This window comes from Flavobacterium cheonanense (genome assembly GCF_039539185.1).
In the GTDB taxonomy this organism is placed as follows: Bacteria; Bacteroidota; Bacteroidia; order Flavobacteriales; family Flavobacteriaceae; genus Flavobacterium; species Flavobacterium cheonanense.
On record NZ_BAABCT010000003.1, the window covers coordinates 173,014 to 276,527 of the forward strand.

Below are 103,514 nucleotides of genomic sequence, written 5' to 3' on the forward strand. Positions count from 1 at the left end.
TACCGTTTTCTAAAGTTTCTCTCCAAAGTTCAGCTAACTTCTTTGATGAAATTTCAGAAAAATCAAAACTTTGATAATCGCTTTTGTTTGTATTATTCTTGCTGTTATTATAATTATTTTCTAATGAAAAATAGTGACCTTCTCTAAATGACATGATTCGTAATTTTTAAAATTTAAACTTCTCATTCTTATCCCAAATTCCCCACGCTGTTCCAACGGTTCCCTCTTGCAAGGCTTTCCAAGATTCGTCAAATGAAGAGAAATGGAATAGCTCAATGTTATTGTTTTTTGCCCATTTTTGAGAAGAAACAAAATATTTCATAGCATTAATTTCTGATGGAATTGCTTCCTCAACCGTTTCTCCTTTACTTGGCCAACCAGTTTCTGAAATTATGATTTTCTTTCCTTGAGCTACGTTTTTAGTCACTTCCATCATATTTTGTAAATAAGAAGTTGTAAAATCTACATTTGCTCCTTCCCAAAATGGATAGAAATTTACAAGAAGTAAATCGCAACTCGAAATCAAATTTGGTTTATCTAAAAACTGATAATAAGCATCAACATAACTAACAGATATATTTGGAACAGCTTCTTTGACTCTTTTTATGTAACCAATAAGTTCTTGTTCAGAAATTTCATTACGATGCAATACTTCATTTCCTACAGCAGCTATATCTACCAAACCTGATTTAGCTAGTTTGATTAATGCTTCAATTTCTTTTTCATTTCTTGCTTTGTCATTACTAATCCAAGCTCCAACAACAGTTTTAAGTCCTTTTTGATGAGCAATTTCTGGAATTAACTCGTTGCCTTCTGTGCATGAAAAAGTACGTATCCAATTGGTGTGAGGAGCAATAATGTCTAATCTTCTTCTAATTTGATCAGCAGAAAGAATATCACCAGCTTTTTGGTTTTCTACATATGGACTGAAACATAATCCGTGTAATCCATTATTTAGTATTTCAGAATAAAGAGCTTTTAATTCAGTCTCGCTTTTAGTATTTAATTCGTTATCAATTGAAGAATTAATCGAACCATTTTTTAATAATGAAACAAGTTTTCCTGAAAGATAGGCTGAAGATTGGGTTTTCGTTTTTCCTTTTCGTTTATCTAAAAGGTCTCTCACTTCTCTGGCTTTGGCTTCGTCAATATCATAATTTCTCATTACCCAAATTGCACTCAATGTACCAAGAATTGGAACTCCTACAAAGAATATTCGCAGCCAAAACATGGTTTCATCGGTTTGTGTAGCAGCATTGGACTGAAATGCAACTAAAGAAAGAATTAATCCACTTAACAATCCTGCAACAGCTGTTCCAAATTTTACCATCCACCAATAAATGGCACCTAAACTTCCTTCTCTTCTTTTTCCTGTGTTGAGTTCATCAATATCTATAACATCCGAAGTCATCGACATCATTAAGGTAAACAAGCTTCCAATTCCGAAGGAGAAAAATGGCAATGCAAACAAAAACAGATATGGTTTTCCTGGAACAAATAATACAAAAAGCAAAATGTAACCGATTACTGAAATCCCTTGAGATAATAAGAATGCTTTCTTTTTTCCCATTGTTTTAGACATTCTTGCAACGATAGGAATAACCACAACGGTAGTGATAATTGCTCCTACACATCCAAATAAAGTAGGCCATAATCCGAAACCATCTTCATTTCCTTTAAACAAATAATACTTGATGATAAAATACGAAAATGCTGCTGTAGTTTGAAAAGCATTAAAAATTAAAAAAGTAGCAATACAAATTTTTCTGAATGGTTTAATTTCGATCGAAGCTTTCAAACCTTCTTTGATTTCGCCAAAACTTCCGAGGATTCCTTTTAAATCAATTGGACTGTAATCTTCGTTGAGTGTAGATTTACTTGGAATAAAAAATGCTGGAATTGCTGCTAAAATGGCGCAACCTATTGCAACATATACAGCTAAGGTTCTTACAGCCACATCACCTGATGGAAACAATGATTTATCTGCCATTATAACCCAAAACCATGGTGCAACAACCCAAGCCAACTGACCTATAAGTTGCGAAGTAGCCATAATATTGGTTCGTTCGTGAAAATCATCACTCATTTCGTAACCCATTGCAACATAGGGAATACTGAATATGGTCAAACCTGAATAAAAAATCAATGAAATCAATAAAAAGTACCAAAAATTGTATGTTACACCGTTTTCAGCATACAATTGCCACATTAATGCAAATGAAATTCCTAGAATAATTGCTCCAGCTAATACATATTGTCTTCTTCTTCCCCATTTTGATTTGGTATTATCACTCACATAACCCATTATCAAATCAAACAAAGCATCATAAAACTTTGGAATAAAATACGTTAAGCCTAACAATAATCCACTAAACCCCAATTGTTCGACTAATACAACTGTAAAAATTCCTAAAGCAGCTGGAAACATTTGGTTAGCAAGCATACCCAATCCAAAGGCAATTTTTTGACCCATTGGAACTTTTCCTGATGAAGTTGAATTAGAATTTGACATATAGAGTTTTTTTAATTATTGGTTAGTTTGGTTTGATTATTATAGTTTGTAATGCTTTTGCATCAATTGAGATTAAAGCATTTTTATTATTTAATTTGATATCAATTGTTTGTTTAGATTCTGTTGGATTAAAAACGGCTATTGCAATAGAGCCATCTGGATTTTGGACAGCAGTTGAAACCAATTCTTTAGAATTTATTTCACATCCAATTTTCACAGCACCAGGTCGCATGAACTTACTGAAATGAGCCATCACATAATATAAAGGTGTAAGGTAGACTTCATCATTTTTATCATCAACAATTACTGGAGCTACGCACCAATTTTTGAACCAATTTGGTCCACCTTGTCTGTCAAGAACCATGTTCCAATCAATCCAGCCATCTACTCTATTATTTATACATCCTATTATATCATTTGCATAACGGTTTACTGGAGCGTATTTTGGATGCAAATATTTTTCTTTTTCACTTGCCCAATCCCAACCCCAATCGGTAGCTTCTTTTTTCCAATACCAAGCATCATCTTGCCAATGCGGAATTTCAGAATCTACACAACCTTCGGTTTCAATCAAGTATTTATTTGGTGCTTTTTGGTGAGCGTATTGTAAATCTTCTGGGAAAACTTCGTAGGTACTTTCATACCAATGAATTGCCATTCCGTCAAAATATTTAGAGGTGTTTTCATCTTTATACATTTCGTTTGCCCATTCTTTGATACCTGCACGATTTTGGTCATATCCAAATATTTTCACATTTCCCCAACCATCTTTTTCTAATTTTGGTCCCATGTGATTCATTACAAAATCGGTCATTTCTTTTGGAGAAAAAAGCGTACTTTCCCAATTGTTTCCGTTTCCGTGTGGTTCATTAATCACTGTTAAACCCCAAATATCTATGCCTTCTTTTTTGTAAGCGTTTAGATATTTTGAAAAATACAAAGCGAAAGCATCATTGAATTCTGGTAATAATTTTCCTCCAACATATTTTTTATTGTCTTTCATCCATGGTGGACACGACCAAGGTGAAGCAATGATTTTAAAACCTTCTTTAGAAATTGCTTTTGCTTCTAAAATCATCGGAATTAAATCGGATTTATCGTCTTCTATGGTAAAATGTTTCAAAGTCATGTCGTTTTCGACTTTGGCGTAAGTGTAATTGCTTAACGAAAAATCGCAAGACGCAATGTGTGTTCGAGTAAGCGAATAATTGGCTCCTGATTCACTGAAGTAAGCATCTAAAATTTTCTTACGATTTTCCTTACTCAATCGATTGAGTAAATAAGCCGAAGATTCGGTGAAAGAACCTCCGAAACCAGTAATAGTTTGAAATTTTTCCTCAGGGTTAATAGAAATAACAACTGGAGTTCCTTCGTTAGAAAATTGGTTAATTTTTGTCAATGAATTGCCACGTTCGGAAGTTTCATAAACTTGAACATTTAATTTATCTCCAACTTTACAACTATGCAATGAAAATGCCATAATACAAGCTATTATCAAAAATTTACTCTCTACTATTTTACCTTTGTTATTTACCATTCTTTTAATTCTTTAAAACAGAATTAGGTGTTTTAACATCCAACCACAAGGCTTTTTCATCGCCATTATAGGTTTTTGTTATTGGTTTCCCATCTCTAGTTAAACCTTTAAAAGTTCCACTATCTACATTTTTCCAAAGCACATATTTAGCTTGTGATTGTAAATTAATTAATCCAAAATGATTTTCCGAACCTAACGGATTAGCTGCGTCTTTCCAATTTTCATCAAAAGCTTCAAAATAAAAACACGAAATATTATTTTTGTTGCTCCATTCTCTCATTAAATCATAATACAAAGCTGATTTGTATTCATCTGTTGCCTTCGAACCGTCATTTCCATAATGCTCATTTGACTTTGTTGCCCAACCTGTTTCACCAATATGAACTGGTTTATTAACACCAATTGACTTCATATAATTAACAACACTGTCGTATTGATTAATGGCATAATTTCTAGCTCTTAACATAGCAGCATCTATTTTTTCTTTTTCAGATAACTGCAATTCATTCTCTTTAATTCCCCAAAAAACTGGGTGATAATGCGTGTCATGCATTGGATAAGTATGCATCGAAATATAATCTACTGCTTTTATCAATTGATTCAAATCCTCTACATGATAATCGGCAGTATGTCCACCCCAAGAAGCAAAATTATCTGAACTTGTTATCCAAACTTGTTTAGGTAATTTATTCTCTTTCTTTAAATTCTGTAAATGATTTACCCATTTCAAAATAATATTTGGCGTGACATAATAACTAGTTGCCCATTTCACCATCGCTTCATTTCCAACCGCAATAATTTTAATTATTTCTGGATATTTATTTGTTAATCTTACTGCTTCTTCAATTTCAATTGCATTTCTTTCACTTTCTTCATTATGAATTGGTTGTAAGTTTGTCCATGCATTTTTACAATCAATCCATGCGCCAAGCATTACATACATTTCAAAATTTTCATCGGCTTTTTTTAATTCTGTAATGGCTTTTAATAAATTTATTACTTCTTCATAATGCACATTATAAGTTCGTAAAACTTTTATATTCATAGCAGAAAGAATTTTTAAATCTTCTTTAATCTCTGTTATTGTTGGTTGAATTTCTCTTGTTTGAGTTCTATATCCACCATAACAAATGGCTTGGTATTCTGTATTTCCTAATAATTTTTCTGCCGTCATTTCTTTTGAAACTAAATTTCTTGTATTCATTGGTTTACATGATATAAACAATAGTAATATGATGTAAATCAGATTTTTCATTATCTTAAAATAGATGCGTATAAATAGACTTCAACCAATGTAATTTCATCAGTTCTATCGAATATTTTTTTGCTTTCTTCTTTGTTTAATTCTAATGTTTCAAAAGTTTTTGTTGCTCCATTTTTATAGTTCAAAACAATTTTACTTGTTGTATTAATTTTATAAATAACTGGCACTTGACATGTTGTAAATGCTAAAGAGTCTTTTTCAAGATTCATCACTTTTTGTGAACCATCAACCATCATGAAAGTTACTTCAGTATCTTTTGATAAAAACTCTTCTTTTTTGAGGAAGCTTGGTTGGAATTGTAATTTTCCGTCGTTCATTTTCACACCCAATTCTCCAATTCTAGTTAGAATATCTTCTTTCACTTGACCAGTCATTCCTGGTTGTTGTGCGCCTTTACCAAAAGGTGTGTGCGAATAAGGATCTGTTGGAAAAGCGCCATAAACTTCTGGTGATTTATGAATTCCAATTCCGGCTCCGATTTCATCAAAATTATTTACTAAAGCATCAATTACAGCTTCATCTTCTTTATTTTCGATAGCTTTATTAATAACTTCCATTACAGCCAAATACAATTTGGAAACCATATGCCAATAAATGGAACCTAAACCTTCATAGCCATAAAAAGTTCCTGAACGACCTGTAAAAGCTTTGTGATTGAATACGTCTTCAAATATTTGAAGTACAGCATCTGAATCTTTTGAAACCAATTCTTTATAATCATCATTGGAAGCCAATTGATCTAAAGCATTCTTTAAATCATTAGCATTATGAAAATTACCATTGAAATGATAGTTTCCTTTAATGTCTTTATTGATTAATTGGAAATTATTGTCGCTTAAAAGTTGTTTTAACAAAAGGGATTTTTCTACTTTCTCTCTTGGAATCGTATTCTTTTCTAAAAACTTAGGAAGTTCTTTATTTGGATATAAAATATAGCTGTTTTGATCTTTTCTGTACAAAGCACTTTTTCTTAAAGCATTCAATACTTCTAAAGATTGTTTTCCTGATAAAAATCCTGAACTTAAAATAGCTACTTGACCTTCAAGCATTTCTGGTAAAAAGGAAATCGAAACGCCATTATTTTCAATAGACATTAAATTATATGCATGATACAATTTATCTTCTCTTTGATTGGCTTTTATAGAGTGTTCGATGAAATCAATGCTAACTTGAGCAAAATTCTTCAATCCTTGCATAGAATGCGTTCTCTTTTTACCCCAAAAACCGCTGTTATAAACTTGAAAACGATATTCGGAAGCGACTTGACCTAAAGCATTAAGTATCTTTTGTCTTTCTTCATTAGAGATTGAACCTGATAACAAATGTTGATTATCTAATAAAATTTGTCTGATAGCATGATAAAATTCTACCATTTCATTAGATATTTTGATGGTTTCTTGATTAGAATTATCTAATAATTGTTGGAAAAACTTCAAAAATCTTCTCAAATAATAAAGCGTAACCATTGAAACACCATTACCTACCAAAGCATTATTAGCGTCATTCCATTCTGGACGTTGGGTATTCATCCAAATACCTGCTTCTGGAATAAAATTGGACATTTTTGCCAAAACAGTTGCTAATATTTTCTCGATTAGATTTACGTGATAAATTTCATCGGTATTATCTCTTAGTAAAGCACCATCTGCACCATTTTCAATTCTACGTTTTTGAATTTTAGCATCCCATTCATGGTCAAACTCGATTGTATCTTTTGGATTTTTTAATATATCTTGATACGGTTTAATAATATAAGGAACCGCAGCATAAACAAAACACTCTTTATCAAAATAAGCATTAAGTTTTCCTGGTTGGTACTTTTCTATAAACTCTAAAAACTTTAATAAATAGATAATTTGATGATCACCCCAATAACCAATGTATGACCATGGATTATCTGGTTCGATAGTTTCCCAATCAAAGCCACTTTTTGTTACTCTATAAGGATTGTATCCATCAAAAGTTGAGGCGTTCAAAAACTTGTGAATCATTCCGTCGATAAACTCAGGATAAGCGTTGGCTAAGGATTCCCAATTTTGAAAAATATCGCGCCAGTTTCCTTCGTAATCTAATATTTTGGAACCATCTATTTCACTTCTAGTGTTAATAGAAAATTTATTCCATGGACGACTTGGATCACCGTGTCTTCTACTAAATTTAAGAGGAAGATATTCGGTACAAAGACGAATTAAATCGGCATTTTGAGAATTTGAAATTAATTCTTGAAGATGTGAATAGTCAAAAGTTTCAGGTAAATCATTTAGAAATTTACTTTCTACTTTAAATAAAACTTTGTTTGCTTTAGAAATATAATTTACAAAATCATTTTTCTCAATCGTGTAGTTATTGTCAAAAATTCCACCACGCATAATGTTGAATAAAACATTTGAAAAATGACGAGTATCCTTACGTTTATCTGCTGTGAATTGCAATCCGTCGGCAGTTGCATTTAGAGCGATAAGATTTTGAGTACCTAAATCAATATCCTGAATTATTTGATTTTCTAAAGTTTTATTATTGCAAATAGCATCTGCTAATTCAATAACTTGCGCTTGATTTTGATTTACATTAGCAATAATCTTCCAAGATTTAGAAGAATTCTTTGTCAAAAACAAATCAGTTGAAATAAAATAAGCACCTTTTTCGCCTTTTATATCTGTTTCTTGATGCACTTTTTGAAATTTTCTAAAGGCATTAAGCTGTAAGGATGAAAGCAAATAAGTTGGGTTATCCAAACCTAAAGACCAAGCAATATTAGCTTTTAGCGCTTCACTTGGTTCGGCTTTATCAACAATAATAGCACTAAGAGCAAAAATTCCTAAACCACTTTCTGAATGAAGTTCGTTTCTTTTGTAAGCATCAACTAGATTACTTGTTGTGGCTTGCAAATCACTATTAACTCCTTGAGGTAAAACATTTTGGATTCCATCAAGAAGTGTTATTTTATAATCATTTTCAGAGTTATTAATTACTTCTGACTTTTTTACGAAACCGAATAAATTGCTAGAATTCCATTGGTATCTGAACGTAAGTTGAAAATCATTATGAATTTCTTCGAATATGATTTTATTACCAAACTCGTTTTTGTATAAATTTCGAGTTATAGAATACTTATCATTAAATCGTTCTGAATAAGGTTCCCAAATATATTTTTCATCATTATGTGTAATTTGAAAAATAGTTTTACTTCCAGTAATATCGGCAAATTCAGTTATTTTATCATCTGTATAATAAGGAAAAAGGGCAAATTCAGCATTTTTTCTTCCAGCTGTTAATCCGCCATTACTAGAAATAAACATCCAATGATTAGAATCGCTAACGATGCTCATAAAGAATGGTCGCATTGCATCGTTATTGGAAATTTTATAGAAAACTTCTCCTTCTATTGAAATAATATTCATTTCAACAGATTTTGCAGTTAAATTATTGTTTGCTTTTTCAATACTATTTTGGGATAGGCTCATAAAGACTCTTTAATTGAAATTTAAAAAAATTAAATAATCTAATAGACTAAACTTAAAAAGTCTATTAGATTATTATTTGAAAAAAAAACTTATTGATAAACTCTTATATAATCGACTAACATTTCTTGTGGGAATGGAGTTTCACTATTAGGTGCTCCCGGATAGTTTCCACCAACTGCCATATTAAGTATTATGTAAAACGGTTGGTTAAAAACCCAATCACCAGTGACATCAAATGGAGTTATTTGATTGTATAGAGCATCATCTACATAAAAATTAATGTAATTTTCTCCCCATTCAATTCCAAAAACGTGGAAATCTGTATCAAATCTGCTGTTTGGTAATGTAAATGTTTTAGTTATTGCGTTTCCAGCTGAATATCCTGGACCATGAACAGTTCCAAAAACTTTAGTAGGACTATTACCAAGGTATTCCATAATATCGATTTCTCCACATTGTGGCCATATAGCAGTATCGGAATTGCTTCCAAGCATCCAAAATGCTGGCCATAGACCTTTTCCTCTAGGCAATTTTATTCTAGCTTCTAATCTACCATACTTGGTTTCAAATTTGCCTTTTGATAAAATTCGAGCAGAAGTAAAAGCTTCTCCCATATACTGTTCTCTGCGTGCAGTAATTTTAAGCAAACCGTTTTCAACTTTAATATTTACAGGCCTATCTGTGTAATATTGAAGTTCGTTATTACCCCAACCATTTGTACCGGTTCCAATATTGTAAGACCATAAATTGGAATCTGGAGCTCCGTTAACACTAAATTCATCACTCATTACTAATTGATTTTTAGTAACAACTGTTTGCTTTTCATCTGTAGAACAGCTATTAAACAATAAAACTATCGATAATGAAAGAATTAAACTATTCTTATTTTTAATTGAAATCATTTTTATTTTTTTTAGTTATGGAAATATATATTATCGACATATAATATTGAATTATCACCTCCTTCAAGAATAATTTGAGCTAGATTGTTTCTATTCAAAAGACCTGGCATTGCAGAAAATGGAATTTCAATTGAAATCCAATTTTGAGAGACAACTGGAGTTGGAGTAGTTGCGGTAAATGTTGTAGAGTGTCTTGTATCATTACCTCCACCGAAAACTCCATCAGCACCAAAATCTACAACAATAACACGTAATTGTCTTCCTGGAGTGATTGGACCAGGAATAAATGCGTCTAAATGAATATGAGTCATTGAGGTAGCGTTGACAGTTGGACTACTGAACTCAATACCAACAAAGTTAAAATTTGTATAATTCAATACATTGTCACCTAAAACAGAAAAATCATTTGAAACTGTTGTTTGCCATGGTTGCCAATATCCATTATAATAATTTACAGGTACATTAGTGTAGGCATCTGAAAATATAGAAATTACATTTGATGGGTTTAAAGTTGGTGTTGGAGCATTAACATAGGTACCAGTACAATTTATTATCAAGCTTCCTGTTGTAGGTTGACCATTGAAAGTAGCTGTTATTGTTGCTGTTCCAGCAGCAATTGGGGTTACTACGCCAGCATCATTTACCGTTGCAACAGATGGGTTTGAAGAAACAAAATTTAAATATGCTGGAGCTATTGATACCGATTGATTTATCCCATTTGGCATATTAAACGTAGAGATAACACCAGTAACTGTAGAAGTTACACCTACAAAAGTTGATCTTGTAACGTTAGTACCATTCATAATTGAAGCACTTAATGGCAGAATTGTACCTAGTTTTTCGAACTTTAAATCATCAATCCAAAAAGTATATCCTAGACTGTTTGTACCTTGACTACCAGCAGCATATCTAAACATTCCTCTTTCTTTAACTAGTTTAGAAGCATCTGGAATAGGAATAATTACTTTTTGCCAGTTTGTACCGACACTAACATTAGTTATGGTTGTAATATATTTATTAGGAAAAAAATCTTCACCAAAACCAAATTCAGCAATATTGACTCCTTGACTAGCTTTAACATAAAAAGTCAAAGCGTCATAACCTGTTAAATCGCGACCTGCTCCTTCAGTTCTAAAGATTGCACCCGCATAAGAACCTTCAGGATCATTAGCATTAGGAACATCAAAACGCATAGACGCAGTACCTCTATAACTTACTTGACTGTCTACTGACCATGCAGTAGGCTTAGAACCACCGTAAGGAAAATAAAAGTCACTACCCATTGCAACTGGTGCATCAATAAACACCTCTGCAGTTCTGGGAAATGTTGCGTTTGTAGCTTCATCTGACAAATCTCTTTCGCAACTAATATTGATTAAAATAATCAATCCAAATAAAAGCGAATTTCTTAAATAATTAATTTTTCTATTTTTCATTTTTTCAATTTTTTTAAATTATTTACCAATATTTATATGAATGTATGTTCTGATTTCCCATTCAGATCCATTTCCAAATCCTACTGGAGTTAAAACAGGTACTGCTGGAAAAGTATTTGCTGGAACGAAAGTTGGAGAATACCTTGGAGAATATTGGTCTAATGAACGCCAAATACCCATAATACCTATTTTAGTATCTGGTAAAATAAACCAATTTGGTTTTCCAACAGAGGTTGAAATGTCAATAGAACTTTGTACAGGGTATGTTAAGTTAAAGTCACGGTGATAATCAAAAGGACCCCAGTCATTTATTTTTAAAGAAGAAACTACTTTTACTTTTTTATAAATCACTCTTAAATCACCACCCATTCTATTGATTGTTCTATCTGAATCACCATTTGCTTGACCATTACCAAAGTATAAGTTAGCTATCATCCCTAAATCTGGGCTGATTTTTGAAACTATTCTAGTATTTAATTCCCATAAATTTTGAGCTGGAGCTGAATTAGGGAAAGCAAAAGGAGTACGATTTGCTAAAAATCCGATAGCCGCATCCATTGTTGTAGGCAGTTTTCTATATACAAAACCTGTACTGAAAGCAAATTTTGCATCTTCAACCATATCATTATTCCACTCATACATCCAAGTTGCTGGAGTTGGGTCGAAAGTAAGTAATAGCTCTCCACCTAATGTTCTTCTATTACTTCTAACAAAAAACGGATCGTCTAATACATTTCTTAATCTTCCAGGAGCATCAACACCATTTGGCATAGCATCAACAATAGGTTGTTGCCACAACATATTTGGAGCAATTTGAAGTTTTGAGTTAATGTTGTAAGTAAATCCAGCAAGAAAGTTCATTTGGTTACCACTTCCTGAATCTTTTAGTCTCCATCCTGTAAATGTCTGAACATTGTCTGCTCCTCCATTAGCAACTAAACCTTGAATTGCACCTTGAGTGTAGACATTAAATCTACCCTTAGAAAATGTTAACTTTGCTTTTCCTCCCCAGTTATCTTTATTATTTATCTTATCTACTTTAACGATATTACCATCCATCATTTGAAACTCTCTACCATTTAAAGGTTGTCCTGCCCAAATACCACCAGCTTCAACACCAAGATCGCCTAGCTTTGTTTTGAAATGAATAGTTGCTCTTCTTGTTTTAGGAACTGGAAATGCAATTGAAGAAACGGCTTGAGAAATTTCTACTTGATTTATATCTTCGTGATATACTGCTGTAGCATCTACTTTACCTAATTTTGTTCCATACTTTACAAGATATGCTGGGTTTGCTCCCCACCATAATTGTGGTCCGAATGCAGCTTTAAAACCTTTTAAACTTCTTTTACCATCAACTTCAAACCCTAAAGTTTCTCCATTATAGATATCTAAATTAGGTCCATAGTTAGCTTCAGAATATAAAGCAAAGAAATCTCCTTCATAACCCCAATGGTAATGTCCTGTTCTATAAAAACCTCTAACTTCAAAATCCTTTGCACTCCAAGTGTAAGATGCATTATATACTTGAACCCTATTAAAATCACTTACAACTAGAGGACCATCGGGCGTGTTAAAAGTTTGAGCTCTACCTCTATTTTCATAAAAGATTTCGTTAATTGGATTTTCAGCAACTCTTCCTAAAATATTAAAATTTACATTTGCTTTCATGTTAGAAGATGGGTTACCCTCAACACCAACAAAATAGGACTGCATGTGATCAAAACCTAATCTATTAGGAAAATTAGTTGTAGCTGGATCATCACTCTTAGGTGTTGAAATTAAAGTACCACCAGTATTAAAGGTTGTAAATTCTGCTCTAAGATTACTAATTTTTAAAATTTGACTATCATTACTTCCTAAAGCTGCTTTATCTGCTCTAGCTCTTAGTGAAGCGTCCATAAGATTTGCTTCATCAAAGTGAGTGTTTATTTTGGCTTTATTTGCTGTTTCAGCAAACGGATTAAACTTATGAATATCTTTTAAAACGTAATAAGCAGATCTAGGATACAATTGATAAAACCCTTTTTCGTTTGTTGGTCCTTTGGCACAAATACCAAACCACTCTTCATTCATGTTGTTTTGTCCTTCAGTAAAATCTTTTTGATAACCACCATTAGACCATGAAGCATTACTATCATGTTGATCTAAATTTTTTGTTTGACCATATTTCCACCATCCATCACTAAACTGAAAAGTAAATCCACCAAGACAATTTCCGTTTTTACCCATCCCAGCTGCGTTTTCATAAATTTCTTTCCAATTTCCTTTTAAGTAAAAAGCTTGTGCATTTTGATCTTCTTGATTTGTTAGAACATTAAAAGCATCTGAACCAAATTCGGTAAATAGAACCGGTTTACCGTATTCCTTTTTTACTCTATCAAACAAATCACCGAAAGAAACTCCACGGTAAACATTTGTACCATATATATCAACATCCTTACATTCTTCTGCAACTATGTCTAAGAAAAGTAAATCTCCATTACATATTGCCATTGGGTGATTTGAATCTATTGCTTTCATTTTAACAACAGCTTCATTGAATAATTTGTACATTGAACGTGCACGAGCAGTAGACTTTCTATCTTTTACTGGAATATTTTCTGTTTCTGCTCCATCCCAAAACAAACCATAGTTATTTTCATTTCCTAATAGGAATAATAACAAACCTTTAGTATTTTTATATTCACTAGCCATTTCAGTTACTTCCTTAAGTAAAAGTTCACGAGTTTTAGCATCTGAATATTCTGTATTTGGTTTCCAAACACCATCAATTGTCAAACCATATCTACCAAAAGAGTGATTTAACATGGTATAAATTCCATAGTTTGTATGAATGTATTCAATCCATTTTTTTGGCATTCCCGAATAAACACGAATGGTATTTACTCCCATATTTTTTAGCAATCCCATTTCATCATCAAGAGCTTGTTGAATAAATGCATCAGGCTGTTTCCAAAGGCTGTATGTATAATTTGTTCCAATTGGAAAATAATCCCAGTTCATTCCGTTGACAATAAAATCTCTTCCATCTACTGTAAGTTTTTGATCGGAATTATTTTTTTGAATTGTTACTTTTTCTGTTTGTGAAAAAGAGTTGATAGAACTGCAAAAAATTAGTAGAAAAATAATTTTTTTCATTTGAAGTACTAGATTAGGTTAATAGTTAAATATAAATCTCTTGTTAAGTTTAATGATTTCATAAAAATACTAATGATTTATTATACAACTGGCAAAAACAACCACAACAAAAAACATACACTCAAAAAAAATAACTGTATAGTTATTGATTTATCATTGAAAACATTCGAAAAGATTAATATTATTAGAACATTATTGAAATAAAAAAATCCATATCAAACATTTTTGTTGAGGAAATGTATAGGTGTTTTGGTGGAAATTTTATTGATTATATTGATAGAATATATTCTACAAGTCCTTTTTCGTGTGGCAAATCCATTTTTTTACGCAAACGATATCGCTTTATCTCAATACTTCGCACAGAAATATTTAATAATGGAGCTATCTCTTTGGATGAAAGGTTTAACCTTAAGTAAGCACAAAGACGCAAATCGTTTGGAGTAAGTGAAGGATGCGCTTGCTTAATCTTCTTTAAAAAGTCTTTATCCGCTGTATCGAAAGCTTCTTTAAACACATTCCATGTATCTTCCTGAGATATATTTTTTGTAATGGTTGAAATTACAGATTTGATACTTCTATTATTACTCTCTTCTGAAGATTTCTTTAAATCTTCTTTAATTAATGATAATAATTCGTCTTTTTTGATTAAACTCATTGTCGAAACAGCTAATTCTTTGTTTTTGGCATCGAATTCCTGAGCTAACTGCTCGTTCTTAATTTTCATTAATTGCTGTTCGTTTTCCAATTCTTTTATTTCTAACAATAAATTATTTTCTTCAATTAGTTTTTCACGTTGCGTATTATAATAATTTTTATAAAGCTTATTAACGTAAATTAATGATGAAATTATTATTAAACCATAAATTAGAATAGCAAAATTAGTAGCGTACCATGGTTTTTTTATAGTAAATGAGTAAGTTGCCAAATTATCATTTGCAGCATTTGAAACCCTGGATCTAACTTTAAAAACATAATCACCAGGTGGAAGATTTTTAAAATTCACCATTGGCTTAGCACTCCATTCGCTCCATTCATCTTGAAATCCTTCTAAAAGATATTGGTATTCTGCATAAATGTATTTATTATATTCCGGCACTGTATAACTAAAAGTTACATTATTTTCGTCATAATCGAAGATTCCTTCTTCAGACAAAGCAAAACTTGTTTGTTTATCATTTAACTTATTGATACTTAAATCAGTAATTGATACATTGTGACTTTTAGTACTTAAATCATTAATATTGATTACATAATAACCATCAGTAGTACCTATTAGATATTGATAATTTGATAATTGCGAAATATTTTCATATCCTAACATTGAATTTGTTAGTGTAGAAGGAATTGAAATGACATTCTTTTTTAAACTAGTGTTTAACTTATTTAATGTAAAATAATTGATGTAATTTTTAGAAAAAAGCCATAATTTATTAGAATTATCTAAAATTAATTTCCCTGAATTATATTCATCATTATCAAAAACACTACTTAAAGAATTATCTTTTGCAAATAATTTAGTCTTTTCATTTAGCTTATAAATTCCATCTTTATAAGCATAGTATATTGAATTATTAAATTTGGCTAATCCTGCATTTTTTCCTTTTGGAGGATTGGTGTAAGTAAATAATTTAAAACATTTCTTGAAGCTATTATCAACTTGAAAACGAAAAACTCCCTTATATTCATGACTAACATAAACTTCGTTATGATTAGTAATTTCAAAATATTTAGATGAATAATTGAAACCTTCTATCTTATTCTTAAAAACCCATTGATTGTTTACTTTCTCTAAAACCGAGAGTCCATAATAATTTCCTTGGATTATCCTATTTTTATTACTTGGTACACTCTCAAATTTCCATGTACCGGATTGAGCAAAAATTGATTTTGAATTTTCATTTTCAATCACAAAAGTTCCAGAATCATGACCACAAAAAAGAGTGTTGTCATGAACAAAAAGAGACCATACTTGACCTTTAGTCCCTTTAATAAATCTGAATTGTTCCTCATTTAAATAATCTTTACAAAAAAGACCTTGATTGGTTCCGATATATAACTTTTGATTGTGTACTATAGAAGTATAAACTGTTCCTAAAATTCCAGTTTCATCTGTAAAACTCTTTATTGGTGACTGGAGATTAATACAATTGATTCCGTTATCTAAACCTATCCAAAGATTTTTTTCTGCATCTTCCATTAAAGACAAAACCGTGTTGTTACACAATCCTTTACTTTGAGTAATGTGGTATTTTACTTTTCCATCTTTAGTTACTATAAAAACTCCATTTGATATGGTACCTACTGCAAAACTTCCATCTGAAAGAATTTGACTGCTGTAAATACTACTTGCAGCAATTTCTGAATCTGCCTCGGCATTAAATTTTAATAAACTCCCATTTATTAATTTATAAAAACCATTAAATTGAGTATGAATTAGAAGTCCTTCATCTATAGAAAAAATATTAACAATTTTATTTCCTTTTAAAACTGAATTATTTGAAATCAACTTACTAGTTCCATTCTCAATTTCAAATAAAGAATAATCTGTGGTTTGATAATAAATTGAATTTGAGGTTTTGAATGATTTTAAAACCCCATTTTTGGGCATTACTATTTTAAAAGTATTTGCTTTTGTATCATAAATATAAATTCTGTTTAATGATTGAAAAACAACCCATTGATCGTAGCTAATTATATTCCAGAATTGCTCATCGTCAAGAACTTTTGATTTAATTTTATTACTTAATGAAGTATAATTTAAATGACCGTTACTTTTTCTAGTCCAAAAACCAAACTCCATGTAGCAACCAGTATATATTCTATTTCCGATAACTTTTACAGAACGAATAATTGTTTCGTTTGGTGATTTATACAAATTCCAAGTTGAGCCATTAAACTCAAGTAAACCTTCATTATTTGCAAAATAAACAAAGTGTTTACTATCTTGAGAAATCATCCAGTTTTGATTTCCAGCGTTATATACAGAAGAATTATATTTAATGATTGGTGGTAACTCCTGTGAAAAACAGAAGAAACTTAAAAACAATGTATAAATAAAAAAACAATTTCTCAAATTCATTAGATAAAAATTATATGTTGTTAAATATATAAATTTTTTTATAAAAAAAGCACGCCAATAGACGTGCTTTAAAACTGACTAATTATAAAACTTATTCTTTAATTATTTTAGAAGTAGTTACATTTCCATCAATATTTGTTTTTACCAAGTAAATAGAATTTTGGAAACCTGATAAATCGATAGTTGCTGATAAATCATTTGGATTAATAGATAACACTTCTTGACCTAACATATTAAAAACAGCTACGTTTTGTATAATTCCTTTTGCTTCAATAGTAAATGAATCTTTTGTAGGATTTGGATACATTTTAGAAGTAGATACTTCAAAATTTGCATTAGATAAAACCGTATTTTTATGAAGGTAAATGTTGTCAACATAAAGAATACCTAGATTAGATGTAATTAAAAATTGATAAATAGAACCTCTAGTTTGATCTCCACCAAAAGCTGTTAGAGGTACATCTATAGAAACCCAAGAACCAGTAGTTGTAGGAAGATGAGTTAATAACAATGCTGAAGTCTCACCAGCTTGAGCAGCATGATTTGACAATTTTGGATTAATTACTTTTCCAATTAAATCTGTTCCAGGGTTGATATAATAATCCATATGGAAATGAGTAAAATCAGTTGCATTTTGATATGCAGCTAATTGCACTCCTAAAAAGTTTCCAAAAGTGATTTTTTTAGTAGCATTTCCTGCAATAGAAAGGTCTGCAACATTTGAATCATCCCAAGAAGTTGACCATTCAGTAATTCCAATATTAGAATAAGCATCACTAAACAAAGAAATAACATCTGCTGCTGGTCTCGCTGGAGGAGTTGGCGCAGCTACTGTTGGATCCGATGGAGGTGGAGTTATTGCAGCTTCTTCAGCTCTAATATTGTCTACATAAAATACTAAGTTTGTAGGTGGAGTGATAAATCCTGTATTTGTAGCATTCCAGTTACCAAAGAAAATTATTTTTTCATATTCTCCATTTGCAGCACCAGTTCCGTCCATAGGAACAGCAAAGTTAAAAGTTAAAGTTTGCCATTGTCCTGGTGTTGTGTATGCTTGAGAAGTAGCAGATGCTGGAGCACCAACTTCAACTTTAGCTAACATATTAAAAGCTTGTGAAGCATAAACATCAACTTGCATAGTTTTGTTTGTTGTAAGTTTTGCTTTTTTCAGAGTTTGTTTAAATTCAATACCTTGCCATGGATTTCCTCCAACTACTTGAGTACCTTGTAAAACATTTCCGTTTGCAGCACCTGCTGCAGGATCTGTAGCAATTGCAGCAGAAGCACCTTCAAATCCAACAACATCAACATAACTAATTGGAGCTTCAAAATTTTGAATTAATGGCAATGTTGGTGGCGGTGTAGCAACAATCTCTAAAATAACATTATCGATATTAACAAAGCCAGTAGCTTGTCCCATATCAAAAATAATTCTACTTGTTGGGCTAGCAAAATTAGAAGTGAAATTTAAAATGAACGTTTGTTGAGTAGAAGTTAAATTTATATTCTGATTAACATTCGTCCATGGATCTTGGTTTAAACCAATACCTGCTGTTAAAACACGATTAGCAGTAGACCAAGCAGTGAAAGTAAGCCTGTAATTTACACCCGCAGTTGGAATGTTTAATACATAACTTAAGTTAGCATCCCATGGATTTCCAGCAGCTACTACGTTGTGTGAAAAATAACTGTTACCAGAAACAGTAACAATGTTTGGAGCTGTTGCTTGGTTACCAGACCATCCAGTAGTTCCACTTTCAAAATTACCATTAGTAATTAAATTTTGTGAAAAACCAAATGCGCATGTTACTAATGCAATAAGTAAAGTAATTTTTTTCATAATATGAATTTTAATTGATTTTTTTAATATTTCAAATATACCATTAATTATAAACGAACATTTTTTGTTTAACTATATAAAAACTATACAAAATAAAAAAACACTAAATCGTTTGAAATTAACAGCACATCCTTGATTTTGTAGTATTTAACAATCATAATCAAAATTTAAAAAATAATAACAATGTTGAGTTAATGTATAGTTAATTTTAACATACAAGCATGAAATTATGATTTAAAGAATTAATGATACATTAAATTTTATACACAATTTTGTCAATATCATAAAATCATTCATAAAATAATAACATATACATTATTCTCAAATTAACATTTCATCATTATTACTGACCGCATAATACTATATCACATTTCATAAATCATTATCTTTGCAAAAATTCTAATCTTGCTATGATTACAAAAGATTTTTCTAAACTTGAACCTAAAAAGAACATCTTAATAAAAGGTGCTGAAATTCACAACTTAAAGTCACTTGATGTTGCTATTCCAAGAAATAAATTGGTTGTAATAACAGGACTTTCAGGCTCGGGAAAATCATCTTTAGCATTTGATACTTTGTATGCCGAAGGTCAACGTAGATATGTAGAAAGTTTATCTTCCTATGCAAGGCAATTTTTAGGACGTTTAGACAAACCTAAAGTTGAATATATAAAAGGAATAGCTCCTGCAATTGCTATTGAACAAAAAGTAAATACTACCAATGCTCGTTCAACTGTTGGAACTTCTACAGAAATTTATGATTACTTAAAATTGCTTTTTGCTAGAATTGGTAAAACAATTTCTCCTGTTTCTGGAAACGAAGTTAAAAAAGATACTGTTTCTGATGTAATCAATAAAGTAAAAACATTCCAATTAGAAAGTCGTTGGCTACTTCTTGCTCCTATTCATTTAGAACAAGGAAGAAAACTAGAAGACAAACTAAAAGTTCTTCTACAACAAGGATTTGCTAGGATTTTGGTTAATAACGAAATGGTTCGTTTGGATGAAATTGACCAACATTCACTAGATAATAAAGACGTTTTATTAATTATTGATAGAATCATTGTTAAAGAGGAAGAAGAGTTCTTTAATCGCCTTTCTGATGCTATTCAAACTGCTTTTTTTGAAGGAAAAGGAGAATGCTATCTGCAAGATTTATCAAATAATAATCGTTTAGAATTCAGTTCTAATTTTGAATTGGATGGCATGACATTTTTAGAACCCAACGTTCACTTATTTAGTTTTAATAATCCTTATGGTGCTTGTCCTACTTGTGAAGGATATGGAAATATCATAGGAATTGATGAAGATTTAGTGATTCCAAATACTGCACTTTCAGTTTTTGAAAACGCTATTTATCCTTGGCGTGGCGAAAGTATGGGTTGGTACCGAGATGAATTGGTAAACAAAGCTTACAAGTTTGATTTTCCTATTCATAAACCATATTTTGAGCTTTCTGAACAACAAAAAGACTTGGTTTGGAAAGGAAACCAATATTTTCAAGGATTAAACGATTTCTTTAAGGAATTAGAGGAAAAAAACTATAAAATCCAGAATCGTGTGATGCTTTCGCGTTATCGTGGGAAAACCAAATGTAATGTTTGCAAAGGAAAACGTTTACGAATTGAAGCCAATTACATTCAAGTTGGTGGAAAAACCATTTCTGATTTAGTAGATTTATCAATCAAGAGATTAATTCCGTTTTTTGCTGATTTACAATTGTCTGATTATGATAAAACGGTTGCCAAACGACTTTTAATTGAAATCAATAGCCGATTGGCTTTCTTGAGTAACGTTGGATTAGAATATTTGACTTTAAATAGAAATTCAGCAACGCTTTCTGGTGGAGAATCTCAGCGAATTAACTTAGCAACTTCGTTAGGAAGTAGTTTGGTAGGTTCGATGTATATTTTGGACGAACCAAGCATCGGATTACATCCAAAAGACACGGAATTATTGATTGGAGTTCTAAAAAATCTTCGTGATTTAGGAAATACCGTAATCGTTGTTGAACACGACGAAGATATTATGAAACAAGCCGATATGATTATTGATATTGGTCCAGAAGCCGGAACTCATGGTGGAAATTTAGTGGCACAAGGAACATTTGATGAAATTTTAAAATCAGATTCACTAACAGCTAAATATCTTAATGGAGAATTAGAAATAAAAGTTCCAAGAACACGTCGAAAATGGAATACTTATATAGATATTCTTGGAGCAAGAGAAAACAATTTACAGAATCTTGATGTTCGTTTTCCATTAGAGTGTTTAACCGTTGTAACCGGAGTTTCTGGAAGCGGAAAAAGTACTTTGGTTAAAAAAATATTATTTCCTGCGATTCAAAAAAGATTAGAAGGCGTAGGTGAAAAAGCCGGTCAATTCTCTGATATGCAAGGACATTATCACAGAATTCATCATATAGAATATGTAGATCAAAATCCAATAGGAAGAAGTTCGCGTTCTAATCCTGTTACATATATTAAAGCTTATGATGATATTCGTGATTTGTTTTCTAAAACTAAATTATCTAAAATTCGTGGTTATCAACCCAAACATTTTTCATTCAATGTAGATGGTGGAAGATGTGAAACTTGTAAAGGTGATGGTTCTATTAATGTAGAAATGGTTTTTATGGCCGATGTAGAATTACCATGTGAAACTTGTAACGGAAAACGATTTAAGAAAGAAATTCTTGAAGTAAATTTTGAAGGAAAGAACATCGATGACATTCTAACGATGACTATTGATGATGCCATTTCGTTCTTTAGCGAGCACAAACAAGCTAAAATTATGCAGAAGTTACAACCCTTGCAAGATGTTGGATTAGGCTATGTTCAATTAGGACAATCTTCTTCTACTCTTTCTGGTGGTGAAGCACAACGTATTAAATTAGCTTCATTTCTTGTAAAAGGAAATACCAAAGACAAAGCTTTATTTGTTTTCGACGAACCTACAACTGGATTGCATTTTCATGATATTCAAAAATTATTGACATCGTTTGAAGCTCTAATTGATAAAGGACATTCAATTATCGTTGTTGAACACAATCTTGATTTAATTAAATGTGCTGATTGGATCATTGATTTAGGTCCAGAAGGTGGTGAAAATGGTGGATTACTATTAGCAGTAGGAACTCCTGAAGATGTTGTGAAAAACAAAGCGTCGATTACTGGGAAATATTTGAAAGAGAAATTATAATTTTGCAAAAAAAATAAAACATGAAAAAAACTACAATTATTCTATTATTACTTTTGAGTTTATCAATTCAAGCTCAAAATTACACTTTTAGTAATCTAACAAATACTTACTCCAACTTAACAGGAACAACTTCTATAAGTAATGGTGAAATTTGGGATGATCCAGAATATGATTTAGTATTACCTTTTTCATTTACCATCAATGGTAATACAAACTCAAATTTTAAAGTTTATGATAGTTATATTGTTCAACAAACTACTGGTACGATTTTCCAAGCGGTTGCCTCATTTGCGACTGATTTGATTGATCGTGGTGATGGCGGTTCAACTTCATTATCACCTATTAGTTATAAAATTGATGGAGTTACTGGAAATAGAATTGCAAAAATAGAATTTAAAAATTGTGGATCATTCAACGATAATTCTCTTGCAATGTTTGTGAATTTTCAAATTTGGCTATATGAAGGAACTAATATTATTGAATATCGTTATGGTCCAAGTTTAGTAACAGATAGTGTGAGTTTTTATGGAGGCGATTCTGGTGCTATAATAGGAGTAAGCGGTGTTGATATTAATGATAATTTTTCAAATGCACATTTTTTAACAGGACAAGCTTCTAATCCTACTCTTGCAACTACTGATGTTACAATAACTGGAACTCCTGCGCCAAACACAGTTTACAGATTCACACCAACAACTTTAAATACTACTGAAATAAGTTCATCTTCAGTGACCTTGTATCCAAATCCTTTTAATGATTTTATTTTAATAGAAGGTTTGAAATCAAATTTTAGTTATGATATTTATAATGTTAGCGGAAAATTAATACAAAGTAATCAAGATGCTACTTCTGGAACTTTAATTGACACAAAATCATTTGAATCAGGAATTTATATTCTGAAAATTGTTTCTGAAAATGAAACTATTATAAAGAAAATAATCAAAATGTAATTTGTTTATTTTAATAAATCATAAAAAATGGCTTCTAAATTTAGAAGCCATTTTTATTAATCTATAACTACTTTTTTAGTAATTCTCTTGTCACCTACATTCAAAACACCTAAATAAATTCCTTTAGACAAATTGGAAACCGGAATAGATTCAATCAATTTTGCATTTTGAATAGGAATATTTAAAATTTCTTTTCCGTTGATATCTATTAAAGAAAAAGTATAATTAGTTTCTGTAATCGAACCTAAATTGATGTTTAAAATATCTTTTGTTGGATTAGGAAAGAAACTTACATTAAAATCAGAACTATTAGCATCTAATGATAATACTGTTGTACTTGCTCTAGCAAAATGCATTGTTGCGCCTATTGCAGCTTTGGCAACGTTATAATTATAAACAGGATCCATATTTACTAATAAATCGGTTGAAGTATGTCTGTGAGTTGTTTCGTTTGTTTCGTAAAAACCTGTAATAATATCGCTATTACTTTGAAATGATATATAATCTGAGCCATAAGCCGATGCTAATAAAGTATCTAATGGAGAATACAGTCCAACACAAGTTATAAGTTGATTGGTAAATGTATTTGATGCTGCATTATTTACTGTAGGTGATGAAGTATCGCGTTCACAAGTGATGGTATTGTTTACCATTCCGGCAACTCCTCCAACTTCGTCTAAATTGAAAACTAAACGAATATCCATTTTTGGAGTTGTAGAATTAACTACTGCAGAAACATAATTCTGACTTCCTTTTAATCCGTCTTCTTCTCCACTGAAATTGATGAACTTTATAGAATATTCTGTTGGTACATTTTGCAACAATCTTGCAATTTCAAGTATAGAAACTACTCCACTTCCGTTGTCATTTGTTCCTGTTCCTACAATTGAATCATAATGACCACAAACTATTAGAAATGTATTCGGATAAAGAGTTCCTATTTTTGTTACTACTAAATTTTTACAAACTGCTGTTGATCCAGTGTAAGTATAAGAATATTCTTGAAGTTGATTGGAAGTATATCCATAACTTAAGTATTTATTTTTTAACCAATCTAAAGTATTTTGTAAAGCTGGAGTTCCTCTTCTCTTAACGCCTAAAGCTTCATATTGGGTTAAATTGGTAGTAATGTTACTTTGAGAACATTGATTTACAACATTAGCATAAGCTTGCTCAAACGTTTGACCAAATGAATTGGTAGTTAATAATAAAGTAAAAACAATTAATAGTAGGTTTCGTTTTGTGAAATTCATAACAAAAAATGATAGTTATTTAGATAATGGAATCAAAAGTAATAAAATTTTGGTTACTTACTAAATTAATTTCTTAGAGATTAATTATTAAATAACAAATTGTTTTTCAATAGCTTAAAAATCATTAACAAATCGTTGACAAATCATTATAATGGCTTTGGCACACATGTTGGAATGTACTAAACATCAGAAAGATTATCTGATCGAAGAAGCTGAAAATCGAACGAGTAAGCAAAAGCTTTAAAACGATTTATTATGAGAACAATTACTTTATTAGTAGCAAGCATTTTGTTAACAACAAGTGTAACAATTGCACAAGAAACAAGAAGTTTAAATCACAACACAACTACAAGTTGTAATTTTGATGAACCAATTTCATTTACAGAACGAGGCATTGAGTTTTTCGTTTTTACCAATGGAGACTTTGATTTTAATACACGTCCAGATGACTCTCAAGGAGACCATCACTATAGATTAGCAGGAAAGAGAACTTCTGAAGTAAATAGAACCAATCCAGTGAACTTTGGTGTCTTAATTGAACATGATAGTTTTGGTAGAGTTCGTAGAGTTGGAAACACTTTCATCAACTACGATAGCCGTGATAGAGTTAGTAGAATTGGTTCAGTATATATGAGATACAACAGATTTGCTCTTACACAAGTAGGTGGAATGAGAATTGTTTACAACCGTCGTGGTGAAATAATCGACATGATTGGTCAAGTGAAAAGAAATAGTGGTTTTATATACAACAATAACGCTACTGCAACAAATTACGGAAACGGTAATAACGGAAATGGTTACTACTATTACAGAACAGACGGAACAAAAGCTTTAGTAGAAGATGATGCTACTAAAGAAGATAAAGAATAAAAGATTGATTGGTTGGTTAGGTTTGTTAAAATCCTGCGGATTCTGGGAAGATGATGCAGGATTTTTCATTCTGAACTTGATTCAGAATCTATTTCATTTCAGAATCTATCTTACTTTCTTCAAAATTGAGTTCATAACTTGATTTACTTCTTCAGAAATTTCTAATTTATAATTCAAAAACCAATAAAAAACAGAAATTAAAATAGATTTTAAACCAATATTAATTATTGCATGAAAAGGAAATTCCCAAAAGAAAAACAAAAGAAAACAAGCAATTAAAATCCCAAAAGAATAAGCTGTTTTGATTGTAAATGGATATAAATTCATCTTCTTTATTACATAAAATAACTTAATAGTATTGTAAATTATTATTGTCAATAATGTTGCAAATGCTGAACCTTCAATTCCATAAAGTGGAATAAAAATCATGTTCAAAACAATCATTAATACCACAGTCATAATTCCAAAAAGTAAAACCGTTCTATAATATTTTGTGTTCACAATTATAGCATTGTTATTTCCCAGCAAAACATCATAGAATTTACATAAACCAATCATAAAAACAACCCAAATTCCACCACTATATTCATCTGGAATTATTTTATACAATTCTTTGATATTCAAAAAGATAAGCATCATGATAAAACCACCAATTACTTGAAGGTTTATGGCACTTTTTTTATACAAATCATTCAATTCATCGTGTTTATTTTCTGCCATTAATTTTGCAGTAATTGGCGCAACTATTTGATTCATTGCTCTGTAAGGCACAATTATAACAGTTGAAATAAAAATAGCAACAGCGTATAAAGCATTTTGACTTATATCTTTATAAAACGGAATCATGACTTTGTCAAAATCGACAAGCATCACAGCAACACCTCCAGAAACAATTATAAAAAAGGAATATTGAATAATTTCTTTAATATTTGCAGGAATAACAAATTGCAAAACTGGCATTTTTACAGAAATTGCATAGAATTTCATGACAATTAGTTGAACAAAATAAGCAAACGCAATTCCATAAACACATGTTGACTTTTCAATTAAATCAAAATAAACAGCGAATAGCAAAAACATTACGATAACACGAATCAAAACTTCGCTAATCAAGTTTCCAATAACCGATTGCATGTGTACTTTCACCCAAGCATAATACACTTCAAAGTAAGCCATAAACAAACCAACGATTGGAATTAGCCAAAAATAAGGTTCTAAAGTAGGATTTTCGTTGAGCCAACCACTTGATATTGAATCATAAAAAATATAAAAAATCGCAGTAATAGGAATAATAAACGCCAAAGGTAAAAACAACATAAAAGTCAAAAACTCTTCTCTTTCTTTTTCTGTTTTATATTGCGAAAAGAAACGTATTAAAGTATTTTGAGCTCCAAAAGCCATCAATGGCATCATAATATTTGCTCCAGAAAGTATCGTTGCAACAATTCCATAATGTAATTTTCCTAGGAAATTAGTGTACAAAAACAACGCATTGATTGCACCAATTCCAAATCCAAAGAAAGTGATAATGGTGTTTTTAATAGATTGATTTTGAACGATTCCCATTTAAAGTTACAAATTACTAGTTATGAGTTTTGCGAGTTTTTCGGTCAAACTCTTTCGAGAATATTGTTGTAAACCAACCGGGTAAACTTGTAATTTCTTATCTAAATACAACTCAAAATTAGACAAAATAGTCTTTTTTAAGCGCTCTTTTTCATTGTAAGTAAAGAAAGTACCTGTATTAGTTGACGTGATGATTTCTGCAAAATCAGAATCTTTTGGTCCGATGGCGACTATTGGTCGTTCAGAAACCATATATTCAAATAATTTTCCAGGAATAATACTTTTGGTTTCTTCAGAATCAATTTCGATTAATAACAAAACTTGTGAAGCTTTCTGATGTTTTACAGCTTCTGAATGAGAAACATATCCTAAATTATTGAGATAAGCATCTAATTTAAATTCTGAAATTGAATCCAATATTTCTTGACTTACTTTTCCAATAAGTTTTAATTGAAAATGAGCTTTAAACAATTCATTTTCAGAAATCAATTCTTGTAAAGATTCCCACAAAATCTTCGGATTTCTGTCCGATAAAAACGAACCAATGTGTGCCAACGTAAACTTTTCATCTAAAGTTTGTTTTGGAACGTTTTCAACATCATAACCATTTGTAATAACTTCAATTGGCTTATTAGTAATAGCTTGAAATTCTGTTTTTGTCGTTTTACTTGTAACAATAATAATGTCAGCAGTATTTAAAACTTGATGTTCTAATGCTTTATGTTTTTTATCCGCATAAGAAGATAATTTCAACGCTTTATGATAACCAATGGTAGTCCAAGGATCACGAAAATCGGCAAACCACTTCACTCCTAGTTCTTGTTTTAATTTCAAACCAATTAAATGCAATGAATGTGGTGGACCAGAAGTTACAATGGTATCAATATTATTTTCTTGAATGTATTTTTTTAAATAAGTCACAGAAGGATTTACCCAAAATTTACGTGCATCAGGAATAAATAAATTGCCTCGAACCCAAAGCATCATTTTTTCAACAAAACTTTGTTTTTTAGCTGCAGGAATAATTCCTGAGCTTATTTTTTTGGTTTCTTTTTTAGATAAAAATCCGGCTAATTGATAAGGTTCGAATATTTTATTTTTAAGAATAATTGCTTTATCAGAAACTTCACTCATCAAACCTTCATCTACAATAGGATAAGTTGGATTTTCAGGAATATAAACTATGGGTTGAACATTAAAATCGGGCAAATATTTTACAAATTTTAACCAACGTTGTACACCTGGTCCGCCAGCAGGAGGCCAATAGTAGGTTATGATTAAAAGTTTTTTTTGTTCCGCTTCCAAAATTATAAATTAGAATTTTTATTAATTTTTTCTAACTCTTCAATATCTAAAATATCTTTTGGACGATTGGTAGCTTTTTTGGCTTTAATAAGGTTTTCGTAATCTAAAAAGTAGACAGGAATTCCACTAATTTCAGTAACATAAGCTTTATCAAGTAATTCTTGAAAATCTTGATTCTCTAGACCTTTGACAGAAGTCATGATATCTAATCGCAGATTAAAATTTAAGGAAATATCTGTCCAACCTGGAATAAATTGCATAGTCTTTATATTTTCAAAATCTCCAATTCCTGATTGTTTCAAAGCTTCTCGTAAATTCTCGCGATTTTCAATTGAATCTTCGATAAAGATATCAATATCACCTGTATTTCTTCCGTAACCATATATGTTTACGGCAAAACCACCAATGGTCAAATATTTGACTTTGTTCAAAGAAAAATACTTCCAAATTTCAATTATTTGACTATTCATTTACTTACTTTGATATTTTTTTGGAAGTTTTTAAAAGATAAGATAGCTCAATAATAGCCATCAATTTTTCAAAACGTTGTTGAGGCGTCATTTTTCTAATCTCATCAAGATAACGTTCTTCCATTTTAGAAGGATGAGCATGATTTAGTTTTTTTGCTTCCATTTTTATTGAAACTAATAATCAAATTTACAAAAATTTAGCCTTACAATTGTTTTTTCTTCTTTCTATCTAAATATATTCCACCAACCAAAAGTAACATCATTCCAATAAAACTAACTAAAGCAATCATGCTTCCAGTTTTTACAACTTGAGGCTCAAACTTGAATTCAATTTTATGATTTCCAGCCGGAATGTTTAATCCTCTTAAGGCATAATTTACTTTTAAAATTGGTTCTTCTTTTCCGTCAATAGTTGCAATCCAACCATTCTTGTAATACATTTCAGAAAACACTGCAAAACCTTTGCTCTTATTATTTGAAGTGTATTTTAAATGATTTGGTTTGTATGATGTAAGTTTGATTGTTGCAGTTGTGTCTTTAACAAATTTTTGACGCCATCCATCATTAACCATTGGTTCAACTGTAAATACTGCTTTATTTTTTGTGTCTAATTTATCTAATGCCTTCATTTCCTCATCAGCCGAATTAACTTTTTGCAAATCATACACAAACCAAGCGTTTCCATTAGCATCTGGATTTAATGTTGGAAACTCTTCGCCTTTATCATTAGTTTGGATGATGTATTTTACATTCAACATATCAATTACCTCTTTGTTGTTTTTGGCAATTTGATAGTCAAATAATTCTTGCATTGCTCTTGGTTTAACAGCACTATAACCACCAATTGATTTGTGAAAATACGACGCACGAGCACTTGACAAATTTCCTTCAACTTCTAAAACTCTATAATGTGTTGTATCTTGAAGTATTTGCATATCGGAAGTTGTTGGTTCAAATGGAACATCCACTTCTCTTGCGCTTACAAAATCTCTACTACTAACATACTTTTTATCCACAAAAAACAAATCGGAAACCATAAGAATTCCAACAAGAATAATCGCTGTAGATTGAGCCATTTTATTTTTGGTATACATCCAAAGTACTAAAGCAGCCAAAACAATAAAGAATCCTGAACGAAGTAAATCTGCCGAATACATAGTTCTTCTATCGGCTCTAACGGCATCTATAAAACCAATTCCAAACGATTTATCTTGACTTTGACTCAACATTTGGCGTAAATCTCCATCCATAGTTCCAACAAAATCAAATGCTCCTTTACATACAAATAAAACTATTATTAAACCTAATGAAGTTGCCGCAGCTTTCCACAAACTATCCCATTGTTTATCTTTATTTGTTGTAAAAAACGAATGAAGTCCCATAACAGCCAAAATAGGAATACACAATTCCAAAATAACTTGTATTGAAGAAACCGCTCTAAACTTATCATACATTGGCATGTAATCGATAAATAAATCGGTAATAATTGAGAAGTTTTTTCCCCAAGAAAGCATTAATGAAACGATTGCTCCTACTAGAAAAACATACTTAAGTTTTCTCTTATCGTGAAACATTGCCAAAACAAACAAAAAGAAAACTATAGCTCCAATGTAGGCTGGTGCTGCAACACTTGGTTGTTCACCCCAATAAGTTCTTGCATAATAGGAAGTAAACTGTTTAGCTTCTCCTTCTGATGCCCCATATTTTAACATGTAATCGTAAACTGCTGAATTTTCATCAAGCTCTTCTGCACTTCCTCCTCCGAAAAGTCTTGGTGCAATTAAATTAAAACTTTCAGCAATTCCATAACTATACTCATTTATGTATTCCTTATCTAATGTAGAAGTACTTTCTTTTTTAGTTCCATCTGGTTGTAATTTTAAGTCGCTTTTTCCTCTAGTACTAAAATCGGCATATTCTTTTGTTGCTAGTAAACCAGTTGCATTAGAACCTATTGCAAAAATTAACGCAACTGCAAAAGTTCCTACAACATTTAACAAAGGTTTAAACTCTTTATTTTTGATAAACTTATAGGAGTAATAAATTCCTAAACCAATAAGAACAATCAACAAATAATACGTCATTTGAAAGTGATTGGCATTGATTTCTAAGGCAACAGCAAACATTGTCAGCATTCCTCCATAGAAAAATCTTTTCTGAAAAACCATGATTACACCTGCAACAACCAATGGCATATAGGCTATTGCATGTGCTTTAGCATTATGTCCGACGCCAAGAATAATTATCAAATAAGTAGAAAATCCGAAAGCTAAAGCACCGAAAAAAGCTTTTAATGGATCGATTTTCAAGACCAACATCAATCCATAAAATCCTAAGAAATATAGAAACAAATAATCGGCAGGACGAGGTAAAAATCGTAAAGCATCATCTATATTACCAATAAAATCATTTGGATATTTTGCTCCCAACTGATATGTTGGCATTCCTCCAAAAGCGGAATTGGTCCAATAGGGTTCAGCATTTTCAGATGCTCTAAAGTCATTTTGCTCTTTAGCCATAGCCGTATATTGCACAATATCTGATTGAGATATCTTTTTCCCTTGCAATACAGGATAAAAATAAATTAACGCAATTAGAATAAAACCACCAATGGCAAGTATATGAGGATATAATTTTTGAAGTTGCTTCATTTTAAATATTAGATTTTTGATATTAGATGTTAGATTTTAAACATTCTAACTTTAAACAATTTTAGTTAATCAACTTCTTCATAATCTATATATTCACCAACTTTTTTTGTTTCACGAGGTTTATCGCTTTTTGTTGATGTATTGTAATTATCTTGATATTGTTGATTTTGTTGCTGTGCTTGTTCTTGAAACTGTTGGGTTGCTTTTTCAACCACTTTTTTAGCAATCACTGGTAAAAATAAACGTGCTAAAAACTTAATAATGTAATAAATAGCTATTAAATAAAATAACATTTTTACAACACCTCTAAAATCTGCTTCTTGCATAAAATAAAAATTTTGTCAAAAATACTAAATTCCCACATTCAAAATTAGCATTAGCTCTTAAATAAATAATAAATTAATAGTACATTTGAATTTCTAAATCAAAATAGCAAACTCTCATAAAATGAAAATAAATCTTTTTGCTCTTTTTATTGTACTTACAACGATTACTAAAGTTAATGCTCAGCATACTGATGTTATTAATTCTAATCGTCCTGGAGAGTCTATGTCTGCATTTGCTGTTGGAAAAACTGTCATTCAAATTGAATCTGGTTTGAGTTATGTTAATGAAAAGCATAGTATTTTAGATTATAGTGCTACCGGATTCAGTGGAGATTTTAATGTAAGATATGGCTTTTTTAAAGAACAATTGGAAACAATTTTAGAGTTAAACTATCAAAATGACACGTACACTTCTGATGATTTTATAGAATCCACAAGAAAAGGATTAAAAACTTCAACCCTTGGATTAAAATATTTGGTTTATGATCCATTTAAAAATTATGAAGAAAAAGTAAATTTATACAGTTGGAAAGCCAATTATAAGTTTAAATGGCGTCAATTAATTCCTGCGGTTTCTGTTTATGCTGGTGCTAATTTGAATTTCAGTTCCAATCCATTCTTATTTGGTGGTGAAGAGATTAGTAGAATTAGTCCTAAAGGTATGTTGATTACTCAGCAAATTTTTCCTGGAGCTTGGGTTTTTGTTACCAATGTATTTATTGATAAAGTTGGAACTAACAATCAAACACTTGGTTATATTGCAACTTTAACCAAAGGATTTAATGATAAATGGTCAGCTTATCTAGAAAATAAAGGACTTCAAGGAGATTATTATGCTGATGGTTTCTTCTCAACTGGAGCAGCTTATTTAGTAAATGAAAACCTTCAAGTTGATGCTTATGTAAGTAAAAACTTCAAAACAACTCCTGATTTTTTATTTGCTGGATTTGGACTTTCTTGGCGTTCTACTACTAATTACAAAGATGTTATGATTAGAGCTCCAAAAGGTGACAAAAAGAAAGACAAGAGTAAAAAAGACAAAGAAAAAGATAAAAAGAAAAAGCGTCTAGACGAAGTTCAAGTTGAAAAACCATAATCAAAAATGATTACAATAATTGAAGCCAATACTAAGGCGTTATTAAAAGACTATGTAAAGTTTCCGTTTTCATTATACAAGAATCATCCTTATTGGGTTCCGCCATTAATAAAAGATGATTTAGAAACATTTGATAAAACTAAAAATCCAGCATTTCATAGTGCCGAAGCTTATTTTTATTTGGCTTACAAAGACAATAAAATAGTAGGAAGAATTGCAGCAATCATCAATTGGGATGAAGTAAACGACCAACAAAAAAAGAAAGTTCGTTTTGGTTGGTGGGACGTTATTGATGATATAGAAGTAACAAAAGCGTTACTTGAAAAAGTATATGAATTAGGAAGAAAAAACAATTTAGAATATGTTGAAGGTCCAATGGGATTTTCAAATTTGGATAAAGTTGGCGTTCTAACCGAAGGTTTTGACGAAATGGGGTCCATGATAACTTGGTACAATTATCCTTATTACAAAGAGCATTTGGAACAATTAGGATATGTTAAAGAGAAAGAATATCTCGAAAATAAATTTCCTTTTGAAAATGTAAAACCTGAGTTTTTCTTTAAAATTCAAGAGCTAATTAAGAAACGTTACCAACTGAAACCAGTAAATTTCACCAAAACAAAAGACATCATGCCTTATGTTGATGAGATGTTTGATGTTTTTAATGAATCGTATGCAAGTTTATCTTCGTTTGTAGCAATTACAGAAGTTCAGAAAGAATATTTCAAAAAGAAGTACATCAGTTTTATTAATCCAGAGTACATCAAGTTTGTTTTGGATAAAGACGATAAAATGGTTGCATTTAGTATTGTAATGCCGAGTTTTTCGGAAGCATTGAAAAAAGCTAACGGTAAATTATTTCCTTTTGGATTTTATCATTTATTGAAAGCTAAAAGAGAAAGTAAAGACGTTTTATTCTACTTAATTGGAGTTTTACCAGAATATCAAAACAAAGGTGTAACTGCAATAATTTTTAATGAATGTTACAATACATTTACCGAAAAAGGAATTAAAAACTGCATAAGAACTCCTGAATTAGAAGACAATACAGCAATCCATCAAATATGGAAGCATTTTGATCCTGTGATTTTCAGAAGACGTAGAACTTATAAAATTGATTTATAGAAACAAAAAATCCATCATTGCTGATGGATTTTTTTATGAAATATATTGTAAAAAATTATTCTACATTTTCAACACTTGCTTCTGCAATTTTAGCATAGGTTCCGTTTACTAATTTCTCACGAATAGCTTCAAATGCTGCTAAAGTTTCATCAATATCAGCCAAAGTGTGAGAAGCTGTAGGAATCATTCTTAATAAAATTATTCCTTTTGGAATTACAGGGTAAACCACAATTGATAAGAAGATACCATAGTTTTCTCTCAAGTCATTTACCATAATCATTGCTTCAGGAATTGAACCTTCAAGGTAAACAGGAGTTACACATGTATTTGTATCACCAATATTAAAGCCTTTAGCTTTTAATCCACCTTGTAAAGCATTTACGTTTTCCCAAAGTTTATCTTTCAATTCTGATGATTTACGTAACAATTCCAAACGTTTTAAAGCACCAACTGTTTGAATCATTGGTAATGCTTTTGCAAACATTTGTGAACGTAAATTATATTTTAAATAATCAATAATATCTTTATCAGCAGCTAAGAAAGCACCAATACTCGCCATTGATTTTGCAAAAGTCGAAAAATAAACATCAATTCCATCTTGACAACCTTGCTCTTCTCCTGCTCCAGCTCCAGTTTTACCTAAAGTACCAAAACCATGAGCATCATCAACTAATAAACGGAAATTGTATTTCTTTTTCATTTCTACAATTTCTTTCAACTTTCCTTGTTGACCACGCATTCCGAAAACTCCTTCAGTGATAAATAAAATTCCACCACCAGTTTCTTCAGCTAATTTTGTAGCACGTTGAAGATTTTTCTCCATGCTTTCAATGTCATTGTGACGGTAAGTAAAACGTTTTCCCATATGCAAACGAACACCATCAATGATACATGCATGCGCATCAACATCATAAACAATAACGTCATTTTTAGTAACCAATGCATCAATACATGACATAATTCCTTGGTAACCAAAATTCAATAAATAAGCAGATTCTTTCATAACAAAAGCCGCTAATTCATTCTCTAATTGTTCGTGAGCATTGGTATGACCACTCATCATTCTTGCTCCCATTGGGTAAGCTGCACCATATTGAATGGCTGCATCAGCATCTGCTTTTCTTACTTCTGGATGATTAGCAAGACCTAAATAGTCATTCAAACTCCAGTTTAAAATATCTTTTCCTTGAAATTGCATTCTTGGACCTAATTCTCCTTCTAGTTTAGGAAACACAAAGTATCCTTCTGCTTGTGAAGCCCATTTTCCTAATGGTCCTTTATTATTTTGTATTCTTTCAAATAAATCTTTTACCATGATAAATAAGTTGTTAAAAAACGATGCAAAAGTAGTGATTATTTTTTTATTGGTTTAGAAATATTTATATCAATTTTAAATGACATTAAAAAATACATAATAATCAAAAAAGCAGCTATAAAAAGCTGCTTTTTCTCACATTTAATTCTAATAACTCCTTTAATACCTTGTGAATAAAAAAGACCCCAAATCAATTTATACCTTAGAAAAAATCTAAACGAAGAATGTGGCATCAAGGAATTATTATTTTTTTTGCTAAAACTTGTAGAATTTTAAAAATCCTCTGTATAACAAAAATTAACCTAACTACTTGGGACAAATTTAAGTTCCATTTTTGAAATAGAATAGCGTAGTTTTACGTGCTTTTTCAAATAAGAAATCTAAATTTGTATTTAAAATATTTACACATGAAACTAGTTTTTGCCTCCAACAACAAAAATAAAATAAAAGAAATCCAACTTCTTGTTCCAAATTCTATTCAAATTTTAAGTCTTGATGACATTGGTTGCACAGAAGAAATTCCAGAAACTGCTGACACTATTGAAGGAAATGCGATTTTGAAAGCCATTTATGTTACAGAGAAATATGGATATGATTGTTTTGCAGACGATTCTGGTTTGGAAGTTGATGCACTCAATGGTGAACCAGGCGTTTTTTCTGCAAGATATGCAGGTGAACCTAAAAACGATGATAATAATATGAATAAATTATTATCAAATCTTAAAGATAAAACCAACAGAAAAGCCAATTTCAAAACTGTTATTTGTTTGAATTATAAAGGCAAACAACATCTTTTCACAGGAATTATTAACGGAAAAATCATTGAAGAAAAAATTGGAAACAATGGCTTTGGTTACGATCCGATTTTTGTGGCAAACGACTATTCAAAGACCTTCGCAGAACTTTCTATCGAAGAAAAATCAAACATTAGTCACCGTGGAATTGCAGTAAAACAGTTGATTGAGTTCTTGAAACTGTAGTCGGTCGCAGTCACAGTTTTCAGTAAAAAAATAGCACCCAATTACTTAAATCTAGACTGAATAGGAAAACTAATAGTTTGAATAAATCATAACTAATTAATTATCAATAGTTAACAAATTAGGCTATATGGTTTTTAAAGACTACCTTTGCACCCAATTTAAAATACTTTATGAATAAATTTGAACAATTAGGTCTGAATGAGTCGTTACTGCTGGCGATCAAAGATCTAGGATTTGAGAATCCGTCAGAAGTGCAAGAAAAAGCCATTCCAGTCTTATTGGAAAAAAACACAGACTTAGTAGCTTTAGCACAAACAGGAACAGGGAAAACAGCAGCATTTGGTTTTCCGCTAATCCAAAAAATAGATGCTGAAGACAGAAGCACACAAGCGTTAATTTTATCACCAACGCGTGAACTATGCTTACAAATCACCAACGAAATTAAACAATACTCTAAATACGTAAAAGGTATTAATACAGTGGCAGTTTATGGTGGTGCAAGCATTACAGAACAAGCCCGAGACATTAAAAGAGGTGCACAAATTATTGTGGCAACTCCAGGTAGAATGCAAGACATGATTAATCGTGGTCTTGTAAACATCAAAAACATCAATTTCTGTATTCTTGACGAAGCAGATGAGATGTTGAACATGGGTTTTTATGAAGACATTGTATCCATTTTATCGGATACTCCAGACGAGAAAAATACTTGGTTATTCTCTGCAACAATGCCTGCAGAAGTAGCAAGAATTGCAAAGAAATTTATGCACGATCCAGCAGAAGTTACTGTTGGTAGCAAAAATTCAGGTTCGGCTACAGTTTCTCACGAATTTTATTGCGTGAATGCTCGTGACCGTTACGAAGCTTTAAAACGTTTAGCCGATGCTAATCCAGATATTTTTTCTGTAGTTTTTTGTAGAACAAAACGTGATACACAAGCGGTTGCAGAAAAATTAATTGAAGACGGTTACAGTGCTGCTGCATTGCACGGAGATTTATCTCAAGCGCAACGTGATGGTGTAATGAAATCTTTTAGAGGTCGTCAAATTCAAATGCTTGTTGCGACAGACGTTGCTGCTCGTGGAATTGACGTTGATAACATTACTCACGTAGTAAATTATCAATTACCAGACGAAATTGAAACCTATAATCACCGTTCAGGTCGTACTGGTCGTGCTGGTAAATTAGGAACTTCTATCGTAATCATCACTAAAAGTGAGATTCGTAAAATTTCGTCTATCGAAAGAATCATCCAACAAAAATTTCAAGAAAAAACGATTCCTTCTGGAATGGAAATCTGCGAAATTCAATTGTTGCACTTAGCTAATAAAATTAAAGACACTGAAGTTGACCACGAAATAGACAACTATTTACCGGCAATCAACGAAGTTCTTGATGGTTTAACTAAAGAAGAATTAATCAAGAAAATGGTTTCTGTAGAATTCAACAGATTCATCAATTACTACAAAAAGAAACGTGATTTATCAGGTGAAAAAGGTAGTGAAAGAAGCGAAAGAAGTTCTGAACCAAGAGAAATTAGAGCTGGTGATCCAGTTAGATATTTCGTAAACATTGGTTCTAGAGACGATTTCGATTGGATGCAATTGAAAGATTTCTTGAAAGAAACATTAGATTTAGGTCGTGATGACGTTTTCAAAGTAGATGTAAAAGAAGGTTTCTCTTTCTTTAATACTGACGGAGAACATACTGATAAAGTTATGTCTGTCCTTAACGGATTTGACCTTAACGGAAGAAGAATCAACGTTGAAATTTCTAAAAACGATGGCGGAAGCCGTGAAAGACGTGACCATAATGGAAGAAGTGGTGGTGGTTTCGGTGGCGGAAGAAGCTCAGGTGGTTTTAGAGGCGATAGAAATTCTGGTGGCGAAAGAAGAGGTTCTGGAAGTTTCGGTCCAAGAAGTGGCGGAGACAGAAGTTCGGCTCCAAAACGTGAAGGTGGATTTTCATCAGACAGACCAGCAAGAGAAGGCGGTTTTAGAAGCGAAAGAAGTTCAGCTCCAAGAAGAGAACCAGGTTCGGCTCAAAGAGAAGAAAGAGCTCCAAGACGTTCTGATGACAATTCTGACAGACCAGCAAGTCGTTCTTTTGACGCTGCTAAAGTAAGAAGACCAAGAAGAAGCTAAGCTTTTTTTAGATAACAAATATTTAATTCCAAATTCCAATGATTTCTATTGGGATTTGGAATTTTTTTTTGTAATTTTATTGGATTGTTAATTTTCTTATAATAATTTACAAAACCTATCGAAATTCTTTAAGAGTTTTATACTTTTAAACTTTCAAACAGAAACATGAGATATTTTGCTCTAATTTTACTCTTCCTTTTCAACTCAAATGCTTTTTCGCAAGAGCTTTTGACGAAGAAGAAAGTGTATGGAACAGTAATAAACGGAACAACTTCTTTAGCATTACCCAATGCTAATATAATAAATATCAACAAAGTAAGAGGTTCTACAACCGATACAAAAGGTGCTTTTGAAATTGATGCCGATGTAAATGACACACTTCACATCACCATGATTGGTTTTCAATCCTTGAGAGTTAGAGTAACGAATGACTGGATTAAAAATGGTACAGCTAAATTAATACTTACAGAAAAAGCCATTGCACTTGAAGAAGTAAAAATAAAACGCTACAATCTTACCGGATATCTAGAAGTTGACTCAAAACTTATTCCTGAAGAAGAAAATTTCCGTTATAGTATTTCTGGACTTCCTGCTGCATATGAAATGGGTGAACGTTCACCAAATGCGTTTTCACGTGTGATGAATTCAATTTTCAATCCTGCCGATATGTTGTACAATTTCTTTGGTAAAAAACCTAAAGAACTCCGCAGGTTAAAGGAAATGAAGAAAGATGATACGGTAAAAAATCTTCTTGAAACCAAGTTTGACAGAGAAACGATTTGCATTTTATTAGGAGTAACTAAGAATGAAATTGCAGAAATTCTCCAACATTGCAGCTACTCAGAAGCATTTATACAAACAGCAAATGATTTACAGATTTTGGATGCCATAAGTCAATGTTATGAGCAATACAAAGTCTTAAAAAAATAAATTTCTTTTTTTATCTAAAACATTAAATCCTTGATTGTAAAAACGATTGAGGATTTTTTTATATTTACAAATGCTTATATGCATTTATAAGTATTTGTAAATATTTGCTTGTGGCACATATATGCAAGTTAGTAGCAAGTTTAAAAAATCTCAAATCAATGAAACAACTCTTTTCATTTCTTTTCTTTACTTCAATAATTTTTGGACAAAATAATAATCCAACTAAAAAAAATATTTTAGAATTATTAAAATATAATAATTTGAAAAGTTGGGTTTCTTGCAATCAAGATAGCCTATTTTTCAAGTCAGATACAATTTACTTTGATGATAGATTCGATTATATAAAATGTAACCAAACAATTACATGGAGTTTTGATAATTTAAAATCATTTTGGCAAGTTAATGGAAAGTCAAATGGAAATGGAACCAGTTCAACAATGATAATGACAGAAAAAGATCATTATAAACTAAAAATTACTGAACAAGAAAATGGAACTTTCCTCAAAATTTACAATAAAAAAACTTTAAAAAATACGTTTTTAGTTTTGAGTGCAGGATATAATCAAAATTTAAAACGAAATAGAATTGTTTTAATACGTATTTATAAAACCAGTTGCTAACATAGGTTTTTTTGCTTTTCTGCGCTTGAGCTTATTTGGATGTTTGGTATCTTATCTTTTTTCTTTTCCAACACGTTTTATTTTCAAAAGTTTTCGGTATATTTGTTAAAGTCAGTAACAATAAAAGCCACTGAATGCAAGCCAAATAACGTTATACAACATAATAAATGACAAAAAGAATTAAAATACTATTTTTTCTATTCCTGATTTGTAATTCAGCATTTAGTCATAAAAATACTTTTTTTAAAAAGAATTTTGGAAACATTGAATTAGTCTGTTCAACATATTATTATACCGAAGAGATGAACAAGAATTTGATTGTTGGTCAATATGCTCAAAAATTATCCGAATTATTAAATTACAACCAATCCATTCTAATTTTTTTAAATCAAGATGAAACGATTAGTTTTCGTGCATGGAGAAAAGATTCTAGTAGCAAAGATGAATCCGCAGATTTAAATATATTCATTGACTCTCCAGACAAGGATGTTTCAAGGTGTTTAAGCTATATTGAAAAAGTAATCTTAAATCGAGATAGATTAAAAAAAGAAAAATTTACTTTACAAAATTGGTATTATACAAATGATGTAAGTTTAATTGTTCAAGAAGTTTTAAGAACAAAAATTAATCGACCAAATGATATAGAACAACTTCCAAAAACAAAATTCTTCGATTACTATTTTCAAAATAATAGATTTCATGTCATATCAAACCAAAATTGTGGAATTAACGATTTGGGAACTTTTGACGATATTATTCAATTTGTTGAGCCAAAATATTACACTTTATGTATGTTCACTACAAAAAACATTTTGAAAATTTTTGAAACATCTTGTGATTACAATTTTAAAGACAATAAATATTATTTCAACTCTAAATCGACTGAATTAAAAATAGAGAAAAGGAAAGATTTTTTTACAAGTTTTAGGCCTTACAAAATAACAAGTCTTGGAAAAACTAATATAGTTATTGAAAGCATGTGGGGAGAAGATGTTTATCTTTATTGTTTATCAAGAAAAATTTTTATTGAAGATTTAGAAAAACAAATTGAAAAATAATTACGTTGTTAACCCCTAGTTCCGCAAAGATTCCTCATAAAATAATGCGCAAATCTCTCCTGACTTTGCGCATTTTTTTTATATTTGATAATCCAAACTAAAACAAAAAATGATAGAGGTAATTTTGCCTAATAAAGAAATCAATTAAAACCATTACTAAATGAAAAAAATAATAATCTGCATATTAATATTTACAATTGGAATATTTAAAATTAACGCTCAAAATTCTGAAAACAACAGAATAATAACATCTGTGAGTTTTGAAAAAGAAAAAATTATTTTAAACAATGTAAATTGTTACAATTATATAAGGGAAGGAAACGAATTTAAAATATTAGACTTAAATCAAAAAGAATTGATAATTGGAAAGGTTGAAAAAAACTCGAATGATGAATTTGAATGTGTTGTAACCTTTGTTGGAATAAACAAACAATTTAGTAACAAAAAAATGATAGGTCGAAATGGAATTATTTTTGGACTTGTAAACAATAATGTTATTGAAAAGAATTTTGAATTTAATATAGAAAAATTAAACAAATTTATTGAAGAATTTAACGAATTAAAATAAAAGACTTCCCATAAAATGCTGCGCAAATCTCTCCTGAATTTGCGCATTTTTTTATATTTGATAAAACGTAATCGATAAGCTAATTCGTCAAGTAAAAATAACAAGAATCCTTTCAACACCAATATTTACTCTTTATTTTACAAAATTTACATTTTTATTTACAATCCAAATTACTAGGTCTGAAAAATATCAAACTATATTCGCTTAATCAATTTTAAAAGAATATGAAACCTATGAAAAAAAGCCTCTTTTTCCTGATTTTACCGCTGGCTGTGGTAATCGGACTAGTATTTACTAATTGTGAAATAAAAAGTAAAACAAAGCCATCCCAAAAGCAGTTGGCCGTTGCTAAAAAGAAAGACCCAATAGCAGAAAAGAAAAAATGGGAAGCATCACCAGATGGTATAATGTACAAAAAATGGGAAGATTCTCCTGAAGGCAAAAAAGTGAGTGCCAGTTATGATAAAATAAGCAAGAATATAGAAGCTTTCAGCGATATGGAAGCTGTGGTAACCTCTGTTACTTTTCAGCGCGAAAACGCTTCACCATCAGGTCCAAAATGGCTTATCGTAAAGATTGGTGACGAAGATTACATGATGCAATTTGTTACAGAAGAATTTGAGCAGTTAAAAAGTCTTAAAGTCAACGACAAAATAATTGTAAAAAGCCGCAGTGCAGGATGTTCGCCTAATCATCCCTATTTGATAATATCAAGTGACTACATTGCGAAAGACAATAAGGTACTTTACAAACGTGACCTTAGTAAAAATAATGGTTGCTAAAGATAAAAACCATCCATAATGAGTTCTCATAAAAAACTGCGCAAATCTTATGACTTTGCGCAGTTTTTTCATTAACAAATCCCAATCGCAGTAAGTTATTTACTAAGATTTGAATAATAGCGTTCCTCAATTCGTTTAATATCTTTGATAGAATTTCTAGCCCAATCCAATCGTTTTTCAAGAATTTCTTCTTCGGTTAGTTGCCAATTGATATTCGATAGACGCAATCTATTGGTAATATCTTGAATGATAATTGCCGCGGAAACCGAGATATTTAAACTCTCTGTAAAGCCAACCATCGGTATTTTGATATAACCATCGGCTTGGTCAATAACTTCTGGCGAAAGTCCTTCTTTTTCAGTTCCAAAGAAAATAGCGCTTCGTTTTGTTATATCAAATTCGTGAATCAAGCACGAATCATTGTGTGGCGTTGTAGCGATAATTTGATAACCTTTTTCACGCATAGCATCCATGCAACTTTGCACCGAGTTGAATCGGTTTACATCAACCCATTTTTGTGCGCCCATGGCAATTTCGGCATCGATTCTTTTACCAAATTTTTCTTCAATAACATTCAATTGTTGTATACCAAAAACTTCACAACTGCGCATCACAGCACTGGTATTATGCAACTGAAAAACGTCTTCCATTGCAATCGTAAAATGATTAGTTCTATTCTTTAAAACCTCTAAAAAGCGTTCTTTTCTGTTTTCAGTAAGGATATCTTCTAAATATGCTAAGTAATCTAAATCGACCATTTTAAAAAATTAATTTTGGCAAAAATAGTAAAAATGCTTAGTTTTAAGTCCAAATGAAAAAGATGAAAAAATTAGTAGTTTTAACAGGCGCAGGAATTTCTGCAGAAAGTGGTATCAAAACCTTCCGTGATGCTTATGGATTATGGGAAGGTCACGATGTTATGGAGGTCGCTTCTCCTGAAGGTTGGCGCAATAATCAAGAATTAGTTTTAGATTTTTACAATCAAAGACGAAGACAATTACATCAAGTAAAACCTAATTTAGGACACCAAACTTTAGCAGATTTAGAAAACGATTTTGACGTTCATATCATCACACAAAACGTAGATAATTTGCACGAACAAGCTGGAAGCACAAAAGTTTTACATCTTCATGGCGAACTTTTAAAAGTGAGAAGTGTAAAAGACAGAAATTACATTTTAGATTGGTCACACGATTTAAAAACTGGTGATGTTGATAAAAACGGACATCAATTACGACCACATATTGTTTGGTTTGGTGAAGATGTTCCAGCGCTTGAAGAAGCTTTGCAAATTATTCAAACTGCAGACATTATTGCCGTAATTGGTACTTCATTACAAGTATATCCAGCAGCAGGATTGATTCATTACGGACAACCAAACACGCCTATTTATTATATTGACCCAAAACCTGCAACGATTTATGAATTAGCCAATCCGCTAGAAGTAATTCCTATGAATGCAACCGAAGGTGTTCCGTTTTTGAGAGAAAAATTGCGAAGAAGAGAATAGAAAACAGAGAATAGAAAATAGATTATATAGATAGTCTATTTTCTTTGTTCTATATTCTATATTCTAAAATCGTTTAACTATTTTTGCAACTTCTAATTAAATAGATTCTGAATCGAGTTCAGAATAAACAACACAACACAATGCAACTAACAGAATTAAACGCTATTTCACCAATTGACGGAAGATATAGAAGTAAAACCGTTTCCTTATCACCATTTTTTTCGGAAGAAGCTCTTATAAAATATCGAGTTTTAATTGAAGTGGAATATTTTATTGCTTTATGCGAAGCCGATTTGCCACAACTTTCAGGTGTAAACAAATCTGTTTTTGATGCCTTACGTAAAATTTATACCAACTTTTCAACCGAAGATGCACTTTGGATAAAAGAAACCGAAAAAACGACTAATCACGACGTAAAGGCTGTTGAATACTTTATCAAAAGTAAATTTGATGCATTAGGATTAGAAACGTTCAAAGAATTCATTCACTTCGGATTAACATCTCAAGATATCAATAATACTGCGATTCCTTTATCAACAAAAGAAGCTTTTGAAAAAGTATATTTACCAAGTTTGATTGCAGTAATTGCAAAATTAAAAGAACTTTCTGTAGAATGGAAAGACGTTCCCATGTTAGCGAGAACACATGGCCAACCAGCTTCTCCTACTCGATTAGGAAAAGAGATTTTGGTTTTCGTAGAACGTTTAGAAGAGCAAATGCGTTTGTTATTTAATGTTCCATTTGCGGCTAAATTTGGTGGAGCAACAGGTAATTACAACGCACATCATGTAGCTTATCCAAACACCGATTGGAAAAAATTCGGAACCGATTTCGTAGAATCAACTTTAGGATTACAACATTCTTTTCCAACAACACAAATAGAACATTACGATCATTTTGCAGCATTTTTTGATGCTTTAAAACGAATTAACACCATCCTTATTGACTTAGATAGAGATATTTGGACGTATGTTTCGATGGATTATTTCAAGCAAAAAATTAAAGCAGGAGAAATTGGTTCGTCAGCAATGCCACATAAAGTGAATCCAATTGATTTTGAAAACTCTGAAGGAAATTTAGGAATTGCAAATGCTATTTTCGAACATCTTTCTGCTAAATTACCAATTTCAAGATTGCAACGCGATTTGACTGATAGTACGGTTTTAAGAAACATAGGAGTTCCAATGGGACATACTTTAATAGCATTTGAAGCTACTTTGAAAGGTTTAAATAAATTGGTTTTAAACGAAGTTAAATTTGAAGAAGATTTAGAGAAAAACTGGGCTGTTGTAGCCGAAGCAATTCAAACGATTTTACGTCGTGAAGGTTATCCAAATCCTTACGAAGCCTTGAAAGATTTAACTCGAACTAATACTATTATCAATAAAGAAGCGATTCATAATTTCATTCAAACACTAAACGTTTCTGATGAAATTAAAGTGGAATTGATGCAGATAAGTCCTAGTAATTATTTGGGAATCTAATAACTAAGCAAAAAAAATGAAAAAATTATTATTTACAATTGTACTACTAAGTTCCCTATTTTCAGTTGCTCAAAAGAATTACATTTTATTGAAAGATGGAAATAAAATGGAAATTGACGAAAGAGATTTTTATTATTCAACTTTTGAAAAAGTTAGATATACTCTTCCTAGTAAAGAAGGTTTCGAAGCAATAAAAGGAATCGATATTGATAAAGTAGATAAATTAGTATCAGGAGATGTTACTTACATCCCATTTAAATACAGTGAGAAAAAGAAAAAGTATATGGTATTGAGTAAAATCATTGCTGAAACAAGTGACAAAATGCTTTTATTGAGCTTTACTCCTCCTTTCTCAGCTGATGGCTACTATCTTGATTATAACTATAAAATAGTTGATAAAGCTACAAATACAATTATTGATTCTGGTTGGTTTAACGAAAGTAAAATGCCTAAAAAATTAGTTGATCAAAATACAGCAATTGCAACTATCAAAAAACATTTCTCAAAGTGTAAAGAAATGATGGACAGCTTAGCTGAATTTGAAAAGAAAATACCAACTGCCAATGGAAACGGTTATACTGAAGAATACATTGCAGGTTTTATGCATCAAGACAAACCTTTTAACTGCAATTAATTTTTAAAACAAAAAAGGCATAAATAGATACCAAACCTCAAAGACATTTTAGAAAAAAAGCTCTCAAAGATTTTAAATACTTTGTGAGCTTTTTTTTTAGAAAACGAATTATACAATTAATATTTCGATATCATCTAAATTTCGATTACGTCTACTTCTACCTAATACTTTAGACATTACAATATTTGGAATATTAAATGGAAAAGAGAAAAACTCTAAAATTGAATCTTTCAAAATGATATCATTATAATTGTGTACTGATATTTTGAATTTTCCGTAGTTATTAATATCAAAAGCATAAAACTTTATTGCTTTTTTTCCACATTTAAAATCTCTTCCTTTAAGATAAAACTCCCTTAATTCAATGTCTTCATTAGTTTCTAAATTTACAATTTGAACATAAAAATCAGGATTCGTTTTGATATGATGTCCACCAAGAATATAGATAACATAAGAACCATAAAATATTTCTGATTCTGTTGTGTCTTGAATATTAAATTTGATACTCATGTAAGCGATAATGAAGTGAGATTCCTACGGAATGACAACTGCGAACTGAAATCTGCAAACTGAAAACTAAGCACTAAACTATCTAGAATAATTCGGAGCTTCTTTAGTAATCGTAACATTATGAGGATGACTTTCGCCAATTCCGCTAGTAGTAATTCTAACAAATCTTCCTGTTTCTTGTAGCGTTGGAATATCTTTTGCACCACAATAACCCATTCCAGCTCTTAAACCACCAACAAATTGTTGCATACTTTCGTTCAATTCACCTTTGTATGGAACACGTCCTACAATTCCTTCTGGAACTAATTTTTTAATATCGTCTTCAACATCTTGGAAATATCTGTCTTTTGAACCTTCTTGCATGGCTTCCACAGAACCCATTCCACGATAGGATTTGAACTTTCTTCCTTCAAAAATGATAGTTTCTCCTGGTGATTCTTTTGTTCCTGCTAAAAGTGAACCAAGCATTACGCAATCAGCTCCGGCTGCAATCGCTTTAGGAATATCTCCTGTATAACGAATTCCACCATCTGCAATAACTGGAACTCCTGAACCTCTCAAAGCCGCTGAAACTTCTAAAACTGCAGAAAATTGAGGAAATCCAACACCTGCAACAACTCTTGTAGTACAAATAGAACCTGGACCAATTCCGACTTTCACGCCATCGGCACCATTTTCTACTAAATATAAAGCAGCTTCTGCAGTAGCAATATTTCCGACAATTACATCAAGATTTGGAAATTTAGCTTTGACCAATTTTAATACATCAACTACACCTTTTGTGTGACCGTGAGCTGTATCAATAATTACAGCATCAACTCCTGCGTTTACTAAAGCGGTAGCTCTTTCTACAGCGTCGGCAGTAACTCCTAATGCAGCTGCAACACGAAGACGTCCAAATTTGTCTTTATTTGCAACTGGTTTTTGAGCCAATTTGGTGATATCTCTAAACGTAATTAATCCAACTAATTTGTTATTGGTATCAACTACCGGTAGTTTTTCAATTTTATTTTGTTGTAAAATTCCTTCCGCTTCTTGTAAAGTTGTTCCTTCGGCAGCAGTAACAAGATGTTCCGAAGTCATTACTTCTAAAATAGAACGTGAATTGATTTTTTCAAAACGCAAATCTCTATTTGTAACAATTCCTTTTAAAATTCCGTTTTCATCAACTACTGGAATTCCGCCAATTCCGTGTTCTTTCATCAACATTTTAGCATCACCAACCGTTGAATTTAAAGGTAAAGTCACTGGATCGATAATCATTCCGGCTTCGGCACGTTTTACTTTTCTAACTTTAGCTGCTTGTTGTTCGATAGTCATGTTTTTGTGTAAAACACCAATTCCACCTTCTTGAGCCATAGCAATTGCCATAGAACTTTCGGTAACGGTATCCATCGCAGCAGAAACAACAGGAACATTCAACGAAATATTTCTAGATATTTTCGATTGAATATTAACTTCGCGCGGTAAAACTTCAGAATAATTTGGAATTAGCAGTACATCGTCATAGGTTAAACCTTCTCCAACGATTTTAGTTGTGTGTGCTTTCATGTTGCAATTTGTAGTTGTAGTTAAATTGCGTGCAAATATAGTGAAAAAGTAAATAGTAATTAGTGAATAGTGATTAGTTTTATCATTTAGCAAATTAAAATGATTGAAAATCCAATAAAAATGATTAACTTTAATGTAACTTCTTAATTCAGTTTTATGATAGATTCCAAAGATAAAATTTCAGGGCTTTCAAATGAAGAAGTTAGTTCCTCAAGAACTAAAAATGGCACCAATTCTTTAGAACATCAAGAAAAAAATCATTTTTTGATGTCATTGTTAGAAATGGTAAAAGAACCTATGTTTTTGTTATTAGTTGCTGCCGCAAGCATTTACTACATTTCTGGCGATTATGGTGATGGAATTTTTATGACTGTTGCTATATTTTTAGTTGCGGCAATTTCTTTATTCCAAGAAGCTCGAAGTAGAAATGCAATTGATGCCTTAAAAAAATTATCACAACCCAAAAGTAAAGTCATTAGAAATAATGAAGTTATAGAAATTCCAAGTGAAGAAATTGTGCTTGGCGATTTTATTCAAATTGAAGAAGGAACTTTTATTCCTGCCGATGCCACTATTATTCAATCAAATGATTTTTCGGTTAATGAAGCAATTTTAACTGGTGAATCTTTATCGGTTTTTAAAAACGAAAACTCGGAAAATAAAACCGTTTTTCAAGGAACGACTGTCTCCACTGGTTTAGCGATTTGCGAAGTAACTGCTATTGGAAATCAAACAAGTTTGGGGAAAATTGGAAAAAGTTTAGAAGAAATTCAAGAAGAAAAAACACCATTACAAATTCAGATTAACAATTTTGTAAAGAAAATGTCAATCATTGGATTACTTATTTTTGGGATTGTTTGGGCTCTAAATTATTACCATTCTAACAGTGTTTTAGATAGTTTACTCAAAGCATTGACAATTGCAATGAGTGTTATTCCAGAAGAAATTCCAGTTGCTTTTGCTTCATTTATGGCACTCGGAGCTTGGCGATTGATGAAAATGGGAATCATAACCAAACAAACAAAAACCGTTGAAACTTTAGGAAGTGCTACAGTAATATGTACCGATAAAACAGGAACAATTACTGAGAATAAAATGAGTTTGGCTCAATTGTATTTATTCAAATCAAATACAATTATTAATACTGAAGAGAAGTTAAATCCTGAAGCTGAAGAAGTTTTAAGTTACACGATGTGGGCAAGCGAACCTATTCCGTTTGATGCAATGGAAATTGCTATTCATGAAGCGTACACTAAATTAGAATCGGTAGATGAACGACCAAATTTTAAATTAATATACGAATATCCTTTAGGCGGAAAACCACCAATGATGACACATATTTTTGAAGATTCAAAAGGTAAAAAAGTCATAGCAGCCAAAGGTGCTCCAGAAGCAATTATCGCTGTCAGTCAATTATCTGAAAGTGAAAAAAAACAAATTTTAGTTGCTATTGAAAAAATGGCTAACGAAGGTTATCGCGTTCTTGGCGTTGGTGTTGCCGAATTTTCTGGAACTGATTATCCTAAAACACAACAAGAATTTAAGTTTTCTTTCAAAGGATTAGTTGCTTTTTACGATCCACCAAAAGCAAATATTCAAGAGGTTTTTGAGACGTTTTACAAAGCCGGAATTCAATTAAAAATAGTTACTGGTGATAATGCTCAAACTACATCAACAATAGCCAAACAAGTTGGTTTTAAAGATGCCGATAAAGTTCTAAACGGTGACGAATTAATGAAAATGGACGAAGCTACATTGAAAGTAAAAGTGATGGAGACAGCCATTTTTACACGAATGTTTCCTGAAGCAAAATTGAAAATTATTCAAGCCCTAAAAGACAACAATCAAATTGTAGCAATGACTGGTGATGGTGTAAACGATGGTCCGGCTTTGAAATCGGCTCATATAGGAATTGCTATGGGTAAAAAAGGAACCGAAATTGCTAAACAAGCAGCGAATTTGATTTTGATTGACGACGATTTTGCAAAAATGACCGACGCTATCGCTATGGGTAGAAAAATCTATGTGAATTTAAAAAAAGCTATTCAATATATAATTTCTATTCATATTCCAATAATTTTGGTTGTGTTTATACCATTAGCATTGGGTTGGATGTATCCGAATATTTTTACACCAGTTCATATTATATTTTTAGAAATAATTATGGGACCAACTTGTTCTATAATTTATGAAAACGAACCTATGGAACGCAACTTAATGCTGGAAAAACCAAGACCTTTAACTACTACTTTTTTCAATTTGAAAGAGATTACTATTAGTATTATTCAAGGATTGGTTATTACTTTGGGATTATTGTTTATGTATCAATATTGCATCCAAGAAGGGTTTTCAGAAACCTATACGCGAACTTCCATTTTTCTAACCTTAATTGCTTCAAATATTTTTCTGACGTTGGAAAATCGTTCGTTTTATTATTCCATTTTTACTACGATTCGATATAAAAACAATTTGGTTTTGATAATTATTGGATTGACAATGGCACTCACTTCGCTCCTACTTTTTGTACCAGTTTTCTCTAAATTCTTTTTGTTTGAAATGGTTGATTATGAACAAATAGGATTGAGTATTTTAATTGCTTTTGTGTGTGTGATGTGGATGGAAATTTATAAGATTTTTAAAAGACGTTGATTTTTAGACACGAATTGCACAAATTTCCACGAATTAATTTGCCTTGAAATTACACAAATTACTAGAAACTGACAACTGAAAACCGACAACTAAAAAATTTTAATGAAACTCTCCAAATAAACGTGAAGCCACATTATAAGCGCTTTCAAAACTCATTGGACTTGTGTTCGTGTCGGCTTTATGTTGGGTGAAATAGGATAACATTTTCTCAGTTGGCATATTTCCTGTTAAGTCATCTTTTGCCATTGGACAACCACCAAAACCTTGAATGGCGCCATCATAACGACGACAACCTGCTTTGTATGCTGCATCAATTTTTTCGTGCCATTTGTCTGGAGTTGTATGAAGATGCGCTCCAAATTCGATATGTGGATATTTAGGAATTAAATTAGAAAATAAATAGTCAATAACCTCTGGAGTTGAACTTCCAATAGTGTCCGAAAGTGATAAAATTTTCACGCCCATATTGGCTAATTTCTCTGTCCATTCGCCTACTACATCAACATTCCATGGATCACCATAAGGATTTCCAAAACCCATTGAAATATAGGTAACTACTTCTTTATTAGATTTATCAGCGATGTTTAAAATTTCTTGCAAAGTCACTAAACTTTCGGCAATAGTTTTGTGTGTATTTCGCATCTGGAAATTCTCTGAAATCGAAAATGGGAAACCTAAATATTGTATTTCTTTATGAACAGAAGCCAATTCTGCACCTTGTGTATTAGCAATAATTGCAAGTAATTTACTTTGGGTTTGAGACAAATCTAATTGTGCTAAAACCTCAGCAGTATCAATCATTTGCGGTATAGCTTTAGGAGAAACAAAACTTCCAAAATCAATAGTATCAAAGCCTACACGAAGTAGCGCTTGAATATAATCTACTTTTCGTTCGGTAGGAATGAAAGGTTTTATGCCTTGCATGGCATCACGAGGACATTCTATGATTTTGATTTTTTCCATTGGAAGCCAAAGATAAAAAAGAAAACGATTTCGTAACTATAAAATTACTTTAGATTTTTTAAAATAGCTTTGTTTATTTCTTTTACCAAACTTGGTCCTTCATAAATAAAACCGGTGTAAAGTTGAATTAAACTTGCTCCTGCATCTAATTTTTCGATAGCATCTTGAGCCGAATGGATTCCACCAACACCAATAATTGGAAACGATTTATTACTTTTCTCAGATAAAAATCGAATCACCTCAGTTGAGCGTTTTGTCAATGGTTTTCCTGATAATCCTCCCATTTCAGATTTATTTTCCGATTGTAAACCTTCTCTTGAAAGTGTTGTATTGGTTGCAATTACACCTGCAATTTTGGTTTCGTTTACTATATCAATAATGTCTAAAAGTTGAGAATCAGTTAAATCTGGTGCGATTTTTAGAAGAATTGGCTTCTTGGTTGCGTGTTGCGAGTTTCGGGTTTCGAGTGTTGTTAAAAGTTCGGTTAATGGTTTTTTATCTTGAAGTTCTCTTAAATTTGGAGTGTTTGGAGAACTCACATTTACAACAAAATAATCAACGTAATCAAAAAGCGCTTCGAAGCAAATTTCGTAATCTTGCGTGGCATTTTCATTTGGCGTAAGTTTATTTTTACCAATGTTTCCGCCAATTAAAACATTTTTGTTCTTCTTTAATCTTTCAACAGCTTCTTGAACTCCGCCGTTATTAAAACCCATTCTGTTGATGATGGCCGAATCTTCTTTCAATCGGAATAATCGTTTCTTTGGATTTCCTTCTTGACCAACTGGCGTTAACGTTCCAATTTCTATGAATCCGAATCCAAAATTGGAAAGCTCTTTGTATAAAACAGCATTTTTATCAAAACCTGCAGCCAATCCTACTGGATTTGGAAATTTTAATCCGAAAACTTCGGTTTCTAATCGTTTGTCGTTTACTAAATATAACGATTTGAAAAGAGAAGAAAATCCTGGTATTTTAGATAAAAATCGGATTAATGAAAAGGTAAAGTAGTGTACTTTTTCAGGATCAAATTGAAAAAGAATTGGACGAATTAGTAGTTTGTACATTTTGTTGTAGTTGTGTTTTGCAAAAATAGAAAATTGTTTGGAGTTGAAAGTTGGAAGTTGAAAGAAAATAAAAATCTATTTGTAAATTTGCGACTTATAATAATTCAACAATGAATATTCGTCTTCTAGCCATTGGCAAAACCGATAATAAATCACTTCAAACTTTAATTGACGATTATACAAAAAGGTTGTCTTTTTATGTGAAATTTGATTTGGAAGTGATTCCTGATATAAAAAATGCAAAAAACCTTTCGGAAGCGCAACAAAAAGAGAAAGAAGGCGAGCTAATTTTATCTAAACTTTCCGCAACTGACCAATTAATCCTATTAGATGAAAACGGAACTACTTTCTCAAGTGTAGGATTTTCTGATTATTTACAAAAGAAAATGAACGCCGGAATAAAAACCTTAGTATTTGTAATTGGCGGACCGTATGGATTCAGTGAAGAGATTTACAAAAAAGCTCAAGGAAAAGTATCGCTTTCAGAAATGACTTTTTCTCATCAAATGGTTCGTTTATTTGTAATTGAGCAAATTTATCGTGGGTTTACTATTTTAAGAAACGAACCTTATCACCACCAATAGTAAAGTACGAAGTACGAAGTTTGAAGTACGAAGTTTATCGGAAGTTTATCGATAGATTTAGAAAATATAGATTTCACTAATAATCATTTCTACTTCTAAAGTATTGATAAAAACTGCATTTTTAATAAAAGTATCGTAGCTAGCTTCTTTGTCAAAACAAAAGTTGTATTTCAAAGGTTTATCACTTTCTAAACTATCTAAGTAATTTATCAAGTTAGATTTTTCAACAATGGTTTTATTAACTAAAACTTTATCGTCTTTGGTGAAATAAATCTCAACTCCAGATTTTGGCTTTTCAAGTTTAAATTTTAGACTTGCAAAAGGTAAGAATGCTAATGTTTTTTTCTTGTCATTAGCATATGAAAAATAATTCTCGGCAGCTTCATTTTTATGAATGCTTTTATCTTTTTTAGCTTGCAATTTTATTAGTTCTGGCATCACTAATTTTAAAGGCAAACGTTTGTCAATATTAAAAATCCAATTGGTTGATACTATGGCATTTTTTCTGTTTACATCGGCAATAGTATCTTTTCCTTCAACTTTAAAAAATATATAAATTGGTGAATGTTCTTTCACATCACCAATGATTGTTCTATCTGCTTTTGGCAATTGAATTTCTTTCTTTCCTTCGCAAGATACTATTCCAAAAACTATTAATAATACTAAGTATTTTTTCATTTTAATGATTTAATTGATTGTATAATTTGACACATTCCACAGCTTCTTTTACATCATGAACACGTAATATTTTTGCTCCTTTCATCAAAGATATCGTATTCAATGACGTAGTTCCATTTAAAGCAAATTCAGCAGTTGTATCCAACGTTTTATATATCATAGACTTTCTTGAAACTCCTGCAAGTAGAGGCAATTCTAACATTTGAAACAATTCCAATTTATTTAAAACTTCAAAATTTTGTTCCAATGTTTTTGCAAATCCAAAGCCTGGATCGATAATCAAATCATTGATTCCTAAACTTCTTGCTTTGGCTACTCTATCTGAAAAATAAAATATCATTTCTTTTACAATATTTTCATATTGCGTCATCGATTGCATTGTTTGAGGTGTTCCTCTCATGTGCATCATAATGTAAGGAACTTGAAGATTTGCAATAGTTTGAAGCATGGCATCATCCAAGTTTCCAGCAGAAATATCATTTATCATCGCTGCGCCACTTTCTAAAGTCTCGTTTGCAACTTTGCTTCTGAAAGTATCAATTGAAATAATGGTTTTAGGAAACTCATTAAGTACCTTTTGAACAACAGGAAGTATTCTTTGCAATTCCTCTTCTTCTGACACAAACTCAGCATTTGGTTTGCTAGAATATCCACCAATATCGATAAAAGTTGCGCCTTCTAAAAGCATTTTTTCGACTTGCAGCAAAATAGATTTTTCATCTATATGTTTTCCTCCATCATAAAAAGAATTGGGTGTAACATTGAGAATTCCCATCACTTTGGGAGTAGATAAATCGATAAGTTTTCCTTTACAGTTAATCGTCATTGTACTTTGTACTTCAATTTGAATTCTTTACTTTTGACCCGAGACCACTTTGGTTCGAATCGTAAGTAGTAAAAATTATTATACAAAGATACCATTAATGAAGAATACTTCACAAGAATACGACAAAGTAATTGGCATTTGCCGAGATTTATTTAGTAAAAAAATGACTGATTATGGAAGTGCGTGGCGCATTTTACGTTTGCCATCATTAACCGATCAAATTTTTATAAAAGCACAACGCATAAGAAGTCTTCAAGAAAACGAAGTTAGAAAAGTAGACGAAGATGAAACTGGTGAATTTATTGGAATCATCAATTATTGCATTATGGCTTTGATTCAATTGGAATTAGGAGTTGTTGACCAACCAGATTTGAATACCGAGCAAGCTGTAAAATTATACGACGAAAAAATTGCTTTAACCAAACAATTGATGGAAGACAAAAACCATGATTATGGTGAAGCTTGGAGAGAAATGCGTGTAAGTTCACTGACTGATTTAATTTTACAAAAATTACTTCGTGTAAAACAAATTGAAGACAACAAAGGAAAAACTTTGGTTTCTGAAGGTATTGACGCCAATTATCAAGACATGATTAATTATTCTGTATTTGCACTGATTTTAATGAAAAAATTTTAAATACCTGATTACAAATACCAAAAAACAATTAAATTCCAAAAATTTTAAAATTTAAAATTCGAAACTATGGAACCAAAGAAATATGATTTAGAAGAAAGAACTTTACAATTTGCGATTGACTGCAGATTGTTTTTGAAAAAGCTTCCTAAAACTATTTCTAACAGTGAAGTTTGAATTTTATAAATTGTTTTTTGTTATTTTAACACAATAACATATCGTTAACAACTTACAATTAAAAGCCTTTTTACCTTTGTAAAAACATATTTATGGAAACAAAAAAATCATACATAGCTTGGTCAATTAGAATTTTAGTTTCGTTACTATTCATTGTTTCAGCGGTTGCCAAAATGTATCCTTCACCTTATTTTGCAATATCAACTTTTGAAGTTAAACAGCTTTATACATTAGGTTTTTCTGAGCATGTTGCGCCGTATTTTTCAAGAACTCTTATTGGAATCGAATTGGCAATGGGATTTTTATTGTTGCAAAACCATTGGCTGAAACGTTTCATTGTACCAATGACTATTTTACTTTTAGCAGTTTTTGTTGGACATTTAACTTACGTAACTTTTTTGAGCGGCGGTGATTCTGGTAATTGTGGTTGCTTTGGTGAGTTAATTCCGATGACACCAATTGAAGCCATTATCAAAAATATTGTAGCTATTGGATTACTTGGATACTTGTATTATATTCTACCGAAAGAAACTTCAAATCATAACTTTTGGATTTTAACAACAGTTCTTTTTGCTACTATTTTAGGAATATACATGCTAGCTCCTATTCAACCTGTTGCGACTGCACTTCCTATTTCTGAAATTGAAGAACCTACTGAAGGTTTTGATGATTCAATGCCTACAATAGATTCAACAACTATGACACTTCAAAATCCTTTGGAAAATGAAAAATTAACCAATGAAGTTAAAAAAGATACCGCTAAAAAAGTAGAAGTTCAAAACTTGAATGAACCTAAAAAGGTAAAATCAGGAAATGCTGCTCTTTTTCCGAGTATAGATAAAGGTAAAAAATTACTTTGCTATTTTGTTCCTGGTTGTGACCATTGTAGAGATGCGGCCAAAGAACTAACAGAAATGAGAAAGAAAGATGCTAGTTTACCGCCACTTTCTATTATTTTCATGAATGAAGAAGCCAATTTAATTCCTGCCTTTTTCAAAGAAGCTGGTGCAACCTATCCTTATAAAATTATTGAAATCATTCCGTTTTGGAATGCTCTAGGAAGCGGAAAAGATACGCCTGGTGTAAAATATCTTTGGAATGGAAACGAAATAAAATACTATTGGGGAATAACTGACGATAAATTTGTTGGTGAGGATCTAAAAAAATATTTGAACCAATCGTATGAAGAACTTAAGAAAACGCATCCAAAATTATAAACTTATAATAAATTGAAAATGAAAAAAATAATAGTAATAGTAGCAATAATAATGACTTCAATATCATGTGGTAATGCACAAAAAAAAGAATTTTCTAAAGATGCTCTTAAAGGTAAATTAACAGACACCGAATCTAAAGAAATTACTTTTAAAGAAATTTTAAAGAAACATAAAGGCAAAACTGTTGTCATCGAATTTTGGGCTTCTTGGTGCAGTGATTGTGTAAAAGCAATGCCAAAAGTTAAAGAGATGCAAGCTAATAATCCAAACGTAGTTTACATTTTCATTTCTTTGGATAAAACTTTTGATAAATGGAAAGCTGGAATAGAAAAACACGAATTAGCAGGAGAACACTATTGGGTTAATGACGAAAAAGGTATGAAAGGTACTTTTGGAAAATCCGTTGATTTAGATTGGATTCCTAGATACATGATTATCAATAAAAAAGGTCAAATTGAATTATATCGTGCTATTGAAACTGACTTTGAAAAAATTAACGCTACTTTAAAAACACTAGAATAATGAGAAAGAAAATCATTGCTGGCAATTGGAAAATGAACAAAAATGCCGAAGAAACTGAAGATTTATTAAATGAACTTATTGATAAATTACCTAACGATATCGAAGCACAAATTATTGTTGCTCCAACGTTTGTAAACTTGGCATCAGCTTCTGATCATTTAGAATTTACGAATATTGTGGTAGCTGCACAAAATATGCATCAAGCAGAAAATGGAGCATATACTGGAGAAATTTCTGCAGATATGCTACAAAGCATCGGAGTAAATACTGTTATTCTAGGTCATTCTGAAAGAAGAGCTTACTTCAATGAAACCGATTCTCAATTGGCATACAAAGTTGATACAGCATTAAAACACAATATGACAGTAATTTTTTGCTTTGGCGAAGAATTAAAAGACCGTCAAGACAATCAACATTTTAATATTGTTGAGAATCAATTACGTGACGGATTATTTCATATCAGCAATGAATCTTGGGAAAATATCATCTTAGCTTACGAACCAGTTTGGGCGATTGGAACAGGAGAAACTGCTTCACCTGACCAAGCTCAAGAAATGCACGAATTCATCAGAGAAACAATCCGCAAACGTTTTGGAAGCGATATCGCTGAAGATGTTTCAATCCTCTATGGAGGAAGTGTAAAACCAGATAATGCTAAAGAAATTTTTGGTAAACCAGATGTTGATGGAGGATTAATTGGTGGCGCTGCACTAAAAGCAGACGATTTCGTTGGTATTGTAAATGGATTAAGATAATAATTTATCAAAATAATTTAAATCCTCAACTGTAATTCAATCAGTTGAGGATTTTTTTTATTACTTAGTAACAAATTCTTACATTCATCGTCTTACTCTTAAACCAAACAACAAATTATTGTGGAAACGATTCTAAGCATCAAAAATCTTCACAAACGTTATGGCAAATTACAAGCTGTTAAAAACGTTTCATTAGAAATTCAAAAAGGAAATGTCTATGGCATTCTAGGTCCAAACGGAAGTGGAAAATCTACTACTCTTGGTATTGTCTTGAATGTTGTCAATAAAACCTCAGGAGAGTATTCTTGGTTTGGAGGCACAATGCAAACACACGAAGCTTTGAAAAAAGTTGGTGCCATCATTGAACGTCCAAATTTTTACCCATACATGACGGCTAAAGAAAACCTAGAATTGGTTTGCAAAATAAAAGGAATCAGTTACAACAAAGTACAAGAAAAACTTGAAGTTGTAGGTTTGTATGATAGAAAAGACAGTAAGTTCAACACTTTCTCACTTGGAATGAAACAGCGTTTGGCTATTGCTTCAGCTTTACTAAACGATCCAGAAATTCTTATTTTAGACGAGCCAACTAATGGTTTAGATCCACAAGGAATTCATCAAATTAGAGATATTATAAGATTAATTGCCTCACAAGGAACTACAATTTTATTAGCTTCTCACCTATTGGATGAAGTTGAAAAAGTATGTTCGCATGTCTTGGTTTTGAGAAAAGGAGAAATTCTTTACTCTGGTACTGTAGAAGGAATGTCGACTAATAATGGTTTTATCGAACTTCAAGCCAATGACAATAAAGCATTGATTGCTGCGCTACAAAATCATCCAAATATTACTAAAATTGAGGAAGAAGAAGGTAAAGTTTTAATTTATTCTAATACCAATATTGATCCTTCAGAATTAAATAAATTTTTGGTTGAAAAATCAATTTACCTAAACCATTTAGCTAAACGTAAAAACAGTTTAGAAGCACAATTTTTACAATTAACAGGCAAATAATCTACACAAAAATGAAACGTTTACTCTCAATAGAATTACAAAAAATCTGGAAAAATAAAGCAAGTAAAATTTTAACTTTAAGCTACTTTATTTTACTAACTTTTATAGCTTTAATTGCCTCAATAAAAATAAATATTGGTAATTTTCAACTTCATATTGCTGAACAAGGAATCTTCAATTTCCCATACATTTGGCACTTTAACACCTACATTGCTGCTGTTTTAAAATTCTTCCTTGCTGTTGTCATTGTATCGATGATGGCAAACGAATATAGTTATGGTACTTTAAAACAAAACTTAATCGATGGAATGAGTAAAAAAGAATTTGTAACATCCAAATTCTTAACTGTTGTAGTATTTGCTGGAGTATCAACATTATTCATATTTATTCTTTCACTTATTCTTGGATTATCATTTTCATCCTATAATGAGGTTGGAATAATCTTTTCTGAAATGGAATATCTTATAGCTTATTTTGTAAAACTAACAGGATTTTTCTCTTTTTGTTTATTTATCGGAATTTTAATAAAACGCTCTGCATTTGCTTTAGGATTTTTATTCGTATGGAATATAATTGAAGGAATAATTATTGGAATCTTGAATTTTAAAATTTTCCCAGATAGTGATTTTGATAAAAACATTACTCAATTTTTACCTTTAGAATCAATGAGTAATCTTATAGTTGAACCATTTACAAAACTATCAGTTATCAAAAATATTGAGACAACTATTGGTGGTGCTGCAAACTTGAAAGATTATGATGTTCATTGGTATTCCATTCTTATAGTATTAGCATGGACTGCTATTTTCATTTCTTCATCCTATTATCTTCTAAAAAGAAGAGACTTATAGAGACTTTTTAAGAATGTTAAAAAATATAAGTTCATTAGAATAACTCTAATTTATTTGCTATTTTTATCAAATGAAAAAGAGAGTTTTACTATGCCTACTAACCATTTTATTATCAGCTAATTGCTTTGCACAATTTAGCAAAACGCATTACATCCCACCATTATCTCATACAAATTCTGTTGATCCTCAAGAACAGTTTCTATATATTTCAAGCCCAAGTTTGGTTCCCATCAACTTTCAAATTCAAGAAATTGGTGGTACAACAATTGATGGTACTGTAAGTAGAGACGCGCCTTACGTATATTCAATTGGTTTTGGAACTGATACTCAACTTATAACTAATGAATTTGATGTAAGTGTTGTTAAAAACAACAAAGGATTTATTATTCAAGCACAAGATTTAATCTATGTGACTGTTAGATTGACTGCCCAAAATAGTCTACATGCTGGTGGACTTGTCGCCAAAGGTAGTGCTGCTTTAGGTACTAACTTTAGAATTGGTGGTTTCATTAATACCGGAGCTCCATCTTCATCCGAAAACTACTTTACTTTTGCCTCTATACTCGCAACAGAAAATAATACTACAATTACATTTGATGATATAAAAACAGGTGTAACATTATTAAATAATGTTGCTGCAGGAAATACACCTGCAAATGTTACTCTTAATGCAGGTGATAGTTATGTAATAGCCGTAAAAGGTCCATCAAATCCAAATAGAGATGGTTTAATTGGAATGCTAATAAATTCCAATAAACCAATCGCAGTAAATTGTGGTTCTTTTGCAGGAAGTAATGGTTCTACAAGTAATTTAGATTTAGGTTTTGACCAAATTGTTTCAGCTGAAAGAACTGGTCAAGAATATATTTTTATAAAAGGTTCTGGAGTTAATGTTACCGAAAGGCCATTAATTGTTGCTCATGAAGACAACACTCAAGTATTCACAAATGGATTAACAACCCCAATTGCAACGCTGAACGCAGGAGAATATCTAGCACTTGATGGTTCTCAGTTTTCTGCTAATGGAAATTTATATGTAAACACTTCAAAAAATGTTTTTGCTTATCAAGGAATTGGAGGTTCTTCTAGTCAAGCCAATCAAAACATGCACTTTTTACCTCCTTTAAGTTGCCAGACACCAAAAACAATAGACAACATTCCTTTCATTAATGAAGTTGGAAACCAATCTAATTTTGATGGAACGGTATGTCTAGTTACAAAAACTGGTGCTACTTTAAATTTTATAATTAATGGAACAAGTTACACTTTAGCAAGTTTGCCAGGAAGTATTAATGTTAACGGACCATTTGTAGTAACAGGAAATCCAAATTATGTAACCTATACTTTTGACGGATTAAACGGTAATGTTTCCGTATTTTCCTCAGAGCAAGTATATTTATCTTATTATGGTTCAAGTGGTGCTGCAACTTATGGTGGATTTTACTCAGGGTTTACTTTCAGACCAGAAGTAGTTTTCCAACCTGTAGCTGGTAGCAGTTCCAATTGTATTCCCAATGTGAACTTGGAAATAAGTTCATTAAGTGGTTTTGATGTATTTCAATGGTATTTTAATGGAGTAGCAATTACAGGTGCAACATCGAGTTCATATACTCCTCTTCAACCTGGATATTATAAAGTAAAAGCAACATTGACGGAATGTGGTATTGATTTATTTTCAGATGAAATTCCTGTAAGTACCTGTCCAACTAACTCCGATAGTGATAACTCTAACGATAACATTGATCAAGATTATGATGGTGATGGAATTACAAATTGTGATGAATCGTTTGGAAATCAAAATGTTTCCTTAGCAAATCCTCTTGCAGGAACAGTTGCTGTTGGAACATATTCTAACTCATTTACTGGAGCAATTTCAACTTCAACAACAGCAAGTGCAGCGCCTTTTATTGGAAATGCAGATGGAAGTTTTGTAACAGATATTCCACCAGGAAAAACAAATACCGTTAAATACCAACTTACATTTCCTCAACCTATATCATTAGCCATAGAATATGTTGCAACAGCAAATTCAACTGATTTATTAGATGCTAATGCTGAATTTATTATCAATTCACCAATAAATAAAACAATAACCGTTTTAAATCCAACAAATCAATTATTAATTGATACCAACTATGATGGAATTTTTGAAAGCGGTGTTACAGAGTATTCTTCATTCGAAATTCGATTCAGAGTAAACAGTACCACACCATTAGCTGCAGGAACTGGAACATTCAAATTTATGGCCAGTCAAGTAACTTCAATAAGTTTTTCTCATAGAAATTTATCTGATGCTTTACCTAATAAATCAACATTCAAAATAATTGCAACTTGTGTACCAAAAGACTATGATGGTGATGGCATTTATGACCAATTTGATTATGATAGTGATAATGATGGAATTCCTGATTATATAGAAGTACAAGGCGCTTCTTTTGTAGCTGTATCAAATATTGATGCTAATAATGACGGAATTGATGATGCTTACAACACCGGATTAACACCAGTTGATTTTGATAATGATGGCATAGTTGATTATCTTGACCTAGATTCTGACAATGATGGAATTTATGATTTAAATGAATCTGGATATACTGTAACCGACGCCAATTCTAATGGAATGATTGATGGTGCAAATTTTGGTATCAACGGTTGGTTAAACTCTTTAGAAACCACTCCAGATAGCGGAATTATTGCAAACAGTATCGCTAATACTGATAGTGATTTATTAAATAATTACTTAGATTTAGATAGTGATGGAGATGGTTGCAATGATGTAATTGAAGCTGGCTATGCCGATGGAAATAACGATGGAATTTTAGGAACTACAACTCCACCAACAGTAAATCCAAACAATGGTGTTGTAACAAGCGGAACTGGTTATGTTAATCCAAATTCTAACTATTTCACACCTGCTCCAATTGTAATAACGACTCAACCGGCGAATCAATTTTCTTGTGAATTACAAGGAACAACATTTACATTAACAACTTCAACGCCAATAACCACTTATCAATGGCAAGCATCATCAGATAATGGTTTGACGTGGACAAATATTACAAACAATACAAATTATGCTGGAGCTACTACTGATATTTTAGCTGTAAATAACATCACAATGTCAATGGCCGGATACAAGTATAGAGTAATTCTAAACAGAATAGGAAACTCTTGCGGACTAATTTCTGGTGACGCTTCGTTATCAATTTATGCATTACCTGTTGTGGTTTCTCCATTATCACTAATTCAATGTGATGATAATACTGACGGTATTTCTACCTTCAATTTAACCGAAAAAAATACGTTTATTTCTACTAATTCATTAAACGAAACTTTTACTTTTTTCACAAATCAAGTTGCAGCTCAAACAAATGATACAGCATTTTTAATTTCAAGCCCATTAGCATTTACAACAGCTAATACATCCGTTTGGGTAAGAGTTCAAAATGCTAATAACTGTTTCAGTGTTGCAAGATTAGATTTGATTGTTTCTAGTCCGCAATTACCTGCTAGTTTTATCATACCTAATCAAGTAAAATGTGATGATTATATTAATGCAACCAATAACGAATATGATGGAATTGCAACATTTGACTTAACGCAAATTTATAACAACACTTTAGCCCAATTACCTACTCCAACCTCTGATTTTACAATAAAATTTTATAAAAATCAAGCCGATTTTAATGCTGAAAATGATAGTAATGGTAATTCATTAGCTATAACAAATATTTCAAATTATAGAAATATTGGCTATCCAAATTCACAAACCATTTGGGTGCGTGTAGATAGCAATATTAATAACGGATGTTATGGTTTCAAAACTTTTAATGTTATCGTTGAACCAACACCTGTTTTCAATACAGTTGGGGTAAATAATGTCATTCGCCATTGTGATGACGACCATGATGGAATTTACGGATTCGATACTTCAACTCTTGAGAGCGATATTCTTCAAGGTCAAACAAATATTGACGTAACCTATTATGATGCATCAGGAGTTCAATTTACTATGACAAATCCTTTTTCAGTAAATACTTCTCAAACAATTACAGTGAGATTAACAAATAATCCTTCATTAGCATCTGATGGACCTTGCTATTACGAGAAAACAATTCAGTTTATAGTCGATGATTTGCCACAAATATTTCCTTTACTTCCAAATCAATTAACTTTTTGTGATGATGAAACCGATCCTGCTGACCAAGATGGATTATTAGATTTTGATACAACTAATATACTTCCAACAATTTTGCAAGGACAAACTGGGTTTGATATATCTTTTACACTTCAAGATGGTACAGTAATTCTAAATAATTTACCACCAACTTTTACAACTGGAACTCAAAATATAACCTTAACATTAACAAATCCATTAAATCCTAGTTGTCCTGTTTCAACAATTTTAAATTTTATTGTAAATCCAACTCCTAGTATTGATTTAAATCAAAATGGATGGGCAAATCAACTTGTGTGTACAAATCTTCCAACTTTTACAGTAACATTAGATGCTGGCATTACAGATGCAACACCTTCAAGTGCCTACACATACCAATGGTATTTAGAAGGAAATTTACTTGCAGGTGAGACAAATTATTCCATAACTGTTAATACTGGTGGAACTTATACAGTTGTTGTTACCAATTCATTGGGTTGCCCAAAAACGAGAACAATTGAAGTTACCACTTCAGTAATTGCAACAATTGATGATATCAATATTATTGATTTATCTGAAAATAATTCTGTAGAGGTAATTGTATCTGGAAATGGTGATTATGTTTATAGTATTCAAGAACCTTATGGCCCATATCAAGATTCAAATATTTTTAACAATGTACCAATGGGATTCCATACGGTTTATGTAAAAGATTTGAATGGTTGTGGAATAACAGAACAATTAATTTCTGTACTTGGAGTTCCTCAATATTTTACTCCAAATGGTGATGGGTTTAACGACACCTGGAATATTAAAGGAGCAAATGAGCAATTCTATGCTAACTCTATAATCCACATTTATGATCGATATGGTAAATTAGTAAAACAAATATCGGCAATTGGTCAAGGTTGGGACGGAACTTATAATGGTAATTTAGCACCATCTGATGATTATTGGTATAATATTACTTTTGATGATGGTAGAAATACAAAAGGACACTTCGCTCTTAAAAGATAATCATAAAATTAATTCCATAAAAAAACCATCAGTTTTCACTGATGGTTTTTTTTATATTCAAATTTGAAGAATTAGATTTTAAATCTTTTTCTATCATTTTCAGTTAAATAAATTTTTCTCAAACGAATAGTTTTTGGAGTAACCTCAACATATTCATCTTTTTGAATGTATTCTAAAGCTTCCTCTAATGAGAAAATAATTGGTGGAATAATTCTAGCTTTTTCATCATTTCCAGAAGAACGAACGTTAGATTGTTTCTTAGCTTTTGTTACGTTAATACACATATCATCACTTCGAGAATTTTCTCCAATAACTTGACCTTCGTAAATTTCATCATTTGGATTAACGAAGAATTTACCACGATCTTGTAATTTATCGATAGAATAAGGAATTGCTTTTCCATTTTCCATAGAGATTAACGAACCATTGTTTCTTCCTGGAATCTCTCCTTTGAATGGTTCATAACCTATGTAACGATGTGACATAATTGCTTCACCAGCAGTAGCAGTAAGTAATTGATTTCTCAAACCAATAATTCCACGTGATGGAATATTAAATTTAACAATCATACGCTCACCTTTACCTTCCATCGAAAGCATTTCACCTTTACGGATAGAAACAAATTCAACGGCTCTACCTGAAAGATTTTCTGGTAAATCAATTGTCAATTCTTCAATTGGCTCACATTTTTTACCATCAATTTCTTTGATAATAACTTGTGGTTGACCAATTTGTAATTCGTATCCTTCTCTTCTCATTGTTTCAATAAGAACCGATAAGTGAAGTACTCCACGACCAAAAACCATAAATTTATCAGCAGAATCAGTTTCACCCATACGCATTGCAAGGTTTTTCTCTAACTCTTTTGTCAATCTATCTCTAATGTGTCTTGAAGTAACAAACTTCCCTTCTTTACCAAAGAAAGGCGAATCGTTAATTGTGAACAACATACTCATTGTTGGCTCATCAATAGCAATAGTTTGTAAAGCCTCTGGATTTTCAAAATCTGCAATAGTATCACCAATTTCAAAACCTTCAACACCAACAATAGCACAAATATCACCAGCTATAACTTCTTGTACTTTTTTACGACCTAAACCTTCAAAAGTATGTAATTCTTTAATTCTCGATTTCATTACAGAACCATCTCTTTTTACTAAAGAAATTGGCATACCTTCTTTCAATACTCCTCTTTCTAATCTACCAATCGCAATACGACCTGTAAATGAAGAGAAATCTAAAGAAGTAATTAACATTTGTGGTGTACCTTCAGAAACCTTTGGCGCAGGAACATGTTCTACAACCATATCTAATAAAGGCTCAATATTATCTGTCATATTTTCCCAATGATCAGACATCCAATTGTTTTTAGCTGAACCATAAACCGTAGGAAAATCCAACTGCCATTCTTCTGCACCCAATTCAAACATTAAATCAAAAACTTTTTCATGCACTTCTTCAGGTGTACAATTTTCTTTATCAACTTTATTAATAACCACACATGGTTTTAATCCTAAGTCAATAGCTTTTTGCAACACGAAACGAGTTTGAGGCATAGGACCTTCAAATGCGTCTACTAAAAGACAAACTCCGTCAGCCATATTTAATACACGTTCTACTTCACCACCAAAATCGGCGTGACCTGGAGTATCAATAATGTTAATTTTTGTTCCTTTATACGAAACAGAAACGTTTTTAGAAGTAATAGTAATACCTCTTTCACGCTCTAAATCGTTGTTGTCAAGAATTAGGTCACCTGTGTTTTCATTTTCGCGAAAAAGCTGACAATGATACATAATTTTGTCAACCAAAGTAGTCTTACCGTGGTCAACGTGGGCAATAATTGCAATGTTTCTGATAGATTCCATCTGATTTTTTTAGAATGTGCAAAGGTACACTTTATTTTGATATAAAAAACCTTGCTTACAAGAGTTTACATTTTAATAACTATTATTACTTGAATGTTTAAAAATTTGATTATTTTTTTGATAAAAAAGATGGTTTCATTATTTTTTTTTTATTTTTGAGTAATGAAAAGTTTTTTTTACAAAAGTATAGTAATTTATTTCCTAATAATCCTCATTTTGGCTTTAATAAGCCACTACTATATTGTAAACTTCATTTCTGTTAATGATCAATTATTTTACAGTCTTTATATTTTTATCTTTCTAATTATTTGCTCACCAATAGCTTTAATAATTATTTTTAAGACAATTGATAAAAAAAATAATGATTCTATTACCAACTTAAAAAGAATCAACAAAGACCTTTATGAATCAAATGAAAGATATGATATAGTTGCCAAAGCAACCAGTGATACTATTTGGGATTGGGATATTAAAACTGGTGGTTTCATTTGGAACAAAGGAATACAAGGCGTTTTTGGTTACAAAAAAGAAGATGTAGGAGATAATCTTCAGTGGTGGTTCGAAAAAATTCATCCAGAAGACAGCTTAAAAATGTCGGTAAAACTTTATTCATTCATTGAACAGAAAACTGAAAAATGGCAAGATTATTACAGATTCATGTGCGCCGATGGAACTTATAAATATGTTTTCGATAGAGGCTTTTTAGTAATGGATGATGACAGAAATGTAATTCGTATGATAGGTGCTATTCAAGATATCACCAAACAAAAAGAAGAAGAACAAAGATTAAAACTGTTAGAAACCGTTATTACTCAAACAAAAGACACCGTAATAATTACAGAAACAAGTAATACAGAAAAAGAACAACCAAAAATTGTTTTTGTCAATCCTGCATTTTCAAAAATGACAGGATATAAATCAAAAGAAGTAATTGGAAAAAATGCTACTATTTTGATGAATAAATTTAGTGTTAGGAATGATATAAAAAAATTAGCCGAAGTCATTAAAAAGAAAGAAGAATTTACTTTTGAAGCACTAAATAAAAGAAAAAACGGCGAGCAATATTGGGTAAATCTTACAATGATTCCTATTACTAACAAAGATAATCAACATTCTCATTGGATTTCAATACAAAGAGATATTTCAGTCGAAAAAGAACGTGAAAAAGAACGTGAACATCTTATTAGCGAACTTACACAAAACAACAAAGATCTGAAGCAGTTTTCATATATAACTTCACATAATCTTAGAGCTCCACTATCTAATCTAACTGGACTATTAAATCTAGTTGAGGATATTCCTATAGAAAATCAAGAATTAAAAGAAATCATTAGTGGTTTTTCTAAATCTACACACCAACTTAATGAAACCATAAATGATTTAGTAAATGTGATTATCATCAAAGATAGTCCATCTATTCAAAAAGAAGGTATTGTCATTAAGGATGTATTTGAAAATGTTTTTAATCAATTAAGTTTTTTAATTGGAGTAAAAAAACCAATTATCAAAATGGATTTAAATAAGGATCAAATAGTTTACTTAAACAAATCTTACATTGAAAGTATTTTATTAAATTTGATGTCAAATTCGTTACGTTATTGTGATCCAATTAGACAATTAAAAATTTCAATCGCTTCAAAAAAAGTGGGAAATGAAACAATTATCACATTCAAAGATAACGGAATTGGAATTGATTTAGAAAGAAATAAAGATAAAGTATTTGGATTATACCAAAGATTTCATGACTATCCAGATAGTAAAGGATTAGGCTTGTACTTAGTAAAATCTCAAGTAGAATCAATGGGAGGCACTATTAGTATTGATAGCACAGTTGGAGTTGGAACTACTTTCACAATAATTTTTAAAAACAATAAAGATGTATAATAAAATATTATGTGTTGATGACGATCCCATAACACTTATGCTGTGTAAAAAAGTAATTGAAAAATCTGATTTTTCTAAACAAATAGATACAGCACACAATGGTGAAGATGCACTTAAATATTTTGACAACTTAAAAAATAGTTTAGAAGAAGATAACAACATTATCCTACCTCAACTTATGTTTTTAGATTTAAATATGCCTGTAATGGGAGGATGGGAATTTCTTGATATATTCTCCGAAAACAAGTATCACGATTTTTTCCCTGAACTAAAAGTAATTGTATTATCCTCTACTATTGACCCTAGAGATATAGAAAAATCAAAGTCTTACTCAATGGTTATCGATTTTCTATCCAAACCTATTACCAAAGAAATGCTTTACTCCTTTAGCAACAATACACAATAAAAAAAGCTTCCAAATTGGAAGCTTTTTTTATTTTATCATAATTAAAACATTACAGTTTTGCAACATGTTTAGTTAACTTAGATTTTAAGTTTGACGCTTTGTTGTCATGAATAATGTTTTTCTTAGCTAGTCTATCAATCATAGAGATTACACTAGATAATTTTGAAGAGGCATCAGATTTATCAGTAGCTAATCTTAATGCTTTTATTGCATTACGAGTAGTTTTGTGCTGATATCTATTTAACACTCTTTTCTTTTCGTTACTTCTAATTCTTTTTAAAGCTGACTTATGATTTGCCATTTTTTCCTTTTTTTAATTGTAATAATTGTTATAAACTACTAGTTAAAAAAGAAAAACCTCCCACAACTTAATTTAAAGTCACTTTGGTTTTAACTAATAAAATAATAACAGAGACACCAATTATTATTTTACAAAACTTATTTACAACTAATTTTGTAGCCCGTAGGGGAATCGAACCCCTCTTACATGGATGAAAACCATGCGTCCTAACCGATAGACGAACGGGCCAATATCATCCTTCGTTAATCTTTATTTTCAGTAAACTGAACTTGTAGCCCGTAGGGGAATCGAACCCCTCTTACATGGATGAAAACCATGCGTCCTAACCGATAGACGAACGGGCCATTACATTATTTTGTAATGCGAGTGCAAAAATACAACTATTTTTAATTCACGCAATAGTAGTAAGCACTTTTTTTAATAATTTTTTAATATGCTTTTGCAAACAACACTCTACCAGTAGATTTAGCTCCAGAAAAAATACATTTTCCATCCTCTTCCACTCTATCTAATGGGATACATCTGATGGTAGCTTTAGTCAAATATTTAATTTTTTCTTCTGTTTCTGGTGTTCCATCCCAATGAGCCGAAATAAAACCTCCTTTATTTTCTAATACATCTTTAAATTCTTCGAAAGAATTAACCTCTGTTATATGAGCAGTTCTGTAATCTATAGCTTTTTGGAATAAATCTTTTTGAATTGTATCTAACAAATCACTTACATAAGTAACAATTTCTTCTTTAGAAACTACTTCTTTAGTTAGTGTATCTCTTCTTGCTACCTCAAAAGTTCCGTTTTCAAGATCTTTCGGTCCAACCGCTATCCTTACAGGGACTCCTTTTAATTCCCATTCTGCAAATTTGAATCCTGGTTTTTGAGTAGTTCTATTATCATATCTGATAGAAATATTCAATTTTTTGAATTGAGCCATCAAACCATTTACAACTTCAGATATTTTTTCAAATTCATCATCCGTTTTAAAGATTGGAACAATAACAACTTGTATTGGAGCTAAATTTGGTGGCAAAACCAATCCATTATCATCAGAATGAGTCATAACTAATGCTCCCATTAAACGGGTAGATACACCCCAAGATGTTCCCCAAACATATTCTTGCTTTCCTTCTTGATTAGCATATTTAACATCAAAAGCTTTAGCGAAATTTTGCCCTAAAAAATGTGAAGTTCCTGCTTGAAGTGCCTTCCCATCTTGCATTAATGCCTCAATACAATAGGTTTCTTCTGCACCAGCAAATCGTTCAGTTTCAGTTTTTAATCCTTTTATTACAGGAATAGCCATGAAATTTTCTGCAAAATCTGCATAAACATTCATCATTTTTTCAGACTCTTCAATAGCTTCTGCCTTGGTAGCATGTGCTGTATGACCTTCTTGCCACAAAAACTCAGCAGTTCTTAAAAACAAACGCGTTCTCATCTCCCAACGAACCACATTTGCCCATTGATTTATCAGTAAAGGCAAATCTCTATAGGATTGAACCCATCCTTTATAAGTAGACCAGATGATAGCTTCACTTGTAGGACGAACAATTAATTCTTCTTCCAATTTAGCATTAGGATCTACAATTAATTTACCTGGACGTGTCTCATCATTTTTTAAACGATAATGAGTAACAATGGCACATTCTTTTGCAAAACCTTCAGCATTTTTTTCTTCAGCTTCAAACATACTCTTAGGAACAAATAAAGGAAAATAGGCATTACTATGTCCTGTTTCTTTAAACATTCTGTCTAATTCTGCTTGCATTTTTTCCCATATTGCATAACCGTATGGCTTAATTACCATACAACCTCTTACACCTGAGTTCTCCGCTAAATCTGCTTTAACTACAAGTTCGTTATACCATTTGGAATAATCCTCTTCTCTTTTTGTTAAGTTCTTACTCATAATGAATAGTTTGGCATAAAAATTGTTTAACTTATTTTAACTAAATAGTTCGGCAAAACTAACTATTTTTGTAATGTCCAACAATAAAAAAGCTATAGATATGAAAACAAATTATTTTTTTACCAAAAAAATCTCCATTTATTCTGTATTTGGAGTTTTAGCATTAATTGGAACTTCTTGTGGTTCATACCAAAACACTTCATATTATGATAATGATGGAATTTATGGTTCTACCGACAATAAACCTAAACAAACTGAAGAATCGAAAGCTAACAGTGCTTATTATAAAGAATACTTTAGTTCTTTAAAGCAAGAAAGTGAGGAGGTTTTTACAGATGTTGAAACTTACTCGTCTTATAATGATACCGTTTCAAGAAATCAATCTCAAACTGAAGTAAACTATGCTGGCTGGGGATCTAACAATTCTGAAAATATTATCGTTAATGTTTATGACAATGGTTGGGGTTGGAACAACTGGGGTTGGAACAACGGTTGGGGTATGAATAATTGGGGCTGGAATAACTGGGGTTGGAACAACGGTTGGGGCTGGAATAATTGGTACGGTCCAGGATGGGGCTGGAACAACTGGGGTTGGAACAACGGTTGGAGCTGGAATAATTGGTACGGACCAGGATGGGGTTGGAATAATGGTTGGTATGGAAATGGTTGGGGTTGGAATAACGGATGGAATGGTAATAATTATGCTTTTTCTAACGGAAGAAGAAACACCAATTACAATAACAATATAAATAATGGTTTGGGAAATAGAAGAGTCTCTAATATAGGAAATACCAGAAATACAAATACTATAAGAAGTAGTTATCAAACTGATGGAGTTAGACGTACTAATACTACTGTTAGAAATCCAAATACGACTAGAAATGATTCTCAAACTGGCGGCGTAAGAACTACTAGTCCTACTAGAAATGATAACAACACTGTTAGACCAACTACAAGTCCTGTTAGAACTAGCACAAACACTAGAAGTTATGATAGTCCAAGATCTTACTCTCCAAGTCCAAGTAGCGGTGGAGGTGGTAGCTTCGGCGGTGGAGGCGGTGGAGGTAGATCGTCTGGCGGAGGTAGAAGATAATTATCAATCTAAAGTAAAAATTTATGAAATCGCCATTAACAACAAGGTTGCATAAGCAAACACCAATAAATAAAAGGCGATAACATATATGACAACTAATAAACAACTTTTACATATATGAAAAAGATATTTGCAATTGCGATAGCAACATTAGCTGTCTCAACAATACAAGCACAAGATATAAACGATGCCTTACGTTATGGTCAAACTGATTTGAACGGAACTGCACGCTTTAGAGCAATGGGTGGCGCTTTTGGAGCATTAGGTGGTGATTTTTCTTCACTTAATGTAAATCCAGCAGGTTCTGTAATATTTGCTAACAATCAAGTGGGATTAACTCTAAGCAATTTTAATATTAAAAACAATTCCAATTATTTCGGAAATAAAACTTCTGAAAATGATAATAGTTTTGATTTAAATCAGGCTGGTGCCGTTTTTATATTTGAAAATGGAAGTGCTAAAAGCGATTGGAAGAAATTCTCCATAGCTATAAATTATGAAAATGCTAGAAATTTAGATAACTCGTTATTTTCATCTGGAGTAAATAGACAAAATTCAATAGATAATTACTTTTTAAGTTATGCCAATGGTGTGCCCTTTGGAAACTTAAATAGTTTTAATTATGAGGATTTATTTTTTAACGAACAACAAGCTTATCTAGGGTATAATTCGTATATAATTGATCCTTTAAACACAACAAACAACAATATAGAATATTTCACTAATATAGCTGGTGGCGGAAATTACTATCAAGAAAATTCTATAGAAAGTGTTGGTTATAATGGAAAACTTACTTTTAACGCAGCTACAGAATATAAGGATAAATTCGCTTTTGGTATTAATTTAAACTCACACTTTATTGATTATAGACAATCTTCGAGCTTTTTTGAAGCTAATGATAATCCAAGATACGCTGTTGGGTCTACAGTAGATAGAGTTCGTTTTAACAACCAACTTTATACCTACGGAACAGGTTTCTCTTTCAATATTGGAACAATTTTTAAACCAACTAAAGAAGTAAGATTAGGTCTGGCTTATGAATCTCCTACGTGGTATCGACTTAACGATGAATTATCTCAACGAGTTGTAACTTCAGGTTATGGATTGAATGCTACTCAAGATAATACTTTGTATTCTACTCAAATTACAGACCCTAACGTAACTATGATTTTTCAACCTTATAAACTACAAACTCCAGGAAAATGGACTGGTAGTTTTGCTTACATCTTCGGAAAAAAAGGATTGATAAGTCTTGATTATTCTATGAAAGATTACAGTAACATGGAGTACAGACCTCAAAACGATTTCCCTAATGAAAACAGATCAATGAGAAACTTGTTAACAACCTCAAGTGAAGTTAGATTGGGTACAGAATATAAAATCAAAAAACTAAGCTTAAGAGGTGGTTACCGTTGGGAACAAAGCCCTTATAAAAATGGTAATGCTATTGGTGATTTAACAGGTTATTCTGGTGGATTAGGATATAATTTTGGTTCAACTAAAGTTGACTTAGCTTACGCTCATGCTAAAAGAAATTACAATTTACAATTCTTCTCGCAAGGACTTGTTGATCCAGCAAGAATTGAAAATATAACAGATAATGTAACTCTTACTGTAATATTTGAATTATAATCTGATAAAAAACATTTTAAAAAACCATTCGATTTTCGGATGGTTTTTTTATGGAATAATCTTCAAATGAAATTCATAGTTTCTGAAACAACTTCAAATTAATTATTGTAATTTTGCTCCCGAACTGTCGGGACCAATTAAATTAAGGTATGAGAACCAAATCGTTAAAGAAAAACAAAATCAATGTCATTACACTAGGATGTTCTAAAAACACTTACGATAGTGAGGTTTTAATGGGACAATTGAAAGCTAGTGGCAAAGATGTTGTGCATGAACAAGAAGGAAATATTGTAGTAATAAACACTTGTGGTTTTATTGATAATGCTAAGGCAGAATCTGTAAATACTATTTTGGAATATGCAGATAAAAAAGAACGAGGTATTGTAGATAAAGTATTCGTTACCGGATGCTTATCTGAACGCTACCGTCCTGATTTAGAAAAGGAAATTCCGAATGTTGATCAATATTTTGGCACTACAGAATTACCTCTTCTGTTGAAAGCGCTTGGTGCTGATTACAAACACGAATTACTTGGTGAACGACTTACAACAACACCAAAAAACTATGCCTATTTAAAAATTGCTGAAGGTTGTGATAGGCCTTGTAGTTTTTGTGCCATTCCAATTATGCGAGGCAAACACGTTTCCCAATCTATTGAAAAATTGGTTAAAGAAGCCGAAGGTTTAGCAAAAAATGGTGTGAAAGAATTAATTCTAATTGCACAAGATTTAACCTATTATGGTTTGGATTTATACAAAAAACGTAATCTTGCCGAATTACTTGAAAACCTTGTGAAAGTAGAAGGAATTGAATGGATTCGATTACATTATGCCTTCCCTACTGGTTTTCCGATGGATGTATTGGAATTGATGAAACGCGAACCAAAAATCTGTAATTATATTGATATTCCGTTGCAACATATTTCTGATAAGATTTTGAAATCTATGAAACGCGGTACAACAAAAGAAAAAACTACCAAATTATTAAAAGATTTTCGTGAAGCCGTTCCTGGAATGACGATTAGAACTACATTAATTGTTGGTTATCCAGGTGAAACACAAGAAGATTTTGAAATCATGAGAGATTGGGTTCAAGAAATGAAGTTTGAACGCTTGGGTTGCTTTACCTACTCTCACGAAGAAAACACTGGTGCATTTGTTCTAGAAGATGATGTTCCTGAAGAAGTTAAAAAAGCTCGTGCTCAAGAAATAATGGACTTACAATCACAAATTTCATGGGATTTGAATCAAGAAAAAGTTGGTCAAACATTTAAATGTATTATTGATAGAAAAGAAGGTGAACATTTTGTTGGAAGAACCGAATTTGATAGTCCAGATGTAGATAATGAAGTTCTTATTGATGCTGCAAAATTCTATGTAAAAACAGGTGAATTTGTAAATGTAAAAATCATTGAAGCAACAGAATATGATTTATACGGTGAACCTGTATAATTTGAAATATTTTTTATAAATTTGACTCTCTAAACAATTTGATATGAAAACATTAAAATCAGTTTTTACAATAAGTTTACTCTTAGGCTCCATAACATTTGCATCAGCTCAATTTGGTGGAAATAGAATGAATAATGGTATGGGAATGGGAATGGGCACAAGAAACCAACAGAATATCCAAAATAACAGTAATTTTGGACGCAATGAAAAAAGTGCTGAAGAGATAGAAAAAGAAAGAGTAGAAAACATTAACAAAACTGTTGAATTTTTAAAAACAGAATTAAAATTAGATGAACTACAAATTATTGTCATCCGTAAAGAAATAGAAACTAGTTCAAAAAAGATTTATGCAGTTGTAAAAAATGATGAAATTTCTGAAGAAGACAAAACTAAAGAAATTGAAGCAATCTCTGAAAAAACCGACACAACAATAAATACTTTTTTAAATGCTGAGCAAAAAGAAAAGTATAAAAAGTTTATTGAAAATAAAAAAGAAAATTTAAACAAACTGAAAGAAAAACGATCGAGATAAAAACACAAATCACAAATAAAAAACTCCTAAACAATAAAGTTTAGGAGTTTTTCGCGTTATTAACCAACCTTATAATCAATTATGATTTTGCTACAACAGTACCTTTAAAAGTTAAAACTTTCGGATTAACATCAGCGCTTGTTGTAACGGTAACAGTTTTTGTAAATGAACCAGCAGCAGCAGCATTGTATGTAGCTTTTACATATCCAGATTTTCCTGGCGCAATAGATTCTTTAGTATAATCGGCAGCTGTACAACCACAAGCTGGTTTTACATTTGTAATGATAACTGCTTTATTACTTGTATTTTTAAATTGAAATTCAATCAATTTTGGTGTTCCTTGAGGAATTTGTCCTACGTCGATAGTTTCACTTTTCCAAGCAATAGAACCTGCTTCCGTAGTTTTTACTGTTGGAGTTTCTTCTTTAGAAATTACTGTAAATGACATTAATCCTAAAGTCAAAGCTAACATTGAAATTTTTAAAATTTTCATATTTTTATTTGTTTAAATTTGTTTTGTTTTAAAGTCCACTATAAATGAACAATACAAAGATAAGTCAACAACTATTTTACTTCTGTTAATCGATTTCAAATGTTTGTTAATGACTTGTTAACTGAAAAAAGTTGGTGCTTTTTTTTAGTAATATTACCTTTTGAAACACATCAATATTGAAAACTAAAAACCTCAACATAATAATCGTTCTCGGATTGGTTGCTACCATTGGAATATTGATAGCACAATTACTATGGACAAAAGAAGCCTTCAATTTAGAAGAAAAAAAATTCTCTCAACGCACCCATATTGCTCTTTTAGAAGTAGTTAAAAAACTTTACCAAGGGACAAATAGTGAACTTCCAATACAAAATCCGATTAAGAAAATTGCTAATGATTATTATATTGTCAATGTCGAAAACGATTTTCAACCCGATATTTTAGAACATTATCTAAAATCGGAATTTACTAAATTCAATATCAACACCGATTTTGAATATGCCATGTACAATTGTCAAAGTGATGAAATGGTTTATGGCAATTACGTTTCTTTTGGAGATAAAAAAGCGATTCAAAAATCGGTTTATTTTCCAAAGCACGAAAACTTGGTCTATTATTTTGCTGTTCGTTTTCCTGACGAAACTAGTTATTTATTGAGCTCTTTGCGTTTTTGGTTTGTGCTTTCCATTGCATTAATTATCATTTTATTGGTTTACGTATATTCCATTTACACCATTATCCAACAAAAGAAATACTCTGAATTGCAACGTGATTTCATCAACAATATGACGCACGAGTTTAAGACTCCGCTATCCTCCATCCTACTCGCTTCAACCTATTTGAACAAACAAGAAATCATTCAAAAAGATACTAAACTCGAAAAATACACCGAGATTATCATCAATCAAAGTAAAAAACTAAACAGTCATATTGAGCAAATATTAAACATTGCCAAATCGGATAATGCTCCTATGACGATGAATAAAAAAGAAATTCTATTGGTACCGATAATAATAGATGTAATTGAAAACATGCAATTAAAACATCCTAATTTATCCGTAAAAATTAATGCTGATGAAACTACCAAAATCAATGCAGATGAATTTCATTTTACCAATATCGTTTATAATCTTTTAGATAATTCTATAAAATATTGCGATGAAAACCCAACGATTTCAATTGATATTTTAGAAGATAAAAACAAAATCAAATTGGATTTTTCAGATAATGGAATTGGCGTTTCTAATAAAAATTTAAATTTTATCTTTGATAAATTTTACAGAATTCCGAGTACAAAAAGTAATGAAGTAAATGGTTTCGGTCTTGGTTTGTACTACGTAAAGAAAATCTGTACCCAACATAATTGGAAAATTTTCGCCACTAATAATGACGATAAAGGAATCACAATTTCAATTGAAATACCTAAATAACTAAGTAAATAATTCAGCATTTTTGAGGTGCTAAAATAAATTCAGCATAAAATGACAAAATATAAAATTCTTTACGCCGAAGACGATGAAACGCTTGCCTTTCTAACCAAAGACAATTTAGAAATGCACTACGATGTAACCCATTGCACAGATGGCGAAATGTGTCTTAAAGCTTTTAAAAGTGAAGCTTTTGATATTTGTATTTTTGATATTATGATGCCCAAAATGGATGGTTTTGAATTGGCTGAAAAGATTCGTCAGTTGAATTCCGATGTGCCTATCATCTTTTTGTCGGCTAAAACCTTGAAAGAAGACCGAATTAAAGGATTACGTCTTGGAGCAGATGACTATTTAGTAAAACCCTTTAGCATTGAAGAATTGTTGCTTAAAATCGAAATTTTCTTAAAGCGTTCTCAGAAAAATACCACGGTAGAAAACGTGATTTATACTGTTGGAAAATACCAATTCGATCACAAAAACTATTTGGTATTTACCGATTCCGAAAAAATTAGTTTGACGCAACGTGAAGCCGAATTATTAAAACTATTTCTAGACAACAAAAATGTTGTAATGAAACGTGAAGAAATACTTAAATCACTTTGGGGCAACGACGATTATTTTATGGGAAGAAGTTTGGATGTTTTCATATCTCGATTGCGTAAAATTTTAGCCAATGAAAAAGGAATCACCATTGAAAATTTACACGGAATTGGTTTCAAATTTAATGTTGAATAATTATTCTTTCAACACTCTATTGATTTGAACAAAGCTTCTTGAATAGTAGCCTTCTTTTGTTGATGATATCATTACTCCAGCGCTAGTTGACGAGTGAATGAACTTTATTTCGTCTTCCAAAACTTCTGTAATCATTCCAACATGGCTTATTCTTGAGCCTCCAAAAGTGGCAAAGAAGATTAAATCACCTTTTTGGGCTTGCGATTTATTTATTCGCTCACCAACACCTGCCATTTCATGAGACGAACGTGGCAAAGTCATATCAATGCTTTTAAAAGTATGAAACATTAAACCTGAGCAATCAAATCCGGCGCTAGTTGTTCCTCCTCTTCTATAACGAGTTCCAATATGTTCTGAAGCTTTTTCTATTAAAAATACGGCCTTAGTTAAGTTGGCTGCCGATAAAGGTTTAGCAGTTTCAATTTCCTTTTGCACTTCAACCACTTCCGATTTATTTACCACTGGTTCTCCAGTTCCTTTTCTGATGATTAAAAACTGATCTACTTTTAAGCCATTGGCTACACTTGGATTTAGTTTTGTCAATTCTTTTATAGAAACGCCAGTTTGTTTTGAAATTCCGTATAAGGTTTCTTTGGGCAACACTTTATGCACCACATCCACATTAGAAACCAGATGCTCTACTTTAGTTTCTGTAACGATTTCTTTTATTGGATTTTGTTCTTGAACCACTTTTTCAGGAAGCGTTGCTTCTTCCATATTAGGTAATTGCAATTTCATTCCAACTTTTAGATTACTGGTTTTTAAAACCGGATTTAATTCACACAACGTTTCCATAGAAACACCATATTTTTTAGAAATACTGTACAAAGTTTCTTTTGATTTTACACTATGCGTAGCTTTCGAAGCACCTTGAACTTCTTTAACCTTATCTTGTTTTAGAATCTCTTCACTTTCTATAGTTTCTTTTTTAGTAACAATCGTTTCTTTCTTAGTTGCTTTTTCCTTTTCTTTAAACTTCTTATTCGGTATTTTAACCTCTGCATTCAAACCCAAGACAGCGCCTTTCAATTTCGGATTCAAATCAAAGATTTCCGATTGGGTTACGTCGTATTTTTTGGCGATAGAATAAATTGATTCACCTGATTTTACTTTGTGTTTAATTACTTTTTGAGCAAAAGTTTGGGCAGATAAAAACAGAAAGAACAATATAAATAGTTTGAAAAATTTCATGAGTTAAGTATAATTCTCAGCACCAAAATGTGCCATTAAAAAGTTTTGCAATTTACAAATAAATGTGCATTTTGTCGATGTTTTTTAACTTAAATTTAAAAAAACATACTTTTTTGAATCAAAAATTGAGTGATTATCAATAATTCTAATTCTTTATTATTTGAATGTTTTTTTTATTATTTTTACATTACAAAATTATAAGCCATGAATTGGAGCGCCAAAATTATAAGCCATAACGGAGAAAAACGAATTGCCATTTATTTTGAAAAAAATAAAGATTTAATTGAACGAATAAAGAAACTTGAAGGCTCACGATGGAGCCAAAGCAAACAAGTTTGGCATCTTCCTAATACCATCGAAAATCAGATAAGATTTGGTGCAACTATCAATCAACCATCAACAGAAGGATTTGAACAAATTGAAAAGTTCAAATTGTGGTTAAAATCAAAACGTTATAGTCCAAACACAATTAAAACCTATACCGATGCTTTACGATCTTTTTTAACATTTTTCAATCAAAAAAGCAGTAAAGAAATCACAAATGATGATTTAATCACTTATAACAATGAGTATATTTTTAAAAACAAACTATCTTCCTCTTATCAAAATCAAATAGTAAATGCTATAAAATTATATTTTAATACCATTCAAGAAAAGAATATAGATATAGAAAAAGTACATCGACCTAGACGAGAAAAGGTATTACCAAATGTTTTAAGTAAAGAAGAGATAAAAGCGATATTAGAATCTCACAGTAATATAAAACACAAAGCAATGCTTTCAATGATTTATAGTTGTGGTTTACGCCGAAGTGAATTATTGAACTTAAAACCTACAGATATTGATTCTAAAAGAAATGTTGTAATTATAAGACAATCTAAGGGAAAGAAAGACAGAATAACACCATTATCTCCTAGAATTTTAGAAATATTAAGAGAGTACTATTTAGTTCACAAACCCAAGAGCTACCTATTTGAAGGGCAAGAACCTGGCACAATTTATTCTGAACAAAGTTTACAAAGCGTATTAAAGCAAGCTTTACAAAAATGCAAAATAAATAAACCTGTAACCTTACATTGGTTGCGCCATAGTTATGCCACACATTTATTAGAAAGCGGCACCGATTTGAGATATATTCAAGAATTATTAGGTCACAACAGTAGTAAAACGACCGAAATTTACACCCATGTTAGCACAAAAAACATTCAACAAATAAAAAGTCCTTTTGATGATTTATAAACATTTTTTTATATATTTGATATATTAAAAAGTATGATGATTGTCATACATATCTACCTCAAAACAGGTTACTATGTATGATTTTGTCATACATATATACTAGTTAGCAACTATTTAACAAAAAAACAATGAGTTACAATACACACAACATAATAGTTACAATTGAAAATGATGAAAATGAATTATTAGAATATTTTTCTAATAACTTTAAATTCTTTAATGCCAAAAAATTTTATACTCCTTTTGAGGGTATTGTTTGTCAATCAAATGATAAATGGACTGAATATCCTTTTGATAAATTTCCAGATAATTTTTTCACAAATCAATCAGAAGTTGAACATTATTTTGGTAATGGGATACATGAAAAAATCAAGAATTTTTCAATTCAATTTCCTAACAAAGAAATTGCCTATACAAATGTAGATTGTTATGGTGGCAAATGTTCATCTGAAGGATATGTGATTAAAAATGATAATAAAATTCTAGAACAAGAATCTCATCATTCTGGACATAAGCACATAATTCAAAAAATTTACCCCGAATTTAATACTTGGTTTTTTTATCCTTTTACACGAACATTTATTAATGACAAGGGTGGTTTAAATGGAGAAATCGTAAATTTTACTTTACCAGCAATCTGGATGTCATTTAATATGGAATTATCTAAAAATCCTGATTTTGAAATAAATGTAACTGAAAATGAGCTATTAATTTTAAACAGAAAATTATTTGAAATTTATTTAATGAGTTTGAGTCAAGAAAGAATCAAAGTAATGGGAACTCTTATAAAAAATGATAAAGAAACAATAGATGTACTTACAAAATTATTGGAGAGCAACTTGGAAGGAATTGAACATTATATTGAAATTGATAATTTTGAAAATGGAGAAAAGTACGTTGTTTCTAACATTGACAAAGAAAAATATCTAAAAATTGCATCTGAAAGTTACAGAAAAGTTCCTTTTAATGAAAGGACATTTCAATTCCCTGATAATAACTCTAATAAGACGAATTCTGAACAGCCGAAAAACAAAGGGTTTTGGAGTAGGTTGTTCGGAAAATAATAAACAGTTGCTAACACGGTGTATAAGCAATAGCGGGTTTTGGGCTTTTTTATGTAAATTTGTTCTTAACCGAAATTTCAGTGTTTTTACAAAGTGTAGTGCTTAATACCCGCTACTGCTCATACACCCAACCGTTATAGGGCATTTTGAAGAAATAAACTAAAATTTAATTGATATGAAAAAACTTACTTTACTTTTCGCATTTTTTACAGTTTTGTTGAACGTAACAGCACAAACTGAAACTAAAAACCGTTTGGTAGATGATACTTATCATCAATGGAAATGGAATGAAGATGGTTGCTTTAATAAATGGAGTGTTACTTTTGAAAACAAGACAAAACAGTCGATAACAAGTATAACTTTTAGACTTGTTATAAAAGAAAAAGAATCGGGAGTTGTGCGGTATAAAAAAACTCACACGGTTAATTACTCACTCAATGCTTATGAGACAGCACCATCACCATATTTCAATCTAACTCAAGAATTATGTGGTTTAAAGAACAGAAATACGTTAGAAGGATATTACTATTACACAGAGGTATTAAGTTTCAAATGATAAATGATTTCAATTAATTATTGATTTAACTTTTAATATTAAGAAATGACAGGATTAGGAAAACTACAAACAGGTTACTTTTTGACACAAGAAATTTGAAAAACGGCTAAAGAGCTTCTTGATTATCAGATAAATGACAAATCTAAGTACAAGACCTACAACACTCCTAATTTTTATTACTTTGATTTATTATTATTACAAATGACAAGAAAAACGCCCTATAACAGCACCTACCCAAAAGGCGGGGTTTCGTGTTCCAAAGACAGTTTTGTGGTTAATGGAACATTAGTTTTTCAAATCAAGTTTTGTGGTAAAAGTCCCGCCCTTCGGGTAGCTGCAATACGTTATAGGGCATTTTAAAACAAACCGCAAACAGACAAATAGATGGCATACTTAGTATTAGCATATCCAGAACTGACAAGTGAAAGTTTCGACAGAATTCAAAGTTATCGCAAGGACAATGACGAACTATTTTTCAACGTAGTCAATCCTCATTTTACGATTGTTTTTCCTGTGTTTGACATTTCAGAAGAAGAATTTACTAGAGAAGTTAAAGACAAATCTGCAAATTCGGTAAAATTTGACTTTATTATTCGGTGTGCAACAATTAATAAAGATGCTTTTAGTGACTATTTTCATACTTTCTTAGTGCCGGACGAAGGATACAGTAGAATAGTGAAACTTCATGACAAACTTTATAGCGATAAACTCAAAGACAACTTGCGACTTGACCTTGATTTTGTACCTCACATAGGTATTGGAAATTCACAAGACAGATATAAATGTAAGAAAATGGTTGACGAATGGAATAAGAAGGAGTTTGAGTTACAAGGTACAATTTCACGGCTGACAATTGTAAGATATGAAGACGATGTTGTAACGACAATTGAAGAAATTAAACTTAAATAAAGAAAAACGCCCTATAACAGGCGTTTGGCTCAATGGCGGGTGAAGTGGTTAATTAAAAATTCTACCTCGCATCAACTTTTGTGGTGTATTGACAGTTTTTTGCTCCGAAATCCGCCACTGCGCCAAGCGCCAAACCGTTATAAGCTAGTTTCTGAAAAATCTGCAAAATATGAGAATATTCATTTTGTTATTACTTCCTTTTTTTTGTTTTTCTCAAGAAGATAATTACAAAAAACTTGACAAACTTCCGAAAGCAGAATTTGAAAAGTCTGTCTCAGACAGTATTGTAAAACTGGAATCTGGAGACTTATGGAACTTTCTAAAAGTTCTTAAAGATGATTACAAAAAAGACTTAAAACCTTTTAATGAAAATTTTATAAATAAAATGGAAGCAACAAAATGGCCAATGGATATGCATTTCTTGTTAAACTTTCTAATTGAACAAAAAACAGAAGAAAACATCCTAGAAAATATTCTTAACTCAAAAAAAGCAGTTTGGGATAATGGACAATGGTCTGAGAAGTTTTGGAAAATTATTAGAGAACATAAACTGAATATTAAAGAAGATTCGAACTACTCAATAAACGAAAAAGGACAAAAAACTTACAATGTAAAATCTTTTCTTGAAGAGAAAATCAAAAATGGAGAAATTGGTCCAAATCCACTTTTATTTCTTGATTATACGATATCAGATTATGAACCGAATCAACTTTTTGAAACTCTTGAAAAAATGAATATTAAAGACATCCAAATTATCACTAAAGAAGAAGCTCCGAAAATATATGGAAAGCGAGGCGCAGATGGAATGATAAAAGTTTTGCGGAAATAAAACCAGCTCATAACAGCGGTTTCAAGAAATGGCGAAAAATGTGCTAAATTCACGTTTTTCTTTCGCAATAAATATTATCTTAGTGGAAAATTAAGCGGTTACGAAGTTCGCCACTTCTTGAAGCCGCCAAACGTTACCACCAATGCTAAAAAGACAGACGACACAGTAAGACAATGAATAATAACGGATTCGACATACTTACCATATCGACCAAGCGGACAGACTTTCAAGCTGACCATATTTTGCTATTGGGACAGGTGACAGAAAAGGAAGAAAAAACCGACCCTTCGCATTTTTTAAAATTTCTTTTTGCCTACCCGCATTGCACACATTTGGTTTTGCCCGATACAAAAGCCAACGCTTCGCAAGACCCAAAGAGTGCAATTTTTTCCAACCCACAAATGAAAATAATATCATAAATGAGTAAACTAAGAGTCATAGATTTCTTTTGTGGTGCAGGTGGATTCTCTGAGGGTTTCAGACAAGTGGGTTACGAAATTGTTTACGGATTTGACAATTGGAAACCTGCTGTAGACACTTATAACCATAACTTTAGTTTAAACTGTGAAGTAAAAAACATTTTAGACTTTAAACATTCAATTGATGAAATTGAAAAATTACCAAATACGGAAATCATCATTGGTAGTCCACCTTGTGTTAGTTTTTCAAGTTCTAATAAATCTGGAAATGCCGACAAGTCACTGGGAGTTGATCTGACAGAAACTTTTTTGAGAATTATTGCAGTAAAAAAACATCAGCCTAATTCAGTTCTTAAGGCTTGGTTTATGGAGAATGTAGTAAACTCTAAAAGGTATTTACAGACTGCATATACTTTTAAGGACTTAGGACTTAGTGAGTGGGCGAATAAAAATAGAATTAGTCCTCTAAAAATTGCCATTGATTTGTACGATAATACAACCATTATCAATTCAGCAGATTATGGTTCATATCAAGCTAGAAAAAGAGTGATATCTGGCGAAATCATAAAGAAAGGGAAATTGATTATTCCAAAAACTACTCATTCTGAAAATGGCCTTGATGGTAAAGAAAAATATTTGACGATTGGGAAAATGAAGAAAAACTTTCCTCATCCTTTTACTATGAAATCAGATAAAAAAATAAACGATCCACAATATCAACTGCAAATTCCGCAGAACCAATTATCAGACCATTTCTATGATACAGGAATTTACAGAGTTGAATGGAAGTTTTCTAAATATTGGAAAACTAATCATCCTTTTATGGGTAAAATGTCATTCCCTGAAAACGAAAACAAACCAAGCCGTACAATAACTGCAACTAAAATTGCAAATTCTAGAGAATCTATCATTTATAAATCCGAACTCAATAGAATTGGAGATGGTGAATACCGTTTGCCAACTGTAAGAGAGGCAGCAATAATAATGGGCTTTCCTATTACCTATCAGTTTTTAGGAGCAGATAATAGTAAATGGCGATTGGTAGGAAATGCTGTTTGCTGTTCCGTTAGTAGAGCTTTTGCGAAAATGGTTCTAGAAGAACTACGATATACAATTCCAATTAATCTTGTTTTAAATAGCAAACCAAATATTGACGGAGTTACAAATCTTAACACATATAAATTAAAAGTATTCGATAAACCCCCAGTAAAAAACCAAGGTTCAAGATTTAGAAGACACGCCATTAAAGATGGTAACTTAACAGTTACTCTTTCTAACTATGATATCGAAAAGAATCCTAAATCAGCTGAAGGTAAATGGTTTACTTCTATTCAATACGGAACCGGCAAGGGATTTCCAATTCAGAAAATAAATGACAAGTTTTACAAAAACATTGAAGAACTAATTAAAGAATATGAAGGAGGTAATGAGTTTCTAAAGTATATCAATAATGGATTTTCGGAGAAAATTTGCAATGCCAAGGAATTGCAAAAACTTTACGAATTACAAAAGTCAAATTCTAAATATACCGAACCAACTGAGTTGGTTGATACAGTTCAAGACTTAATTGAAAAACTTAACATAGAAAATATTGAAGTTGTACAAAATAAAATCAAAGTATTTAAGCACAAGGATAAAGTGCCAGTAAAGCAATTCTTTGCATTGTATGCGATTAATAAAATATCAACCATCGCAAATGAAAATTGATTATGCCAGTAAAATTTCATCCAAATAACCCGATAGATTCTTTAGAAACCATAATTGTAAAGGAGGATGGTTCACCCCTGCGTGGTGAAATTGACATTTACAGACAACTTTGGAATGATTTAAGCAATAGCAATTTAGAATGGGATGTATGGCACGATTTGAAATTGCCCGAGCATTCAGATAACTTTAACTACTATAAAAAGACCAGTTCTCAAATAGATTTTCTTATTCTTTGTAAACACGGTCTTCTTGTTTTGGAAGTTAAAGGTGGCCCAATTTCTACGAAAGACAATACCTTTTTCTATGGAAAAAACTTCGACACACCAATAAAGCAAAATCCTTTCAAGCAAGCCGAGGGATATAAATACACTTTAAAAGACAACATTCTTAACAATTTAAAAGGTTGCTTTTTCTGCGAAGCAACAGCTTTTCCACACGTTGATTACCCATTTGAATCAAAGCTAATCGATAATAAACTTTTGTGGACTACTTATCTTGCTAAAAATTATGAAGGTTCAATAGAGAAGTTTTTATTAAATGTCTTTGACTACTCCAAAAGCAAACATCAGAAACACTTTCGGAATTACACAGATGTTACTCCGAAAGAATATGGTGCTATCAAAAAAATATTGAGCCCAATTATAGGAGATAGAAATCACCTAAATACAATTAATACACTTGAGTGGCTTGGTATCCAAAACATAGAAATACTAGATGGATTATATAAAAATCCAAGAATAATGATTGAAGGCCCGCCAGGAAGCGGTAAAACGACCATTGCTAAGGCTTTTATTGATAAACAACATAATAAAAATGGAATTTACTTGTGTTGGAATAATCTATTAATGCATTACACCAAATCTCTTTTAAGTGAGCGGCAACATTCTAGTAACATAGAAGTTACAACCTATTTTAGATTCTTTCAAAAATATAATCCAACATTGGACTTTAAGGAATTAAGTTCATTAACTGAGGATCAGTTTTATAATTTGGTTAAAACCACCATTCTGAAACTTGAAACTGAAGAAAAACTAAAGCCCTATGATTTCATAGTAATTGATGAAGCTCAAGATATACTTGATAGAGGATTGGATTTGTTTATTAATAAATTTTCAGGCTTTAATGGACAAGGTTTATCAAATGGAAACTCATTGGTTTTATATGATATTGACCAAAGCTATACAGCAAGTGGAAGAAGTGTAGCTGAAATAGCGGACTTAATGACTGAATATTATTGTCATTTTAAAATCAATGAGGTTAAAAGAAGTGCACAAAATCCTGATATTCGGAGATTATCATCAGAAATATTAGAACATCCAGAAATATTAGATACTGATAATTTTGAGATGAAATTTTCTAATATCCCAGTTAGACGGCACAAAACATTACAAGAAGTAAAGTCGCATATCGTAAAAAACATCTTAACACCCATTAGAGAAACAGATTCTTCATTAAAAGGGCAAGACTGTGTTATTCTGATTGAATCAACATTTTTAAGAGGTGAATATAAAGGAAAAGAAGATTTGCGGGAATTGCTAATAATAAAGGATGTAGAGGAATTGTCAGAAGCCAATGTTGGCGACACAGCAAATAAGTTGAGATATTCCTCAATACTAAAATTCAAGGGACTTGAAAAGAAGAATGTTTTCTTGGTGATTTCCAAACCAAGTGAGCTTAATAAATATGAAATATTTGTTGGGATTACTAGGGCTATTTTGAATGTCGAAATTAATATAGTTGAGTAATGGAGATGATAAAGCAACATATTTTACCTCAATTAAATTCATTTACGAATGAAGCATTAATTTCCATTAACAACATATTTAGTGAAATTCAAAATGAATCTAAAACAGAGTTTACTGAGATAATTTGCTACATAGAACATTTGCTTAATTTATCCTTCTTATCAACTAATCAAGGTTTAACAAGTTTGCACATACATATCGAGAATGAATTTGATGATACTCAAAAGTTGCTTATTGGTGAATTTTTGAGCATAAAACTATTTAAATACTACTATTCGATTGACAATAAACTCGATGAAACTAATTTATCACTTGCTGATTTCATAACTCAGATTGAGTTTAAAATTAATAGCTTAGAAATAAGATGTCCAGATGGTGCAAGTGGCAAAAATGGTGGTAATAGAATCTGGAAAAACTGGGTTAAGGAGAAAAAAGAAAATAGAATACTGTTAGAGTTTTACAAAGCGCTAAACAAGAATTCATCATTAAAGCCAAAATCAATTTTTAACCTACAAAAAAACTTCTGTAGTTCACTATCTCAGAAGTTTGAATTTAGACCATACACTAAATCAGTCGATAACAACCGAGAAAGTTATAATCTTGTAAATGCTACCAAAACACTAAATGAAATTGATGAAATCAATAATCAACTAATTGATGAATTGGATTCGATTATTCTTTTCGATTGTGAGAGAAAAAGAATAATGACTAATTTTTCATTTGAGGAAATAAACAAATGGAATAAGGACTATGATACTAGGTTTACAAAGTACTTGATAGTAACATTCGGTAAAAACTTTTCATCGATAAACCACACAAGAAATAAACTTGAATTAATTAGGGAAAGATTTAAAATACCCACCAATACCACTTACACGATAGCTAAGTCAGAAATAGATTTTCTTCTCAAGAGAAAAGAAAACGGACAACTTTCACTTGAATTTGTTGGATACGAATCATCAAGTTTTTGGGATACATTTGTTTTGGAAACAAGCATCAGAGAATTGTATGAATTGAGATCAGTAAAATTGATGAACATCTATGCGATTTGCTACACGGATGAAATTAAGAATTATATTATTGATGAACTCTTTTCAGAAAAAGAATCTTCAGAACTGATTTCTTCAACTACTAAATTGGCAATATTTGAATTAAGAGATGAAGATATTGAGGTTTTAAAGGCAGCACTTTCAAACACGCTTGATATAATAATTAATTCGGGTATTAAATCAAACGTTTCAGATTCACTCTCAAATAACCCAGCAATTGTTTTAGACGAAGCTATTTTCAGAAATCAGAATTTATTATCAAAAGTCAGAAATTGTCTTGGTTTTACGAAGACAACTAAATTTAAGACTTGGGCAGATTTGACAAATTCAGATTTGAAAGATTTAGTAATCCTCTCCTATCGGGACCAAGGCAGATACCCAAATTATTATTACCCGAGTTTATTGGAGCTTGATTTAGATTCCGAATGTATTGCAAGAGCAATATTGCCTAGCTTTCTATTTAAACAATACTATAGTTGGTCAAAATACAATCTTTGTAAAGAGTACCATAAGCTCTTAACACATCCAATAAGAGAGCAGCATTTTGAGTGGAATACACTCAAAAATAAAATACAAGAATTAAAACCTGAGCAAAAGTTAAATATTGACTGGAATTTGGAAAACGAATATTCAAATTCAGACCAAAGAGAATCGTATAAAATAAAATTAAAAGGGCAAAGAGTAAGAACTGCTTACGGTTCTGATTTATTTATTATTTCAGTAGATGCAAAAACGGTTTATAAAGTTGTTAAGATTGATTATTTATTGTCACTAGACAACGAAGACAAGGTCTTTATTCAGAATCTAGATGAGATACAACAAAACATAAATATCTACGATAAAATAGTCGATAAAAAACAACAAGAAACTGAATTAGAGGTAATTCGGAAACAATTCAATTTAGGTGATGAAACTGCGGGAAGACTTTGGAAAGTTCTTTTAAAAAATCTTGCTGGGGTTCAAGGAGAAGATCAACTTTATTCAGAGTTGAAAAAGTATTTTCAAGGTAAAGGAATAAAAATTGTTTCTCAATTTCACTTCAAAAATAGTTGGATTAATCCCCAAAGTGAATCAATAGCTCCGCTGAGTAAGCGAGTATTTATTGAATTATGCGAATATCTTAAAATCCCTAAAATTTACTTTATTATCATTCAGAGAATTCGAAATTCCTCTAAACAATCAAGTCGTCAAAGTACAAGGCAAATGAATCAACTATTGAAAGATTTATTTAATGACGGCTGTTTTGATAATGATGGAAATCCAAAAGAAATAATCAATAATAGATTGGATTACTATAAGGCTAATCATCCATTAGATGACCTTGGAATTGATGAAAATTGTTTAGCTGATAATTTAGCAACTCTTGTTGAGCTTATAAAACCAGAGCTAAAACCAGGCGAACTTGAATCCATTGAAAAAACAAACAATGAGTAAAATTATAAACAAAAGAAATTCTTTAGAGCGTTTTATTCGTGAACAGACATTAGGTCCAGGAATAAACGGATATAGATTTGTGGATTTAGAAAATGAGGAGCTCGTTACTAAGACGCTCATCAAAGAAGAACCAATAAATTATTTGTCAGAGATATTGGATATCGTACCTGCTGCAATTTACAGTACAGGAATTTTATTCCCAGAAGATAAAAGTGGTACTTGTAAAGAAGGAATTTCTCTAGATAATAACGAGCAAATCGATCAAAAGGATGAGGTTGATGAACAAGACTCGCAAAATAATAGTTCTGAAGATATAGAAGCAACTGAAAGCGTTGAATTAAATCAAATGTTTCCTAGAACAATGGGCTTAACTTGTTGCTTAGACGAGAGTTTTTTAAGTAAAAAATCAATTGAGTTCAAGGTTAATCTTCGCTACTATCAGAAACTAAAGCAAGACAAAGAAGGCAAATTCAACAACAAATATGGATTACTTTGTGAAGTGAATCACGAAGAAATTCAAAATTTCATTACCAAGTATGAGCTAAATTATTTTAGAATAAGAGTAATCAATGAGAATCATTTTCTGTTATTGGCTAAATTATCATCAGAAGAAATAACTCAGATAAAAACAAGGATCAGAGAAATACAAAAACAAATTGCTGAAACGCTTTTCGATTTAGCCACTTCAATTTCAACCATACCGCAATTAACCAAAGCCTCTTGTTACTTAAGTAATTTAAAATCATCTATTTATTACGAGCTTAAAAATAGCATCACGAATGGTGAGAGCAGAAAGAAACTTTATGAAGTAACGCAAAAAATAGAACTAGCAGAAAGCATTACAGATCATTTCAGAAACTTGTTAGACGTCTTTTCTATTGGATATGGTTTATGGCAATCATCACCAGTTGAGCGAATCATAAAATTAGAAAACATAAACTTCCCGAAGGAATCTAGAAAAATATCTTATTTACACAATAAATCTGTTGAAGATGTCAATATTACGGTAATCAAAGAAGATGGTTCTACTTCTATTGGCTTAAAAGATATCTTCCGATTTGATTTAGATGACAAAAAAGAGGACTATGCCTCAATATCTGCAAACATTCAGTTAAGTAGAGATTCTAGAAAAAATAACAACAAGATATTTCTTAAAATACAGCTGATTAATACGAGTATTGCGTTTGACGAAGCAAAACAAAATGACAATAGATATTATTCAACATTTAATGAGTTAGTAAATCAAAAATCATTTTTCGGAGTCAACCTTTCAGTTGTATCTGACTATTTAGTGCCATACAGTAATCACGAATACTTTCAAGAAAAAGATAACACATACTCCGAAGACACAACAACAGCTTTCATTTATGATCAATTTAAAGATTTTGCCATAGGACACGGGTGTTCCGTTAAATGGGGCAAGCAAGGAGAATCTTTGATGGTAGAAACAGAGTATTTACCAAATTGTGAAACTCCAGATATCGATCCAATACCAAGGGATAAAAGTAGAGATGCTGTATGTGTTGACAAGGAAGAATTCGTTTCTCCTTTGTTTTTAGAAAATTCTAAGTCACAAGAATTTAAATGGCTATCGGTTTTTTCAGAAGCAACTAACGAGGAAATTGTACAGGGTCTTAATGATTTTGTTGATTCCTATGGTAGATGGATTGACATAAAAAGAAGGGATGAAAAATATAAAGGCATTTATTCAGGCATTGCAAAACAAGAGTTAGACAAATGCGAAGGTGATTATCTGAGAATGAAGAAAAATATCCAAGATTTTCTTTCAGGTGTTAACAATAGAGAAAAACTTGATTCATTTCGATTGATGAATGCTGCTATGTTTATGCAGTTATGGCATTCTGTAAAAGTTAGACAAGATGAAGTTAATTCATTTATTAATGACGAAGCATTTGAACATTTTGATTTTTCCTTTTATAAAGAGATAGCAGACGATAACCTTTTTTCGAAAACAGAATCCGCAGGATGGAGAGCGTTTCAGCTCGCCTTTATTCTGCTAAACCTAGATGGTATATTTAAACCCGAAGACGATGCAAACTGGGGTAATAGAAATAATTGGGTTGATTTAGTTTGGTTCCCAACAGGTGGTGGTAAAACCGAAGCTTATCTTGGGTTAATTGCCCTCACTATAATCAATCGAAGAAAGGAGTTTAAAGAAAAAGGCGGTGGAACTGCTGCAATAATGCGATATACACTTCGATTACTCACGATGCAACAATTCCAAAGAGCAACTTTAGTTGTTATGGCTTTGGAGTTAATTAGAAGATGGGGCAATTTTGAGTTAGGTAACGAGCCAATAAATATTGGATTGTGGGTGGGTAAAAATTCTATCCCGAACTCAAATATTGATTTAATTTATGAGTATGAACACAAACTTAATCTGAAAAAAGAAAACAGAATACCATTCAACAATTGCCCTTGGTGCAATTCTGAGATAAAAGGTGAAACGAAAGAAGATACTGAACCATCTTCATCTGTTTACAATCAGAACAAAGTGCATTTAAAATGCACTAATCAAAAGTGCTCTTTTTCTTTTGGCCTTGGGCGGATTTCCAAGAAAAGACAAGACCAAGGTCCAATTCCCGTATGCCTATCAGATGAAACCATTTATCAACATCCACCAGCATTACTTTTTGGTACAGTTGACAAGTTTGCTCAATTAGCCCATAAAGTAAATGGTCAGAATAATGGGAGAAATTCTGATTCAAGGAGAATTTTTGGAACAGGGAATTGGGAAGCGGGAAAACCTCAAGACGGTTATTTACCACCTGATTTAATAATTCAGGATGAGTTACATTTATTACTTGGGCCTCTTGGTTCTGCTGTTGCTTTATTTGAATCAGCAGTTGATCAGCTTTGCACAAGACAAGATGGAACAAGACCAAAAATAATTTCATCAACGGCAACCACAAGAAATACGCAATTACAAATTGCAGCACTCTTCGATAGAAAAGTAAATCTTTTCCCGAAATCTGGAGTTGAATGTGATGATTCTTTCTTTGCTTTTTATAAAAGAAGATTTAAAAGTATTGATGACAAAACGCCTGAATACCTATCTAAAAGAAAATACATCGGTGTTTTGCCAACGGGAAGAACTCAGATTTGGATGCAAATGCGTTTGGCGGCAATCATAATGACTCACAGAGCCATTTTTGAGTTAAAAGAGTTGGGTGAAAACCATCCGATTGATTTCGATTCTTTTTCAGAGTTCGAAAAGGCAATGGACTACTATCATACTACTATAAGTTACTTCAACAGTCTTAAAGAAGTTGGTAAAACCCAGTCGCAGGTTCAAACTTATATTTTGAAGGAACTTAGAAGAGTATTTTCAAGAGTTATAAGACCTCAAAAGCTAATGCATTCACTCTATACCTATGGCCCAATTCAAGAATCTGAACTAACGGGAAGGCTTTCTGGTGAAGAAGTTAAAAATGAACTAAAAAGTGTTGAAGCTAAATGGGAAGCGAAGAAACGCTTCGCAAGAAGCGAAAATAACGAATTGGTTAGAGGTAAAGTTCCTCCAGAATTCGTTGTTGCAACAAATATGATTTCAGTCGGGATAGATGTTTCAAGATTCAACACCATAATTATGAACTCTATGCCTCGTAATACAGCTGAATATATTCAGGCAAGTAGTCGTGTTGCAAGGAATGATTATGGACTTGTTTTAACGGTTCATCATCCATTCAGAGCAAGAGATATTTCTCACTATGAAAAATTCATTGAGTTTCACGAAAAAATGTATAGCTACGTTGAACCTATTTCAATAACTCCATTTACACAAAAAGCTGTAGAAAGATATATGGGTTTATATATAGCAACAATGCTTCGTCACAGGACCAGATTTACTGAACGACTTTCTGCAAGTGATATTTCTTCAATTTCAGAAGCACAACTATCTGAAATAATTTCTGAATTGACTGACTACTTTGAAGAACGAAAAATCAGAATGAACACTTATGACACTTTAATTAGTAATCTACTAAAAAATGAAAATGTGGAACAAATAAAAAGATGGATTCAAGAGGCATTTTCTGAATGGAAAGAAGAATCAAACAGAACTTTGGAAGATAATAAGACTTTTGTTTTCAATAATAAATCGGCAAGGTCAACCCCACCCCAAGAACAACTCTATGTTGATATTGAGGAATATGAAGGCAATATACATAGTAAAAAATGGCAAGTTCCAATGTCATTGAGGGTAATTGAACCAGAAGCTGCCATAAAAATAAATTCAATATAAGATGAAAGTATTAAGGCAAAATCAATATAATCAAGGAGTTGGCAAATATAAACTACTATCCTCAACTTCTGGCGTTGGTTCAATTATTACAACCAAACTTGGCTCTTATGTTTTAATTTCTGACATAAATAAATGGAGATTTATAAAATGGGCAAATTCAAAAATTGAAGTTATAAGAACTAACAACTCAGATGACAGAAAAGTATATGAGCTGAGCAAGTCAGAAATTTCAAATAGAGGAATTGAATTTATTGATGATCAAAGATTTATTAAATTCATTAAATCCGAGAAAAAGCTTGAAAACTTAGTTTGTTTGATTGGCATTCCACATATGGCTTTGAATGAATCATTCAATACACCTAATTGGAAAAATCATCCAATAAGAACTGCATTAGAAAGAACAGGTGAACAATTTGAAGGAGTTTCAAGCCATTATATGATTAATGGTACTCACTTTCCAAAATGGTTTAAAAATTCTGATGGTGAATTAAAATTAATAAAAGAATGGTTTGCAATCTGGGAAAAAGAATGCCGTAAATATCCTGATACTCTAAAGCTAGATAATTTTTCACCGCCTAGAGATGCTCTGAGCAAAAAGGCATTTATTCGTGAAATAAACTCAAAAAATGAAGACGGCAACCCGATCAAAATTCGAGAGTATAAGACTCTTGAACAGACTAACTTAATTTTGATATGTCCTAATGGCCACCTTTCAGATGTTCCTTGGGCTAACTATTTACGATGGAAAACAGAAAAGTATTTAAGACTTCGTCGTGAGGAAGATAAAGGGGAAAATCTTATGTCAAATGAAATGGTTGGCCCTTGTTGCAGTAATCCAAAACTTAAGTGGACAGAAAGCAAAACAAAATCTGAAGGTTATGGTAGTATCTACATTGAATGTAATAGCTGTGGTTTAGGATCAGGGTCAGATAAGGATAAACCTAAAATCAATCTTGAAGGTATAAATAGTATAGAACCGTATTGTATTGGTCAAAAACCTTGGGAGTTAGACCTTGATAATCCCACAATCACTCCTTATGAAAATTGCTACATTAGAAACGACAATAAAAACGGTCGTGAAAAAATGAGAATTGCTTTGGTAACCGCTAATAATGTTTACTACGCTAATGGTTTTTCAAGTCTTTTTATACCAATTTACTTAGCGGAAAATAAATCGAAAGAATTAATTGACGCATTAAAAATTATTGAAGAAAGATACAACAAGAGAAACTCAACTAATCCAATAACAAAGGAAGATTATTGGGATAAAAAAATTGAAGATGATTTTGATGAGTTTTTATCAGACAATGGAATTGTTGTTACCGTTGATATGGAAAACTTCAAAAAGCAGCTCAAAAGTGAATTTCTTAATGTAATCTCCGAGACTAACGTAGATAAACACGAAGAATATAGATGGCAAGAGTACCGATGTTTTTCTCAAAATTCACTAATTAATGGATTAGACGACAATAAAGGTTTAAGATTTAAGGACATAAAGCTACCTGATGAGTTAACAGATTTCTTTATAAAAATTCAGCAAGTAGAAGAATTAAAAGTAACTAACGTACAATTGGATTTCACAAGAGTAAAACCTAAAGAACGAATTGTAGTTAATGGTGCGGTGCAAGAATCTTCAAGTGGTCAAAATATATTTTCTATTGACTCTAAAGAATTATATACACTTCCTGCAAATGAAACGCTAGGAGAAGGTCTTTTCTTTGAATTCTCAAATGAAAAAATTGATAGTTGGGTATCTGGAAATATCAATGAATTAGAAAATCGATTTGGCAAATACCTTAATACAATTCCAGATTCAAATAGTCAAGGTCTAAGCTCCAAAATGAAAATTTACAACAACAAATACAAACACTTTTTAATTCACTCCTTCTCACATATGATGATGAGAGAGTTAGAATTTTCTTGTGGTTATCCAACAGCAAGTTTAAAAGAAAGACTATACATTTCGACAAACCCTGAAAAGCAAATGTCAGGTTTATTAATCTATACAGCAGAAGGATCAGAAGGTAGTATGGGTGGTTTGGTTTCACAAGGAGAACCAGAAAAAATTCTTGAGATTATAAAAAAAGGACTAGAAAGGTCAATTAATTGTTCTTCTGACCCATTATGTTGGGAATCTGAAGGACAAGGAATATTTGACTTAAATTTATCAGCTTGTTTTTCCTGTTCTTTAGTAGCAGAGACAGCTTGTGAAGAAATGAATCTAGGGTTAGATAGGCGAGTTTTGGTGGACGAAGATTTTGGATACTTTAAAAGCATACAGACTTAATCCACCCATTTTGCAAGCACATTGCCAAAGCCGCACAAGCCAACACTGCAACCAAAGCTTTGTCAAAGAGCTTGCAAAGCCAACGCAAGAGAAAAGAAATTTTAAAAAATGCCCCACCGCACGACAAAAGACAATGAATATAACAGCAACAAATAGACCGACAAACCACGGCAGACAAGGAAGCACTGGTGGTAACAGGCGTTTGGCTCAATGGCGGGTGACGTGGTTAATTGAACATCCTACCTCGCATCAACTTTTGTGGTGTATTGACAGTTTTGTGCTCCGAAATCCGCCACTGCGCCAAGCGCCAAAACGTTAGCGGCAAGCATAAACCAACACCGTACAAAGAATGAACCCTCTCATAAAACAACTTAAAAAATACGGAAATCTGACCTCTGAAATCGAAACAGAACTTAACGAAAAAATTAAAAGTCTGATAAAACAAAAAGGCGATTTTTTGCTCAAAGAAGGACAAATTGTTTCAAATTTATTCGTAATTGAAAAAGGGCTTGTTCGTTCGTTTTATAATATCAATGAAAGAGAAATTAATGTTTGGTTTGGTTTTGAGAGCGGAATTTTAGGTTCAGTAATGCCATTATTTTTTAGCCAACCTTCAATTGAAAACATTCAGTTTTTAGAAGACACCACTTTATATTATATCTCAAGCAATGACCTTGAAAGTTTCTACAAATCATCGCAGGAAATGAATACGATTGGTAGAAAAATGGCAGAAGAATATTGCAAAATTTTAGAGGAACGTTCTTTTTTATTACAAACACATACCGCAGAACAGCGTTATCATTGGCTTTTGAAAAACCAACCCGAAGCTTTGCAAAGAATTTCTTTAGGACATATTGCTTCTTATTTGGGTATGTCGCAAGAAACATTGAGCCGTATTAGAAAGAAATAACGATTTTGACATTTGTCAAAAAAAGCACTTTTTAATTTTTGTATCTTTGCATCAGTTAAAACAAAAGAACAATGAAATATTTATTTTTATCATTAGCAATCGTACTTGAAGTTGTAGGTTCGAGCTTTATGAAAGCATCAGACGGTTTTTCAAAATTATTGCCAACAGCGATAACAATTGTGGCATATATTGCTTGCTTTTTCTTTTTGTCGCAAGCTTTAAAATCCATTCCTTTGGGAATAGCTTATGCAATTTGGGGTGGTTTAGGAATTGTCTTGACAGCTATAATTTCGGTTGTGGTATTTAAGCAATCGTTAGACATTCCAGCAATTATTGGAATTATTTTAATTGTGACAGGAGTTATCGTAATGAATTTTTTCTCAAAATCAGCAGTACACTAAAATGCCAGCCGCTAACAAGGGTTTTGCAATAGTGGGGCGAAACTGCAAAGTTCAACGGTTGTTCTTCGGTTGAACTTTAGTGCAAAATTGAAGATTTGTGCTTCGATTGCCCCACCATCGCAAAGCCCCGAACCGTTATCGGCTATTCTAACAGCGACCGTACAAACTTCAACAGAAGTACAACAAATAGAAAATAATTTGTAACTTTGACCGTTTTTAAAAGAGAATGACAAAAAAGTTTCACATATTACTCATCATCTTGACACTTGGTTTCTTTGCGACGCCAACGCTGACTTATGCTTGTGGAACAAAATCGACAAAAACAGAAAAATCTTGTTGCAAAAAATCAGAAACCGAAAAAAATAGCAAAAAAGACTGTTGCAAAAATCATAAGTCTAAAAGCGACAAAGACAAAAATAGTTGTAACGGAAAATGCAATAATTCAAATTGCAGTTGCCCAACAAATCATTGTGCTTTTGCATTACCATTTTGGACTGAAACAAAAGTAAAAACCTACTTTGCTGAAAGCAAAAAAATAAAAAATTACTACAACGAAAACTATCTTTCTGATGGTTTTAAATCCATTTGGACACCGCCTAATATAGGCTAATTTCTTACCTTGACACCAGAGGTCTGTCTAATCGAAAGCAAAAACATTGCTTTCAAAATCAATTATTTATCAAAGTTTAAATTTTCAAAAAATGAAATCAATAAAAATGTTGATGGCAATATCTGTATTGCTATCGTTCACAGCGTGTAACGCTCAAATCAAAAACGCTAAAACCGAAAGCGTAAAAATATACGGTAATTGTGGTATGTGTGAAACAACCATTGAAAAAGCAGGAAATAAGAGTAAAGTTGTCAAAGTAGATTGGAATAAGGACACCAAAATGGCAACCATCACTTACGATGCAAAGCTAACCAATCCAGACGAAATCTTGAAACGCATAGCATTGAGTGGTTATGATAGCGAAAAATTTCTTGCCCCAAATGATGTGTATGCAAAATTGCCTGATTGTTGCCAGTACGAAAGAAAAGCACAAACAGTTGCAAAAGTTGAAACACCAAAAACGGAGGTGAAAGAAGACCATTCGACACATAACCATTCGGCTATGACAGAAACAAGGCAAGATGTTTCACAACTCAAAGCCGTTTTTGACAATTATTTTGCCGTAAAAGATGCCTTGGTAAAAACTGACGGAAATACTTCATCTACCAAAGCAAAGGAGTTGCTTACTGCAATCAATGCCGTAAAAATGGACAAATTAACCACCGAAGAACATACCGTTTGGATGAAAGTAATGAAAGATTTGGCTTTTGATGCTGAACACATTGCAGACACAAAAGATGCCTCACACCAAAGAAACCATTTTATGCCCCTTTCAGAAAATATGTACGCTTTAATCAAAGTTTCCAAAACCGAAACACCTACTTACTATCAATTTTGCCCAATGGCAAACGATGGAAAAGGTGCCAATTGGCTGAGCAAAGAGAATGCAGTTAAAAATCCATATTACGGCTCTCAAATGCTTACTTGTGGTAAAGTAGTTGAAACAATTAAGTAAAAATATAGGGTAGCCTTCGGCTACCCTATTAATAATTTTAACGATGAAATTCTTAAAATGGATAATCAAAAAAATATTTATAAAAAACTGTTGCCGATAGCAATATTGCTATTGACAACTACAAATACATTCGCCCAAAAAGTAGTACGTTATGACCTATATGTAAAAGATACTTTGGTAAATTTTGCAGGGAAAGAAAAACGAGCTATTGCGGTAAACGGACAAATTCCTATGCCAACTTTGACTTTTACCGAAGGCGACACAGCGGAAATTCACGTTCATAATTTGCTCAAAGAAGAAACTTCTTTGCATTGGCACGGTTTATTTTTACCCAACAAAGAAGATGGTGTTCCCAACCTTACGCAAATGCCAATTAAGCCAAACACTACCCATATTTATAAATTTCCAATTATACAAAATGGTACACATTGGTATCATTCACATTCAGGATTACAAGAGCAAATTGGAATGTATGGCAACTTTGTAATGCTTAAAAAAGCAGACGATAAAACATTTAGAAATGGAATTGATGATTTACCGACCTTACCAATAGTTTTAAGCGAATGGACAAACGTAAAACCTGAAAACATTCACAGAATGTTGCACAATGCCAACGATTACCCTGCGTTGAAAAAAAATTCCGTTCAGAGTTATGGCGAAGCCATCAAAGCAGGACATTTTAAAACCAAACTCAAAAACGAATGGAAAAGAATGTTGGCAATGGATGTAAGTGATGTGTATTATGAAAAAATATTGATGAACGGTAAACCCAGTTCTGACTTAAAAAGCATTGACGGCAAGGAATTAAAAGCAGGCGATAAAGTTCGTTTAAGAATTTCAAATGGTGGTGCATCTTCCTATTTTTGGCTTACGTATGCAGGTGGGAAAATTACCGTAGTTGCCAATGATGGCAACGATGTAGAACCTGTGGAAGTGGATAGGTTAATTATTGCCGTTTCTGAAACTTACGATATTGTTGTAACTATTCCAGCCGAAAATACGGCTTTTGAGTTTTTGGCAACTACCGAAGACCGAACCAATTCAGCATCAATGTATATTGGTAATGGCATTAAGCAATTACAATCGCCCCAACCAAGATTGAAGTATTTTGAAGGTATGAAAATGATGAACGATATGATGAAAATGAATGGCGACCTTGACGATATGGGAATGAATATGAGCCTAAACCAAATGGATATGAATGTGGTAATGTATCCAGAAATTACAGGCGAAAGCAAACCCAAACAAAGCGAAAACGACCCAAATCGCTACAATGCCAATGCTTTGGCAGATATTGTTACGCTGAATTATGCAATGCTGAAATCGCCAAATAATACTTCTTTGCCACAAAATGCACCAGTAAAAGAATTAAAGTTTGAACTCACAGGAAATATGAACCGCTATGTTTGGAGTTTAGATAATAAAGTAGTTTCAGAAACCGATAAAATCCTTATCAAAAAAGGCGAAAATGTTAGAATTGTGCTTTACAATGGCTCAATGATGCGACATCCAATGCACTTGCACGGACACGACTTTCGTTTGCTAAACGGACAAGGCGAAAATGCACCACTAAAAAACATTGTGGACATTATGCCAATGGAAACCGACACTTTGGAATTTAACGCCAATGTTGAAGGCGATTGGTTTTTTCATTGTCATATTTTGTACCATATGATGAGCGGAATGGGTAGAGTTTTTAGTTATGAAAATCAAGCACCAAATCCATTAATTCCAAATCCAAAATTGGCACAAAGAAAATTATTTGCAGATGATAGAGCATTTCATTTTATGGCTGAAAACGATTTTGCCACCAATGGAAACGATGGAATGGCAATGGTTCAAGGCACACGTTGGAGCATTGGGACAGAATGGCGTTTGGGATACAACGACCATCACGGCTACGAAACTGAAACGCATATTGGACGATACATTGGAAAAATGCAATGGCTAATGCCGTTTATCGGTTTTGATTGGCGTTACAGAAAATTAGAAACCGATGCAATGGGAAATGTACACGGAGAAAAAAACCTTTTTGGACAAATCAACACCAAAGACAACAGACGCCAGTTTAGTTTAGGAGTTGCCTATACTTTGCCAATGCTTGTAGTTTTACAGACCGAAATTTACCACGATGGGAATTTAAGAGTACAACTAATGAGAGAAGATATTCCAATTTCAAAAAGAGTTAGAGCATCATTTATGGTAAATACCGACAAAGAATATATGGCAGGTTTGCGTTACATTGTAAACAAAAACATAGGATTAACAACACATTACGACAGCGATATGGGACTTGGTTTCGGAGTATTTTTAAACTACTAAACCAACAAAAAAACGGACACGGACGAAAGAAGAACAGCCGATAACAAGGGTTTTGCAAAATTGGGGCAGAAGTGCTAAATTTAAGCATTGGTAATTCTAATGAACATTTGTGCTAAATTGAACATTTGTGCCTTGAATGCCCCAACTTCGCAAAGCCCCAAACCGTTATAACTCATTTTAACCACCATTGCGGTTAAAAATAAAACAGCGTAAAACCCAAAGTTTTAAACGATACCATCTTTTTAGTTTTACCCACCAATGGTCTTTCACCATATCATCGAGCATTTTTTGAACTATTTTACTTTTGTGAGTTCTTGGTTTTTTCAAGTATTTCATTTTGTTTTTCTAAAAGAGTATTTCTGTATTTTAATTCTATTTTGCAATTATCAACTGCAAAATAAATAAGTAATCCAACTATTAAAATAGAAATTGTCAAAATCATTAATTCAGTCATAAAAAACGAGTTATAACAGTGGTTTGGCAATATTGCCGTTTAGTTTTTCAGCGGAAAATCCGCAATTAAATCATATTTATTTTTTCAATTCACGTTCACGGTTCGGCAACATCGCCAAGCCACAAACGTTATAACTCATTTTAACCACCATTGCGGTTAAAAATAAAACAGCGTAAAACCCAAAGTTTTAAACGATACCATCTTTTTAGTTTTACCCACCAATGGTCTTTCACCATATCATCGAGCATTTTTTG

At 31.7% G+C, this 103,514-nt stretch carries 78 protein-coding genes and 2 tRNA genes (1 of these 80 running past the window's edge); 47 read left to right on the forward strand and 33 right to left on the reverse strand.

The genetic code is table 11. From position 1 onward, the window contains the following. From ABD766_RS07710 to ABD766_RS07755, 10 genes are all read right to left on the reverse strand, one after another. Positions 1 to 154, reverse strand: the 5' portion of a protein-coding gene (locus ABD766_RS07710; RefSeq protein WP_344816131.1) for a glycoside hydrolase family 17 protein. The gene continues 779 nt to the left of window position 1, outside the view; 154 of the gene's 933 nt are visible here — the first part of the coding sequence; it begins with the start codon at positions 152 to 154; its stop codon lies beyond the left edge, outside the window. A 12-nt stretch (positions 155 to 166) separates the two neighbouring features. Continuing rightward, positions 167 to 2,512, reverse strand: coding sequence for an MFS transporter (locus ABD766_RS07715; protein ID WP_344816132.1), 2,346 nt, complete (start codon positions 2,510 to 2,512; stop codon positions 167 to 169). 22 nt (positions 2,513 to 2,534) lie between these two features. Further along, positions 2,535 to 3,992: a glycoside hydrolase family 30 protein gene (locus tag ABD766_RS07720; RefSeq protein ID WP_344816244.1), complete on the reverse strand. Its 1,458-nt coding sequence runs from the start codon at positions 3,990 to 3,992 to the stop codon at positions 2,535 to 2,537. Between the two features lie 61 nt (positions 3,993 to 4,053). After that, a complete protein-coding gene (locus tag ABD766_RS07725; RefSeq protein WP_344816133.1) occupies positions 4,054 to 5,253 on the reverse strand; it encodes a glycosyl hydrolase family 17 protein in 1,200 nt (399 codons plus the stop codon). A gap of 50 nt (positions 5,254 to 5,303) precedes the next feature. Continuing rightward, positions 5,304 to 8,777 (reverse strand): hypothetical protein, encoded by a 3,474-nt coding sequence (locus ABD766_RS07730; protein ID WP_425556573.1) that lies wholly within the window; start codon positions 8,775 to 8,777, stop codon positions 5,304 to 5,306. Positions 8,778 to 8,866: 89 nt separating this feature from the next. Next, positions 8,867 to 9,679 (reverse strand): glycoside hydrolase family 16 protein, encoded by an 813-nt coding sequence (locus tag ABD766_RS07735; RefSeq protein ID WP_298302295.1) that lies wholly within the window; start codon positions 9,677 to 9,679, stop codon positions 8,867 to 8,869. A gap of 11 nt (positions 9,680 to 9,690) precedes the next feature. After that, positions 9,691 to 11,115, reverse strand: coding sequence for an Ig-like domain-containing protein (locus ABD766_RS07740; protein WP_344816134.1), 1,425 nt, complete (start codon positions 11,113 to 11,115; stop codon positions 9,691 to 9,693). Between the two features lie 18 nt (positions 11,116 to 11,133). Beyond that, the gene (locus ABD766_RS07745; RefSeq protein WP_344816135.1) at positions 11,134 to 14,256 is read right to left on the reverse strand and encodes a glycoside hydrolase 5 family protein; all 3,123 of its coding nucleotides are present in this window, start codon (positions 14,254 to 14,256) and stop codon (positions 11,134 to 11,136) included. Between the two features lie 268 nt (positions 14,257 to 14,524). Continuing rightward, positions 14,525 to 17,212, reverse strand: coding sequence for a helix-turn-helix and ligand-binding sensor domain-containing protein (locus ABD766_RS07750; RefSeq protein ID WP_344816136.1), 2,688 nt, complete (start codon positions 17,210 to 17,212; stop codon positions 14,525 to 14,527). A gap of 214 nt (positions 17,213 to 17,426) precedes the next feature. Continuing rightward, on the reverse strand, positions 17,427 to 19,175 hold the full coding sequence (locus ABD766_RS07755; protein WP_344816137.1) for a T9SS type A sorting domain-containing protein: 1,749 nt from the start codon (positions 19,173 to 19,175) through the stop codon (positions 17,427 to 17,429). 410 nt (positions 19,176 to 19,585) lie between these two features. Between ABD766_RS07755 and uvrA the strand changes: the two genes are divergently transcribed. Next, on the forward strand, positions 19,586 to 22,375 hold the full coding sequence (gene uvrA, locus ABD766_RS07760) for an excinuclease ABC subunit UvrA (protein ID WP_344816138.1): 2,790 nt from the start codon (positions 19,586 to 19,588) through the stop codon (positions 22,373 to 22,375). 20 nt (positions 22,376 to 22,395) lie between these two features. Continuing rightward, a complete protein-coding gene (locus ABD766_RS07765; RefSeq protein ID WP_344816139.1) occupies positions 22,396 to 23,325 on the forward strand; it encodes a T9SS type A sorting domain-containing protein in 930 nt (309 codons plus the stop codon). A 56-nt stretch (positions 23,326 to 23,381) separates the two neighbouring features. Here ABD766_RS07765 and ABD766_RS07770 read toward each other — a convergent pair whose 3' ends face one another. Then, on the reverse strand, positions 23,382 to 24,578 hold the full coding sequence (locus ABD766_RS07770) for a M28 family peptidase (RefSeq protein WP_344816140.1): 1,197 nt from the start codon (positions 24,576 to 24,578) through the stop codon (positions 23,382 to 23,384). Between the two features lie 255 nt (positions 24,579 to 24,833). Between ABD766_RS07770 and ABD766_RS07775 the strand changes: the two genes are divergently transcribed. Continuing rightward, positions 24,834 to 25,448: a hypothetical protein gene (locus ABD766_RS07775; RefSeq protein WP_344816141.1), complete on the forward strand. Its 615-nt coding sequence runs from the start codon at positions 24,834 to 24,836 to the stop codon at positions 25,446 to 25,448. A gap of 105 nt (positions 25,449 to 25,553) precedes the next feature. On the opposite strand, the gene ABD766_RS07780 is transcribed toward ABD766_RS07775, so the two are convergent. The 6 genes from ABD766_RS07780 to ABD766_RS07805 all read right to left on the reverse strand — a co-directional run bounded on the left by ABD766_RS07780 (position 25,554) and on the right by ABD766_RS07805 (position 31,766). After that, the gene (locus tag ABD766_RS07780) at positions 25,554 to 27,014 is read right to left on the reverse strand and encodes a lipopolysaccharide biosynthesis protein (protein WP_298302321.1); all 1,461 of its coding nucleotides are present in this window, start codon (positions 27,012 to 27,014) and stop codon (positions 25,554 to 25,556) included. Between the two features lie 6 nt (positions 27,015 to 27,020). Further along, entirely contained in the window at positions 27,021 to 28,319 is a 1,299-nt protein-coding gene (locus tag ABD766_RS07785) for a glycosyltransferase family 4 protein (RefSeq protein WP_344816142.1), read from the reverse strand. Positions 28,320 to 28,321: 2 nt separating this feature from the next. Further along, complete coding sequence (locus ABD766_RS07790; RefSeq protein ID WP_298302328.1) at positions 28,322 to 28,789, reverse strand: nucleotidyltransferase; 468 nt, start codon at positions 28,787 to 28,789, stop codon at positions 28,322 to 28,324. A gap of 4 nt (positions 28,790 to 28,793) precedes the next feature. Beyond that, the gene (locus ABD766_RS07795) at positions 28,794 to 28,952 is read right to left on the reverse strand and encodes a hypothetical protein (RefSeq protein WP_298302331.1); all 159 of its coding nucleotides are present in this window, start codon (positions 28,950 to 28,952) and stop codon (positions 28,794 to 28,796) included. 40 nt (positions 28,953 to 28,992) lie between these two features. Continuing rightward, positions 28,993 to 31,440 carry a YfhO family protein gene (locus tag ABD766_RS07800; RefSeq protein WP_344816143.1) on the reverse strand — a complete coding sequence of 816 codons (2,448 nt, stop codon included), beginning with the start codon at positions 31,438 to 31,440 and terminating at the stop codon, positions 28,993 to 28,995. A gap of 65 nt (positions 31,441 to 31,505) precedes the next feature. Next, positions 31,506 to 31,766, reverse strand: coding sequence for a DUF4834 domain-containing protein (locus ABD766_RS07805; RefSeq protein WP_298302337.1), 261 nt, complete (start codon positions 31,764 to 31,766; stop codon positions 31,506 to 31,508). A 121-nt stretch (positions 31,767 to 31,887) separates the two neighbouring features. Between ABD766_RS07805 and ABD766_RS07810 the strand changes: the two genes are divergently transcribed. Together ABD766_RS07810 and ABD766_RS07815 are read left to right on the forward strand one after the other, a co-directional pair. Beyond that, on the forward strand, positions 31,888 to 32,862 hold the full coding sequence (locus ABD766_RS07810) for a transporter (protein ID WP_344816144.1): 975 nt from the start codon (positions 31,888 to 31,890) through the stop codon (positions 32,860 to 32,862). A 6-nt stretch (positions 32,863 to 32,868) separates the two neighbouring features. After that, complete coding sequence (locus ABD766_RS07815) at positions 32,869 to 33,987, forward strand: RAD14 family DNA repair protein (protein ID WP_344816145.1); 1,119 nt, start codon at positions 32,869 to 32,871, stop codon at positions 33,985 to 33,987. A 55-nt stretch (positions 33,988 to 34,042) separates the two neighbouring features. Here the strand turns inward: ABD766_RS07815 and capB are convergent, their stop codons facing one another. Next, positions 34,043 to 35,302 carry a cysteate-C-fatty acyltransferase gene (gene capB, locus ABD766_RS07820; RefSeq protein ID WP_344816146.1) on the reverse strand — a complete coding sequence of 420 codons (1,260 nt, stop codon included), beginning with the start codon at positions 35,300 to 35,302 and terminating at the stop codon, positions 34,043 to 34,045. A gap of 407 nt (positions 35,303 to 35,709) precedes the next feature. Between capB and ABD766_RS07825 the strand changes: the two genes are divergently transcribed. The 7 genes from ABD766_RS07825 (at position 35,710) to ABD766_RS07855 (ending at position 42,384) form a co-directional block, all read left to right on the forward strand. After that, positions 35,710 to 36,282 (forward strand): non-canonical purine NTP diphosphatase, encoded by a 573-nt coding sequence (locus ABD766_RS07825; RefSeq protein ID WP_344816147.1) that lies wholly within the window; start codon positions 35,710 to 35,712, stop codon positions 36,280 to 36,282. Between the two features lie 170 nt (positions 36,283 to 36,452). After that, on the forward strand, positions 36,453 to 38,426 hold the full coding sequence (locus ABD766_RS07830; protein ID WP_344816148.1) for a DEAD/DEAH box helicase: 1,974 nt from the start codon (positions 36,453 to 36,455) through the stop codon (positions 38,424 to 38,426). Positions 38,427 to 38,591: 165 nt separating this feature from the next. Next, positions 38,592 to 39,356 carry a carboxypeptidase-like regulatory domain-containing protein gene (locus tag ABD766_RS07835; protein WP_298303129.1) on the forward strand — a complete coding sequence of 255 codons (765 nt, stop codon included), beginning with the start codon at positions 38,592 to 38,594 and terminating at the stop codon, positions 39,354 to 39,356. A gap of 158 nt (positions 39,357 to 39,514) precedes the next feature. Then, on the forward strand, positions 39,515 to 39,976 hold the full coding sequence (locus tag ABD766_RS07840) for a hypothetical protein (RefSeq protein ID WP_344816149.1): 462 nt from the start codon (positions 39,515 to 39,517) through the stop codon (positions 39,974 to 39,976). Positions 39,977 to 40,143: 167 nt separating this feature from the next. Next, positions 40,144 to 41,034: a hypothetical protein gene (locus ABD766_RS07845; RefSeq protein ID WP_344816150.1), complete on the forward strand. Its 891-nt coding sequence runs from the start codon at positions 40,144 to 40,146 to the stop codon at positions 41,032 to 41,034. A 160-nt stretch (positions 41,035 to 41,194) separates the two neighbouring features. Further along, positions 41,195 to 41,602, forward strand: coding sequence for a hypothetical protein (locus ABD766_RS07850; protein WP_344816151.1), 408 nt, complete (start codon positions 41,195 to 41,197; stop codon positions 41,600 to 41,602). A 338-nt stretch (positions 41,603 to 41,940) separates the two neighbouring features. After that, a complete protein-coding gene (locus ABD766_RS07855; protein WP_344816152.1) occupies positions 41,941 to 42,384 on the forward strand; it encodes a hypothetical protein in 444 nt (147 codons plus the stop codon). A gap of 95 nt (positions 42,385 to 42,479) precedes the next feature. On the opposite strand, the gene ABD766_RS07860 is transcribed toward ABD766_RS07855, so the two are convergent. Next, entirely contained in the window at positions 42,480 to 43,142 is a 663-nt protein-coding gene (locus tag ABD766_RS07860; RefSeq protein WP_344816153.1) for a TrmH family RNA methyltransferase, read from the reverse strand. Between the two features lie 62 nt (positions 43,143 to 43,204). Between ABD766_RS07860 and ABD766_RS07865 the strand changes: the two genes are divergently transcribed. The 3 genes from ABD766_RS07865 to ABD766_RS07875 all read left to right on the forward strand — a co-directional run bounded on the left by ABD766_RS07865 (position 43,205) and on the right by ABD766_RS07875 (position 46,012). Further along, positions 43,205 to 43,894 carry an SIR2 family NAD-dependent protein deacylase gene (locus tag ABD766_RS07865; protein WP_344816154.1) on the forward strand — a complete coding sequence of 230 codons (690 nt, stop codon included), beginning with the start codon at positions 43,205 to 43,207 and terminating at the stop codon, positions 43,892 to 43,894. Between the two features lie 140 nt (positions 43,895 to 44,034). Then, positions 44,035 to 45,378, forward strand: a complete 1,344-nt coding sequence (gene purB / locus ABD766_RS07870; RefSeq protein ID WP_344816155.1) for an adenylosuccinate lyase — start codon at positions 44,035 to 44,037, stop codon at positions 45,376 to 45,378. Between the two features lie 16 nt (positions 45,379 to 45,394). Further along, positions 45,395 to 46,012: a hypothetical protein gene (locus ABD766_RS07875; RefSeq protein WP_344816156.1), complete on the forward strand. Its 618-nt coding sequence runs from the start codon at positions 45,395 to 45,397 to the stop codon at positions 46,010 to 46,012. A 108-nt stretch (positions 46,013 to 46,120) separates the two neighbouring features. Here the strand turns inward: ABD766_RS07875 and ABD766_RS07880 are convergent, their stop codons facing one another. Both ABD766_RS07880 and guaB read right to left on the reverse strand, forming a co-directional pair. Beyond that, positions 46,121 to 46,522: a hypothetical protein gene (locus tag ABD766_RS07880; RefSeq protein WP_344816157.1), complete on the reverse strand. Its 402-nt coding sequence runs from the start codon at positions 46,520 to 46,522 to the stop codon at positions 46,121 to 46,123. Positions 46,523 to 46,600: 78 nt separating this feature from the next. Then, on the reverse strand, positions 46,601 to 48,073 hold the full coding sequence (guaB, locus tag ABD766_RS07885) for an IMP dehydrogenase (protein WP_344816158.1): 1,473 nt from the start codon (positions 48,071 to 48,073) through the stop codon (positions 46,601 to 46,603). 156 nt (positions 48,074 to 48,229) lie between these two features. Here guaB and ABD766_RS07890 point away from each other — a divergent pair, with 156 nt between their 5' ends. After that, entirely contained in the window at positions 48,230 to 50,722 is a 2,493-nt protein-coding gene (locus ABD766_RS07890; protein WP_344816159.1) for a cation-translocating P-type ATPase, read from the forward strand. Between the two features lie 99 nt (positions 50,723 to 50,821). On the opposite strand, the gene ABD766_RS07895 is transcribed toward ABD766_RS07890, so the two are convergent. Both ABD766_RS07895 and ABD766_RS07900 read right to left on the reverse strand, forming a co-directional pair. Further along, positions 50,822 to 51,685, reverse strand: a complete 864-nt coding sequence (locus tag ABD766_RS07895) for a hydroxymethylglutaryl-CoA lyase (RefSeq protein WP_344816160.1) — start codon at positions 51,683 to 51,685, stop codon at positions 50,822 to 50,824. A gap of 44 nt (positions 51,686 to 51,729) precedes the next feature. After that, complete coding sequence (locus tag ABD766_RS07900) at positions 51,730 to 52,752, reverse strand: quinone-dependent dihydroorotate dehydrogenase (protein WP_344816161.1); 1,023 nt, start codon at positions 52,750 to 52,752, stop codon at positions 51,730 to 51,732. 110 nt (positions 52,753 to 52,862) lie between these two features. On the opposite strand from ABD766_RS07900, the gene rlmH reads away from it, so the two are divergent. Further along, positions 52,863 to 53,336 (forward strand): 23S rRNA (pseudouridine(1915)-N(3))-methyltransferase RlmH, encoded by a 474-nt coding sequence (gene rlmH / locus ABD766_RS07905; RefSeq protein ID WP_344816162.1) that lies wholly within the window; start codon positions 52,863 to 52,865, stop codon positions 53,334 to 53,336. Between the two features lie 57 nt (positions 53,337 to 53,393). On the opposite strand, the gene ABD766_RS07910 is transcribed toward rlmH, so the two are convergent. Both ABD766_RS07910 and folP read right to left on the reverse strand, forming a co-directional pair. Then, complete coding sequence (locus tag ABD766_RS07910) at positions 53,394 to 54,014, reverse strand: hypothetical protein (RefSeq protein ID WP_344816163.1); 621 nt, start codon at positions 54,012 to 54,014, stop codon at positions 53,394 to 53,396. 1 nt (position 54,015) lies between these two features. Next, a complete protein-coding gene (gene folP, locus ABD766_RS07915; RefSeq protein WP_344816164.1) occupies positions 54,016 to 54,840 on the reverse strand; it encodes a dihydropteroate synthase in 825 nt (274 codons plus the stop codon). 97 nt (positions 54,841 to 54,937) lie between these two features. Between folP and ABD766_RS07920 the strand changes: the two genes are divergently transcribed. The 7 genes from ABD766_RS07920 (at position 54,938) to ABD766_RS07950 (ending at position 65,183) form a co-directional block, all read left to right on the forward strand. Continuing rightward, the gene (locus ABD766_RS07920) at positions 54,938 to 55,477 is read left to right on the forward strand and encodes a DUF1599 domain-containing protein (protein WP_344816165.1); all 540 of its coding nucleotides are present in this window, start codon (positions 54,938 to 54,940) and stop codon (positions 55,475 to 55,477) included. 266 nt (positions 55,478 to 55,743) lie between these two features. After that, positions 55,744 to 56,868 carry a MauE/DoxX family redox-associated membrane protein gene (locus ABD766_RS07925; protein WP_344816166.1) on the forward strand — a complete coding sequence of 375 codons (1,125 nt, stop codon included), beginning with the start codon at positions 55,744 to 55,746 and terminating at the stop codon, positions 56,866 to 56,868. A gap of 18 nt (positions 56,869 to 56,886) precedes the next feature. Further along, positions 56,887 to 57,390, forward strand: coding sequence for a TlpA family protein disulfide reductase (locus tag ABD766_RS07930; RefSeq protein ID WP_344816167.1), 504 nt, complete (start codon positions 56,887 to 56,889; stop codon positions 57,388 to 57,390). Then, entirely contained in the window at positions 57,390 to 58,145 is a 756-nt protein-coding gene (gene tpiA / locus ABD766_RS07935; protein ID WP_344816168.1) for a triose-phosphate isomerase, read from the forward strand. Before ABD766_RS07930 ends, tpiA begins: the two co-directional genes overlap by 1 nt. Before the next feature lie 120 nt (positions 58,146 to 58,265). Then, a complete protein-coding gene (locus tag ABD766_RS07940) occupies positions 58,266 to 59,159 on the forward strand; it encodes an ABC transporter ATP-binding protein (RefSeq protein WP_344816169.1) in 894 nt (297 codons plus the stop codon). A gap of 11 nt (positions 59,160 to 59,170) precedes the next feature. Continuing rightward, a complete protein-coding gene (locus ABD766_RS07945) occupies positions 59,171 to 60,010 on the forward strand; it encodes an ABC transporter permease (RefSeq protein ID WP_344816170.1) in 840 nt (279 codons plus the stop codon). A gap of 70 nt (positions 60,011 to 60,080) precedes the next feature. Further along, positions 60,081 to 65,183: a T9SS type B sorting domain-containing protein gene (locus ABD766_RS07950; protein ID WP_344816171.1), complete on the forward strand. Its 5,103-nt coding sequence runs from the start codon at positions 60,081 to 60,083 to the stop codon at positions 65,181 to 65,183. A gap of 71 nt (positions 65,184 to 65,254) precedes the next feature. Here ABD766_RS07950 and typA read toward each other — a convergent pair whose 3' ends face one another. Beyond that, a complete protein-coding gene (gene typA / locus ABD766_RS07955; RefSeq protein ID WP_344816172.1) occupies positions 65,255 to 67,051 on the reverse strand; it encodes a translational GTPase TypA in 1,797 nt (598 codons plus the stop codon). 216 nt (positions 67,052 to 67,267) lie between these two features. Here typA and ABD766_RS07960 point away from each other — a divergent pair, with 216 nt between their 5' ends. After that, on the forward strand, positions 67,268 to 68,935 hold the full coding sequence (locus ABD766_RS07960) for a PAS domain-containing protein (protein WP_344816173.1): 1,668 nt from the start codon (positions 67,268 to 67,270) through the stop codon (positions 68,933 to 68,935). Next, positions 68,928 to 69,341: a response regulator gene (locus tag ABD766_RS07965; RefSeq protein WP_298303181.1), complete on the forward strand. Its 414-nt coding sequence runs from the start codon at positions 68,928 to 68,930 to the stop codon at positions 69,339 to 69,341. Before ABD766_RS07960 ends, ABD766_RS07965 begins: the two co-directional genes overlap by 8 nt. Positions 69,342 to 69,390: 49 nt before the next feature. Here ABD766_RS07965 and rpsT read toward each other — a convergent pair whose 3' ends face one another. The 4 genes from rpsT to proS form a co-directional block, all read right to left on the reverse strand. Beyond that, the gene (rpsT, locus tag ABD766_RS07970) at positions 69,391 to 69,642 is read right to left on the reverse strand and encodes a 30S ribosomal protein S20 (protein ID WP_298303183.1); all 252 of its coding nucleotides are present in this window, start codon (positions 69,640 to 69,642) and stop codon (positions 69,391 to 69,393) included. Between the two features lie 156 nt (positions 69,643 to 69,798). Beyond that, positions 69,799 to 69,870: transfer RNA gene (locus tag ABD766_RS07975), tRNA-Glu, on the reverse strand. Between the two features lie 44 nt (positions 69,871 to 69,914). Beyond that, a tRNA-Glu gene (locus ABD766_RS07980) sits at positions 69,915 to 69,986 on the reverse strand. Between the two features lie 84 nt (positions 69,987 to 70,070). Beyond that, complete coding sequence (proS, locus tag ABD766_RS07985) at positions 70,071 to 71,549, reverse strand: proline--tRNA ligase (RefSeq protein ID WP_344816175.1); 1,479 nt, start codon at positions 71,547 to 71,549, stop codon at positions 70,071 to 70,073. 100 nt (positions 71,550 to 71,649) lie between these two features. On the opposite strand from proS, the gene ABD766_RS07990 reads away from it, so the two are divergent. From ABD766_RS07990 to ABD766_RS08005, 4 genes are all read left to right on the forward strand, one after another. Next, positions 71,650 to 72,642: a hypothetical protein gene (locus tag ABD766_RS07990; protein WP_344816176.1), complete on the forward strand. Its 993-nt coding sequence runs from the start codon at positions 71,650 to 71,652 to the stop codon at positions 72,640 to 72,642. Positions 72,643 to 72,759: 117 nt separating this feature from the next. Further along, positions 72,760 to 74,274, forward strand: coding sequence for an OmpP1/FadL family transporter (locus ABD766_RS07995; protein ID WP_344816177.1), 1,515 nt, complete (start codon positions 72,760 to 72,762; stop codon positions 74,272 to 74,274). Positions 74,275 to 74,423: 149 nt separating this feature from the next. Continuing rightward, positions 74,424 to 75,725, forward strand: coding sequence for a 30S ribosomal protein S12 methylthiotransferase RimO (gene rimO, locus ABD766_RS08000; protein ID WP_344816178.1), 1,302 nt, complete (start codon positions 74,424 to 74,426; stop codon positions 75,723 to 75,725). 43 nt (positions 75,726 to 75,768) lie between these two features. Beyond that, positions 75,769 to 76,257, forward strand: coding sequence for a hypothetical protein (locus tag ABD766_RS08005; protein ID WP_344816179.1), 489 nt, complete (start codon positions 75,769 to 75,771; stop codon positions 76,255 to 76,257). A 79-nt stretch (positions 76,258 to 76,336) separates the two neighbouring features. Here the strand turns inward: ABD766_RS08005 and ABD766_RS08010 are convergent, their stop codons facing one another. Beyond that, on the reverse strand, positions 76,337 to 76,750 hold the full coding sequence (locus tag ABD766_RS08010) for a DUF1573 domain-containing protein (protein WP_344816180.1): 414 nt from the start codon (positions 76,748 to 76,750) through the stop codon (positions 76,337 to 76,339). 176 nt (positions 76,751 to 76,926) lie between these two features. Here ABD766_RS08010 and ABD766_RS08015 point away from each other — a divergent pair, with 176 nt between their 5' ends. Next, a complete protein-coding gene (locus ABD766_RS08015) occupies positions 76,927 to 78,180 on the forward strand; it encodes a sensor histidine kinase (protein ID WP_344816181.1) in 1,254 nt (417 codons plus the stop codon). Positions 78,181 to 78,231: 51 nt separating this feature from the next. After that, positions 78,232 to 78,915 carry a response regulator transcription factor gene (locus tag ABD766_RS08020; protein WP_344816182.1) on the forward strand — a complete coding sequence of 228 codons (684 nt, stop codon included), beginning with the start codon at positions 78,232 to 78,234 and terminating at the stop codon, positions 78,913 to 78,915. Here ABD766_RS08020 and ABD766_RS08025 read toward each other — a convergent pair whose 3' ends face one another. After that, a complete protein-coding gene (locus tag ABD766_RS08025; RefSeq protein ID WP_344816183.1) occupies positions 78,916 to 80,106 on the reverse strand; it encodes a C40 family peptidase in 1,191 nt (396 codons plus the stop codon). A 204-nt stretch (positions 80,107 to 80,310) separates the two neighbouring features. Between ABD766_RS08025 and xerA the strand changes: the two genes are divergently transcribed. The 15 genes from xerA to ABD766_RS08100 all read left to right on the forward strand — a co-directional run bounded on the left by xerA (position 80,311) and on the right by ABD766_RS08100 (position 102,806). Continuing rightward, complete coding sequence (gene xerA / locus ABD766_RS08030; RefSeq protein ID WP_344816184.1) at positions 80,311 to 81,345, forward strand: site-specific tyrosine recombinase/integron integrase; 1,035 nt, start codon at positions 80,311 to 80,313, stop codon at positions 81,343 to 81,345. Between the two features lie 128 nt (positions 81,346 to 81,473). After that, the gene (locus ABD766_RS08035; protein ID WP_344816185.1) at positions 81,474 to 82,409 is read left to right on the forward strand and encodes a hypothetical protein; all 936 of its coding nucleotides are present in this window, start codon (positions 81,474 to 81,476) and stop codon (positions 82,407 to 82,409) included. A 175-nt stretch (positions 82,410 to 82,584) separates the two neighbouring features. Beyond that, on the forward strand, positions 82,585 to 82,965 hold the full coding sequence (locus ABD766_RS08040) for a hypothetical protein (protein ID WP_344816186.1): 381 nt from the start codon (positions 82,585 to 82,587) through the stop codon (positions 82,963 to 82,965). Positions 82,966 to 83,349: 384 nt separating this feature from the next. Then, complete coding sequence (locus tag ABD766_RS08045; protein WP_344816187.1) at positions 83,350 to 83,874, forward strand: 2'-5' RNA ligase family protein; 525 nt, start codon at positions 83,350 to 83,352, stop codon at positions 83,872 to 83,874. 169 nt (positions 83,875 to 84,043) lie between these two features. After that, entirely contained in the window at positions 84,044 to 84,703 is a 660-nt protein-coding gene (locus tag ABD766_RS08050; protein WP_344816188.1) for a hypothetical protein, read from the forward strand. Positions 84,704 to 85,122: 419 nt separating this feature from the next. Further along, positions 85,123 to 86,829 carry a DNA cytosine methyltransferase gene (locus ABD766_RS08055; RefSeq protein WP_344816189.1) on the forward strand — a complete coding sequence of 569 codons (1,707 nt, stop codon included), beginning with the start codon at positions 85,123 to 85,125 and terminating at the stop codon, positions 86,827 to 86,829. 2 nt (positions 86,830 to 86,831) lie between these two features. After that, complete coding sequence (locus ABD766_RS08060) at positions 86,832 to 88,574, forward strand: nuclease-related domain-containing DEAD/DEAH box helicase (protein ID WP_344816190.1); 1,743 nt, start codon at positions 86,832 to 86,834, stop codon at positions 88,572 to 88,574. Further along, a complete protein-coding gene (locus tag ABD766_RS08065; RefSeq protein WP_344816191.1) occupies positions 88,574 to 91,057 on the forward strand; it encodes a hypothetical protein in 2,484 nt (827 codons plus the stop codon). Before ABD766_RS08060 ends, ABD766_RS08065 begins: the two co-directional genes overlap by 1 nt. A 142-nt stretch (positions 91,058 to 91,199) precedes the next feature. Further along, a complete protein-coding gene (locus ABD766_RS08070; RefSeq protein WP_344816192.1) occupies positions 91,200 to 95,321 on the forward strand; it encodes a helicase-related protein in 4,122 nt (1,373 codons plus the stop codon). Position 95,322: 1 nt separating this feature from the next. After that, positions 95,323 to 97,608 (forward strand): DrmB family protein, encoded by a 2,286-nt coding sequence (gene drmB, locus ABD766_RS08075; RefSeq protein ID WP_344816193.1) that lies wholly within the window; start codon positions 95,323 to 95,325, stop codon positions 97,606 to 97,608. Between the two features lie 349 nt (positions 97,609 to 97,957). Continuing rightward, positions 97,958 to 98,518: a Crp/Fnr family transcriptional regulator gene (locus ABD766_RS08080; protein ID WP_344816194.1), complete on the forward strand. Its 561-nt coding sequence runs from the start codon at positions 97,958 to 97,960 to the stop codon at positions 98,516 to 98,518. A 71-nt stretch (positions 98,519 to 98,589) separates the two neighbouring features. Beyond that, positions 98,590 to 98,919 (forward strand): DMT family transporter, encoded by a 330-nt coding sequence (locus tag ABD766_RS08085; protein ID WP_344816195.1) that lies wholly within the window; start codon positions 98,590 to 98,592, stop codon positions 98,917 to 98,919. A 226-nt stretch (positions 98,920 to 99,145) separates the two neighbouring features. Continuing rightward, positions 99,146 to 99,529: a hypothetical protein gene (locus tag ABD766_RS08090; RefSeq protein WP_344816196.1), complete on the forward strand. Its 384-nt coding sequence runs from the start codon at positions 99,146 to 99,148 to the stop codon at positions 99,527 to 99,529. Between the two features lie 91 nt (positions 99,530 to 99,620). Then, entirely contained in the window at positions 99,621 to 100,484 is an 864-nt protein-coding gene (locus ABD766_RS08095; protein WP_344816197.1) for a DUF3347 domain-containing protein, read from the forward strand. A 57-nt stretch (positions 100,485 to 100,541) separates the two neighbouring features. Continuing rightward, positions 100,542 to 102,806 (forward strand): multicopper oxidase domain-containing protein, encoded by a 2,265-nt coding sequence (locus ABD766_RS08100; RefSeq protein ID WP_344816198.1) that lies wholly within the window; start codon positions 100,542 to 100,544, stop codon positions 102,804 to 102,806. Positions 102,807 to 102,983: 177 nt separating this feature from the next. Here ABD766_RS08100 and ABD766_RS08105 read toward each other — a convergent pair whose 3' ends face one another. Next, the gene (locus ABD766_RS08105; protein ID WP_344816199.1) at positions 102,984 to 103,142 is read right to left on the reverse strand and encodes a hypothetical protein; all 159 of its coding nucleotides are present in this window, start codon (positions 103,140 to 103,142) and stop codon (positions 102,984 to 102,986) included. Between the last annotated feature and the right edge of the window lie 372 nt (positions 103,143 to 103,514).

Coding starts and splice junctions, on each gene's coding strand:
- ABD766_RS07715 (WP_344816132.1), bottom strand. CDS start 2,512: ATGTCAAATTCTAATTCAACTTCATCAGGAAAAGTTCCAATGGGTCAA.
- ABD766_RS07720 (WP_344816244.1), bottom strand. CDS start 3,992: ATGGCATTTTCATTGCATAGTTGTAAAGTTGGAGATAAATTAAATGTT.
- ABD766_RS07725 (WP_344816133.1), bottom strand. CDS start 5,253: ATGAATACAAGAAATTTAGTTTCAAAAGAAATGACGGCAGAAAAATTA.
- ABD766_RS07730 (WP_425556573.1), bottom strand. CDS start 8,777: ATGAGCCTATCCCAAAATAGTATTGAAAAAGCAAACAATAATTTAACT.
- ABD766_RS07735 (WP_298302295.1), bottom strand. CDS start 9,679: ATGATTTCAATTAAAAATAAGAATAGTTTAATTCTTTCATTATCGATA.
- ABD766_RS07740 (WP_344816134.1), bottom strand. CDS start 11,115: ATGAAAAATAGAAAAATTAATTATTTAAGAAATTCGCTTTTATTTGGA.
- ABD766_RS07745 (WP_344816135.1), bottom strand. CDS start 14,256: ATGAAAAAAATTATTTTTCTACTAATTTTTTGCAGTTCTATCAACTCT.
- ABD766_RS07750 (WP_344816136.1), bottom strand. CDS start 17,212: ATGATTTCTCAAGATAGTAAACACTTTGTTTATTTTGCAAATAATGAA.
- ABD766_RS07755 (WP_344816137.1), bottom strand. CDS start 19,175: ATGAAAAAAATTACTTTACTTATTGCATTAGTAACATGCGCATTTGGT.
- uvrA (WP_344816138.1), top strand. CDS start 19,586: ATGATTACAAAAGATTTTTCTAAACTTGAACCTAAAAAGAACATCTTA.
- ABD766_RS07765 (WP_344816139.1), top strand. CDS start 22,396: ATGAAAAAAACTACAATTATTCTATTATTACTTTTGAGTTTATCAATT.
- ABD766_RS07770 (WP_344816140.1), bottom strand. CDS start 24,578: ATGAATTTCACAAAACGAAACCTACTATTAATTGTTTTTACTTTATTA.
- ABD766_RS07775 (WP_344816141.1), top strand. CDS start 24,834: ATGAGAACAATTACTTTATTAGTAGCAAGCATTTTGTTAACAACAAGT.
- ABD766_RS07780 (WP_298302321.1), bottom strand. CDS start 27,014: ATGGGAATCGTTCAAAATCAATCTATTAAAAACACCATTATCACTTTC.
- ABD766_RS07790 (WP_298302328.1), bottom strand. CDS start 28,789: ATGAATAGTCAAATAATTGAAATTTGGAAGTATTTTTCTTTGAACAAA.
- ABD766_RS07795 (WP_298302331.1), bottom strand. CDS start 28,952: ATGGAAGCAAAAAAACTAAATCATGCTCATCCTTCTAAAATGGAAGAA.
- ABD766_RS07800 (WP_344816143.1), bottom strand. CDS start 31,440: ATGAAGCAACTTCAAAAATTATATCCTCATATACTTGCCATTGGTGGT.
- ABD766_RS07805 (WP_298302337.1), bottom strand. CDS start 31,766: ATGCAAGAAGCAGATTTTAGAGGTGTTGTAAAAATGTTATTTTATTTA.
- ABD766_RS07810 (WP_344816144.1), top strand. CDS start 31,888: ATGAAAATAAATCTTTTTGCTCTTTTTATTGTACTTACAACGATTACT.
- ABD766_RS07815 (WP_344816145.1), top strand. CDS start 32,869: ATGATTACAATAATTGAAGCCAATACTAAGGCGTTATTAAAAGACTAT.
- capB (WP_344816146.1), bottom strand. CDS start 35,302: ATGGTAAAAGATTTATTTGAAAGAATACAAAATAATAAAGGACCATTA.
- ABD766_RS07825 (WP_344816147.1), top strand. CDS start 35,710: ATGAAACTAGTTTTTGCCTCCAACAACAAAAATAAAATAAAAGAAATC.
- ABD766_RS07830 (WP_344816148.1), top strand. CDS start 36,453: ATGAATAAATTTGAACAATTAGGTCTGAATGAGTCGTTACTGCTGGCG.
- ABD766_RS07835 (WP_298303129.1), top strand. CDS start 38,592: ATGAGATATTTTGCTCTAATTTTACTCTTCCTTTTCAACTCAAATGCT.
- ABD766_RS07840 (WP_344816149.1), top strand. CDS start 39,515: ATGAAACAACTCTTTTCATTTCTTTTCTTTACTTCAATAATTTTTGGA.
- ABD766_RS07845 (WP_344816150.1), top strand. CDS start 40,144: ATGACAAAAAGAATTAAAATACTATTTTTTCTATTCCTGATTTGTAAT.
- ABD766_RS07850 (WP_344816151.1), top strand. CDS start 41,195: ATGAAAAAAATAATAATCTGCATATTAATATTTACAATTGGAATATTT.
- ABD766_RS07860 (WP_344816153.1), bottom strand. CDS start 43,142: ATGGTCGATTTAGATTACTTAGCATATTTAGAAGATATCCTTACTGAA.
- ABD766_RS07865 (WP_344816154.1), top strand. CDS start 43,205: ATGAAAAAATTAGTAGTTTTAACAGGCGCAGGAATTTCTGCAGAAAGT.
- purB (WP_344816155.1), top strand. CDS start 44,035: ATGCAACTAACAGAATTAAACGCTATTTCACCAATTGACGGAAGATAT.
- ABD766_RS07875 (WP_344816156.1), top strand. CDS start 45,395: ATGAAAAAATTATTATTTACAATTGTACTACTAAGTTCCCTATTTTCA.
- ABD766_RS07880 (WP_344816157.1), bottom strand. CDS start 46,522: ATGAGTATCAAATTTAATATTCAAGACACAACAGAATCAGAAATATTT.
- guaB (WP_344816158.1), bottom strand. CDS start 48,073: ATGAAAGCACACACAACTAAAATCGTTGGAGAAGGTTTAACCTATGAC.
- ABD766_RS07890 (WP_344816159.1), top strand. CDS start 48,230: ATGATAGATTCCAAAGATAAAATTTCAGGGCTTTCAAATGAAGAAGTT.
- ABD766_RS07895 (WP_344816160.1), bottom strand. CDS start 51,685: ATGGAAAAAATCAAAATCATAGAATGTCCTCGTGATGCCATGCAAGGC.
- ABD766_RS07900 (WP_344816161.1), bottom strand. CDS start 52,752: ATGTACAAACTACTAATTCGTCCAATTCTTTTTCAATTTGATCCTGAA.
- rlmH (WP_344816162.1), top strand. CDS start 52,863: ATGAATATTCGTCTTCTAGCCATTGGCAAAACCGATAATAAATCACTT.
- ABD766_RS07910 (WP_344816163.1), bottom strand. CDS start 54,014: ATGAAAAAATACTTAGTATTATTAATAGTTTTTGGAATAGTATCTTGC.
- folP (WP_344816164.1), bottom strand. CDS start 54,840: ATGACGATTAACTGTAAAGGAAAACTTATCGATTTATCTACTCCCAAA.
- ABD766_RS07920 (WP_344816165.1), top strand. CDS start 54,938: ATGAAGAATACTTCACAAGAATACGACAAAGTAATTGGCATTTGCCGA.
- ABD766_RS07925 (WP_344816166.1), top strand. CDS start 55,744: ATGGAAACAAAAAAATCATACATAGCTTGGTCAATTAGAATTTTAGTT.
- ABD766_RS07930 (WP_344816167.1), top strand. CDS start 56,887: ATGAAAAAAATAATAGTAATAGTAGCAATAATAATGACTTCAATATCA.
- tpiA (WP_344816168.1), top strand. CDS start 57,390: ATGAGAAAGAAAATCATTGCTGGCAATTGGAAAATGAACAAAAATGCC.
- ABD766_RS07945 (WP_344816170.1), top strand. CDS start 59,171: ATGAAACGTTTACTCTCAATAGAATTACAAAAAATCTGGAAAAATAAA.
- ABD766_RS07950 (WP_344816171.1), top strand. CDS start 60,081: ATGAAAAAGAGAGTTTTACTATGCCTACTAACCATTTTATTATCAGCT.
- typA (WP_344816172.1), bottom strand. CDS start 67,051: ATGGAATCTATCAGAAACATTGCAATTATTGCCCACGTTGACCACGGT.
- ABD766_RS07965 (WP_298303181.1), top strand. CDS start 68,928: ATGTATAATAAAATATTATGTGTTGATGACGATCCCATAACACTTATG.
- rpsT (WP_298303183.1), bottom strand. CDS start 69,642: ATGGCAAATCATAAGTCAGCTTTAAAAAGAATTAGAAGTAACGAAAAG.
- proS (WP_344816175.1), bottom strand. CDS start 71,549: ATGAGTAAGAACTTAACAAAAAGAGAAGAGGATTATTCCAAATGGTAT.
- ABD766_RS07990 (WP_344816176.1), top strand. CDS start 71,650: ATGAAAACAAATTATTTTTTTACCAAAAAAATCTCCATTTATTCTGTA.
- ABD766_RS07995 (WP_344816177.1), top strand. CDS start 72,760: ATGAAAAAGATATTTGCAATTGCGATAGCAACATTAGCTGTCTCAACA.
- rimO (WP_344816178.1), top strand. CDS start 74,424: ATGAGAACCAAATCGTTAAAGAAAAACAAAATCAATGTCATTACACTA.
- ABD766_RS08005 (WP_344816179.1), top strand. CDS start 75,769: ATGAAAACATTAAAATCAGTTTTTACAATAAGTTTACTCTTAGGCTCC.
- ABD766_RS08010 (WP_344816180.1), bottom strand. CDS start 76,750: ATGAAAATTTTAAAAATTTCAATGTTAGCTTTGACTTTAGGATTAATG.
- ABD766_RS08020 (WP_344816182.1), top strand. CDS start 78,232: ATGACAAAATATAAAATTCTTTACGCCGAAGACGATGAAACGCTTGCC.
- ABD766_RS08025 (WP_344816183.1), bottom strand. CDS start 80,106: ATGAAATTTTTCAAACTATTTATATTGTTCTTTCTGTTTTTATCTGCC.
- xerA (WP_344816184.1), top strand. CDS start 80,311: ATGAATTGGAGCGCCAAAATTATAAGCCATAACGGAGAAAAACGAATT.
- ABD766_RS08035 (WP_344816185.1), top strand. CDS start 81,474: ATGAGTTACAATACACACAACATAATAGTTACAATTGAAAATGATGAA.
- ABD766_RS08040 (WP_344816186.1), top strand. CDS start 82,585: ATGAAAAAACTTACTTTACTTTTCGCATTTTTTACAGTTTTGTTGAAC.
- ABD766_RS08045 (WP_344816187.1), top strand. CDS start 83,350: ATGGCATACTTAGTATTAGCATATCCAGAACTGACAAGTGAAAGTTTC.
- ABD766_RS08050 (WP_344816188.1), top strand. CDS start 84,044: ATGAGAATATTCATTTTGTTATTACTTCCTTTTTTTTGTTTTTCTCAA.
- ABD766_RS08055 (WP_344816189.1), top strand. CDS start 85,123: ATGAGTAAACTAAGAGTCATAGATTTCTTTTGTGGTGCAGGTGGATTC.
- ABD766_RS08060 (WP_344816190.1), top strand. CDS start 86,832: ATGCCAGTAAAATTTCATCCAAATAACCCGATAGATTCTTTAGAAACC.
- ABD766_RS08065 (WP_344816191.1), top strand. CDS start 88,574: ATGGAGATGATAAAGCAACATATTTTACCTCAATTAAATTCATTTACG.
- drmB (WP_344816193.1), top strand. CDS start 95,323: ATGAAAGTATTAAGGCAAAATCAATATAATCAAGGAGTTGGCAAATAT.
- ABD766_RS08080 (WP_344816194.1), top strand. CDS start 97,958: ATGAACCCTCTCATAAAACAACTTAAAAAATACGGAAATCTGACCTCT.
- ABD766_RS08085 (WP_344816195.1), top strand. CDS start 98,590: ATGAAATATTTATTTTTATCATTAGCAATCGTACTTGAAGTTGTAGGT.
- ABD766_RS08090 (WP_344816196.1), top strand. CDS start 99,146: ATGACAAAAAAGTTTCACATATTACTCATCATCTTGACACTTGGTTTC.
- ABD766_RS08095 (WP_344816197.1), top strand. CDS start 99,621: ATGAAATCAATAAAAATGTTGATGGCAATATCTGTATTGCTATCGTTC.
- ABD766_RS08100 (WP_344816198.1), top strand. CDS start 100,542: ATGGATAATCAAAAAAATATTTATAAAAAACTGTTGCCGATAGCAATA.
- ABD766_RS08105 (WP_344816199.1), bottom strand. CDS start 103,142: ATGAAATACTTGAAAAAACCAAGAACTCACAAAAGTAAAATAGTTCAA.